Source organism: Streptomyces sp. AHU1, assembly GCF_045343905.1.
GTDB classification, from domain to species: Bacteria; Actinomycetota; Actinomycetes; order Streptomycetales; family Streptomycetaceae; genus Streptomyces; species Streptomyces triticiradicis.
The window spans coordinates 2,965,106-3,078,264 of record NZ_CP174283.1; the positions used below are offsets into that span (position 1 = coordinate 2,965,106).

At 72.1% G+C, this 113,159-nt stretch carries 102 protein-coding genes and 1 tRNA gene (2 of these 103 running past the window's edge); 56 read left to right on the plus strand and 47 right to left on the minus strand.

Annotated elements, in window-relative coordinates:
* Positions 1-1,457, minus strand: partial view of a bifunctional glycosyltransferase 87/phosphatase PAP2 family protein gene (locus ACICHK_RS13430; RefSeq protein WP_406837073.1) — the 5' portion only. Its footprint begins 592 nt before the window's first position; 1,457 of the gene's 2,049 nt are visible here — the first part of the coding sequence; its start codon is at positions 1,455-1,457; the stop codon falls past the left edge of the window.
* A 455-nt stretch (positions 1,458-1,912) separates the two neighbouring features.
* Here ACICHK_RS13430 and ACICHK_RS13435 point away from each other — a divergent pair, with 455 nt between their 5' ends.
* Complete coding sequence (locus ACICHK_RS13435) at positions 1,913-3,298, plus strand: MFS transporter (RefSeq protein ID WP_406837074.1); 1,386 nt, start codon at positions 1,913-1,915, stop codon at positions 3,296-3,298.
* A 160-nt stretch (positions 3,299-3,458) separates the two neighbouring features.
* Positions 3,459-4,130: an O-methyltransferase gene (locus tag ACICHK_RS13440; RefSeq protein WP_406837075.1), complete on the plus strand. Its 672-nt coding sequence runs from the start codon at positions 3,459-3,461 to the stop codon at positions 4,128-4,130.
* A 20-nt stretch (positions 4,131-4,150) separates the two neighbouring features.
* On the opposite strand, the gene ACICHK_RS13445 is transcribed toward ACICHK_RS13440, so the two are convergent.
* Positions 4,151-4,546, minus strand: a complete 396-nt coding sequence (locus tag ACICHK_RS13445) for a hypothetical protein (RefSeq protein WP_406837076.1) — start codon at positions 4,544-4,546, stop codon at positions 4,151-4,153.
* A 120-nt stretch (positions 4,547-4,666) separates the two neighbouring features.
* Between ACICHK_RS13445 and ACICHK_RS13450 the strand changes: the two genes are divergently transcribed.
* On the plus strand, positions 4,667-5,074 hold the full coding sequence (locus ACICHK_RS13450) for a DUF1992 domain-containing protein (protein ID WP_406837077.1): 408 nt from the start codon (positions 4,667-4,669) through the stop codon (positions 5,072-5,074).
* A gap of 302 nt (positions 5,075-5,376) precedes the next feature.
* Here the strand turns inward: ACICHK_RS13450 and ACICHK_RS13455 are convergent, their stop codons facing one another.
* Both ACICHK_RS13455 and ACICHK_RS13460 read right to left on the minus strand, forming a co-directional pair.
* Positions 5,377-6,066, minus strand: a complete 690-nt coding sequence (locus tag ACICHK_RS13455) for a hypothetical protein (RefSeq protein ID WP_406837078.1) — start codon at positions 6,064-6,066, stop codon at positions 5,377-5,379.
* 14 nt (positions 6,067-6,080) lie between these two features.
* Complete coding sequence (locus tag ACICHK_RS13460) at positions 6,081-6,866, minus strand: hypothetical protein (RefSeq protein ID WP_406837079.1); 786 nt, start codon at positions 6,864-6,866, stop codon at positions 6,081-6,083.
* Between the two features lie 195 nt (positions 6,867-7,061).
* Between ACICHK_RS13460 and ACICHK_RS13465 the strand changes: the two genes are divergently transcribed.
* Positions 7,062-7,616, plus strand: coding sequence for a GNAT family N-acetyltransferase (locus ACICHK_RS13465; RefSeq protein ID WP_406837080.1), 555 nt, complete (start codon positions 7,062-7,064; stop codon positions 7,614-7,616).
* 32 nt (positions 7,617-7,648) lie between these two features.
* Here the strand turns inward: ACICHK_RS13465 and ACICHK_RS13470 are convergent, their stop codons facing one another.
* Complete coding sequence (locus ACICHK_RS13470) at positions 7,649-9,823, minus strand: MDR family MFS transporter (RefSeq protein ID WP_406837081.1); 2,175 nt, start codon at positions 9,821-9,823, stop codon at positions 7,649-7,651.
* A 169-nt stretch (positions 9,824-9,992) separates the two neighbouring features.
* On the opposite strand from ACICHK_RS13470, the gene ACICHK_RS13475 reads away from it, so the two are divergent.
* Positions 9,993-11,357 (plus strand): peptidoglycan-binding protein, encoded by a 1,365-nt coding sequence (locus tag ACICHK_RS13475; protein ID WP_406837082.1) that lies wholly within the window; start codon positions 9,993-9,995, stop codon positions 11,355-11,357.
* A gap of 425 nt (positions 11,358-11,782) precedes the next feature.
* Here ACICHK_RS13475 and ACICHK_RS13480 read toward each other — a convergent pair whose 3' ends face one another.
* A complete protein-coding gene (locus ACICHK_RS13480; RefSeq protein WP_404818442.1) occupies positions 11,783-12,451 on the minus strand; it encodes an HAD family hydrolase in 669 nt (222 codons plus the stop codon).
* 555 nt (positions 12,452-13,006) lie between these two features.
* On the minus strand, positions 13,007-13,588 hold the full coding sequence (locus ACICHK_RS13485; protein WP_151468222.1) for a TMEM165/GDT1 family protein: 582 nt from the start codon (positions 13,586-13,588) through the stop codon (positions 13,007-13,009).
* A gap of 478 nt (positions 13,589-14,066) precedes the next feature.
* On the opposite strand from ACICHK_RS13485, the gene ACICHK_RS13490 reads away from it, so the two are divergent.
* From ACICHK_RS13490 to ACICHK_RS13500, 3 genes are all read left to right on the plus strand, one after another.
* Positions 14,067-14,711, plus strand: a complete 645-nt coding sequence (locus ACICHK_RS13490; RefSeq protein WP_406837083.1) for an HNH endonuclease family protein — start codon at positions 14,067-14,069, stop codon at positions 14,709-14,711.
* Between the two features lie 145 nt (positions 14,712-14,856).
* Complete coding sequence (locus tag ACICHK_RS13495; RefSeq protein WP_406837084.1) at positions 14,857-16,521, plus strand: alkaline phosphatase D family protein; 1,665 nt, start codon at positions 14,857-14,859, stop codon at positions 16,519-16,521.
* Positions 16,522-16,722: 201 nt separating this feature from the next.
* Entirely contained in the window at positions 16,723-17,352 is a 630-nt protein-coding gene (locus ACICHK_RS13500) for a DedA family protein (RefSeq protein WP_406837085.1), read from the plus strand.
* Positions 17,353-17,408: 56 nt separating this feature from the next.
* Here ACICHK_RS13500 and ACICHK_RS13505 read toward each other — a convergent pair whose 3' ends face one another.
* Positions 17,409-17,636, minus strand: coding sequence for a DUF2277 domain-containing protein (locus ACICHK_RS13505; protein WP_103552735.1), 228 nt, complete (start codon positions 17,634-17,636; stop codon positions 17,409-17,411).
* 102 nt (positions 17,637-17,738) lie between these two features.
* Here ACICHK_RS13505 and ACICHK_RS13510 point away from each other — a divergent pair, with 102 nt between their 5' ends.
* Complete coding sequence (locus ACICHK_RS13510; protein WP_406837086.1) at positions 17,739-18,512, plus strand: MBL fold metallo-hydrolase; 774 nt, start codon at positions 17,739-17,741, stop codon at positions 18,510-18,512.
* Between the two features lie 142 nt (positions 18,513-18,654).
* Positions 18,655-19,569: a ketopantoate reductase family protein gene (locus ACICHK_RS13515; protein ID WP_406837087.1), complete on the plus strand. Its 915-nt coding sequence runs from the start codon at positions 18,655-18,657 to the stop codon at positions 19,567-19,569.
* A gap of 185 nt (positions 19,570-19,754) precedes the next feature.
* Here the strand turns inward: ACICHK_RS13515 and ACICHK_RS13520 are convergent, their stop codons facing one another.
* From ACICHK_RS13520 to ACICHK_RS13530, 3 genes are all read right to left on the minus strand, one after another.
* Positions 19,755-20,666 carry a LysR family transcriptional regulator gene (locus tag ACICHK_RS13520; protein ID WP_406837088.1) on the minus strand — a complete coding sequence of 304 codons (912 nt, stop codon included), beginning with the start codon at positions 20,664-20,666 and terminating at the stop codon, positions 19,755-19,757.
* A gap of 37 nt (positions 20,667-20,703) precedes the next feature.
* Positions 20,704-21,291, minus strand: a complete 588-nt coding sequence (locus tag ACICHK_RS13525; protein WP_406837089.1) for a hydrolase — start codon at positions 21,289-21,291, stop codon at positions 20,704-20,706.
* A 317-nt stretch (positions 21,292-21,608) separates the two neighbouring features.
* Positions 21,609-22,085: a MarR family winged helix-turn-helix transcriptional regulator gene (locus ACICHK_RS13530; RefSeq protein ID WP_406837090.1), complete on the minus strand. Its 477-nt coding sequence runs from the start codon at positions 22,083-22,085 to the stop codon at positions 21,609-21,611.
* Between the two features lie 194 nt (positions 22,086-22,279).
* Between ACICHK_RS13530 and ACICHK_RS13535 the strand changes: the two genes are divergently transcribed.
* Positions 22,280-22,612 (plus strand): hypothetical protein, encoded by a 333-nt coding sequence (locus ACICHK_RS13535; protein WP_406837091.1) that lies wholly within the window; start codon positions 22,280-22,282, stop codon positions 22,610-22,612.
* A gap of 157 nt (positions 22,613-22,769) precedes the next feature.
* Entirely contained in the window at positions 22,770-23,264 is a 495-nt protein-coding gene (locus tag ACICHK_RS13540) for a hypothetical protein (protein ID WP_406837092.1), read from the plus strand.
* 368 nt (positions 23,265-23,632) lie between these two features.
* Here ACICHK_RS13540 and ACICHK_RS13545 read toward each other — a convergent pair whose 3' ends face one another.
* Both ACICHK_RS13545 and ACICHK_RS13550 read right to left on the minus strand, forming a co-directional pair.
* Positions 23,633-24,529: a prohibitin family protein gene (locus tag ACICHK_RS13545; protein ID WP_406837093.1), complete on the minus strand. Its 897-nt coding sequence runs from the start codon at positions 24,527-24,529 to the stop codon at positions 23,633-23,635.
* 267 nt (positions 24,530-24,796) lie between these two features.
* The gene (locus ACICHK_RS13550; RefSeq protein WP_406837094.1) at positions 24,797-25,273 is read right to left on the minus strand and encodes an ArsI/CadI family heavy metal resistance metalloenzyme; all 477 of its coding nucleotides are present in this window, start codon (positions 25,271-25,273) and stop codon (positions 24,797-24,799) included.
* A gap of 80 nt (positions 25,274-25,353) precedes the next feature.
* Here ACICHK_RS13550 and ACICHK_RS13555 point away from each other — a divergent pair, with 80 nt between their 5' ends.
* The 4 genes from ACICHK_RS13555 (at position 25,354) to ACICHK_RS13570 (ending at position 27,069) form a co-directional block, all read left to right on the plus strand.
* Complete coding sequence (locus tag ACICHK_RS13555; RefSeq protein WP_406837095.1) at positions 25,354-25,734, plus strand: ArsR/SmtB family transcription factor; 381 nt, start codon at positions 25,354-25,356, stop codon at positions 25,732-25,734.
* Between the two features lie 75 nt (positions 25,735-25,809).
* A complete protein-coding gene (locus ACICHK_RS13560; RefSeq protein ID WP_406837096.1) occupies positions 25,810-25,935 on the plus strand; it encodes a hypothetical protein in 126 nt (41 codons plus the stop codon).
* Between the two features lie 199 nt (positions 25,936-26,134).
* Positions 26,135-26,671, plus strand: a complete 537-nt coding sequence (locus ACICHK_RS13565; protein WP_406837097.1) for a cupin domain-containing protein — start codon at positions 26,135-26,137, stop codon at positions 26,669-26,671.
* Positions 26,668-27,069, plus strand: a complete 402-nt coding sequence (locus ACICHK_RS13570; protein ID WP_406837098.1) for a VOC family protein — start codon at positions 26,668-26,670, stop codon at positions 27,067-27,069. Before ACICHK_RS13565 ends, ACICHK_RS13570 begins: the two co-directional genes overlap by 4 nt.
* 44 nt (positions 27,070-27,113) lie before the next feature.
* Here ACICHK_RS13570 and ACICHK_RS13575 read toward each other — a convergent pair whose 3' ends face one another.
* The 3 genes from ACICHK_RS13575 to ACICHK_RS13585 form a co-directional block, all read right to left on the minus strand.
* Positions 27,114-27,353, minus strand: coding sequence for a hypothetical protein (locus ACICHK_RS13575; RefSeq protein ID WP_406837099.1), 240 nt, complete (start codon positions 27,351-27,353; stop codon positions 27,114-27,116).
* Positions 27,338-27,775 carry a DUF6086 family protein gene (locus tag ACICHK_RS13580; RefSeq protein ID WP_406837100.1) on the minus strand — a complete coding sequence of 146 codons (438 nt, stop codon included), beginning with the start codon at positions 27,773-27,775 and terminating at the stop codon, positions 27,338-27,340. Before ACICHK_RS13580 ends, ACICHK_RS13575 begins: the two co-directional genes overlap by 16 nt.
* A gap of 255 nt (positions 27,776-28,030) precedes the next feature.
* Complete coding sequence (locus tag ACICHK_RS13585; protein ID WP_406837101.1) at positions 28,031-28,381, minus strand: hypothetical protein; 351 nt, start codon at positions 28,379-28,381, stop codon at positions 28,031-28,033.
* Between the two features lie 871 nt (positions 28,382-29,252).
* On the opposite strand from ACICHK_RS13585, the gene ACICHK_RS13590 reads away from it, so the two are divergent.
* Both ACICHK_RS13590 and ACICHK_RS13595 read left to right on the plus strand, forming a co-directional pair.
* Positions 29,253-30,428, plus strand: coding sequence for a hypothetical protein (locus tag ACICHK_RS13590; protein WP_406837102.1), 1,176 nt, complete (start codon positions 29,253-29,255; stop codon positions 30,426-30,428).
* 284 nt (positions 30,429-30,712) lie between these two features.
* Positions 30,713-31,930: a hypothetical protein gene (locus ACICHK_RS13595; RefSeq protein ID WP_406837103.1), complete on the plus strand. Its 1,218-nt coding sequence runs from the start codon at positions 30,713-30,715 to the stop codon at positions 31,928-31,930.
* 55 nt (positions 31,931-31,985) lie between these two features.
* On the opposite strand, the gene ACICHK_RS13600 is transcribed toward ACICHK_RS13595, so the two are convergent.
* The gene (locus ACICHK_RS13600; protein ID WP_406837104.1) at positions 31,986-32,180 is read right to left on the minus strand and encodes a hypothetical protein; all 195 of its coding nucleotides are present in this window, start codon (positions 32,178-32,180) and stop codon (positions 31,986-31,988) included.
* Here ACICHK_RS13600 and ACICHK_RS13605 point away from each other — a divergent pair.
* A complete protein-coding gene (locus ACICHK_RS13605; RefSeq protein WP_406837105.1) occupies positions 32,173-32,436 on the plus strand; it encodes a tyrosine-type recombinase/integrase in 264 nt (87 codons plus the stop codon). The two genes, ACICHK_RS13600 and ACICHK_RS13605, sit on opposite strands and share 8 nt — an antisense overlap.
* A 67-nt stretch (positions 32,437-32,503) precedes the next feature.
* Here ACICHK_RS13605 and ACICHK_RS13610 read toward each other — a convergent pair.
* A tRNA-Val gene (locus ACICHK_RS13610) sits at positions 32,504-32,578 on the minus strand.
* A gap of 284 nt (positions 32,579-32,862) precedes the next feature.
* Here ACICHK_RS13610 and ACICHK_RS13615 point away from each other — a divergent pair.
* Positions 32,863-33,699, plus strand: coding sequence for a DUF4097 family beta strand repeat-containing protein (locus tag ACICHK_RS13615; protein ID WP_406837106.1), 837 nt, complete (start codon positions 32,863-32,865; stop codon positions 33,697-33,699).
* Positions 33,700-34,146: 447 nt separating this feature from the next.
* Entirely contained in the window at positions 34,147-35,535 is a 1,389-nt protein-coding gene (locus ACICHK_RS13620) for a hypothetical protein (protein WP_406837107.1), read from the plus strand.
* A gap of 120 nt (positions 35,536-35,655) precedes the next feature.
* On the opposite strand, the gene ACICHK_RS13625 is transcribed toward ACICHK_RS13620, so the two are convergent.
* The 3 genes from ACICHK_RS13625 to ACICHK_RS13635 form a co-directional block, all read right to left on the minus strand.
* A complete protein-coding gene (locus tag ACICHK_RS13625; protein ID WP_406837108.1) occupies positions 35,656-36,789 on the minus strand; it encodes an amidase domain-containing protein in 1,134 nt (377 codons plus the stop codon).
* Between the two features lie 171 nt (positions 36,790-36,960).
* A complete protein-coding gene (locus ACICHK_RS13630; protein WP_406837109.1) occupies positions 36,961-38,259 on the minus strand; it encodes a hypothetical protein in 1,299 nt (432 codons plus the stop codon).
* A gap of 93 nt (positions 38,260-38,352) precedes the next feature.
* A complete protein-coding gene (locus ACICHK_RS13635) occupies positions 38,353-40,386 on the minus strand; it encodes a transglycosylase domain-containing protein (protein WP_406837110.1) in 2,034 nt (677 codons plus the stop codon).
* A 369-nt stretch (positions 40,387-40,755) separates the two neighbouring features.
* Here ACICHK_RS13635 and ACICHK_RS13640 point away from each other — a divergent pair, with 369 nt between their 5' ends.
* Positions 40,756-40,983: a zinc ribbon domain-containing protein gene (locus ACICHK_RS13640; RefSeq protein WP_151468195.1), complete on the plus strand. Its 228-nt coding sequence runs from the start codon at positions 40,756-40,758 to the stop codon at positions 40,981-40,983.
* Positions 40,984-41,385: 402 nt separating this feature from the next.
* Here ACICHK_RS13640 and ACICHK_RS13645 read toward each other — a convergent pair whose 3' ends face one another.
* From ACICHK_RS13645 to ACICHK_RS13655, 3 genes are read right to left on the minus strand one after another with little or no spacing between them, the layout of a single operon-like run.
* Positions 41,386-42,213 (minus strand): HAD family hydrolase, encoded by an 828-nt coding sequence (locus ACICHK_RS13645; RefSeq protein WP_406837111.1) that lies wholly within the window; start codon positions 42,211-42,213, stop codon positions 41,386-41,388.
* Positions 42,213-44,723, minus strand: a complete 2,511-nt coding sequence (locus tag ACICHK_RS13650; RefSeq protein WP_406837112.1) for a phosphoribosyltransferase — start codon at positions 44,721-44,723, stop codon at positions 42,213-42,215. Before ACICHK_RS13650 ends, ACICHK_RS13645 begins: the two co-directional genes overlap by 1 nt.
* A gap of 44 nt (positions 44,724-44,767) precedes the next feature.
* Complete coding sequence (locus tag ACICHK_RS13655; protein WP_151468193.1) at positions 44,768-45,937, minus strand: HpcH/HpaI aldolase/citrate lyase family protein; 1,170 nt, start codon at positions 45,935-45,937, stop codon at positions 44,768-44,770.
* 181 nt (positions 45,938-46,118) lie between these two features.
* Here ACICHK_RS13655 and ACICHK_RS13660 point away from each other — a divergent pair, with 181 nt between their 5' ends.
* A complete protein-coding gene (locus tag ACICHK_RS13660; protein ID WP_406837113.1) occupies positions 46,119-47,033 on the plus strand; it encodes a TerD family protein in 915 nt (304 codons plus the stop codon).
* 46 nt (positions 47,034-47,079) lie between these two features.
* On the opposite strand, the gene ACICHK_RS13665 is transcribed toward ACICHK_RS13660, so the two are convergent.
* The 6 genes from ACICHK_RS13665 to ACICHK_RS13690 form a co-directional block, all read right to left on the minus strand.
* The gene (locus tag ACICHK_RS13665; protein ID WP_151468191.1) at positions 47,080-47,817 is read right to left on the minus strand and encodes a Tellurium resistance; all 738 of its coding nucleotides are present in this window, start codon (positions 47,815-47,817) and stop codon (positions 47,080-47,082) included.
* A gap of 97 nt (positions 47,818-47,914) precedes the next feature.
* Complete coding sequence (locus tag ACICHK_RS13670; RefSeq protein WP_103548658.1) at positions 47,915-49,063, minus strand: DUF475 domain-containing protein; 1,149 nt, start codon at positions 49,061-49,063, stop codon at positions 47,915-47,917.
* Between the two features lie 138 nt (positions 49,064-49,201).
* Positions 49,202-49,777 carry a TerD family protein gene (locus tag ACICHK_RS13675; RefSeq protein WP_151468190.1) on the minus strand — a complete coding sequence of 192 codons (576 nt, stop codon included), beginning with the start codon at positions 49,775-49,777 and terminating at the stop codon, positions 49,202-49,204.
* Positions 49,778-49,877: 100 nt separating this feature from the next.
* Positions 49,878-50,453: a TerD family protein gene (locus ACICHK_RS13680; RefSeq protein WP_151468189.1), complete on the minus strand. Its 576-nt coding sequence runs from the start codon at positions 50,451-50,453 to the stop codon at positions 49,878-49,880.
* A gap of 114 nt (positions 50,454-50,567) precedes the next feature.
* A complete protein-coding gene (locus tag ACICHK_RS13685) occupies positions 50,568-51,026 on the minus strand; it encodes a peroxiredoxin (protein WP_151468188.1) in 459 nt (152 codons plus the stop codon).
* A 240-nt stretch (positions 51,027-51,266) separates the two neighbouring features.
* Entirely contained in the window at positions 51,267-51,689 is a 423-nt protein-coding gene (locus ACICHK_RS13690; RefSeq protein ID WP_406837114.1) for a DUF3052 domain-containing protein, read from the minus strand.
* A gap of 464 nt (positions 51,690-52,153) precedes the next feature.
* Here ACICHK_RS13690 and aceE point away from each other — a divergent pair, with 464 nt between their 5' ends.
* Positions 52,154-54,901 (plus strand): pyruvate dehydrogenase (acetyl-transferring), homodimeric type, encoded by a 2,748-nt coding sequence (gene aceE / locus ACICHK_RS13695; protein ID WP_406837115.1) that lies wholly within the window; start codon positions 52,154-52,156, stop codon positions 54,899-54,901.
* Between the two features lie 77 nt (positions 54,902-54,978).
* Positions 54,979-55,758, plus strand: coding sequence for a potassium channel family protein (locus ACICHK_RS13700; protein ID WP_406837116.1), 780 nt, complete (start codon positions 54,979-54,981; stop codon positions 55,756-55,758).
* Between the two features lie 106 nt (positions 55,759-55,864).
* Here ACICHK_RS13700 and ACICHK_RS13705 read toward each other — a convergent pair whose 3' ends face one another.
* On the minus strand, positions 55,865-56,167 hold the full coding sequence (locus ACICHK_RS13705; protein ID WP_151468186.1) for a small hydrophobic protein: 303 nt from the start codon (positions 56,165-56,167) through the stop codon (positions 55,865-55,867).
* Positions 56,168-56,293: 126 nt separating this feature from the next.
* Entirely contained in the window at positions 56,294-57,913 is a 1,620-nt protein-coding gene (locus ACICHK_RS13710; protein ID WP_406837117.1) for an MFS transporter, read from the minus strand.
* Between the two features lie 121 nt (positions 57,914-58,034).
* On the opposite strand from ACICHK_RS13710, the gene ACICHK_RS13715 reads away from it, so the two are divergent.
* The 3 genes from ACICHK_RS13715 (at position 58,035) to ACICHK_RS13725 (ending at position 61,279) form a co-directional block, all read left to right on the plus strand.
* Complete coding sequence (locus ACICHK_RS13715; RefSeq protein ID WP_406837118.1) at positions 58,035-58,748, plus strand: TetR family transcriptional regulator; 714 nt, start codon at positions 58,035-58,037, stop codon at positions 58,746-58,748.
* Between the two features lie 392 nt (positions 58,749-59,140).
* Positions 59,141-60,349, plus strand: a complete 1,209-nt coding sequence (locus tag ACICHK_RS13720; protein ID WP_406837119.1) for an alpha/beta hydrolase — start codon at positions 59,141-59,143, stop codon at positions 60,347-60,349.
* 75 nt (positions 60,350-60,424) lie between these two features.
* On the plus strand, positions 60,425-61,279 hold the full coding sequence (locus ACICHK_RS13725; protein WP_406837120.1) for a DUF4429 domain-containing protein: 855 nt from the start codon (positions 60,425-60,427) through the stop codon (positions 61,277-61,279).
* Positions 61,280-61,336: 57 nt separating this feature from the next.
* Here ACICHK_RS13725 and ACICHK_RS13730 read toward each other — a convergent pair whose 3' ends face one another.
* Entirely contained in the window at positions 61,337-61,807 is a 471-nt protein-coding gene (locus ACICHK_RS13730) for a MerR family transcriptional regulator (RefSeq protein WP_406837121.1), read from the minus strand.
* Between the two features lie 96 nt (positions 61,808-61,903).
* Between ACICHK_RS13730 and ACICHK_RS13735 the strand changes: the two genes are divergently transcribed.
* Together ACICHK_RS13735 and ACICHK_RS13740 are read left to right on the plus strand one after the other, a co-directional pair.
* Positions 61,904-62,383: a GNAT family N-acetyltransferase gene (locus ACICHK_RS13735; protein WP_406837122.1), complete on the plus strand. Its 480-nt coding sequence runs from the start codon at positions 61,904-61,906 to the stop codon at positions 62,381-62,383.
* 9 nt (positions 62,384-62,392) lie between these two features.
* The gene (locus tag ACICHK_RS13740) at positions 62,393-63,214 is read left to right on the plus strand and encodes a serine hydrolase (RefSeq protein ID WP_151468180.1); all 822 of its coding nucleotides are present in this window, start codon (positions 62,393-62,395) and stop codon (positions 63,212-63,214) included.
* A 23-nt stretch (positions 63,215-63,237) separates the two neighbouring features.
* On the opposite strand, the gene ACICHK_RS13745 is transcribed toward ACICHK_RS13740, so the two are convergent.
* On the minus strand, positions 63,238-63,894 hold the full coding sequence (locus ACICHK_RS13745; RefSeq protein WP_151468179.1) for a pirin family protein: 657 nt from the start codon (positions 63,892-63,894) through the stop codon (positions 63,238-63,240).
* A gap of 96 nt (positions 63,895-63,990) precedes the next feature.
* On the opposite strand from ACICHK_RS13745, the gene fasR reads away from it, so the two are divergent.
* The 5 genes from fasR (at position 63,991) to fabF (ending at position 68,970) form a co-directional block, all read left to right on the plus strand.
* Complete coding sequence (gene fasR, locus ACICHK_RS13750) at positions 63,991-65,196, plus strand: fatty acid biosynthesis transcriptional regulator FasR (RefSeq protein WP_151468178.1); 1,206 nt, start codon at positions 63,991-63,993, stop codon at positions 65,194-65,196.
* An 89-nt stretch (positions 65,197-65,285) separates the two neighbouring features.
* A complete protein-coding gene (locus ACICHK_RS13755; protein WP_406837123.1) occupies positions 65,286-66,203 on the plus strand; it encodes an ACP S-malonyltransferase in 918 nt (305 codons plus the stop codon).
* Between the two features lie 11 nt (positions 66,204-66,214).
* The gene (locus ACICHK_RS13760) at positions 66,215-67,246 is read left to right on the plus strand and encodes a ketoacyl-ACP synthase III (protein WP_406837124.1); all 1,032 of its coding nucleotides are present in this window, start codon (positions 66,215-66,217) and stop codon (positions 67,244-67,246) included.
* Positions 67,247-67,321: 75 nt separating this feature from the next.
* On the plus strand, positions 67,322-67,570 hold the full coding sequence (locus ACICHK_RS13765) for an acyl carrier protein (RefSeq protein ID WP_103548676.1): 249 nt from the start codon (positions 67,322-67,324) through the stop codon (positions 67,568-67,570).
* Positions 67,571-67,698: 128 nt separating this feature from the next.
* Positions 67,699-68,970: a beta-ketoacyl-ACP synthase II gene (fabF, locus tag ACICHK_RS13770; RefSeq protein ID WP_151468175.1), complete on the plus strand. Its 1,272-nt coding sequence runs from the start codon at positions 67,699-67,701 to the stop codon at positions 68,968-68,970.
* A 138-nt stretch (positions 68,971-69,108) separates the two neighbouring features.
* Here fabF and ACICHK_RS13775 read toward each other — a convergent pair whose 3' ends face one another.
* Positions 69,109-69,603: a DUF3145 domain-containing protein gene (locus tag ACICHK_RS13775; RefSeq protein WP_103548678.1), complete on the minus strand. Its 495-nt coding sequence runs from the start codon at positions 69,601-69,603 to the stop codon at positions 69,109-69,111.
* A 308-nt stretch (positions 69,604-69,911) separates the two neighbouring features.
* Between ACICHK_RS13775 and ACICHK_RS13780 the strand changes: the two genes are divergently transcribed.
* Both ACICHK_RS13780 and ACICHK_RS13785 read left to right on the plus strand, forming a co-directional pair.
* Positions 69,912-70,811 (plus strand): SGNH/GDSL hydrolase family protein, encoded by a 900-nt coding sequence (locus ACICHK_RS13780; protein ID WP_406837125.1) that lies wholly within the window; start codon positions 69,912-69,914, stop codon positions 70,809-70,811.
* A gap of 10 nt (positions 70,812-70,821) precedes the next feature.
* Positions 70,822-71,796 carry an aldose epimerase family protein gene (locus ACICHK_RS13785; protein WP_406837126.1) on the plus strand — a complete coding sequence of 325 codons (975 nt, stop codon included), beginning with the start codon at positions 70,822-70,824 and terminating at the stop codon, positions 71,794-71,796.
* 111 nt (positions 71,797-71,907) lie between these two features.
* On the opposite strand, the gene ACICHK_RS13790 is transcribed toward ACICHK_RS13785, so the two are convergent.
* Positions 71,908-74,385 (minus strand): glycoside hydrolase family 3 protein, encoded by a 2,478-nt coding sequence (locus ACICHK_RS13790; protein WP_406837127.1) that lies wholly within the window; start codon positions 74,383-74,385, stop codon positions 71,908-71,910.
* A 103-nt stretch (positions 74,386-74,488) separates the two neighbouring features.
* Here ACICHK_RS13790 and ACICHK_RS13795 point away from each other — a divergent pair, with 103 nt between their 5' ends.
* Positions 74,489-75,064 carry a TetR/AcrR family transcriptional regulator gene (locus ACICHK_RS13795; RefSeq protein WP_151468171.1) on the plus strand — a complete coding sequence of 192 codons (576 nt, stop codon included), beginning with the start codon at positions 74,489-74,491 and terminating at the stop codon, positions 75,062-75,064.
* 21 nt (positions 75,065-75,085) lie between these two features.
* Here ACICHK_RS13795 and ACICHK_RS13800 read toward each other — a convergent pair whose 3' ends face one another.
* A complete protein-coding gene (locus ACICHK_RS13800) occupies positions 75,086-75,481 on the minus strand; it encodes a RidA family protein (RefSeq protein ID WP_406837128.1) in 396 nt (131 codons plus the stop codon).
* A gap of 12 nt (positions 75,482-75,493) precedes the next feature.
* Positions 75,494-76,306: an NAD(P)-dependent oxidoreductase gene (locus ACICHK_RS13805; RefSeq protein ID WP_406837129.1), complete on the minus strand. Its 813-nt coding sequence runs from the start codon at positions 76,304-76,306 to the stop codon at positions 75,494-75,496.
* Positions 76,307-76,508: 202 nt separating this feature from the next.
* Between ACICHK_RS13805 and ACICHK_RS13810 the strand changes: the two genes are divergently transcribed.
* Positions 76,509-77,405, plus strand: coding sequence for a LysR family transcriptional regulator (locus ACICHK_RS13810; RefSeq protein ID WP_406841218.1), 897 nt, complete (start codon positions 76,509-76,511; stop codon positions 77,403-77,405).
* A 67-nt stretch (positions 77,406-77,472) separates the two neighbouring features.
* Here the strand turns inward: ACICHK_RS13810 and ACICHK_RS13815 are convergent, their stop codons facing one another.
* Positions 77,473-78,294 (minus strand): EI24 domain-containing protein, encoded by an 822-nt coding sequence (locus ACICHK_RS13815; RefSeq protein ID WP_406837130.1) that lies wholly within the window; start codon positions 78,292-78,294, stop codon positions 77,473-77,475.
* A gap of 120 nt (positions 78,295-78,414) precedes the next feature.
* Positions 78,415-79,437 (minus strand): NADP-dependent oxidoreductase, encoded by a 1,023-nt coding sequence (locus ACICHK_RS13820; protein WP_151468166.1) that lies wholly within the window; start codon positions 79,435-79,437, stop codon positions 78,415-78,417.
* A 109-nt stretch (positions 79,438-79,546) separates the two neighbouring features.
* Here ACICHK_RS13820 and ACICHK_RS13825 point away from each other — a divergent pair, with 109 nt between their 5' ends.
* A complete protein-coding gene (locus ACICHK_RS13825; RefSeq protein WP_151468165.1) occupies positions 79,547-80,002 on the plus strand; it encodes a MarR family winged helix-turn-helix transcriptional regulator in 456 nt (151 codons plus the stop codon).
* A 264-nt stretch (positions 80,003-80,266) separates the two neighbouring features.
* On the opposite strand, the gene ACICHK_RS13830 is transcribed toward ACICHK_RS13825, so the two are convergent.
* Complete coding sequence (locus ACICHK_RS13830; protein WP_406837131.1) at positions 80,267-81,052, minus strand: hypothetical protein; 786 nt, start codon at positions 81,050-81,052, stop codon at positions 80,267-80,269.
* Positions 81,053-81,315: 263 nt separating this feature from the next.
* Here ACICHK_RS13830 and ACICHK_RS13835 point away from each other — a divergent pair, with 263 nt between their 5' ends.
* The 10 genes from ACICHK_RS13835 to ACICHK_RS13880 all read left to right on the plus strand — a co-directional run bounded on the left by ACICHK_RS13835 (position 81,316) and on the right by ACICHK_RS13880 (position 96,070).
* Positions 81,316-82,473, plus strand: coding sequence for a mandelate racemase/muconate lactonizing enzyme family protein (locus ACICHK_RS13835; RefSeq protein WP_406837132.1), 1,158 nt, complete (start codon positions 81,316-81,318; stop codon positions 82,471-82,473).
* Complete coding sequence (locus tag ACICHK_RS13840; RefSeq protein ID WP_406837133.1) at positions 82,470-83,474, plus strand: zinc-binding dehydrogenase; 1,005 nt, start codon at positions 82,470-82,472, stop codon at positions 83,472-83,474. Before ACICHK_RS13835 ends, ACICHK_RS13840 begins: the two co-directional genes overlap by 4 nt.
* Positions 83,475-83,594: 120 nt before the next feature.
* Complete coding sequence (locus tag ACICHK_RS13845) at positions 83,595-84,563, plus strand: hypothetical protein (RefSeq protein WP_406837134.1); 969 nt, start codon at positions 83,595-83,597, stop codon at positions 84,561-84,563.
* Positions 84,564-84,701: 138 nt separating this feature from the next.
* Entirely contained in the window at positions 84,702-85,814 is a 1,113-nt protein-coding gene (gene chvE / locus ACICHK_RS13850; protein ID WP_406837135.1) for a multiple monosaccharide ABC transporter substrate-binding protein, read from the plus strand.
* A 32-nt stretch (positions 85,815-85,846) separates the two neighbouring features.
* Positions 85,847-87,397, plus strand: a complete 1,551-nt coding sequence (gene mmsA / locus ACICHK_RS13855) for a multiple monosaccharide ABC transporter ATP-binding protein (protein ID WP_151468159.1) — start codon at positions 85,847-85,849, stop codon at positions 87,395-87,397.
* Entirely contained in the window at positions 87,394-88,638 is a 1,245-nt protein-coding gene (mmsB, locus tag ACICHK_RS13860) for a multiple monosaccharide ABC transporter permease (protein WP_151468158.1), read from the plus strand. Before mmsA ends, mmsB begins: the two co-directional genes overlap by 4 nt.
* Before the next feature lie 57 nt (positions 88,639-88,695).
* Positions 88,696-89,838 (plus strand): aldose epimerase family protein, encoded by a 1,143-nt coding sequence (locus ACICHK_RS13865; protein ID WP_406837136.1) that lies wholly within the window; start codon positions 88,696-88,698, stop codon positions 89,836-89,838.
* Between the two features lie 161 nt (positions 89,839-89,999).
* Entirely contained in the window at positions 90,000-91,706 is a 1,707-nt protein-coding gene (locus ACICHK_RS13870; RefSeq protein ID WP_406837137.1) for an aminotransferase class I/II-fold pyridoxal phosphate-dependent enzyme, read from the plus strand.
* Between the two features lie 378 nt (positions 91,707-92,084).
* Positions 92,085-92,870 (plus strand): intradiol ring-cleavage dioxygenase, encoded by a 786-nt coding sequence (locus tag ACICHK_RS13875; RefSeq protein WP_406837138.1) that lies wholly within the window; start codon positions 92,085-92,087, stop codon positions 92,868-92,870.
* A 206-nt stretch (positions 92,871-93,076) separates the two neighbouring features.
* On the plus strand, positions 93,077-96,070 hold the full coding sequence (locus tag ACICHK_RS13880) for a beta-galactosidase (RefSeq protein ID WP_406837139.1): 2,994 nt from the start codon (positions 93,077-93,079) through the stop codon (positions 96,068-96,070).
* A gap of 5 nt (positions 96,071-96,075) precedes the next feature.
* On the opposite strand, the gene ACICHK_RS13885 is transcribed toward ACICHK_RS13880, so the two are convergent.
* The 3 genes from ACICHK_RS13885 to ACICHK_RS13895 all read right to left on the minus strand — a co-directional run bounded on the left by ACICHK_RS13885 (position 96,076) and on the right by ACICHK_RS13895 (position 99,461).
* Positions 96,076-97,578, minus strand: coding sequence for an alpha-N-arabinofuranosidase (locus ACICHK_RS13885; RefSeq protein WP_406837140.1), 1,503 nt, complete (start codon positions 97,576-97,578; stop codon positions 96,076-96,078).
* 261 nt (positions 97,579-97,839) lie between these two features.
* Positions 97,840-98,691: an SMP-30/gluconolactonase/LRE family protein gene (locus ACICHK_RS13890; RefSeq protein WP_406837141.1), complete on the minus strand. Its 852-nt coding sequence runs from the start codon at positions 98,689-98,691 to the stop codon at positions 97,840-97,842.
* Positions 98,688-99,461 carry an IclR family transcriptional regulator gene (locus tag ACICHK_RS13895; protein ID WP_406837142.1) on the minus strand — a complete coding sequence of 258 codons (774 nt, stop codon included), beginning with the start codon at positions 99,459-99,461 and terminating at the stop codon, positions 98,688-98,690. Before ACICHK_RS13895 ends, ACICHK_RS13890 begins: the two co-directional genes overlap by 4 nt.
* A gap of 126 nt (positions 99,462-99,587) precedes the next feature.
* Between ACICHK_RS13895 and ACICHK_RS13900 the strand changes: the two genes are divergently transcribed.
* Complete coding sequence (locus tag ACICHK_RS13900; protein WP_406837143.1) at positions 99,588-100,217, plus strand: hypothetical protein; 630 nt, start codon at positions 99,588-99,590, stop codon at positions 100,215-100,217.
* Between the two features lie 85 nt (positions 100,218-100,302).
* Here ACICHK_RS13900 and ACICHK_RS13905 read toward each other — a convergent pair whose 3' ends face one another.
* Complete coding sequence (locus ACICHK_RS13905) at positions 100,303-101,178, minus strand: RimK family alpha-L-glutamate ligase (RefSeq protein ID WP_406837144.1); 876 nt, start codon at positions 101,176-101,178, stop codon at positions 100,303-100,305.
* A gap of 241 nt (positions 101,179-101,419) precedes the next feature.
* Between ACICHK_RS13905 and ACICHK_RS13910 the strand changes: the two genes are divergently transcribed.
* Entirely contained in the window at positions 101,420-102,508 is a 1,089-nt protein-coding gene (locus tag ACICHK_RS13910) for a MerR family transcriptional regulator (RefSeq protein ID WP_406837145.1), read from the plus strand.
* 62 nt (positions 102,509-102,570) lie between these two features.
* Here the strand turns inward: ACICHK_RS13910 and ACICHK_RS13915 are convergent, their stop codons facing one another.
* On the minus strand, positions 102,571-103,290 hold the full coding sequence (locus tag ACICHK_RS13915; RefSeq protein WP_406837146.1) for a toxin-antitoxin system, toxin component: 720 nt from the start codon (positions 103,288-103,290) through the stop codon (positions 102,571-102,573).
* 388 nt (positions 103,291-103,678) lie between these two features.
* On the opposite strand from ACICHK_RS13915, the gene ACICHK_RS13920 reads away from it, so the two are divergent.
* Together ACICHK_RS13920 and ACICHK_RS13925 are read left to right on the plus strand one after the other, a co-directional pair.
* Positions 103,679-105,205 (plus strand): acyl-CoA synthetase, encoded by a 1,527-nt coding sequence (locus ACICHK_RS13920; RefSeq protein ID WP_406837147.1) that lies wholly within the window; start codon positions 103,679-103,681, stop codon positions 105,203-105,205.
* On the plus strand, positions 105,198-106,589 hold the full coding sequence (locus tag ACICHK_RS13925; RefSeq protein ID WP_406837148.1) for a carboxyl transferase domain-containing protein: 1,392 nt from the start codon (positions 105,198-105,200) through the stop codon (positions 106,587-106,589). The genes ACICHK_RS13920 and ACICHK_RS13925 overlap by 8 nt, the downstream gene beginning before the upstream one ends.
* A 90-nt stretch (positions 106,590-106,679) precedes the next feature.
* Here the strand turns inward: ACICHK_RS13925 and ACICHK_RS13930 are convergent, their stop codons facing one another.
* Positions 106,680-110,333 (minus strand): S8 family serine peptidase, encoded by a 3,654-nt coding sequence (locus tag ACICHK_RS13930; protein WP_406837149.1) that lies wholly within the window; start codon positions 110,331-110,333, stop codon positions 106,680-106,682.
* A 284-nt stretch (positions 110,334-110,617) separates the two neighbouring features.
* Here ACICHK_RS13930 and ACICHK_RS13935 point away from each other — a divergent pair, with 284 nt between their 5' ends.
* Complete coding sequence (locus ACICHK_RS13935; RefSeq protein ID WP_151468145.1) at positions 110,618-111,655, plus strand: rod shape-determining protein; 1,038 nt, start codon at positions 110,618-110,620, stop codon at positions 111,653-111,655.
* 21 nt (positions 111,656-111,676) lie between these two features.
* Positions 111,677-113,159 carry the 5' portion of a GAF domain-containing protein gene (locus ACICHK_RS13940; RefSeq protein ID WP_406837150.1) on the plus strand. The gene runs 122 nt beyond the window's last position, so 1,483 of the gene's 1,605 nt are visible here — the first part of the coding sequence; its start codon is at positions 111,677-111,679; the stop codon falls past the right edge of the window.

Consider the following 113,159-nt stretch of genomic DNA (forward strand, 5'->3'; position numbering starts at 1 on the left):
GCGTGGTTGACCCAGTGCTCGACGTCCAGGCGCAGGAAGCCCTCGACGGCGGCGACCTGGCCGCCGTGGTGCTCGGCGAGGGCCCGGCCGCCCGAGTTGGTGCCGCCCGTCGCGGCGAGCCTGACCTGCTGGTAGGCGGAGTACCCGACACGGATCATGAGCAGTTCGAGCAGCAGGTTCGGGCGGGTGATGACCCGGCCGGACGGCAGCAGCGGGATCCGCTTCCACCGGGTGGGGACGCGCGCCGCGCGGTCCGCCGGGACGGGGGTCCGGTAGTACGCGGAGGTGCGGGACAGGAACGGTACGACGGTGGCGGCGGCCAGCGCGGCGATCAGCACCACGTTGTCGCGCAGCGGGGCGAGCGCCGGCATGTCCGGCAGCATCATCCGCGGCGGCAGCGTCATGACGAGGACGACCGCGACCGGCCACACATAGCGGTCCGAGGCCTTCCGGCCGACCCGGCCGACGAGCGCGAGCAGCACCCACAGCGCCTGGTGCCGCCAGGTGGCGGGCGAGACCGCGACGGCGACGCAGCCGGTCACCGCGACGGCGAGCAGCAGTTGCCCGTCACGGGCGCAGCGCACCGCGCGGCGCAGTCCGACGACGGCCACGGCCGTGCCGAGCGCCAGGAAGAGTCCGGTCTCCAGCGGTCCGGTGAGGCCGAGCCGCAGCAGCGCGCCGTGCAGGGACTGGTTGGCGGCGTCGTCGGCGTTCTCGCCCAGGCCGGCGCCCGCCAGGTGGTGCACCCAGTACCGGTCCGAGTCGCGCGGCATCACGGCCCAGGCGAGCGCGGTGAGCGCGGCGAAGGCGGTCCCGGCGGAGACGGCGGCGCGGCGGCGCCCGGTGAACCAGAGCAGCGGCCCGAAGAGCAGCACGGTCGGCTGGAGGGCCGCCGCGAGCCCGATGAGCGCCCCGCAGGCGCGCTCCCCGCGGACGGCGAAGCAGCCGAGCAGGACCAGCAGCACCGGGATGATGCCGGTCTGGCCGAGGTGGAGGGCGTTGCGCACGGGGAGCGACAGCATCAGCAGGCTGACGGCCACGGGGGCGGCGAGCAGTGACGTACGGCGGCTCACGGGAGGCGGCAGGGCGCGGGCGGCGACGAGGCCGAGCGCCACGACCAGGAGCAGGGTGCCGAAGGTCCAGCCCCAGCCGAGGGTCTGTTCGGCCGCCCGGGTGAGGGGTTTGAGGACGAGGCCGCCGAACGGGGTGCCGGTGAACCGCGTCGAGTCGTAGAGCGAGCCCTTCACGTGCAGTACGCCGTTCGGGCCGACCCAGGTCTCCAGGTCCGTCAGCCGGTCCGCCCTGGGCGCGCTGAAAACGGCGGCCACCTGTCGTGCGGCCAGGACGACGGCGACGGCCCAGAGCCCGGCACGGAGCGCGCGCAGCCGTGCCCGCACCGTCTCCGGTGCTCCCCCGAAGCCCTCGCCCGGCCGTCCGCCGCGCTCCACGTCCGCCACGCCCCGTCGACCCTCCCGACCCATTGGTTGGCCCGTGTCTCACAGGTCACTTATGTCAACCCATATCAGGACCTTGCGAGACACGGCCACCTTCATCGGGGGCGCACGAAGTCTTCCCTTCCGAACTCTTCACTCCTTTTGACCCTTTTTCACCCGGAGGGAGAAAGCCGGCCGAAGACCCGGTTCCCCCCGAAAGCCGCGAGATGGATCACAGAAACCCCTCGCCGAAAACGGCCCCGACCGCCCCGTCGCGCCTGCTTACGCGGCTTTCATGTGTGCTGCGCGACAGGCCGGGCACCGTACGTGAGGTGGACGAACAGTCCTAAGGTCGCTTTTCGGTCCGCTTCCGGGCGGGCCACCGGTCCGCCCCGTGGCGACCCCCGGGTCCGCTCCCGATCGGCCCCGGAGGTCCGCTCCGATCGGACCCGTCCCTGTCCCCGGCGAAAGGAAGGCCCTTGCCGACCGCCACCCCGGCAACCCCCGCCGTACACACCCCCGCCCCCGCCCGCCCCGTCTCCCCCGAGGCCACCGTCACCGACCCCGCGCTGGTCAGGCGCGCCGTGAAGGCGGCGGCGCTCGGCAACGCGATGGAATGGTTCGACTTCGGCGTCTACAGCTACATCGCGGTTACCCTGGGCAAGGTCTTCTTCCCCTCGGGCAGCCCGACCGCCCAGCTGCTGGCGACCTTCGGCGCCTTCGCCGCGGCCTTCCTCGTCCGCCCGCTCGGCGGCGTGGTCTTCGGCCCGCTCGGTGACCGGATCGGCCGCCAGCGGGTCCTCGCGCTCACCATGATCATGATGGCGGCCGGCACCTTCGCGATCGGTCTGATCCCGTCGTACGCCGCGATCGGCGTCGGCGCCCCGGTCCTGCTGCTCGCGGCCCGGCTGGTGCAGGGCTTCTCCACCGGCGGCGAGTACGCGGGCGCCACGACCTTCATCGCCGAGTACGCGCCGGACAAGAAGCGCGGCTTCCTCGGCAGCTGGCTGGAGTTCGGCACGCTGGCCGGATACATCGGCGGCGCGGGTCTGGTGACCCTCATGACCGCCCTGCTGTCCACCGACGACCTGCTGTCCTGGGGCTGGCGCGTCCCGTTCCTGATCGCGGGCCCGATGGGCATCGTCGGCCTCTACCTGAGGATGCGCCTCGAGGAGACCCCGGCGTTCGCCGCCGAGCTCGAGAAGTCCGAGGCCGGCCGCCCCAAGGTGCCGCTGCGCGAGATGATCACCGGCCAGTGGCGCGCCCTGCTGCTGTGCGTGGGCCTGGTGCTGGTCTTCAACGTCACCGACTACATGCTGCTGTCGTACATGCCGAGCTACCTGACCAGCGAGCTGGGGTACGACGAGACCCACGGTCTGCTCGTGGTCCTCGGCGTGATGGCGCTGATGATGGCCGTGCAGCCCTTCGCGGGCGCCCTGACCGACCGGATCGGCCGCCGCCCGGTGATCGCCGCGGGCTGCGCCGGCTTCCTGGCCCTGTCCGTCCCGGCACTGCTGCTGATCCGCCAGGGCAGCCTGCTCGCCGTCGCGCTCGGCATGGGCGCCCTCGGCCTGCTGCTGGTGTGCTTCACCGCCGCGATGCCCGCCGCGCTCCCGGCGCTGTTCCCGACCCGGGTCCGCTACGGCTCGCTGTCGATCGGCTTCAACGTCTCCGTGTCGCTCTTCGGCGGCACGACCCCGCTGGTCGTCACCGCCCTCATCGGGGCGACCGGGAACATGATGACGCCCGCGTACTACATGATGGCCGCGGCCGTGATCGGCGGCGCGGCCGTCTGGTTCATGACGGAGTCGGCGGGCCGGCCCCTGCCGGGCTCGGCACCCGCGGTGGAACCCGGGAAGCGCTGACGGCACCCGTCCACGGCCCGGCCGGGACCGGCCGGGCCGGGACCCGCCCCCGTCGCGAACAGGGCGGCCCGAATCCCGCTGGCACACGCGAGCACCGAGGACTAGGTTCGAACCCGGAAGTCCTTAGCGCATCTAACTAGGCACATGAAAGGCCCGGTGCATGAGCGAGTCGCAGCTCTGGAACGACGTCGACGACCACTTCACCGCCCTCCTGGCTCCCGCCGACGAGATCCTCACCGCCGCGCTGCGCGACAGCGACGCGGCCGGACTGCCCCCCATCAACGTCGCGCCGAACCAGGGCAAGCTGCTCCGGCTGCTCGCCGAGATCCAGGGCGCCCGCCGCATCCTGGAGATCGGCACGCTCGGCGGCTACAGCACGATCTGGCTGGGCCGCGCCCTGCCCGCCGACGGACGCCTGATCACCCTCGAGTACGACCCCCGGCACGCCGAGGTCGCCCGCGCCAACCTCGCGCGGGCCGGCCTCGACGAGATCGCCGAGGTGCGGGTGGGCCCCGCCCTGGAGTCCCTGCCGAAGCTGGCGGACGAGAACCCGGAGCCGTTCGACCTCGTCTTCATCGACGCGGACAAGGTGAACAACCCCCACTACGTCGAGTGGGCGGTCCGGCTCACCCGGCCCGGCAGCGTGATCGTCCTCGACAACGTGGTGCGCGGCGGAGCGGTCACCGACGCGACGAGCACCGACCCGAGCGTGCGGGGCACCCGGGCCGCGCTCGAACTGATCGCCTCCCACCCGAAGTTGAGCGGCACGGCGGTACAGACGGTGGGCACCAAGGGCTACGACGGTTTCGCACTGGCCCGCGTACAGGCCTGACAGCCCGCTCCGCCGCGGCCCTAGACCTCGTGGTAGAAGCCCACGTTCACGGTGTGGGGCCCGGTGCGGTCCTGGATGACGAGTTCACCGGAGCCGCCCACCGGGAGCTTGGCCGTCCCGCCGTACGGAAGCGGCTGCGGCTGCAGCCCCGTCAGGATCAGCCGGACCTCGGAGGACGGCTCCGCGTGGGAACCCCGGAGCCAGGTGACCTGCCAGGAGCCGTCCGGGCCGCACAGGAACTCCAGGTGGACCCGGGAGACGAACAGCCAGTCGTCGGGGGTCGCGAGACGGCACACGGCCCGGTCCCTGCCCACCCGCAGCACGGCTCCCGGGTCGCTCGGCGCGTCGGCCATCTGCATCCCGGCCGTCGCTCCGGCATCCCCTCCGGACACCGAGGCCATGGTGAGTTCGAGCAACGCGCGCTCCTTCGTGAGGTGCTGATCCAATTGTCCCGCCGGGGAACGTCGTTGCCCCGTCGCCGCCGCATGATAATTCGGTCTTCCACCTCACCGCGTGACCTCCGGCACAATGGACTCATGACCGAGCGCAAGCCACCCGGTGTCGGCTTCGAGTCGTGGGTCGACAGACAGATCCGCCAGGCGGAGGCCCGCGGCGAGTTCACGGAACTCCCCGGCGCGGGCAAGCCTATGCCGGAGATCGCCGACACCCCGTACGACGAGCTCTGGTGGATCAAACGGAAGATGGCCCGTGAGGGCCTGTCGGTCCTGCCGCCCACGCTGGCGCTGCGCAAGGAGGCGGAGGACGTGCTCGCGGCGGTCCCCGCGCTCCCTTCGGAGCGGGCGGTACGCCGGGCCCTCGACGACATCAACGCCAAGATCCGCGAGGTCATGTTCAAGCCGCCGCCGGGCCCCCCGCTCGGCCTCAAGCCGTACGACGTGGAGAAGATCGTCGAGGAGTGGCGCGCGGCCCGCAACCCGACCTGAGGGCCCGAACGGCCACCACGAAGCACCCGCACCCGGCGACGCACGGGAGGGGCCGTGCCGGTACATCGAATGCCCGCAGGCCGGACGGATCATCACCCACGCCCACCTGGAAACCCCGCCGGGATCCGTCCGGATGCGGGCGGATGTACCGGCACGGCCCCGACCCCCACCGGACCGCACCCGAACCGCGAACGCCGGCGCAAGCGAACCCGCCCCGAGAGGCGCGAAGAGCGTGAGGCCGCGTCCCGGGGCATGGTCCGGGACGCGGCCTCACTCACGCCGGGGAAGCCGTCCGAGCCGGCTCAGAGCCGCAGGAGCCGCTCGGTCATCTCGCGGTAGTCCCGCAGGGCGAGCCGGAGCCGCTCGGTGTCGGAGCCCGTCTCCGTGCCCTCGCCGCCGGACTGCCAGGACGTGCGCAGGGCGCGCCGCCGCCGGGTCACCGCTTCCGTGAACCGGCCCGCGAGCTCCTCCAGCACGTGGTCGGCCTCCTCCACGGAGGCCTGCGGCCCGTCGACGAACCCGCCGACCGCGTGCCGCATCCGCAGCGAGAACTTCTCGTGCTCGTCCAGCGGCAGCATCCGCTCGCCGGACCCCGCGGAATCTCCCGCACGGCCCTCGGCGTCCGCCGCCCCGCGGGCCGCCGTACCGGCCCCGGCCGACCGGGCCGCCCGTCCGCCGCCGTTCCTGTCCGGGGTGTCCGGGCCACCCGAGACGCCCGGGGCTCCCGGGGCTCCCGGGGCTCCCGGGGCTCCCGGGGCGGGCTCGGTGGACACGGGATCCACCTGCCCCTTCAGCGCCTCGCGGCGCGAGACCTCCTCGGTCCCGCCGCGGTTCTCGTCCCCCCGGTCGTCCGGGGAACGCTCGGCCGGCACCGGGGTCACACGGCCCTTCATGGCGGCCTCCTGGGGTTCGGCGGGGCCCGGGGTCGCACGGCCCTTCATGGCGGCGGTATCGCGGGACGGGGTCCGCTCGGGATCCTGGTCCGGCTTCATGGCGTTCACCTTCCTCAGCTCCCCTTCGCCTGCCGCCCGGTGAAGGACCAGGGCAGGTGGGAGCGCGTGTCGGGGGCAGAAGTCCTGGTGTCCTCGGCGTCTTCGGAGCCCTTCGCCGTCCCCGCGGACTCGGTGCGCCGAGCGTCCTTGGTCAGGGCGAACCGCCTGGTGCGCTCCGGGCGGGCGGCCTGGGACTCACCCGCGTCGTCCGTGCCGCGCGCCCGGCCGGGGGAGGCGTCCTGGCGGTCCGGGGTCATGAGGTGGTCGAAGAGGTCGCGGGCCTCCAGCATGGCCTCGCGCAACTGCTCGGTGTCGGCGCCGCCGTCCCGGTCCCCGCCGGTACCGGCCAGCGCGGCCCGGTGCACCCGGCGGTATCCGTGGACGTGGTGCCCGTGGTGGACGGAGAGCGCGGAGACCTGCTCCTCGTAGCGGTCCCCGTCGGGGAATCCGCGCGCTCCGGCCAGCTCGCCGAGCAGCCGGTCGGCCTCGGCCACCGCGTCCTGGGGCGAGTCGACGAACCGTTCCTGGGCGGCAGTCCAGCCGGCCGCGTACCGTTCCCGGGCCGCGGGTTCGAGCGGCAGCACACGCAGGGCGCCGTGCCGCTTCACGCGCTCGTTGAGGTCGCGTTCGGCGGCCTGGGTGTCGCCGTCGTGCCGGGCGACGGTGCGGTCGTACTCCGGTCCGAAGCGCCGCCGCAGGGCGCGTCCGCCCGGCGGCCGCCGGGCGAGGAGGGTCAGGGTGGCCGCGACAACGACGACGGCCACCACGATGATCAGAGCGATGATCACGCCTGTGGACATGGGTGCCTTCCCGGGTTCTCGACCCAACGGGCCGGTTCCCGGACCGGGTTGCCCCGAACCCGCGCCTCAAACGACCCCGGCGCCGGAGGGAGCGTCAACGTCCTTGCTCTGTCGCGCTGTTCGACCCCCCTTCAGCCGGTTGCGCGCCGGGGACGTCCTTATCCGGTTGCGTGCCGGGGGCGGCGTCCGCCGACAATGGCCGGCATGACCCGATCGTCTTCCGGCGCGCAAAGCCCCTGGACCGTGGCCCCCGAACCCTTCGACTCCCCTGTCGCCGCGGCGCTCTGGCGGGCGTACTACACGGAGGTCAGCGACCGGTGGTACCTGCTGCACGAGGGGCGTACGACGGATCCCGACGAGCTGGAGCGGGAGATCGCCGCGCGGACGGGAGCCGAGTTCGCGCCGCCCACGGGCGTGCTGCTCGTCGCGCGCCACGACGGTGAGCCCGGCGGCACGGCGGGGGTGCGGATGCTCGACGCCGCGACGGGCGAGCTGAGCCGGGTCTTCGTCCGCGCGGATCTGCGCGGCAGGGGCGCGGCCCCGCTCCTGCTGGCGGCGGCCGAGTCGGCGGCCCGTGGCCTGGGCGCCCGGCGGCTGGTCCTCGACACCCGCGGCGACCTCGTCGAGGCGCGGGCCCTGTACGCCCGGCACGGCTACGAGGAGACCGCCGCGCACAACGACGAGGTCTACGCCGAGCACTGGTTCCGAAAGGATCTGACCGACTGCCCGGCTGACCGATTGCCCAGCTGACTGGCTGACTGGCTGGCCGACTGACGGTCAGGTCACGCCGGTTCTCCCCGGGTGCGGACGGCGGGGACGCCCTCGTGCGGGCGCTCCGCGTCGGAACCGCACATCTCCTCGTTCAGCTCCGCGACCAGCCTGGTGAGGTCGGTGGGGCGGTCCGGTGCCCACCAGTCTCCGAGGAGTTCGGCGAGGGACTCCTCGCGGGCCCGGGACAGGTTCCCGGCGGCGACGCGGCCCTCGTCGGTCAGGACCAGGTCCAGGCCCTCGCGACGGGCGAGCCCGCGTTCCTCGATCTGGCGGGCCGCGGCCAGGACGACGTCCAGGGGCACCGCGCTGTGCTCGGCCAGCAGGGCCGGCTCCGCCCACCCGTACTTCTTGATCCGCAGCAGCAGCCAGCTCGCCGCCGGCAACAGGTCGTAGCCCGCCCGCGCGGTGATCTTCTCGTAGATCTCGCGGCGCCCCTCCCGGGTGCCGAGCAGGGACAGGGCCCGGCACACCTCGTCGTACGAGGACCGCTCGACCGGGTTGCTGGCGAGCGTCTCCGTGACGTCGGGAGCGGTGACGGAGCCGCGCAGCCTGTCCTCGCGCAGGAACCAGGCCAGCACGAAGCCGAGCAGGGCGACCGGGGCGGCGTACAGGAAGACGTCCGTGATCGATGTCGCGAAGGCGTGCAGGACGGGCTGCCGCAGGTCGGCCGGCAACTGGGCGATGCCCTTCGGGTCCGCCTTCAGGGAGTCCGTGGTGATGCCGGGCGGCAGCTGCTGCCCGGCCAGCGCCTTCGTCAGGTTGTCGCCGAGGCGGCCCGTGAAGACCGTGCCGAAGATCGCGACGCCGAACGAGGCGCCGATGGACCGGAAGAAGGTCGCCCCGGAGGTCGCGACGCCCAGGTCCTCGTACGACACCGCGTTCTGCACGATCAGGACCAGCACCTGCATGACCAGCCCGAGCCCGAGGCCGAAGACGAAGAAGTAGGTGCTCATGATCCCGGTGCCGCTGTGCTCGTCCAGCTGGTGCAGCAGGAGCAGACCGAGGGCGGTGATCCCGGTGCCGAGGACCGGGAACACCTTCCAGCGGCCGGTGCGGCTGACGATCTGCCCGGAGACCGTGGACGACAGCAGCAGCCCGAACACCATCGGCAGCATGTGCACACCGGACATCGTGGGCGAGACGCCCTGCACGACCTGGAGGAACGTCGGCAGATAGGTCATCGCGCCGAACATCGCGAAGCCCACGATGAAGCTGATGACCGCGGACAGCGTGAAGGTGTGGATCCGGAAGAGCTTGAGCGGCAGCACGGGTTCGGCCGCGCGCCGCTCCACCGCCACGAAGACGACGGCGAGGACCGCGCCGAGGACCACGAGCCCGACGACCTGCGGCGAGCCCCAGTCCCAGGTGGTGCCGCCCAGCGAGGCCACCAGGACCAGACAGGTGGCGACCGCCGCGATCAGGAACGTACCGGCGTAGTCGATGACGTGCCGTGCCGACTTCCTCGGGATGTGCAGGACCGCGGCGATCACCGCGAGCGCCACGACGCCGACGGGCAGGTTGACGTAGAAGACCCAGCGCCAGCTGAGGTGTTCCGTGAACAGCCCGCCGAGCAGCGGCCCCAGCACGCTCGTCGCGCCGAACACCGCGCCGAACAGCCCCTGGTACTTGCCCCTCTCACGCGGGGGGACGAGGTCGCCGACGATCGCCATCGACAGCACCATCAGTCCGCCGCCGCCGAGCCCCTGCAGCGCCCGGAAGGCGATCAGCTCGCCCATGTTCTGCGACATGCCGCACAGCGCCGAGCCGATCAGGAAGATCACGATCGCCGTCTGGAAGAGCCGCTTGCGGCCGTACTGGTCGCCGAGCTTGCCCCACAGCGGGGTCGCCGCCGTCGACGCGAGCAGGTACGCCGTGACCACCCAGGACAGGTGCTCCAGGCCGCCGAGGTCGCTCACGATGGTCGGCAGCGCGGTGGACACGATCGTCTGGTCCAGCGCGGCGAGCAGCATGCCGAGCAGCAGGGCGCCGATGGACACGAAGACGCTGCCGTGGACCGTGTCCCGGGCGTCGGTCGCCGCCGCGCTGCGGCGGCGCACCACCGACTCGCTCACCTCGACCGAGCCGTGCGGTCCGGGCTGACCGGCCGTGCCGTCACCGGTCGGCGCCCCGGCTCCTTCCGGCCCGCGGCCGGACGGTGTGCCCGGACCGTGCGCGTCCCCGGTCATGCGGCCTCCCTGAGCGCCGAGGGTCCCGGTCACCCCCCATCCTGATCGGTGTGTCCGGTTATGGCCTGTCGAGGCATCCGGAATCCACGGTTCACAGGGGGGCTGCTTGAAGGTTGTATGAAGGCCGTCCGCATAATCACTGGAGTTTTCAGGGGGGAGGGACCCACACGTGACTGAACCGACCGGGCATGTCTGCCCCGAGTGCGCCGCCTACCGGGCACAGGACGGCACCCCGTCCTGCACCTGCGCCCGCACGGCGTCCGACGCGCTGCGCAACAAGCGCGCGGCGCAGGCCGCCGCGGCGGCGGAGGACTTCAACCCGATGCGCATACGGCCCTACGTGGAACTGGGTCCGGAGGATTCCGGGCACCCCGGAGGGGACTGGGGGCAAACCGGGGACGCCGGCGCCCCGGGACCGGCCGGAACGACCGCGGGGTCCTGGCACGCCACCCCGACGTCCGGAGAGCCCTGGACGTCCGCCGAGGCGGGCGCCTGGACGCCGGAGAGCGCCTCGGCGTACGCGAGCGGCGGCGCGCCCGACGGCGGCGTCGCGCCGTGGGGCACCGCGGAGGGCGTTCCGCAGGCCGGCGGAGTGCCGATGCCGCCCGTGGCCGGAGGGGACGCCGCGGCTCACACCATGCAGCTGGGGGCGGTCCCGGGGGGCGCGGCCACGCGGCCGGCTCCGGTACCGGCCGACGCGACCATGCGGCTGGCTCCCGTACCGGCCGACGCGACCGCGCGGTCGGCACCGCTGCCGCCGGAAGCGGTCACGCCGTCGGCGCCCGCGCCGGCCGACGCGACCATGCGGCTGACGGCGCTGCCCTCGGACGCGCACGCCACCGACGTCCACCTCGTCCACGGGAACGCACGCTCGCCGGAGCGCGGGCGGAAGGACTCGTCCGCCGACCGGCCCGGACGGCGCCGGCGTGCCGGGGTCCTCGCCGTCACCGGCGTCGTGGTGACGGTGGTGGCCGCGGCGGGGGCCGTGAGCGGACTGCTCTCCTCCGACCCTCCCTCGCAGAAGGAGGCGCTGCCGAAGGACGTCAGCAGGACGAGCGCGCCGGACGTGCTGTCCGACACGGAGTCCGCGGTGCCGTCGGCGAGCACGTCCGCGTCGGCGACGGCGTCGGACTCGTCGTCCCCGTCCGCCTCGGTGAGCGCGAGCCCGTCGGCGTCCGAGTCGGACACGTCGGCGACACCGTCCTCGTCGGCCACGGCGTCACCGACGTCCGCGCGGCCGAGCCCGACGGCGGCCGCGACGGAGTCCGCGGCCCCCGCGGGCGGCGGTGCTCCGAACGTGGCGGCCGGGCCCACCCTGCGGCGCGGCGACAGCGGGTCGGAGGTGACCGAGCTCCAGCTGCGGTTGGGCCAGCTGGGGATGTACAACACGCGGAGGGCCGACGGTCACTTCGACCGCCGCCTCGAGGACGCCGTGCGCTGGTACCAGTGGGCGCGGGGCATCACGGGGGACGACCCCGGCGTGTACGGTCCGGCCACGCGGGCGAGCCTGGAGGCGGAGACGTCCCAGCCGTAGCTCGCCTCCGGCGTTTCGCGGCTGCGGGTCCGGCTCCGGTGGGTGGGTCGGGGCCCTGCGGGTTTGCTTGCGCCGGCCGTCGCCGGTTCGGGTCCGGTGGGGGGGGCGGGGCCGTGCCGGTACATCCGCCCGCATCCGGACGGATCCCAGCGGCGCTGTGAAGCGCAGGGGGGTTCCGATCCGTCCGGCCTGCGGGCATTCGATGTACCGGCACGGCCCCTCCCGTGCGTCGCCGGGTGCGGGTGCTTCGTGGTGGCCGTTCCAGCCCCGGTCGGCGAAAGTTTCAGCCCCTCCGGCGTTTGAGGAGCGGGGGTCCGGGGCGGAGCCCCAGGTACGGGAAGGGTAGGGGCGGAGGGGGCGAAAACCCACGCCCAGCCCCACTTCCCATCCCCCTCCCCCCTCCCCCCTCCCGGAGGGATCCTGGCTCAGCCGATGTGGAGGCGGAGCGTCCCGTCGCCCACGACCTCGACCCGGACCTCGGTCAGATCGCGTACGGCCACGTCCGGGCCGTGGAACGGCGCTCGGGAGCCGATTCCGACGACCCGCATCCCGGCGGCCCGCCCCGCGACGATCCCCGCCTCGGAGTCCTCGAAGACGACACAGTCCTCGGGCGCGATGCCCAGCTCGGCCGCGCCCTTCAGGAAGCCTTCGGGGTCGGGCTTGCTGGCGCCGACGGACTCGGCCGTGACCCGCACATCGGGAAGTCCGAGCCCGGCGGCGGCCATCCGCGCGGTGGACAGCGCCACGTCCGCCGAGGTGACGAGCGCGTGCGGCACTCCGGCGAGGGAGGCGAGGAACTCGGGCGCACCCGGAATCGCGACGACGCCGTCCACGTCGGCGGTCTCCTCGGCCAGCATCCGCGCGTTGTCCGCGTGGTTCTGCTCCATGGGACGGTCCGGCAGCAGCACCGCCATCGAGGCGTAGCCCTGCCTGCCGTGGACGACCTTCATGACCTCGTCCCCGTCCAGCCCGTGCCGATCGGCCCAGCGACGCCAGCACCGCTCGACGACGACGTCCGAGTTGACGAGGGTGCCGTCCATGTCGAGCAGAAGGGCGCGGGCGGTCAGAACGGTGGGGGCCGTGGTCATCGGCATGCTCCAAAACGCAGAGAGGGGGACAAATGTGCCCCCCGTGAAACAAGGCGGCCCCGCCCGCCGGTCAGGGAGGTGCGGACGGGAACCACTTTGTTCCTACAAGATACAAAACAATCCGGCCCAGCGCCACCGAGCCGCAAAACGCAAGCCCCAGCCCCCCATCGAGACCCTCCCGAGACGTCCCCCCACCGCGACACAGCCGGACACACCCAGAGGGGACTCGCCGACCACCCGCGGGAGGGGCGAACGGCCACCACGAAGCACCCGCACCCGGCGACGCACGGGAGGGGCCGTGCCGGTACATCGAATGCCCGCAGGCCGGACGGATCAGAACCGACCCGCACCTCTTCAACCCCGGCGGGATCCGTTCGGATGCGGGCGGATGTACCGGCACGGCCCCGACCCACCCACCGGACCCGAACCGGCGACGGCCGGCGCAAGCAACCCCGCACGGCCCCGACCCCCACCGGACCCAGCCCGGCGACGCCGGCGCGAGCGACCCCGCACGGCCCCGCCCCCCACCGAACCCGACCCGGCGACGCCGGCGCGAGCGGCCTAGCCGGCCACGGCCTCGTACAGGCTCCAGACCCCCAGCCCCAGCATCAGCACGGCCGCCACCTTGGTGATCAGCGACAACGGCACCCGCTTCATCAGCGCCTTGCCGCCCACGATCCCCAGCCCCGCGACGGCCCACAGCCCCAGCACCGCACCGAGCCCCACCGACAGCGGGTCGTCGTACCGCGCGGCGAGGTTCGCCGTCATGATCTGCGTGAGGTCGCCGAACTCGGCGACGAGGATGAGCATGAAGCCCGCCCCGGAGACCTTCCAGAAGGTCTGGTTCTCCGGCTTGCGGACCTCCTCCTCGTCCTCGTCCTTCTTCATCAGCAGCACCGCGGCACCGCCGAGGAACAGCACACCCGTGATGGCGTGCACGATCTGCTGCGGCAGCAGCGTCAGCACGCTGCCCGCCGCGACGGCGAGCGCCACGTGGACGGCGAACGCGGCGGCGACGCCGGCGAAGACGTACGAGGCGCGGTAGCGCGTGCCGAGGACGAGGCCGGCGAGCGCGGTCTTGTCGGGGAGTTCGGCGAGGAAGACGACACCGAAGACGAGCGCCATCACGCTGAAGCTGATCAAAATTCCTCAATCGGTCGGGCTGCCCCGCCGAGAGTTGCGACTACGCGTGCTGTGACTGCGCGAACCTCGGCACGGCAGCACACGGCATCACCCGCACCGGTGGGTGCGGGCACGAGCGCCCGTGCCGGAAAGGCCCGGCAGGGCAAATGCACTGCTTGCCGAAGGTCTCGCTGGCCGGTCCCGTGATCGGGACCTGCCTCCGGGCGCCGGCTCAGACGAGCTGAGCAGTATGTCGACGGTCCGGCGAAGAGCTACTCCCCTTCTGCGCCGCCCATGATACGCGACCCGCACGGCGGCCCACAGGGCCGGAAGTCCCCCGGCCCGGAGTCCACGACCGCGGAAAGTAGTTCTGTCATGAACCTTGTCATGTCATGAACGCGTCACTATTTTCTAACCGCGCACTTACCTCACGGCTACACGACGCCGCGAGCATTCGTTCGCCCGCACTCCAACACCCCCACACGTCAAGGGAGTTCGCATGCCCAAGGTCTACGCGCGTCGACGGCTGAGCATACTCGCGTCCTTCACCGGCCTGATAGCCCTGGCCGGTGTCTTCAACGGCCCGACCGCCTCCGCCGCCCTCCCCACCCCGGTCAGCGCGGCCACCGCCCGCACCTACCTCGCGTCCCTCACCGTCGCGACGGAGAGCCGCACCGGCTACTCCCGTGACCTGTTCCCCACCTGGATCACGATCAGCGGCACCTGCAACACCCGCGAGTACATCCTCAAGCGCGACGGTTCGGGCGTCACCACCGACTCCGCGTGCGTGGCCACCGGCGGCAGCTGGTACTCCGTCTACGACGGCGCCACCTGGACCGCCGCCTCCGACGTCGACATCGACCACCTCGTCCCGCTCGCCGAGGCCTGGGACTCGGGCGCCAGTGCCTGGACCACGGCCCAGCGCCAGGCCTTCGCCAACGACGTGACCCGCCCGCAGCTGCTCGCGGTCACGGACAACGTCAACCAGTCCAAGGGCGACAAGGACCCGGCCGAGTGGATGCCCTCGCGCACCGCGTACGCCTGCACCTACGTCCGCGCCTGGGTCCAGGTGAAGTACTACTACAACCTCAAGGTCGACTCCGCCGAGAAGACCAAGCTCAGCTCCGTCCTCGCCGGCTGCTGACCCGCACCCCCGGCACCGACCGGCGGCCACAGGTCGCCCGGGTTCCGGACACCGCTCCCCCCACGGTGTTCCCGCGGTCTCCGGAACCTCCCCAGGGGCCTCCGTCGTTCCGTACCGTACGGGGCGACGGAGGAGGGGGACCACCATGGCCGAGCTGCTCCTGGGGCCGCTGCTGAGGTACGTGGACGACTCGTCGGCGACCTTCTGGGTCGAGGCGAGCCGCCCGTGCACCGCCGAGGTGCGCTGCGCGGACGGCGCCCGCGGACAGGCCCGCACCTTCCAGATCGCGGGCCACCACTACGCGCTGGTGCCGGTGGGCGGACTGACACCGGGCACCGTCACCCCGTACGAGATCCGGCTGGACGACGCGGCCGTGTGGCCGCCGCCCGACTCGCGCTTTCCCCCCTCGGTCGTGCGCACCCCCGGGAGCGACGACGCCGTCGTCCGCGTCACCTTCGGCTCCTGCCGCTGGGCGTCACCGCCCGCGGACGAGAAGGACCCGGTCGGCCCCGACGCCCTGGACACCCTCGCCGCCCGGATCGCCTCGGCCCCGGACGGCGAACGCCCGGACGTGCTGCTGCTCCTGGGCGACCAGGTGTACGCGGACGAGGTCTCCAGGGCGACCCGCGCGTGGATCGCGGCGCGAAGGGGTCTGGAGGACCCCCCGGGTCATCAGGTCGCGGACTACGAGGAGTACACCCGCCTCTACCACGAGTCCTGGCTCGATCCCGAGATCCGCTGGCTGCTGTCGACCGTGCCCAGTTGCATGATCTTCGACGACCACGACATCGTCGACGACTGGAACACCAGCGCGGCCTGGCTCGCCGAGATCCGGGCGACCCCGTGGTGGCGCGAGCGGGTGCTGAGCGGCCTGATGTCCTACTGGGTCCACCAGCACCTCGGCAACCTCTCCCCCGCCGAGCTCTCCGCGGACCTGCTGTACGCGGCCGTGCGCGAGACGCCCGACGGCACGGACGTGCTGCGCGCCTTCGCCGCCCAGGCCGACGCCGACCCGGCCTCGGTCCGCTGGAGCTACCGCCGCGACTTCGGCCGGACCCGCGTCCTGATGCTCGACACCCGCGCGGCGCGCGTCCTGGACGAGCGGCACCGCGCGATGCTCGACCCCGGGGAGGCCGCGTGGCTGCGCGAGCAGGCCCTTCAGGCGCCGGACTCCCGTGACCATCTGCTGATAGGCACGTCCCTGCCCTGGCTGCTGCCCCCACTGATCCATCACGCGGAGGCGTGGGACGCCGCCCTGTGCCGGGGCGAGCGGGGCGGGCGCTGGGCGCGGTTCGGCGAGCGGCTGCGCCGCGCGGCCGACCTGGAGCACTGGGCGGCGTTCCCGGAGTCGTTCGGCGAGCTGGCGGAGCTGATCGCCGAGGCCGGCTCGGGCGAGCACGCTCCGGCGACCGTGTGCGTGCTGTCGGGGGACGTGCACCACGCCTACGTCGCCGATCCGGTCTGGGCCGACCCCGCCCGGGAGCCCTCCGCCCGGGTCCTGCAGCTGACCTGCTCCCCCGTCCACAACGCCATCCCGCTCTCCGTGCGGCTCGGCTTCCGCTTCGGCTGGAGCCGCCCGGCCCGGCTGCTCGGCACCCTCCTCGCCCGCCACGGCCGTTGCGGACGGCCACCGGTCGACTGGCGGAAGACCGGCGGCCCGTGGTTCGGCAATCAGCTGATGACCCTCGTCCTGCGCGGCCGTTCGGCCACCCTGCGCCTCGAACAGGCGCGGAGGGTGCGGGGCGGCGGCCGTACGGCGAACGGCGCCCGGCTGACGACCGCGGCGGAGTCCCGGATCACCCCGGAATAGGACCGTTCCGCACGGCCGCCGCCGCCGTGCGACGTACCGGAGCGTGCGGGTGCGTGAACGTGATGTGACCGACACATGCGTCCCCGGAGGATCTTCCGCACCGTCCTCGGCGTACGCTGTGTGGCTGTCACAGGTTGCCACGCCACTCCCCCGCGAGTAGCGGCGCGGCCGGGCTCACGGGGCGGTCGGGGGAGAGTTTCGGTGCTGGAAAGTGTGGGGGCGCTGACGGGCAGCCCATGGATCTACGCGGTGATCGCCGTGTCCATCCTTCTCGACGTGTTCCTGCCCGTCCTGCCGAGCGGCGTCCTGGTCATCACGGCGGCGACGGCCGCGGCGGGCTCCGCCACGGCGACCGGCGCCGTCCCCCGTTCCGTGCCCGACATCCTGGCGCTCGTCCTCTGCGCGGCGACGGCCTCGGTCCTCGGCGACCTGGTGGCGTACCGGCTCGCCTGGCGCGGCGGCGACCGCCTGGATCGCGTCATCGCCCGGTCCCGCCGCCTGACCAGGGCGCAGGAACGTCTCGGCGAGGTCCTGGCGCGCGGTGGCGGCGTGCTCGTGGTCGTCGCCCGTTTCGCGCCGGCCGGCCGCTCGGTCGTCTCGCTCGGCGCGGGCGCCGCGCACCGCCGGGTCCGCGACTTCCTGCCCTGGTCGGTCCTCGCCGGCCTGGCCTGGGCCGGCTACAGCGTGGCCCTCGGCTACTTCGGCGGCCAGTGGCTGGGCGCCACCTGGCTCGCGACGGCCGTCTCGGTCGGGGCGCTGTTCGTGGCGGGGGCGGGCGCGGCCTACCTCGTGCGCCGGCCCGCGATGCGGGAGCAGGAGACCGGCGCCTGAGCCACGCCGTACGGCACATGGCGCCCCGTGTGCGCACGGGCGGCCCCGCGGGCGCGCTATCCGGCGCGCCGGGCCGCCCCGCGTACCTCCAGTTCGTCCAGCAACTCCGCCGTGGCCGCCGCGACCGCCGCGACGGCACGGTCGAAGACCTCACGGTTGTGGGCGGCCGGGGCGCGGAACCCGGAGACCTTGCGCACGTACTGCAGGGCGGCGGCGCGGATCTCCTCCTCGGTCGCTTCCTCGGGGATCGCGGGCGGGCGAAGCGTCTTGATGCTGCGGCACATGGGTCCAGTCTCGCGCGTCGGGCGCCGTCACGGCCGCCACTCGCGGAAGGAGGTCCGCCACGGCCGGGAATACCGCCGCCGGTACTGCGGATTGAGCAGAACATGACCTCAGTGGAGATCACTTACATCGGCGGTCCCACCGCCGTCATCGCGATCGGCGGTCTGCGGCTCCTGACCGATCCGACCTTCGACGCCCCCGGCGAGTACCCCGTGGGCGCACGGAAACTGGTGAAGACCGCCGGACCCGCGCTCCCGGCCGGGAAGGTCGGCCCGGTCGACGCCGTCCTGCTCTCCCACGACCAGCACCCCGACAACCTGGACGCGTCCGGGCGCGGATACCTCCAGGGCGTCCCGGTGGCCCTGTCGACGGCGTCCGCGTACGAGCGGATCGGCGCGCCCGTACGGGCCCTCGCCCCCTGGGAGTCCACGGAACTGGCGCGTCCGGACGGCGGGGTGCTGCGCGTGACGGCCGTTCCGGCGCAGCACGGGCCCGACGGTTCGCTTCCCCTCGTGGGAGAGGTGACCGGTTTCGTGCTCTCCGGGGAGGGGCTGCCCAAGGTGTACGTGAGCGGCGACAACGCGTCCCTGGACGTCGTACGGGAGATCGCGGACCGCCAGGGCCCCTTCGACGTGGCCGTGCTGTTCGCGGGCGCGGCGCGCACCCCGCTGGTGCCGGACGCCCCGCTCACCCTGACCGCCGAGGACGCGGCGCGGGCGGCGGGGATCCTCGGCGCGGGCCGGGTGGTCCCGCTGCACTTCGAGCACTGGGGTCACTTCACCGAGGACGGTCCGGCCCTGGCGAAGGCGTTCGCGCAGGCCGGTCTCACGGACCGACTGCGGCTGCCGGCGCCCGGGGATCCGGTCCGGGTGCCGTAGCGCCGTCCACGCTTCCGGTCACCGCAACACCCCAGCCGACGCTTGGAGTTGGGCAAGGTTCTCCGAGGATTGACTCGGGCGACCGCGACTTGTGACCATCTCCGGGGCCCGTTCGGGGCCTCGGGGAGAGAAGCGAGGAGCCATGACGAACGACAGGCTGACGGTGGCGGTGCTGGGTCCGGGAGGGGTCGGCGGACTGCTCGCGGCGCTCCTGTCCCGCGCCGGCCACCGGGTCATCTGCCTCGCCGGGGACGAGACCGCGCGGAAGCTGGCGGCGGACGGCATCGAGGTGCGCAGCGGCCACTTCGGCGATTTCACGGCGCGGGTGGAGGCGGACACCGAACTGCGCGGGCCGGCCGACGTCTGCCTGATCGCGGTCAAGGCGACGGCCCTGGACGCCGCGCTGGAGCGTCTCCCGGCGAAGGTCCTGGGCGAGGAGGGCCTGGTCGTCCCGCTCCTGAACGGCGTCGAGCACCCGGCGCTGCTGCGTGAGCGCTACCGTTCCGAGCAGGTGGCCCCCGCGGTGATCCGCGTGGAGTCGACGCGGACCGCTCCGGGGGTGATCGAGCACGGCAGCCCGTTCGCCGAGGTCGACCTGACCGCCGAGACGGCACCACGGGCGCGGGTCGAGGCGTTCGCCGGGGCCCTGGAATGGGCCGGGGTACGCGCCCGGCTCCAGGACGGCGAGTCGGCGACGCTCTGGGCGAAGATGTCGTTCCTCGCGCCGTTCGCGCTGCTGACGACACGTCACGGAGTGCCGGTGGGCGACGTGCGCACCTCGCACCGCGAGGAGTTGGCCGCTCTCGTCGAGGAGACGGCGGCGGTGGGCCGCGCGTGCGGCGCCCCCACCGATCCGGCGACCGCCCTCGCCCGCTACGACGCCTTCCCTGCGACCACCAAGTCCTCCATGCAGCGGGATGCCGAGGCGGGCCGGGCGCTCGAACTCGACGCGATCGGCGGCGCGTTGCTGCGGGCGGCGGAACGGACCGGGGTTCCGGTACCGGTGGCGGGCGAACTGGTCCGGCGTCTGACACCGATCGCGGGCACCGGCAACTGACGCGGGAACAGCGGGACATGGGGCCGGGGCGGCGCCCGGCGGGGTCGAAGGTCCACGAGACCGGGCGCCGGCCGGTGGCCTCCGGGCCGGGGGGACGGGGTGACGCCGCCTGAAGGCGTCCGGGCCTGGGGGGGCCGGGTGGCGCCGCCCGACGGCATCCGGGTGCCGTGGGACCGGTGCCGGCGTCAGCCCCCCGCCACCGTCCCGGCGCCCGAGCAGTGCCGGGCCACCGTGTCGGCGAAGGCGTGCGCCGCGGGTGACAGCGCGTCCCACCGGCGTACGGCCCAGCCGACCGCGAGGGGCGGCAGGGCCGGTACGGGGAGGAAGCGGAGACCGGGGTGACCGGGTCCGGGAAGGCCCGGCAGGGCCGGGACGACGGCGTGCCCGAGGCCGAGTTCGGCGAGCAGGATCGCGGTGTCCCAGTCGGCGACGCTGGTGTCGGAGGCACTCGCCGGTATCCCCAACTCCCGGAAGGCGGAGTCGAGGTGGGCGCGGGAGGTGGAGTGCTCGGGCAGTCCCACGATCCGCAGTCCGGCCAGTTCCCGCGCCTCGATCCTCTCCCGGCCCGCGAGTTCGTCGTCGGCGTGCACGGCGAGCACCCAGGGGAGTTCGGCGACGGCCCGCTGCTCGATGCCCCGTACGGGAAGGCCGAGGGTGACCCAGGCGAGGTCGAGTCCGTGGTCGGCGAGCGCCTCGAAGCAGCTCCGGCTGGAGTTCTCGGTCTGGAACTCCAGGTTCACCTTGGGGTACCGCCCCCGGAACTCGACCACGGCCTCGGCCATGAAGTGCCGCACGGTGGTGCCGCCCGTGGCGATCCGTACCGTGCCGCCGTCCCCGCGCACCAGCTCGTCGAGCCTGCGCAGCGCGAGGTCGAGTCCGGCGATGCCGTCGGCGGCGGCCCGTTCGAGGACCCGCCCGGCACGGGTGGGCACCACGCCCCGGGCCTGCCGCTCGACGAGTCCGATCCCGACCTCGCGCTCCAGCCGGCGTACGTGCTGGCTCACCGCCGACTGCGTACAGCCCAGTTCCCGGGCCACGGCGCTCAGGCTCCCGGCCCGGCAGACGGCGACGAACACACGAAGATCATCCAGGGTCACGGCCCCAAGGTACCTGCGTTCAGGCGGAGTTGACCGCTCAGGATCGGGTCTTGTCGAGCAGCTCGACGATCTCCTCGGTCGTACCGGTCTCCCCGAGGCGGGGGAAGATCCGCTCGACGCTGTTGCGGTGCGTCTCGGGGTCGAGGTCGGACATGGCGTCGGTGGCGAGGGTGACGTGGTAGCCGTGTTCGTGGGCGGCGCGCGCCGAGGACTCCACTCCGATGCTGGTGGCGATGCCGGCCAGCACGATCTGGGTGATCCCCCGGCGGCGCAGCTGCAGGTCGAGGTCGGTCCCGTAGAAGGCACCCCAGTTCCGCTTGGTCACGGTGATGTCCCCGGGGTGTCCGGCCAGTTCGTCGACGATGACGTCCCAGCCCTCCGGGAAGGAGCGGGCGCGGCTCGGGCCGTCGATGCGGCCGCGGACGGCGTCGGCGCCGTCCGCGGCGGCGGTGACCCGGACGAGGACGACCGGGAGGCCGTGGCCACGGAAGGCGTCGGCGAGCCGGACGGCGCGCTGCACGACGTCGGCGGCGGCGTGCGGGGCGAGGCCCGGGTTGCCGACGATGCCGTTCTGCAGGTCGATGACGACGAGCGCGGTGCGGGGGTCGAGCGTGGTGACTGCCATGGTCAGGCCTTTCGGGGGGGAGAGAGATCGTGAAGGGATCGGTCGATGAGGGCCGGCGCCGGGAGCGGCACGGCCCCGGCGGGCACGAGAGGGCCGGCTGCCGCAGGCCGCCGGTGTCGGCACCGCGGGCGAGGAAGACGGCGGCGGAGGCGGCCGTCGCACCGGGGCGGGTGAAGGCGTGTGGCGGTCCGGCCGCGGCGCCCGCGCGGGGCCGGCGCGGACGCGGGCGGGGCCGGCGCGGGCGCAGGGCGTTCCGATCTGGCGGGCCGTCGGGACCCGTCCCCCGGGACGCCGGAGCCGGTCCCGGAGGGCGGGTGTCACGACCGGGTGAGCCGTTCCAGCAGCGCCATCGCCTCGATGACGGTCCGCCGCTCGTCCTCCGTGCAGCGCTCCTCGAAGGCCCGGGCGAGCCACTCCGAACGGGCCTGCCGGGTGCCTTCGACGCGCTCGCGCCCGGCGTCCGTGAGCGTCACCAGCTGACGCCGGCCGTCCCCGGGGTCGGGGTTGCGCTGGATGAGTCCGTACCGGTCGAGGGCCGCGAGCGTGGCGGCCATCGACTGGGGGCGCACCCCTTCGGCCGCCGCCAGCGCGCTGGCCGTGGCGGCCCCGCTCTTGCTCACCAGGGTGAGCGCGGAGATCTGGGAGGGCGTGAGGTCCTGCGCCCGGTCCTGCGTCCCGGGCACCTCGCGGATCCGCCGCCGGAGCAGGCTGAACGCGACCCGCAGATCCTGCGCGGCACGCGCCGCGGATTCCGAGACGGCCGTGTCGTCCGGCCGTTCGCCGCTCTGGTCCATGACGTCACCGTAAAACGCACAGCCCAAACTGTCCAGTTCAGACTGCACAGCCCAGCCTGCCGAATCCACCCACCCCCGCCTCGTCCTCCACCCCATCCGGAGCGCTCGAACGGAACACCTGTTCGGAACACCCGTTCGTGTGAAGTCCCGGAAGGAACTCGCACCACAAAATCGAACAGGCGTAGCATTGCCGTGTGGCTGCGACCTACGACTTTCCGAGTGATCTCCTCGCCGGTCAGGAGGAGTTGCGTCAGGTCCGGGCCGAGCTGCTGGACCTGCTGAAACGACTCCCCTGGTCGGTGGAACCGCTGGACGGCTTCAGCGACACCGGCGGCTGGCGCAAGGTGGAGCGCCCCGCTTCCCCCGGCTGGTCCGACGACGAACAGGCCGAGGTCGAAAAGCTCCGCCGACGCGAGCGCGAACTCGCCGTGTTCGTCTCCGGCCACCGTTTCTGGTCGGAGGTCCCGTCTCCGGACAAGGTCGACGCCCGGATGCGCCTGAAGCACACCCGCGACGCACCGCCGTGAGACGGCACGGGCCGGACCGGGGACCGGAGTTCCCCCGTACGGCGATCACGCCGGCCACCGCCGCGAGCGGCACGCCCCGAGAACCGTCGCCCTCCGGTATCAGATCGAGACGACCACCGGGGTGTCACCCCGTCCCCTGCCCCCTACACTCCGCCAGGTGAAGTGGGGTAGAGCGGCAGGCGTCATGTCTCTCGCGCTCTTGCTGAGCGCTTGCGGCGCGGAGTTCGACCCGCTGTTCGTCGAGAGCGGGAGTTCCGGTCCGGTGATCGGCTGGCGCGTGTGTCCGGGTGCCGGGCCCGACGGCATCACCGAGGTCGGCCTGTACCGGTGGGATCGCGACGGCACCGCCGATGATCCGGGTGAACTGCTGTGGCACATCAAGGCTTCCCACGGGGTCACGACGCATCGCGTACGCCTCGGAAGCTCCCCCCGAGGCTTCACGACGCGGCTCCCCCTGTCCGTCACGCTGGACCCCGCGTCGACGTACGCGCTGCGCGCCAACATGTCCTCGGACGATCTCGTCGAAGGGTTCCTCACTTTCCGGCCCGACCGACTCCGCGCGGGCCGCCTGGTCTTCAGCGACGGCAAGGAGGAGTCGCGGAAGGCGTACGACGGCCGGGACGACGAGGACTTCGGCTGCTTCAGCGACTGAAGGTGACGCAACGCCCGCTCTCGGCCCGAGTACCGCCGGGGCAGGCGCCGTTCGCGTCACGTCACCGGTCGAGCGGCCGGGCTTGCCGCCCGGTCCCCGCCCGTCGGGGCCGGGCGGGCCCGCCCGGCCCCGACGGGCGTGCCGTCCGGCGCACTTCCGTGGTGACCGGCAGCTCCGCGGCCTTCGTCCGCCCGCCCGGGGAGGACGAAGGCCCGCGAACGGCTCCGGCCCCGGCCGCGCTCGGGGCGGGCCGGGCCGGGTCGTGACTGGTCGCACGGGCCGTGACTGGTCGTACGGGGACTGGCTAGTCGTACGGGTTCGTGAAGCCCCTCACGACCGGGACGGGGCAGATGTCGCCCGTGACGGCGTCACCTCTTGCCGTTGTCCACGATGACCGGCGTGCCGTTCGAGTCCGTGCCGCACGGCACCGCGTACACCGGGTTGGCCTTCGCGGCCTCCTTGTACGCCTCGAGGCACTGGTTGTACAGCACCTTGTCGCTCAGCGACCGCTCGATGATCTTGTTGGCGCGGGCGATGCCCTCCGCCTCGATCCGCTTGCGCTCCGACTCCGCCTTGGCCGTACGCGACGCCTCGACGGCCCGTTCGGTGGCCTGCTCCTGCTGGATCTTCTTGTCGATCTGGTCCTGCAGCTTCTCCGACGGCCTCACATTGCGCAGGTTGACGGAAGTGACGTCGATGCCGCGCGGCGCCAGTCGCTCCTTGACGAGGGCGGCGATCTCCGAGCCGATCTGCTCGCGGGCGGACGCGTAGCCTTCCTCGCTCGTGTGCTTCGCGAAGACGTTGCGGATGATCTCGCGGCTGTCCGGCAGCACCAGCCGCTCCTCGACGGCCTCCTCGCTGCCCGCCAACCGGTACAGCGCGACCGCCTTGGCCGGCACCACGGCCCACTTGATGGTGACGTCCGCGTAGAGCACACCGCCCTGCGAGGAGCGGACCTCGACCACGTCCTTGCCGTTGAGGTCGAGGTCCACCGGGCGGGTGGAGAAGGACGTGACGTCGGTGAACGGTGACTTGAAGTGCATGCCGGAGACCATCGGCGTGCCGATCTTGCCGAAGGTCACCGGCACGCCGACCTCGTAGGCGCTCACGACATGGACACAGGCGAAGACGCCTGACAGCACGCCCGCCACGGCGCTGAGCACCGCCCCGAGTCTCCAGCCGCCTGCCTCAGTGCGGCCGCGGCCGACGAGAAAGAGCACTATCGCGGTTATGAGCAGCAGAATGGACAGCACGAACACGGACATCCCCCTCCGGAAAACGTTTCCGCGCCTCCTGGGACGCGGCCCCGGCGCATCGTAGCGATCTCCGGTGTCGGGTGCCTGACCGCACGACGCGAGCGGCGCAGCGATCCTGGAGGGGGGCTGTCGCGCGGCGAGTGATCGTGTCTGCGCCCTCCCAGGACGTCGGGCGACCGGTCGGTGGCCCGGACGGCCGGCCGCCTGCCGAAAGGTGGTGTCCGTCGCCGACGGAGACGGGCGGGTACGGGCGGGTACGGGCGGCCGGGCTGCGAACTACCGGCCGCAGGCGCATCCGGCGGCCACGGGGGTCACGCCTTCGGTGGCCCGGCCGGCGCAGCAGCCGTCGCCGGTCGTCGTCGGGGCGACGCCCTTGCCGAGGGTGTCGGCGTCGGCCTTGACCACGTACACCTCCCACGGCTCCCGGCCCGGGCCGTGGACCCACACCTTGTCCTGGAGTGCGTAGCAGCAGGAGGTGTCGTTCTCCTCGAAGGTGGCCAAACCGGCGTCCTTGAGCCGGGCAGTGGCGGCGTCGACCTGGTCGGTGGACTCGACCTCGACACCGAGGTGGTCGAGGCGGGTCTCCTCGCCGGGGGCGCCCTCGATCAGGACGAGCTTGAGCGGAGGCTCGGTGATGGCGAAGTTCGCGTAGCCCTCACGCCGCTTGGCCGGTTCGGTACCGAACAGCTTCGAGTAGAAGGTGATCGACGCTTCGAGGTCGCTGACACGCAGGGCGAGCTGGGCGCGGGACATGACGGGTCTCCCATCGGCTTGCATTGGTGTCTGTCGATACAAGCTTTGCACCTTGGATCGAAGGATGTCAACATAGACATATGTCGAAACAAGGGCTTGTGGTTCTCGGCCGGGCCGACGAGGACGGCGCGTGCTGCCCCGGCCTGGCGGCCGCGCCGCTGGACGAGGACCAGGCCGCCGAGCTGGCCGAGCCGTTCAAGGCGCTGGGTGATCCCGTACGGCTGCGGCTGCTGTCGATGATCGCTTCCCGGGCGGGCGGTGAGGTCTGCGTCTGTGACCTGACCCCGGCCTTCGACCTGTCCCAGCCGACGATCTCGCACCACCTCAAGCTGTTGCGGCAGGCCGGCCTGATCGACTGCGAGCGGCGGGGCACCTGGGTCTACTACTGGGCCCTGCCCGCCACCCTCGACCGGCTCGCCGCCTTCCTCTCGACGTCGCGGGCCGCCGGGACGCCCGCGTGAGCGTCCCGCCGGGCCGAACCCGAACTCGCCGCCCCCGCACTCCCCTGACGCCCCTCCGTCGAAAACGCACCCGCCATGAACACCCCTGCCGAACAGCCGCCCGCACTCTTCGTCCGCGTCCACGACGCCGGGCGCTCCCAGATGATCGAGAAGCGCATCCGCGGCCTGATCGACGAGATCGCCCCGGCCGGCCGGGGATGAGCGCCGCGGGCGGATCGAGGCACGACCGTGGCACGTACTTCCCTCGTACCGAGGCGACTTGGGTGAGGACTCTGCACGCCACCCTGCCGAGCCCGATCCGGTCCGGCCCGGCCCGGCCCGGCCCATGGACGTAGGACCAAAGTCCGCCTCCCGTGAGGCCTTTCGTACGAAGCCGCGTACGGGGACGCGGGATAGCGTCATGATCATGACGACGGACCAGGACATCGAGACCGTGCCGACCACCCCCGTGCTCACCTCTGTGCTCACCCGCGGCGACCAGGCGGAGACCTGCGCCGACCCCAGCGCCGTGATGACGCTCCTGGCCGACTCGGCGCAGACGGACGGCGCGTTCACCAGCTACCGCTCCACCTTCGAGCCGGGCACGGCCGGTACTCCCGCGCACTTCCACACGCGCGGCTGGGAACTGTTCTTCGTGCTGGGCGGCTCGCTCCAGGTCATGCTCGGCGAAGAGGTGACCCTCCTGTCCCCGGGCGACTTCCTGGCCGTCCCTCCGAACACCCCGCACGCCTTCCGCCCGGCCCCCGACTCCGCCACGGGCGCGGACGTGCTGTGCGTCTTCACGCCGGGCATGGACCGCTTCGACTACCTGCGCCTGCTGGGCCGGGTGACCCGCGGCGAGGAACCCGCGAGCCGGTTGGCCGAGACGTCCGAGCGCTTCGACAACCACTACGTCGACAGCCCGGTCTGGCGCGCCCTCCTGGAGGCGTCCGCATGATCGACACCGTCACCCGGATCCGGATCGCCCGGCCGTCCCGCGACCTCGAGGCGGCGGAGCGCTTCTACGTCGAGGGGCTCGGACTGGACGTGCTCTGGCGCACCACCGGACGCGTGCCCGGCGAGCACGACCTCCTCATGCTCGGACTCCCCGACGGCGCATGGCACTTCGAGCTCACTCACGACCCCGAGCAGCCACTGGACCCCACTCCGACGGTGGACGACCTCTTCGTCCTCTATCTCGGCGCCCCGGTCGACGACGCGTTCCTCGCCCGCCTGACCGCCGCCGGCGGCACCCGCGTCCCCGCGCACAACCCCTACTGGGACGACCACGGCGTCACCGTCACCGACCCGGACGGCTACCGCCTGGTGCTCTGCTCCCGCACCTGGACTGCCTAGAGCCCCTACGAGAGCGGCACGGCACGGGCCCGTGAACCGGCCGGTCAGCTGTCCGGCCGCGGCGGATCACCGGGGACCGTCCGTATCCAGGAGCGCAGTTTCCAGCAGACCACGACGGGTCCTACGAGCATGGAAAGCATCCACAGGACCACACTGGCGGGGGAGATCATGTAGTACTCCCAGCGCTCCGGAAGCAGGGCTGGAAGGGCGATCGCCAGCACGAGGACGAACCACGTGCCTATCACCGTGAGCACGGCCTTGGACACGATCACCGCTCTCCGCACGGGACTTCCTCCCTTCGCTGTCCTCCTTCAGCCGCAGGCCGCAGCTCCGGCCGCATGCCCTGTCCCAGGCCCATGGAACGCGCGAAGGCGGTCTTCTCCTCCCTCAGGGCTTCCTCGTGCTCGGGCTTCAGCGTGATCGGAGCGCCCGCGTGTTCGAGGAGGACGAGCGAGGTGACCAGCAGGCCGCGCGCCAGACCGTGTATCACCGGATTCGAGGTCGCGGAGTACTGCGCGTAGAGCCCCTCCACGAAGGCCCGGAACGTCGGCAGTTCCACGTCACAGCTGCCCTGAGGGGTCGGGGTCAGGCCCGTCGGCAGCTCCACGAACTCCGCGGCGCCCCGCGCGAGGGAGGCGTACAGCTTTCCGCTGAAGTAGCCCGCGTCCCACAGTGTCTCCCCGCCCAGTTCATAGGGGTAGCTCAATCTGCGATCTCCACACTCCGAGGCCGATCCCGAGGCTCGTCGCCCTGAGATCCTCGAACCTATACGCCGAAGCCGCGCCGCTACCCGCCACCCACCCCTGCTCCCGCCCCGCCTGCGGATGCCCGCTCTGGGAACCGGTCGGCGGTATCGCCCTGGCGAGCCCTGGCTCCCCGTGAGCCACCGTGCGTTCTGGCACGGGAGTGGCACGGCCCAGAGGCAAGGGCCAACGCCGGCCCCAGGCTTCCGCGGCCGTCTTCAGCTACCGCTCTCCGCCTCCCCGCGTCGGAACAGGAGTCGTGTGCCGCGTATGAAGAGCATGAACACGACTCGGACGGCCATGAACACAGTGGTGATGGCGAACACGCGGGCGATCGTGTCAGAGACCGTGATCCACGGATCGGGTACGCCAAGGAGCCGCACGAGCTCTGCGATCACTACGACCAGCCCGAACATGAACGGCAACCATTCCCAATGAGTCCGTGAACGCCACCTCACTGCCGCCTGGCGCCTGCGCCGCCACCGACGAGTCACCAAGCTGAGGATGAGACTCAGGACCATCAGCAAAACAGGCGTTGCCAGATCCTCCCAGTGCACGGTGATCTGCATGTTTCCTCCCCATCCTGCGGCCCTGAAGCCTGCCTGTGCGGGCGGTGAGGGTAGCGCACGGTGGGACTCTCCCACTTCATCAAGCCCCCATGCGAGCACGGACGGGCTCCTGGCCCTCGGGGTCTCGGCTCCTCCGCGCCTCTTCGGCGCCAGGGCTGAGGCCTGGGACCTCGGCGGAGTGCGTCACGGCACCAGGCGAAGGTCAAGTCATCCCCGCAGCATCCCGGTACGGCCAACTCGGCTTGATGTCAAGCCAGTTGGGCGCGTCGGCGATGGCCGGGTGCTGTATCGGTGGACGAAGTCGGCTGGGCAGTCGCCGTTTTGGGGTCAGATGCGGTCGGTCACAGTCGGGGGGGGTGCTGTGCTCCGCTGCTGTACCGCAGCTCTATACCTTGTCGTCCCGCTCCAAGATCAGGCTGATCGATCCGTCCTCGAGATCGACGCCGCCTTCAAGATGCGCGTGGTAACCGTCCCGGAGTTCGGGATCAGCAAGACTCATGAGCTGCTCCGCAAGGTCCCGCAGGCCGGCCGCGTTGGCTGCGATTATCCGCTGTTCCGCTCACCGCTCGACGCGCCCGCCGACCGCGCACCGGCGCGCGGCTCCGCCTGCCGTGCATGGAGACGGCCCGCCCAGGGATCCGGTCCCGAATGGTGCTCGACGCGCTGCGCCCGCGGGCCGGCCAGGCCGTGGTCGCATCTCGGGATCCGCCCTGAAGCCTGGTACAACCCTGGGCCCGCCGGACCTGTCCTCACAGGTGAAGGCCATGCACCCGGGCTCGCCGGCACGTTCGCGGCGCCTGCCCCGCTCTGCCCGGCCACGTTCGAAAGGGAACACGTGATCAGAAGGACCGGGCTGGGTCGGGTACGTGCGGTGACGGCTGCCGTGCTGGGCGGGGGACTGCTCCTGGGTGTGCCGGTGACGCACCAGCCCGGGCAGGGGGACGCAGGGTTGCTGCCCGCGGGCAGCAGTCGCGTCCTCCGGGCGGAGAGTGCGGAGGACGAGGAGGGGCTGGTGCTCGACCGTCTGGAACAGGACGGTGGCGAGCTCGTCTTCAAAGGGTCGACGTTTCACGTGCGGGGCGGGTTCACCTATCACGGTGAGCGGGCGCTGCGGCAGGTCGCCGTCTCCATGAAGGTGTCCGAGGGGATCTCGTTCGCGACGGAGTACAGCAACTGCGAGTACGGGACTCAGGAGCCGTTTTCCTCGGAGCTCCAGGGGGCCCGCCAGGCGGTGTGCCTGATCGACGCGCGGGTCGAACCCGGCGAGTCCGTCGACCTGGCACCCGTCACCCTGAAGGCGGGCAGTCTGGCCAAGTCAGGAGACGTAGACATGACCGTGGGAGAGGCCGAGAAAAGGGGCTGGTCCGACCTCAAGTGGCGGGACCGGCATCGGGGCCGGGGCGAGGGGCTGACCCTCGCGCGGCGCACCGGCAGCGTGCCACCCGCCGCCCGCCGAACCTCAGGTGCGTACGGCATTCTGTTCGTGTCCATGGACAACCCGTGGGACCTCGAGGTGAGGGGTGCCGTGCCCAAGGGCAGGAAGGGCGAGACGGTCACGGCCGACCTGGCCCTGGACTTCCACGGCGCCAGCGTCAGGGCCCAACACAGCACCGAGAACGACGAGCCGCTCGCCAACGTCGAGGTGCGGCTCCCCAAGGGGGTGACCGTGCTGAGCGCCCCGAAGAAGTGCAGTCTCACCTACCTCAAGGCGGTGAATATCTATACGTGCAACTACGGCTTGTACACCAACGGCTTCGACGAACCCCTGCTCCGGGACGGATTCCACATCGCCTATCCCTTCAAGCTGCGGATCGACGACCCGTCCAAGCTCACCGGCGGCAGCATCCGTGTCGTGGACGCCGAGAAGAGGCCGCTGCGGGGCGACGCCGACCCCGGGAACAACACCGCTCCCATCACCATCAGCGGAGCCGATGACTCCGGCGCGACGGCCTGGGCCGTAGCCGCGAGTGCGGCAGCCGTGGCACTGACCGGGCTCCTCGCCGCCGCCCTGATCCGCACCCGCCGCACCCGCCGCCGGGCGGGCTGACGCCACCTAGCCGGGTCCGCCCCCCGCCTTTTGGATGCTCTGGAGTGCGTCAACCGACGTCCACGGATGGACGCTTGCGGTTGTCCGACACGCCCCCCTCCGGTTCACAGCCGGACCGCCCGGGGCCTGTCGTCCGGCTCGTCGCGGCCTCGGCACCCGGTACAACCATGAGTCCGCCTGACGGGTCCTCTCACCCGCAGGTGACGCACGGGGTTCGCCCACGTGTTCGCGGTGCCCGAGCCGCTGCGGTGCCTGGTTCGTCCGGACGGGTCGGAGAGGGAAACATGATCAGGTGGGTCGGGTTCGGCCGGGTGTTCGCGGTGACGGCCGCCGTGCTGGGCGGGGTGCTGTTCCCGGGCGCACCGGTGGCGCCCGGCCCGCCCGCGGCGGACGTACGGCCGCTGCCCGCGGGGAGCGGCCACGCGCTCCAGGAGGAGGGCACGGGACACGAGGAGCTGCTGACGATCGACCGTTTGGAACGGGACGGCGGGAACCTCCCGCGCGAAGGGGCGACGTTCGAGGTGCGTGCCGGGTTCGAGCACAAGGGCGAACGGGTGCTGGGGAAGAGGGCGTTCTCGATCACTGTGTCCGAGCGGCTCTCGTTCGCGACGGAGTACAGCAACTGCGAGTACGGTCAGGACGTGCCGACTTCCCCGGTGAACCGGTCGTTCCGTAAGGCGGTGTGCTGGATCGACACGCGGATCGAGCCGGGCGAGTTCGTAGACCTCGCGCCCATCGCCCTGAAGGTAGACCGCTGGGCGCGGGCTGAAAGGGTGTCCGTGGCGGATTCGGGAGTGGGAAAGCACTGGGCGGAATCGGGCGTCGTATGGCGGGACCGGCACTGGGGCCGGGGCGGGAAGCTGACCCTCGCGAAGCGGACCGGGGCCGTGCCTCCCGCCGCCCGGGTGAAAGCCGGTATCGACATGTCGTCCTGGGGGCTGGACGTGCACGTCGACAGCTCGTGGGACCTCGAGGTGACGGGAGCCGCGCTCAAGGGCAGGAAGGGCGAGACGGTCACGGCGCACCTGGCCATGGACTTCCACGGTGCCGACGTCCAGGCCCAGCGCGACCCCGAGAACAGCGTTCCGTTCGCCCGGATCCGCGTGCAGTTCCCCCAAGGCGTGACCGTGCTGAAGAGTCCGAAGCAGTGTGGGAACAGGGTGACGAACAGGCCCTACTACCAGTGTGAGTACAACCTGTACACCAACAGCTACGACGTGCCGATGCTCCGGGACGGGTACCACGAGGCCTTCCCCTTCGAGCTGCGGATCGACGACACGTCCGAGCTCACCGGTGGCTCGATCAGTCTCGACGCCCCGGCGGAAGTACTGCAGGAGGACGCGGACCACGCGAACAGCACCGCGCGCATCACCGTCGACGCCGTCGGCGGACCGGACCGGACGGCCCGGACCGCTTGGACCGTCGCCGCGGGCGCCGGAGCACTGGCGGTGACCGGACTCCTCGCCGCCGCCCTCCTCCGCGCCCGTCGCCGCACGGGCTGACGGGCTCCCGGACGGGCCCGCGAATGCGGCAAGCGATCTCGCGATCACTTGCCCATCAGGCAGGCGTGCACTTCTCCTTCACGGCCTTGTAGAAGTCGTCGGCGAACTCGTCCTCGGACATTGCCGAGGCGAACGAGGGGACGTGAATGGGGCGCTGTGGGTCATGCGCTCGGTAAGCAGTGCAGTACTCCTGGCGCTGCTTCTTGGTGCTCTCGTACCAGGCTGCTTCCCCTGGCGACCTGGTGTGCACTGGCTTGGGCTCTTCCTGCGCACACCCTGCGAGCAGGGCAGTCAGCGAAAGAGCCAGGACGGCTATCGATACGCGTCTCACACAGTCTCCCGGTGATGAAAGGGGTCTGCCGCACCATGCCCGACACGGCTGCGCGAGCCTACTCACCGCGGCCGACGTGGCGCCCCACGTCATGATGGAGATCCTGGGGCACAGCCAGATCGCCGTCACGATGAACGTGTACGCCCACGTCGTCCAGGACACGCAGCGCGAGTAGCGACAGCACTGATGTCAGATCTGGATGACAAAGGCCCCCGGCCGTGATCGGCTGGGGGCCTTTGTCCTGGTGGGCGCGGACGGTTTCGAACCGCCGACATCCGCCTTGTAAGGGCGGCGCTCTACCGCTGAGCTACGCGCCCAGGACGAGTCGACAGCCTACATCGCCCGGGGGGATGCCCCGCAAACCCGTATCGGGCGGGCGGGTGGCGGAGCCGGCGAGAAGGTGGAGCTGGAGGGGCCCGCCGGGCCGGGCGGCGGGAGTGGTGGGGCTCGGGTCGGTGGCCCGGGGGTTATCCCCACCTTTCGTCCGGGAGCGGCCCGGATCGTGCCGGGCCCCGTGGGTGCCTACCGTCGAAGAGACTTCGCCGACCGTCTCCGGTCAGGTGCCGAAGTCCTCGCGGACCGTCCCAGGGGGAGACCGATCATGACCCGTACACGTACACGCATACGCGCCCGCGGCACCGGGCGGAGCCCTGAGCGCGGCGCCACGAGCACCACCCGCGCCCGCGCCGTCGGCCTCACCGCCCTCGTGCTCGGGCTCGTCGCCGGTGTCAGCGCGTGCGGCGCGTCCGCCGGGGACGACAAGGAGCCCGAGCAGCGGTCCTTCGGGCTGCACGGGCGGACCCTGACCGTCGACTCGGACGACTCCGCGCTCGATCTGGTGGTGTCGGATTCCGCGAAGGCCGGTGAGGTCCAGGTCACCCGGTGGTTCCAGGGGCATGTCGCCCTCGGCGGGGATCCGAGGGTCACCTGGGCGATGGAGGACGGCGACCGGCTGGTGCTGCGGATGAAGTGCTCGGGTGTCGTCGCCGACTGCTCGGCCCGGCACCGGATCGTCGTGCCGCGCGGGGTGGCCGTGAAGGTCGAGGACGGGGACGGCCGGGTGAGCGCGAAGGGCTTCACGGAGGCGCTGAGCATTCGTACGGCGGACGGCGCGGTGCGGGTCAGCGATTCCTCGGGGGCGCTGGACCTGCGCAGTGGCGACGGCTCGATCCGGGCCGTCGGCGTGGACGCCCGCAGGGTGCGGGCCCGCACCGACGACGGCTCGGTGCGGCTCGAACTCGACGCCGTGCCGGACCTGGTGGACTCCCGCAGCGGCGACGGCTCCGTCTCGATCGTGCTGCCCCGGGCCACGTACCGGGTGACGGCCGGCAGCGGGGACGGCTCGGTCCACGTGGACGTGCCCCGCGACGGTTCCAGCCCCCACCGGGTCTCCGCGCACACCGACGACGGAAAGATCACGGTCCGAACAGCGAACTGACCGGCCCGTGTGTTCGTCTTCAACCGGTGGGAGAATGACAGCCGGGCAGGGCGGATGACAGCACGGGAGAGGGATGTGACGGCGACATCTTCGCGGCCGTATTCGCCGTTCGCGGGACCCGCGCGGCCCGCACACCCCCTCGACGGCCGCCGGCGGCCCCTCCCGCCACCACGCCCGACGTCGCCGACGTCCCCGACGGCATCGGCCGAGTCGACAGCACCGGGAGCACCGACCGCGTCGACGGAATCGGCAGAGTCCATGGCGTCGGCAGAGCCCGTGGCGTCGGCAGAGTCCATGGCGTCGATGGACTCGGGGTGGCCGCGCCAGCCGGAACGGTCCGGGCGGCCCGGACCGGTGGAGCGGCCCGGACCGGCGGAGCGTCCTGTTCCGTCGGAACGGTCCGGACGCCCTGCGCCGTCCGAGCGGCCCGTGCCGTCGGAGCGGTCGGTGCCGCCCGCCCGGTGGGCGCGCTCGGCCCGGGCGGCGCGCGCTCCCCGTCCCTCCGTCCGCGTCCGCCCCTCCGCGGCCCGTGACGTGCTCACGCTCGTCGCGCTACCCCTGCTGGCCGCCCTCGCCCTGCCCGCGGCCTTCGCGGGAGGCGGCACCCGGCGCTGGTTCGGCGGGCGGTCCGAGAGCCAGCGGGCCGAGGCGCAGGCCGCCAAGGACGCCGCCGCGGCGGCGTTCTACGAACTCGACACCGCCCAGCGCGACCTGCGGATCTCGATCGAGACGATCACGGCCGTGGACGACTCCCCGGCCGCCCGGCGCGCGGTCTCCGACTTCGCGGCGCTGGGGCGGCGGATCGACGAGGCCAGCCAGAAGTACATCACCGCCGTCGACGCCCACGATCTCGACCGGGACGAGCTGGAGGCGTCGGTCGCCGCGCGGGCCCGCGGCGAACTCGTCGCCGCGAAAGACGAACTGGTCCGGGTGAAGGCCGATCTGGACCGGTTCGAGCAGAGCCTCGAGCCGCTGCTCGGCAAGGCCGAGACCCAGCTCGCCCGGCTGGCCCCGGCCGTCGAGCGGGCCCGGCAGGCGCTGCTCGCCGCCTCGAACGCCCTCGATTCCGTACGGCGGTCGGGGCTGAGGGCCGACGACCTCGCCGCCCGGCTCGCCGCTCTGGGGCCCGAGCTGACCAAGCTCAACCAGGGCGCCGGGCAGCACGGCGTGGCGGAGACGCTGGAGCGTGCCGAGCGGGTCTCGCGGGAGGCCGCGGCGGTCCGCTCGGAGGCGGAGCGGCTGCCGGAGCGGGCCGCCGAGATCGATCACCGGCTCGTCTCGCTGCGGACCCGCGCGCAGGCGCTGACGACCCGCTCGGGGCAGGTGGATCCGGTGCTGAGCGAGTTGCGGCGGCGGTTCTCGGCGGCGTGCTGGCAGGACCTCCAGCACGTGCCGGAGCAGGCCGCGGAGAGCGTGCGGCAGGCCGAGGAGAAGCTGCGGGAGGCGCGGGCCGCGCGCGAGGCGCAGCGCTGGCCGGACGCGACCTCGCTGCTGGCGACGGTGCGCGCGCTGCTGAACAGCACCGACGAGGCCGTGTCCGCCGCCGGTGACCGGCTGCGGCGGCTGAACGCCGTGCAGAAGGACCCCCAGCAGGAGATCGACCGGACCCGGTTCGCGATCCGGGACGCGCAGCGGCTGGCCATGGCGGGCCGTACGACGCCCGATCCGCGGCAGGCCCGCCCGCTCGACGACTCCGTCGCCCGGCTCGACCGGGCCGTGGCCTCGCTGGAAGGCCGGCACCCCGACTACTGGCACTTCCTGACCGAGACGGAGGCCGTGCGGCAGACGGTGGCCCGTGTGGTCGCGCAGATCCGCGAGGAGCGCGGCGGCGCCTGAGGACCCCGGGAGGGTCCCTGGAACGCCCGGGGCGTCCTGGGGGCCCTCGCGCGGGGTCCTTCCCCTCGGCTCACCCCCGCGGGGCCCCGAGGAGCCGGCTGTGCGCCGGCCGGGCCGTGATCAGGTGCGGTACGCGTAGTACGCCGAGGTCGGGTACGCCGCGAGGAGGCTCGACACCGACCGGCGGTAGGTGTCGGTGTCGTGGTAGGTCACGTACGGGACCCCGCTCGCGCTCCGGTACGACGTGATCATGGAGTGGTCCTTGGACCCGTCCTTGTCGAAGTCCATCTGCATCACGTCACCGATGTCCATCTGGTAGACGTTCGCCAGGGGCGTGGAGCGCTTGGCGGTCTGGGTGAACCAGGACCACTCGTTGACGCCGACCCAGGTGTCGGTCTGGGTGGACGCCGTGTAGTTCCAGGTGCCGTACTCCTCGCCGGAGCTCGCGACCGTCGCCCAGCCGCCCGCCTTCAGGGACTGGCTGAGGTAGTTGGTGCAGTCGCCGCCGACGGAGTTGAAGCTGCGGTAGGCGGGGTTGTAGTTCTTCCAGTACGTCTCGGCGTACGTGGCCATGGCCGCGTAGTCGTACGGGCCGCCGGTGAGCGTCTTGGGGTTGGCGGGGGCGGGGTAGGTGGTCGCCGCCCGGGGAGCGTCGATGATGGCCATCGGGGTCACGCGGGATGCCGCGGTGACGGGCTGGTTGACCTGCCGGGGGCCCTTGTCCGTCGGGCGCTCGCCCGCCAGCTTCCAGCTGCCGTGCGGCCCCGCGGCGAAGGTCAGGACGTGGTGGGCGCGGAAGCCCGTGGTGGCGGGCTCGTCGCCGCGGATCTTCCGGTAGGTGAGGGTGGTGGTCTCGGTGACCCAGACGGTGGCCAGCCGGCCCGTGACCCGGGTCCGGTTCACGGTGACCTTCGTGTCGGCGGCGCTGTAGGCCTCGCCGAGGGCCGCGAGGCGGGACCGGGTGCCGTGCAGCGAGGAGACGGCGGTCTTCTCGGTGCGGGCGAGGGTGTCGGGCACCCGTATGCCCGCGGTGGTCGCCTTGAGGGCCGTACGGGCCGTCGGGGCCCCGTCCAGCAGGGCGGCCGTGCGGTCGGTGAACACGGCGTCGGCCACGCGGCCGAAGGCGTCGGCCGTCGACGCGGTCACCCGGGGAGCGGGGGCCGCCGCGTGGGCGGCGGTCAGGGGCAGCAGGAGGGCGGAGAGGGTGATCGCCCCCACGACGGAACAGCTACGGCTTAAGTTCTTCGGTGTCACTGATGATTCTCCTTGATCCCCGGTCGGACTCCAGGGAAGGGAATCTTTACATGTCCCACTCAACTGTGGGGAATCCGGGGGGAGTTCGCGCCGGGTGCAACCGAGTCCCTTATGTCGGAGGTAAGTTGATCTCAATGCGTGACCGGGAAATCACCGGACCGACGGCGGGCCCTACTTCACCACGGTCGACCAGTCCGGCGACTGGGCGGGGTCCAGGCCGCGCAGGCGCTCCAGGGTCTCGGGCTTCTGCACGTCGAGCCAGTCGGACAGCTCCCGGAAGGACACACAGCGAACGCCCTTCTTCGTGCACATGTTCTTGATGGCCTGGTCGACGGCCCTCATGTAGATGCCGCCGTTCCAGTCCTCGAAGTGGTTGCCGATGAACAGCGGTGCCCGGCTGCCGTAGTAGACGCGGTTGAAACCGGCCATGTAGGAGTCGACGGTCTGCTGCTCCCACTGCGGGTACTGGGCCGGGTCCCCCTCGGTCTCACCCTCGGACTGGTTGTAGAGGAAGTTGAAGTCCATGGACAGGCCTTGGTACTTGCCGTTCTCGTAGGGGAGCATCTGGAGCGGGAAGTCCCACACGCCCTCCTTCTTCTTGGGCCATATCTGGAAGTCGCCCGAGGAACTGGCGTCGTACTTCCAGTTGTACTTCTTGGCCGTGGCCTTCATCGCCAGGAGCAGGTTCTTCTGTCCTTCGAGACAGGGCGCGCGCCCGCCGCTGACGGCTTTGGCCGGGTCGAAGGGCAGTGCCGACAGGTCGGTGTAGCCGGTGTTGGTCTTCCACTTCTCCACGAAGGAGAAGAACTGGTCGATCTCGCTCTCCCACTCCTCGACGCTCCAGTCCCCGCCGCCCTTGTCGCCGCAGAAGTGGCCGTTGAAGTGGGTGCCGATCTCGTTGCCGTCCTTCCACGCCTTGCCGAGCTCCTCCAGCGTGGTGCGGATGTGCTCGCCGGTGGCGTAGCTGATGGCCGCCGAGCCCGGCGAGTGCATCGGCGGCTTGTAGAGGTCCTTCTTCTCCTTGGGCAGCAGGTAGATGCCGGTCAGGAAGAACGTCATGTGGGCGTTGTACTCCTTGGCCAGCTCCCGGTAGTGCGAGAAGAGCCGGTCGTCGCCCTGGAGGGCGCCGTCCCAGGAGAAGACGACGAACTGGGGCGGCTTCTCACCGGGCTTGAGCGGTACGGCCTTCAACTCGCCCTTCTGCGGGCCGGTGTAGGACGTGGAACCGTCGCCCAGCACATGGACCTTGCCGTCCCACACCGGTTCCTTCTTGGCCTTGGCGGGGCCCGGCCCGTGCGCGCGGGCGGACGCGGCCGGCGTGGTGTGGTCGGTGTTGAGGGCCAGGTAGGTGGCGGCCATGGACGTGACGACGAGGAAGGCCGTCATGGCCGCGAAGCCCTGGCGCGCGTTCGCGGCGGCAGAACCGGGATCGGACTCACGGCGTCGGCGCCGGCTGTGCTTCGAGTTCATACGGGGCACATTCTGCGAGGGGGACGGAAGGAGCTTGGCGCGGCCACCGGGTGGCCGTCGGCGGGGGCCGGACCGGACGGCCGGCCGACGGGATCAGCGGAGCGGGCTCATGGCACCGGACCAGATGCCGTACGGCACGTCGGCGACGGGTGCGCCGGCGATCCCCTTGAGCGGCAGCGGTTCGAGGCTCTTGGTCAGGTCGATACGGTAGAGGACCACCGCCGTCGACACGGAATCGTTCGAACCCACGTACCAGGCGGCCTTGTCGTCCAGCGTGGCGCCCCGCTTGCCGGCCACCTTCGCCGTGAGGGGTGCCGCGCCCGGGTGGCCGGTGCGGAAGGAGTCCGAGAGCGCCTCGGTGACCTGGCGGGCCACCTCCGCGCGCATCGCGCGATGGGGTGCGGGCATGTCCAGCCGGACGCGGGAGCCGTTGCGGGTGATGCGCTGGACCGAGTACGGCTCGTAGTGCCTCCCGTCGGCGTCGAAGGTGGCGTAGGCGCTGGCCATGCGGATCGCGCTGGGCGTGGCCGAGCCGAGGGACATGCCCGGCACCTGCGGTCCGATGCTGGAGGAGAGCAGGCCCGAGGCCTCGGCGGTCGCGCGCACCTTGTCCAGGCCGGCGTCCATGCCGAGCTGCATGAACGGGGTGTTCACGTTGGAGGCGAGGGCCGTGCGCAGCGTGATCTGGCCGTAGTTCTTGTTGCCCTCGTTGTGGGCGGCGACCTTCTTGCCGCTGCGGTCCCAGTAGGGGCCCTCGGGCGTGCTGACCGGCACGCCGTCGTTGCCGTCGTAGAGGGTCCCGGGGGTGACCGGGGTGGCCGTGCCCTCGCGGGTCTTGTGGACGCCGTTCTCCAGGGCGGCGGCGTAGACGAAGGGCAGGAAGGCCGAACCGGCCGGGACGGTGGTCGCGTTGGACTCGTTGTAGCCCTGCTTGCGGTGGTCGGGACCGCCGTAGACGGCGAGGACCCGGCCGTCGTCGGCGATCGAGGCGGCACCGTAGTGGGCGGCCTTCGCGTTGCCCGGGTCGTCCTTCTGCGCCGCCTTGCGGGCCTTGGTCACGGCGTCGGTGAGCGCGCTCTCGCGCTTGCGGTCGAAGGTCGTGTAGATCTGGTAGCCGCCGAGGTCGAAGTCCCGGTCGGAGATGTGCCCGGCCTTCTTGGCGTACTGGGTCGCCAGCTCGACCAGGTAGTCGCTCTGCTTTCCGGTGTCGTAGCTGCCGGTCTGCTTGATCGGCTCGGGGAACTTCGTGTACTTGGCCCGCTGGGCGGCCGAGAGCTTGCCGTAGTCGACCATGCGGTCGAGGATCCAGGCCCAGCGTTCCTCGGCGCGCTTGTGGTTGGCCTTGCTCAGGGTGGGGTCGTAGAGGCCCGCGCCCTTGAGGAGCGAGGCGAGCATGGCGCCCTCGCTGGCGTCGAGGTGGCTCACGTCCTTGCCGTAGTAGGCCTGGGAGGCCCGCTGGAGGCCGTAGGTGCCGCGCCCGAACCAGCTGGTGTTGAGGTAGCCCTCGAGGATGTCGTCCTTGCTCATCCTGTTGTCGAGCTTGAGGGCGATCATGGCCTCGGTGAACTTGCGGGTCAGCGAACGGTTCTGGGTCAGATAGACGTTCTTGACGTACTGCTGGGTGATGGTGGAGCCGCCCTGGGTGTCCCCCTGGCCGACCGTCTTCACCAGGGCGCGGGCCAGGCCCTTGGCGGAGATGCCGGGGTCGCTGTAGAAACTCTCGTTCTCCGCCGCGAGGACCGCCGAGCGCACGTCCACGGGTATGTCCTTCAGCGGCATGTCCTGACGCCGCACCCAGCCGGTACGGGCCATCGGGGTGCCGTCCGACCAGAAGTAGACGTTGTCCTGCTGGGTGGCATATGTGTTGAGGTTCTTGGGTATGTCCGTTGCGGCGTAGGCGATGACGAGCAGCGAGCCGGTCAGGCCTATGGACAGCGCGAAGGCGCCGAGCCACTGCCGCCAGGAGGGGAGCCAGCGCCGCAGGCCGGTCCTCCCGGGGCGCGGGTAGGCGGGTTTGAGGCGCCGGGCGAACGGCGCGAGCCGCGTGGCCAGCCGGGACAGCTTGGAGGGCTCCGCGGGCTTGCGGCGGCTTCCGCGGCCGCGCTGCGGTCCGGATGCGTTAGCCATGGCACACCCCCGCGTCCGAGCGGCCCAAGGGCAGGGGATTCAGGGCATCGGTGTGATGCCATGTCCTGGTCACGACTGCGTCTCCCTCCGCACTTCGGAATTGCGCGCGCGGGTAGTTGCAGCGGCCGCTTTCGCGGCTGCGAGCCCCCCTCCCCGACCTTGCGGCTCGTCGCGGCCCTATTAAATTATCAGCGACCAATCCAATCCCTTCGATCAGCAACGAGACAAAAAAGTTCAGGGGTCAACGGGCGTCCCTCGACAGCCCTCTTCGCCCAGCCGTCACCCCCGCCCCGGAGGCCCCGGCCCGCCACGCGCGACGAGGGCCCCGGAGCCCTCCGGACAGCGGCCCGCTCCGGCTAACCTGTGCGCATGCCTCGCTACGAGTACCGCTGCCGGACCTGCGGCGACACCTTCGAACTGAGCCGTCCCATGGCCGAATCGGCCGCCCCCGCGGCCTGCCCCGCCGGGCACGACGACACCGTCAAACTGCTGTCGACGGTCGCCGTCGCCAGGGGCGGTTCGGCGTCCGCGCCGGCCCCCGCGCCGCGTTCGGGCGGTGGCGGAGGCGGGTGCTGCGGCGGCGGCTGCTGCGGCTGACCGCGGAGATTTCTTACCGACTCTTCAGCCTCGCCCGGACCGGACCCGGCGTGTCGTGACGAAACGGCCCGGTCGCCCCCAACCCGTCCGCACCGGGACCGAGTTCCGCACATGTTCCACCGGGTGCCGAACCGGGCGCATCGCGGGCGGAATCTCCACCGGAATCCCCGTTCGCCGGGAAAGCACCGGAGTCGGGCACGACGGCTCGCGTTCCGAACGGGGTTCGGAATACCGGATGGACCCGGCCGGGCCGGTGTTCCGGAGGCGGAACCGCCCCGGGCCGGACCGTCCGGGAACCGGACGGTCCCGTGCCGGGTGTGCCCCGGGGTGTCTCACCCCGGGGCACACCCGGCACGGCGGCCGCGGGAACGAACCGGGACCAGGAGCGGGTTCCGGGGCCCCTCAGACCTGTCCCCGGCCCGCGCTGGCGCCCACGAACTCGCGCAGGATCCGCTCCCCCGCCATGACACCCCGCTCCGGGAGGGCGGTGATCGCCGGCGCCGTCCAGTCGGCCTCGGCGAGTTCACCGTGGCCCGGACGCCAGCCGCGGTCCGCCACGAGCAGCAGGTCGGCGTCGAGCAGCGAGTCCCCCGCGGCGAGGGTGAGGACGGCTCCGGTGCGGCGGGCGACCTCGCGCACGGCCGCGCTCTTGGTGAGCGGCTTCGGCACGGCGTAGATCTTGCGGCCCTGCAACGAGACCGTCCAGCCGCGGTTCTCCGCCCACACGGCCAGGTTCTTGACCCACTCCTCGGGGAGCAGTTCCCGCTCCACGACCAGATAGGCGAACAGGTCCTCGGCGATGCGGTGCTTGCGCGCCCAGAGCGGGTCCGCGGTCCTCTCCAGGTGCTCGCGCACCTCGTCGAGCGACGCGCACTCGGAGGCGAGCCGATCCTTCACGTGCGCGTGCCAGTCCGGGTCGGAGACGCCGTCGACGAGCAGGTGTCCGCCGTTGGCGCAGATCGCGTACGCGGGGGCGGGGCCGGGCAGGTTGATGCGCTGGTACTGCTTGCGGGTGCGGGTCGTGGTGGGCACGAAGTGCGCGATGTCACCGAGTTCGGTGAGCAGCGCGGCGGCCGTCTCCGTCATGTAGGAGAGGGGTTTGCTCTCGTGCACCTCGACGCACAGCAGCCGGGGCGCACGGGCGTCCGGCATGGTGAGGGCGAGGGCGGCGGAGGAGTAGATGAGCGTGCGGTCGAGGTCGCTGGCGACGAGTGCCTTGGGCAGGGACATCAGAGCGTCACCGCCTTGCCGTCGGCACCGGTCGCGCCGCGCGTGTACTTCGGGTGGATCAACCCGACGCAGGTGTAAGGGAGTTCCTCGACCTCCTCGACGGGCACCCCGCGCTGTCCGGCGAGCAGCCTGACGTGGTCGAGGTCGGCGCCCGCTCCGGCGCGCGCGAGGATCTTCCAGGGGACCCGGCGCAGCAGCACCCGGGTGGTCTCGCCGACGCCCGGCTTGACGAGGTTCACGTCGTGGATGCCGTACTCCTCGCTGATGCGCTCGACCGCCGCCCAGCCCTCCCAGGTGGGTTCGCGGTCCGCGGCGAGGAGTTCCTTCGCCCGGTCGCGGGCCGCTTCGGCGACGTCGGTGAAGTGGGCGGCGACGGCGTCCAGGAACTCGACGGAGACGTCGGAGCCGGCGAGCTCGCGGTAGAACTTCGCGCCGTGGAAGTCGTGTTCGCCGACCAGGTCGGAACGCAGGACGGTGCGCGAGATCAGCCCGGAGACGGTCGAGTTGAGGCAGGCGGAGGGGATGAGGAAGTCCTCGCGGGTGCCGTACGTGCGCACGCACGAGCCCGGGTCGGCGAGCACGGCTATCTCCGGGTCGAAGCCGGTGATGCCCTCGGCCTTCTCGAACTCCTCGATGGCGTCGGCGAGTTCCCGGGTGATGGCGCCCTTGCCGGTCCAGCCGTCGACGAAGACGACATCGGCCGGGTCGTGGTGGGCGGCGAGCCAGCGCAGCGCGTTGGCGTCGATGCCCCGGCCGCGGACGATGGAGACGGCGTAGTGCGGCAGGTCGAGGCCGTGCTGGTGCTGCGCCCAGCGGCGCATCAGGACCCCGACGGGGGTTCCGGCACGGGCCAGGGACACCAGGACGGGACGCGGGGACCGGTCGGCGAGCACGAGTTCGGTGACGGCGCCGACGGCCTCGGCGATCCGGGCGGCGGAGGCGGTGAGGGCCGCGTGGAAGAGCTCCTGGTACGCGGCGCTCGGCTGGTACTCGACCGGCAGCGACTCGGCGTAGTGGGCGCCGCCGCTCTGGATCGCCTCCTCGCGCTCCTCGGTCGGCGCCTCCAGCGTCACGTCCGACAGGTCCTGCAGCAGCCAGCCGACCTCGTCGGGGGCGTACGAGGAGAAGGCGGGGCCGCGAAGGGGCTCGGGCAGCATGAAGGGCCTTTCGGTGGACGGCCGTACGGGCACGTACGAGGGCACGACGGCGAGCAGGACGTGCGGGGTGTGCGCCGCCAACTGTGCCAACAGGCCGTCGGGAGCGTGCAGTTCGGGGGTGTCGGCGGTGGAGTCGACGACCGCCACGACCGCGTCGAAGCCGGCGCCCGCGACGTTGTAGGCGTAGCGCTCGCCGGGGCCGTCGTCCGGGTCGTCGTGGGCCGGGAAGGCGATGCGGCTGCGGATGGCGTAGCCGGGGTCGTCCAGGGCGAGCACCGGGGACCGGGTCGTGGTGGAGAAGCGCACCTCGGCGGGGACCGTCCGCTCCAGCTCGTGGGCCAGTCGCAGCGGCGCGTACATCAGCTCCTCGAAGCCGAGGACCAGGACGCGGCGCGCGTCGTCCGGCAGGGCGTCGGCGAGGCGCCCCGCCATGCCGGGCAGGGCCGCCTCCAGGCGTATTCGGTGTCCGGGGGTGAACCCGTGCCGTCCGCCGTCGGGGAGGCCGTGCGGCCAGCCGAGGCCGATGCGGACGGCCCGGCCCGCACTTTCGGGGGCGGGGGCGGGGGGCGTCGCCGGTTCGTGCCGGGCGACCAGGGCCGTCCCCTTCGCCAGGACGTCCTCGGGCAGGCGCACCGTCCCCGACGCGGCCGCGACCAGGTCCACGCGGGCGCCGATGTCCCCGGCGAACTCCTCGAAGCGCGCGTGGTCGGCCGGTGAGCGCATGTCGACCAGCGCCACGACGACGTACCGCTCGCGCGGGTAGCGCCGGTGCAGGTCGCGGATGGTGTTGAGGACGGTGTTGCCGGTGGAGAACTCGTCGTCGACGAGGACCAGCGGGCCGGAGCCGGCGAGCAGGCCCGGGTCCTCGGGAAGGAGGAGGTGCGAGGTGGCGTGCGAGTGGGACTCCTCGAAGCCGCCCGCCTGCCGTACCCCGGTGACCGGGCGGCGGGTGGAGTGGAGGTACGGGGCGACGCCCACCCCGTCCGCGACCGAGTGGCCGAGCCCGGTGGCCGTCTCGGCGTACCCGAGGACCACGGCCGCGCGGGCCTCCTCGGTGCCCAGCAGCTCGCGCACCCGCCGGCCGAGCTCGACGCCGTACCCGTGGACGACGGCGGGCGACTGCGGCACGTGCTTGCCGAGGACGTTGGAGACGAGCAGATGGGCGCGCTTGGGGTTGCGCCGCAGCGCGAGCCCCAGCAGGCCGCTCAGCTCCTCGTCGCCGACGAGCTCGACACCGAGCCGCTCGGCGACCCAGGTCCCGGTCCACACCGCGTCCCGCGCGTGGTCCGGGCCGCTCACGCCGTCCGGGCCGTTGCCGCCGGGGGGGTTCGGGTCATGCGCTGGGGTGTTCATCTGTTCCTTGCTGTCGGGGTTGCGCGCCGCTCGGACGGGCCGGCTCACGCCGGGAGTCCGGCGAGGAGCAGGTCGACGAAGCCGATGTCCTCGCGGGCGACCCCGAAGACCTCGGCGCGCAGCAGGGTCCGCTCGGCCCAGGCGCGATGCGGCTTCACCTCGTTCATTTTGTTCGTGTACGCCGATCTCAGTACACCCCCGCCGCAGCGTTCCGGCCTGAGGATGTCCTGGGCGTCGCTGAATTCCTCGTGGCTGACCACGGACAGGGCGTGCACGGGCGGCACGTGCGAGGGGTGGATGCAGGTCTTGCCCATCAGGCCGTTGGCCTGGTCGAGTGCTATCTCGCGCAGCAGCCCGTCCATGGCGTGTTCGAGCAGCTTCTCGCGCAGTTCCTCCGCCTGTCCCTCCAGGAAGGGGCTGCGGCGCAGCTGCGGCTTGAACATGCGCTCCGGGACGCGGAAGTACTCCCACACGGGCCCGGTGACGGTGAAGCCCGTGCCGTCGGCGCGCCCCAGCATGTTGACCACGTCGGCGATCACGGAGGCGACCACCTGGACGTCGTACGCGGTCATGTCGGGGGCGCGGCGCAGCCCGTAGGAGGAGCAGAAGTCCGTCACGCCCAGGCGCAGCGCGAGCACCCGGTCGCGGTACTTGTCGACGGCGCGGAAGATGCCCTCCAGGGTCTCCACGCGTGATTCGCGGTAGAGCAGTTCGGGCGACTCCAGGACGGGCATGGCGAAGAGCCGTCTGCCGCTCTCCGCCTCGGCGGCGGTGAGGGCCTCCAGGAAGGGCGTGCCGCGTTCCTCGGTGAACTTCGGCATCACGAATCCGGACAGCAGCCGGACGGCGGGGCCGAGGCGCCGCACGAGGTCGGGGATCTGTTCGGGGAAGCGGACCCGGACGAACAGCAGGGGCGTCTCGCCGGTGTCCGGGCGGGCCGCGAGGTCGGTGAACTGGCGGACCAGGTTCTCCTCGGCGCCCACGACCTCGGAGTCGTCGATCGAGTCCTCCAGGCACAGCACCATCGAGACGACGCCGCGTGCGGCCTGCTTGACGACGTCGTCGGCGAGCGTCGGCCGGGTCGCCGGGCTGTACAGCGTCGCACCGAGTGCGGCGGCGAGCACCCTGGCCGGGGAGTCGGACGTGAAGACGCCGGGCTCCTGGTGGAAGAGGCGCTGCCGCTCCTCCGGGGTGACATGACCGAAATGACGCATGGGACTCCCCCCGCGGCGGCTGGATGGCCGAATGTGATGTGGCCGGTAATAGTACGTACGCTTCCGTGTCGGGGATTCCCACCCCGTGTGAAGTTCGCGTTACTCAGCAGTGTCCATCACAGGCCGGTTCCGGAACGACCCCACATTGTCGTGACCAGGACCGACAAGGCAGGATGACCGCATGACGCACGCGATGCTGAAAGGGTCGAACGTCCCGCTGGACGCCACAGCGGTGCGCGCCGTCCTGCGCTGGACGCCCGGTCAGGGTGTCCCCGATGTCGATGCCTCCGCGCTGCTCCTCGGCCCCGGCGGTCGTGTGCGATCCGACGAGGACTTCGTCTTCTACAACCAGCCCCGCCATCCGTCGGGCAAGGTGTGGCGGCTCGGCAAGAAGCGCGGCGCCGAGGGCCTCACCGACACGATCCAGACGGATCTGACGGGTGTCGAGCCCGGTGTCGGCCGGATTCTGCTGGTCGCATCGGCCGACGACGTCACCTTCGACCGCGTACGCGATCTGCGCATCCTGCTGTACGACGCGGCCGTCGCGGACGGTGAACCTCTGGCGTACTTCGACATCAAGCCCGAGACCGGCGCGGAGACCGCGCTGATCTGCGGCGAGCTGTACCGGCGCGGTGACGGATGGAAGTTCCGGGCGCTCGGCGAGGGCTACTCCAACGGTCTGGTGGGGCTCGCGACCGATTTCGGGATCTCGGTGGACGAGTCCGCCGAGGCCACCGCGATGTCCGGTGCAGGGTCCGCGCCCCAGGCGGCCGCCTGGGCCTCGCCCGCCACGGCTCCGGAGACCTCGCTGCCGCTGCCGCCGGAGCATTCCGCCCCGGTCGCGCAGCAGCCGGCTCCCGTCCCGCAGCAGCCCGCCTACGGCTATCCGGGGCCCGCCGCGGCGGCCGCGACCGGGCCGGCCTACGGCTATCCCCAGCCCGCCGGGCCGCAGGCGGATCCTTCCGCCTACGGCTACCCGCAGCCGCAGAGCGCGCCGGTCACGCAGCCCGCGTACGGCTTCCCGCAGGCGGTGGGGTCGGGGCCGGACCCCGATTTCCGGCTGCCTCCGCAGGGGCCGCAGTTCATGAGCCGCTGAGTCCGGCGGGCGTGGACGCCGGCGGTCGGCCGGGCCCGGCCGACCGCTAACGGTCGGCCTTGGACTTGTACCCGCGGCCCCACTGGAGCCCCCAGCCGTAGAGGCGGTCGAGTTCGGCCTGGAAGCCGTACACGAACCTGACCTCGCGGCGTACGGTCACCTCGCCCTTGTTGCACTCGATCATGACGACGGCGCAGGAGCGGGCCTGCGGGTGGCGTTCCTCCAGGCCGATCTCGATGCGCGGGCCGTTGCTCGGATAGAGCGTGATGACGGCGTGCGTACGGTCGAAGGCCGGGGTCTGGTCGTAGATGTAGACGAAGACCAGCAGGCGTTTGATGTCGTCGCGGTGGTCGAGGTTGACGAAGGCCGTCTCGCCCGAGCCGGATCCGAAGCGGTCGTCGCCGCTGAGCTTCACGTAGGGCGGGGCGTTGAGTTCGCCGAAGAAGCTGCCGAGCGGCTGGACGACGCCCTTGGTGCCGTCCGTCAACTCGTACATGACGCCGAGGTCGAGGTCGACGTTGACCATGCTCTGGGTGTGCGCCTGGACCATCTCCGGCTTGAAGGTGCGCAGCGGATTGCGCAGCAGGCTGCCGCGCTGCGGCCCGCCGATGTCTGAGGTGCGCATCCGCCAGGACAGGTTGATGCGCAGGTTGCCACTGGCCGCGCCCTGTTTGGTGAGCGAGACCGTGTGGTTGCGCTTGGTCATTTCGATGGCGTTGGAAGCCGCGCTGCCGGAATCGAAGTCCGCCGAGCGGCCGCGCCACAGGTCCTGCCAGATGCCCATTCGGCCCCCCCACGTCTGTCGGTGTGCGACGGGGCGGCCGCGGAGGACTCGTCCTCCGCGGCCGCCCCGTTCAGAGCGTTCCTCGGGCGGGCGGGCGTCACACCCCGGACGAGACCTCAGCCTTCTCGTCCGAGGCCGGGGCTTTTCCCTCGGCCTCGGCGAGCGCCTTGTTGCGGCGCACGGAGGACCAGAAGGACCAGGCGATCAGGACGACGCCGACGAGTCCGGTGATGACCTCGTTGATCTCGTACTGGATGGTGACCATGAGGATCACGGCCAGGGCGCCGATCGCGTAGTGGGCGCCGTGCTCCAGGTAGACGTAGTCGTCGAGGGTGCCCTGGCGGACCAGGTAGACGGTGAGCGACCGGACGTACATGGCGCCGATGCCGAGGCCGAGCGCCATCAGCACGATGTCGTTGGTGATGGCGAAGGCGCCGATGACCCCGTCGAAGGAGAAGGAGGCGTCCAGGACTTCCAGGTACAGGAACATGAAGAACGCGGCCTGGCCGGCGAGGACGATGGCCGGCTTCTGCTTGCCGGTGCGCTCGGCCTCCTCCTCCGCCTCGTGCTCCCGCTCCTCCTCTTCCTCGAGCCTGTCCTCGAAGTAGCCGGAGAGTCCGCCGACGATCATGTACGTGATCAGACCGGCGATGCCGGAGACCAGCACCGTCTGCGCCTTGTCGGCGTGGCCGCCGCCGTGCTGGTGGGCGTGGACCGCGAAGGTCATCGAGGTGATCAGCAGGACGATCAGGGCGATGCAGACCGACAGCATGTCGACCTTGCCGAGCTTGGCCAGCGGACGCTCGATCCAGCGCAGCCACTGGATGTCCCGGTCCTCGAAGATGAAGTCGAGGAAGATCATGAGCAGGAACATGCCACCGAAGGCGGCGATCGACGGGTGGGCGTCGGTGACCAGCTGCTGGTACTTGTCCTTGTCGTTCAGCGCGAGATCGACCGCGTCGATCGGGCCGATCTTGGCGCTGATGGCGACGATCACGACGGGGAAGACCAGACGCATGCCGAAGACGGCGATCAGGACACCGACCGTGAGGAAGATCTTCTGCCAGAAGGCATTCATCTTCTTCAGGATTCCGGCGTTGACGACCGCGTTGTCGAAGGAGAGCGAGATCTCCAGGACGGCCAGGATCGCCACGATGCCGAAGGCGGTCCACCCCCCGTAGACGGCCGCCGCGGCCAGACCGAGCGCGGTGATCGCGAACGACCAGCCGAAGGTTTTCAGAAGCACTGGCTACCCAATCATCGTGTGTGGTGGGGGCACCCCCAAGCGGTGGCCCGGAGAGTACGCATCCCCCGCGCCGTACTCGGCTTTACCTACTGTTGACCACGAAGTCTAAGGGGCCGCCTTCGGCTGATACAGGTGGGTCTAGGAAACATTGACCCCGAAGTCGAGTGCGATGCCCCGCAGTCCCGACGCGTACCCCTGACCGACCGCCCGGAACTTCCATTCGTTGTTGTACCGGTAGACCTCGCCGAAGATCATCGCGGTTTCGGTGGAGGCGTCCTCGGAGAGGTCGTAGCGGGCGAGTTCCTGACCGTCGGCCTGGTTGACGACACGGATGAAGGCGTTGCTGACCTGGCCGAACGTCTGGCCGCGGTTGTCCGCGTCGTGGATGGAGACCGGAAAGACGATCTTGTCGACGACAGCGGGGACCTTCGCGAGGTCGATCAGGATCGACTCGTCGTCGCCCTCGCCCTCACCCGTGAGGTTGTCGCCGGTGTGCTCCACGGAGCCGTCCGGGCTCTTGAGCTGGTTGTAGAAGATGAACCACTCGTCCCCGAGCACCCGGCCGCCGCTGCACAGCAGGGCGCTGGCGTCGAGGTCGAAGTCGGCTCCGGTGGTGGAGCGCGCGTCCCAGCCGAGCCCGATCATCACATTCGTGAGGTTCGGTGCGGCCTTCGAGAGGGAGACATTGCCCCCCTTGGCGAGCGTGACGCCCATGATGCTGGTCCTCCCGAGGTGCTTTCTTCTTTTGGTACGGCCGGTCCGGTGCCGCACCGAGGCGGTGCGGCACCGGACCGGGATGCCCGAGGGCCGTGGCTCAGACGTTGACGCCGAAGTCCTGCGCGATGCCGCGCAGGCCCGACGCGTAGCCCTGGCCGATGGCGCGGAACTTCCACTCCGCGCCGTTGCGGTAGAGCTCGCCGAAGACCATCGCGGTCTCCGTCGAGGCGTCCTCCGAGAGGTCGTAGCGCGCGATCTCCGCCTCGCCGGCCTGGTTCACCACGCGGATGTAGGCGTTGCGGACCTGGCCGAAGGACTGCTGGCGGCTCTCGGCGTCGTAGATGGAGACCGGGAACACGATCTTCGCGACGTCGGCGGGAACGGCGGCGAGGTTGACCTTGATCTGCTCGTCGTCGCCCTCGCCCTCACCGGTGATGTTGTCACCGGTGTGCTCCACCGAGCCGTCCGGGCTCTTCAGGTTGTTGAAGAACACGAAGTTCTGGTCGGTGCTGACCTTGCCGTCCGCGTTCGTGAGGATGGCGCTGGCATCGAGGTCGAAGTCCACGCCGGTGGTGGTCCGGGCGTCCCATCCCAGACCGACGATGACCGCGGTCAGTCCCGGGGCCTCCTTCGACAGCGATACGTTGCCGCCCTTGCTGAGGCTGACTCCCACGAGTCCTCCCAATGGTGTTCAGGGGCGGGGAGCCCCGTAGGTGCGTTGGTATCGGATCAACGGTTCGATCCTAGTGACGGGTTCCCGTGCCTTGCAGGCCTTGGGACCGAAGAATCACAGGGTGTCGAGCGCCTTGACGTACTCGTTCAGGTCACGCGCGTCCGGCAGGGCGTTGACGACGGTCCAGCGGACGACGCCCTCCTTGTCGATGATGAACGTGCCGCGCACGGCGCAGCCCTTGTCCTCGTCGAAGACGCCGTACGCGCGCGAGATGTCGCCGTGCGGCCAGAAGTCGGAGAGCAGCGGGTACTCCAGGCCCTCCTGCTCGGCGAAGACGCGCAGGGTGTGGATGGAGTCGTTGGAGACCGCGAGGAGCTGGGTGTCGCGGTCGGTGAACTGCGGCAGGTTGTCGCGCAGGGAGCACAGCTCGCCGGTGCACACGCCGGTGAAAGCGAAGGGGTAGAAGAGCAGCACCACGTTCTTCTCGCCACGGAAGTCGGACAGCCTCACGGTCGCGCCGTGGTTGTCCTTCAGCTCGAAGTCCGGTGCCTTGGTGCCGACCTCGACGGCCATAGTCACTCGCTTCCCTTCCAAGGGTCTGTTCGGGTGACGACCAGCGTACGCAGTGATCGCCCCCGGGCGACGGCGCGACCCCCCGCAGGGCACCCGGGCGCGCGGGAGGCCGCCCGCCCCGGCCGGCCGGCGGACGGGGCCGAGAGCCCCGCCGGGGCGGCCCGGGGCATGCGTGAGGCCCCCGCCGAGGTGGCTCGGCGGGGGCCTCACGGATGCTCTGCTTGCAGACGGGGCTGCAGTTCAGCGCTTGGGGGTGGCCAGGCGGGTGCCCGACCATTCCTTGCCGACGGAGATGCTCTTCCTCTGGGTGAGGCCGGCTGTCTGTGCGGCATCGGTGATGTCGCTGGGCTCGACGTAACCGTCCCTGCCGGTCTTCGGGGTCAGCAGCCAGATCATGCCGCCGTCCTCAAGGAGACCGATGACGTCCACCAGTGCGTCCGCGAGATCGCCGTCCTCGTCCCGGAACCACAACAGCACCACGTCTGCGACGTCGTCGTAGTCCTCGTCGGCCAGTTCCTGGCCGATCAGCGATTCGATGCCTTCGCGGAGCTCGTGGTCAACGTCGTCGTCGAAGCCGATCTCCTGGACCACCTGTCCGGGCTCGAACCCCAGCCTGTCGGCCGGGTTGGTCCGCTCCTCCGCGTGGTCCGCGGTCGCGCTCACGGCTTGCCTCCTGATCGTGTTTCGGAATTAGGGTCTCCCCCCGCTCGTCCGGAGCCGGGGGATCTCAGCCACGCGTGTACGCGAAGCGTTGGCCGTAGTCCACACGGGCGGAGCGGATCGCGCAAGTACCCGGCCGTCGAGACCGCCGAAACGGTGACGATCCTGGCAGTGCCGACGCAACTCCCGACGGGCCATCATGACGCCACGTGACGGGCACCACACACTTCTGCCCCATTTGTTCCCTTCGGAACCCTCGGAACGTGCGAAAGCCGAACGGCTTTGCGGAACGCGTCACCCCCTGAGCGTATCGTTACGTTTTGGTCGAGACCGTCCCAACGATCCGCACGAACGTCCGGGTTACCCCTTGGTAGAGATGACGTACGCGTTCGCGGGGTACACGATGGGGATCGGTGCAGATGCAGGGAAAAACCACGAAGACAGCCCTCTGACAGCGAAGGAACAGCGTGGCTTCCGGATCCGATCGCAACCCGATCATCATTGGCGGCCTTCCCAGCCAGGTCCCGGACTTCGACCCTGAGGAGACTCAGGAGTGGCTCGACTCCCTCGACGCCGCCGTGGACGAGCGCGGCCGCGAACGGGCCCGCTATCTGATGCTGCGGCTCATCGAGCGGGCCCGTGAGAAGCGCGTGGCCGTGCCCGAGATGCGCAGCACGGACTACGTCAACACGATCGCCACCAAGGACGAGCCGTTCTTCCCCGGCAACGAGGAGATCGAGCGCAAGGTCCTCAACGCGACCCGCTGGAACGCCGCGGTGATGGTCTCCAGGGCGCAGCGCCCCGGCATCGGCGTGGGCGGTCACATCGCGACCTTCGCCTCCTCCGCCTCGCTCTACGACGTCGGCTTCAACCACTTCTTCCGCGGCAAGGACGAGGGCGACGGCGGCGACCAGGTCTTCTTCCAGGGGCACGCCTCCCCCGGCATCTACGCGCGCGCCTATCTGCTGGACCGGCTCACCGAGGCCCAGCTGGACGGCTTCCGCCAGGAGAAGTCGAAGTACCCCGACGGGCTCTCCAGCTACCCCCATCCGCGCTCCATGCCGGACTTCTGGGAGTTCCCGACGGTCTCCATGGGCCTCGGCCCGCTCGGCGCGATCTTCCAGGCGCGGATGAACCGCTACATGGAGGCGCGCGGCATCGCGGACACCTCCACGTCACACGTCTGGGCGTTCCTCGGCGACGGCGAGATGGACGAGCCGGAGTCGCTCGGCCAGCTCTCGATCGCCGCGCGCGAGGGCCTGGACAACCTGACCTTCGTCGTGAACTGCAACCTCCAGCGCCTCGACGGCCCGGTGCGCGGCAACGGCAAGATCATCCAGGAGCTGGAGTCGCAGTTCCGGGGCGCCGGCTGGAACGTCATCAAGCTGGTCTGGGACCGCACCTGGGACCCGCTGCTCGCGCAGGACCGCGACGGGGTGCTCGTCAACCGGCTGAACACCACGCCGGACGGCCAGTTCCAGACGTACGCCACGGAGACGGGCGCGTACATCCGCCAGCACTTCTTCGGGGACGACCACCGGCTGCGCGCGATGGTCGAGAACATGACCGACGACCAGATCCTGCACCTGGGGCGCGGCGGTCACGACCACAAGAAGATCTTCGCGGCGTTCTCGGCGGCCAAGGCGCACGCGGGCCAGCCGACGGTGATCCTGGCGCAGACGGTCAAGGGCTGGACGCTCGGCCCGAACTTCGAGGGCCGCAACGCCACGCACCAGATGAAGAAGCTGACGGTCGCCGACCTGAAGGGGTTCCGCGACCGGCTGCACCTGCCGATCTCCGACAAGGAGCTGGAGGACGGCGCGCCGCCGTACTACCACCCGGGCCGGAACTCGGAGGAGATCCAGTACATGCACGACCGCCGCAAGAGCCTCGGCGGGTACGTGCCGACGCGCGTCGTGCGGTCGAAGCCCCTGGCCCTGCCCGACGACAAGACGTACGCGACCGTGAAGAAGGGCTCGGGCCAGCAGTCCATCGCCACCACCATGGCGTTCGTACGACTGCTCAAGGACCTCATGCGGGACAAGGAGATCGGCAAGCGGTTCGTGCTGATCGCGCCCGACGAGTACCGCACGTTCGGCATGGACTCGTTCTTCCCGAGCGCGAAGATCTACAACCCGCTCGGCCAGCAGTACGAGTCGGTGGACCGCGAACTGCTGCTCGCCTACAAGGAGTCGCCGACCGGCCAGATGCTGCACGACGGCATCTCGGAGGCGGGCTGCACGGCCTCGCTGATCGCCGCGGGCTCGGCGTACGCCACCCACGGCGAGCCGCTCATCCCGGTCTACGTCTTCTACTCGATGTTCGGTTTCCAGCGAACGGGTGACCAGTTCTGGCAGATGGCCGACCAGTTGGCGCGCGGTTTCGTCCTGGGCGCGACCGCCGGACGGACGACACTGACCGGTGAGGGCCTCCAGCACGCGGACGGCCACTCCCAGCTGCTGGCCTCCACGAACCCGGGCTGCGTCGCCTACGACCCGGCGTTCGGCTTCGAGATCGCGCACATCGTCCAGGACGGTCTGCGCCGCATGTACGGCTCGTCCGAGGAACACCCGCAGGGCGAGGACGTCTTCTACTACCTCACCGTCTACAACGAGCCGCTCCAGCACCCGGCCGAGCCGGAGAACGTGGACGCCGAGGGCATCCTGAAGGGCATCCACCGCTTCCGCGAGGGCACCGCGGGCACGATCCCCGCGCAGATCATGGCCTCCGGCATCGGCGTCACCTGGGCCCTGGAGGCGCAGAAGATCCTCGCCGAGGAGTGGGACGTGCGGGCCGACGTCTGGTCGGCGACCTCCTGGAACGAACTGCGGCGCGAGGCCGTGGAGGTGGAGCGGCACAACCTGCTGCACCCCGAGGAGGAGCAGCGCGTCCCGTACGTGACGCGGAAGCTGTCCTCCGCCCAGGGCCCGTTCGTGGCCGTCTCCGACTGGATGCGATCGGTTCCCGACCAGATCGCCCGGTGGGTGCCCGGCACCTACCAGTCCCTCGGCGCGGACGGCTTCGGCTTCGCGGACACGCGCGGCGCGGCCCGGCGCTTCTTCCACATCGACGCGCAGTCGATCGTGGTCGCCGTACTGACCGAACTGGCCCGTGAGGGCAAGGTGGACCGGTCGGTGCTCAAGCAGGCCGTCGACCGCTATCAGCTGCTCGACGTGAGGGCGGCCGACCCGGGACCCGCGGGCGGCGAGGCGTAGCGGCGGACAGGAGCGACGGGGGGCGGCGGGCCCACGGGTCCGCCGCCCCCCGTGCGTTTTCTCCCTACGATGCGGGCATGAGCGAAGAATCCGCCCAGGCCCGTTGGGAGCTGCGCACCCAGCGGCCCCTGCTCGTCCTCGCGGTGGCGTTCGCCCTCGGGTACGCCGTACCGATCGTGGACAGTGACGCCGGCCGTCCGGTGACACTGACCTGCACGCTGGTGGAGTGGGTCGTGTGGGGGGCCTTCGCCGTCGACTATCTCGTCCGGCTCGCCCTCGCCCCGCGGCGCCTGGCCTTCGTCCGCGGCCACTGGCTGGACCTGTGCGCCGTGATCCTGCCGCTCCTGCAGCCGCTGCGGCTGCTGCGGCTCGTCTCCACGCTGCTGCTGGTGGGGCGGCGCGCCCGGATGGCCTCGCAGATCCGGCTGACGACCTATGTGGGGGGCGCGGTGGTCGGCCTGCTGATGTTCGGTTCGCTCGCCGTGCTGTCGGTGGAGCGGGACTCGCCGAACGGGAACATCAAGACGCTGGGTGACGCGGTGTGGTGGTCGTTCACGACGATGACGACCGTGGGGTACGGCGATCACGCCCCGACGACGGGGATGGGCCGTGTCCTCGCGGTCGGCCTGATGCTCTCCGGGATCGCCCTCCTCGGTGTGGTCACCGCGAACATCGCCGCCTGGTTCATCTCCCGGTTCGAGAAGGACGACGTGGAGGAGCGGAAGCAGACCGCGGCGATCGAGGCGCTCACGGCGGAGGTGCAGGCCCTGCGGGCCGAGGTCGCCGCCCTGACCGGCGGCCAGGGGATCCTGCCGCGTCCCCTGTCACCGGGGCCGGAGGAACATTCCCCGAACTAGTCGGGGGGCGGACCGTGAGACGGGGCGGGGCCTCTCGTACAGACCGGTGGGCCCGTGCGCCGCGGCACGGCGCACGGGCCCACGTCCTGATGTCGGCCCGGCCGGGTCAGAGCAGGCCGTTGCCCGCGCCGCCCGCCAGCCAGATGACCGCCAGGAGGGTGTCGATCGCTCCCAGCACCAGGGCTATCAGTGCCGGCACCGGCCCCGAGCCGGTCCAGCGGCGGCCCATGGCGAGCCACCCGCAGACCATCGCGGCCGGTCCGAGGACGATCCCCAGGGTGAAGAAGCCGGCCACCGCGCACACGGTGCCGACGATCCCCAGGGTCGCGCTGTCCGGCCCGGTCCGTGCGCCTGTACGGCCACGTGAACGGGGGTGCCTGCGCGTACCGTTTCCGAAGCCCGCCATCATCCATCAACTCCTGAACTCCCGTGACCTGTCGGTCGGTTCGGGTCGACGGACCGGGTACCCCCGTTTCACGCCGGCAGACCCGCCCGGGTCCGGGCGGGTCCGGGCGGGTCCTGGGCGGCGCGTCCGTCAGATGTGGCCGACGCCCGCGCCGGCCTCCGCGTTCTCGCCCCGCTTGGTGAGCAGCGCGACGAGGACGGCCACGACGGCGACGCCCGCCGCGACGAGGCAGGCGAGGCTCATGCCGGAGATGAACGTCTCGTGGGCGACGTCGGTGATCTGCGCGGCGATCGCGGCCGGGGTCTCCTTGGTGACCGGTGCGACGCCGCCCCGGACCGCCTCGGAGGCCTGGTCGAGCTGGGCCGGGGTGAGCGGCGGCAGCTTGGCCGCGGTCCAGTTGCCCGGGAGGTCGCTGTCGACCTTGGAGGCCATCACGGCGCCGAGGACGGCGGTGCCGAGGCTGCCGCCGATCTGCATGGCGGCCTGCTGGAGACCGCCCGCGACACCGGAGAGCTCCATCGGCGCGTTGCCGACGATGACCTCGGTGGCGCCGACCATGACCGGCGCGAGACCGAGGCCGAGCAGGGCGAACCAGATGGACATCAGACCGCTGGAGGTGTCGGCCTCCAGCGTCGACATGCCGTACATGGCGATCGCGGTGGCCGCCATGCCGCCGGCGAGCGGGATGCGCGGGCCGAGCTTGGTGATGGCCAGGCCCGCGAGCGGGGAGCCGACGATCATCATGCCGGTGAGCGGGAGCAGGTGCAGACCCGCGTCGACCGGGCTCATGCCGTGCACGTTCTGGAGGTAGAACGTCACGAAGAACAGGCCGCCCATGAAGGCGATGGCCATGAGCACCATCAGCACCACACCGGCCGACAGCGGGACGGAGCGGAAGAGGCCGAGCGGGATCAGCGGTTCCTTCACGCGCGTCTCCCAGAAGGAGAACGCGACGAAGCCCACGACCGACACACCGATGAAGAGCCAGGTCTTGCCGTCGCCCCAGCCCCAGGTCGGGGCCTTGATGAGGGCCCACACCAGGCAGAACATCGCCCCGGACAGCAGGACGATGCCGACGAGGTCGAAGGAGCGCGGGGCGTTCTCGGCGCGGTGGTCCAGCAGGATCAGCGTGCCGAGCGCGAGGGCGATCAGGCCCACGGGCACGTTGATGAAGAACACCGACTGCCAGCTGACGTGCTGGACGAGCAGACCGCCGAGGATCGGGCCGCCCGCGGTGGAGGCGCCGATGACCATGCCCCAGATGCCGATCGCCATGTTCAGCTTCTCGGCCGGGAAGGTCGCCCGCAGCAGGCCGAGCGCGGCGGGCATGAGCAGCGCGCCGAACAGGCCCTGGAAGACGCGGAAGGTGACCACGAAGGCGATGCTGTGCGACAGGCCGATCGCGCCGGAGGCGGCGGCGAAGCCGGTCACGCCGATCAGGAAGGTCTGCCGGTGGCCGAAGCGGTCGCCGAGCTTGCCCGCGGTGATGAGGGAGACCGCGAGGGCGAGGAAGTAGGCGTTGGTGATCCACTGGACGTCGGCGAAGGTCGCGCCGAGGTCGTCCTTGATGGCCGGGTTCGCGATGGCCACGATGGTGCCGTCGAGGGCCACCATCATGACCCCGACGGCCACGGTGATGAGGGTGAACCACGGATGGCCGCGCAGGCCCGTGGACGGAGCCCGGTCCGACGGGGAGTCCGGAGTCTTGTCCTCCGGGCCCGTCTTGTCGATGGTGGTCTGACTAGTCATCCCCCGAGGCTAGTGACAGCCGCTGACAATTGACAAACCTCATCACAAGTCGGTAACTGTCACGTCACTCGCAGATAGGCTGAACTGCACGAACAGTTCGGTTGGGAGAGAACGCGGCACCATGACGGAGACGGTGGACACGGCAGACACGGCGGGTACGGGCCGGGCGCCGGACACGGCCGGGACGACGGGGCGGGCGCCGCGCCCCGGGCTGCGGGAGCGCAAGAAGCAGCGCACCCGGGACGCGCTGCTGCGGGCCGCCCTCGAGCTGTTCACCACCCAGGGCTACGAGCGGACCACGGTCGACGAGATCACCGAGGCCGTCGACGTCTCCCAGCGCACCTTCTTCCGCTACTTCGCCGGCAAGGAGGACGTCGCCCTGTTCCTGCAGCGGCTCGCCGAGTCGCACTTCATCGCCGCGGTGCGCGAACGGCCGCCCCACGAGGCCCCGTTGGAGGCCCTGCGCCGCGCGGTCCTGGAGAGCTGGGACACCATCGGCGAGGCGATCGAGGAGGTGGTGCCGATCGAACTGCACATGCGCACCTACCGATTGATCGAGTCGACCCCCGCGCTGCTCGCCGTGCACCTGCGCCGCTCGGAGGAGACCGAGGAGGAGATCGCCCGGATCGTCGCCGGGCGCGAGGGCCTCGACGTGGACGCGGACCCGCGCCCGCGCATCGCGGTCGCGGTGTTCGGCGGGGTGATGCGGGTGACGGGACGACTGTGGGGCGCGGGCGAGGACACCAGCGTCGAGGCGATCCGCGAGCTGACCGCGACCTATCTCGACCACGTGGGGCCCGCGTTGGCGGAGAAGTGGGGCACCGCGCCCCGGTGACGGCCCGGTGACGCTCCGGGGCGCGCCGCTCCGGGGAACCTCCGCACGGCACCCGGCACCTGCCTGCGCGCGAACCCCGCTCCGGACCCCCGCGCGTGACGCGGCCCGCACCCGCCCGCGCGACTCGGCACACGCCCGTGCGCGGAACCTCGCGCACGCCCGCGCACGTTGTACGGACGGTGCCCGCGCGAGGCGCTCCGCGAAGAACCCGCGGAATCACAACACCCCCGCACGGAGCGTCACATATCGCACACGCATAGCAGGAATGCCCGTACAGACTGTCACCATTTAACTCAAACTGAACCCGGTTTGCCCCAATTACCCCATCGGAAACGTGATCCCTCTCACTCGTTTAACGGGAGGCTCCTCACTTCTCCTAGGGTGTCCTCTCAGTGACTTCCTTCGACACCACCCCCCAACTCAACGTCTGGCGCGCACTGCTCGCGCTGGCCGTGGTGTTCGTGATGCTGGCCACCAGTGGCTGGACCGCGCTCCACAGCCACCGGGCACCCTCCCCGCTCCAGGCGTCCCGCTCCGCGTGGGAGCACGGCAGCCTCGCCGGGCACAAGCTGCCCGACCCGGACTCGGCCCCGGACCTGCTGGCCCGTTTCTTCACCACGCTCGACGCGCGGCAGCGTTCCGAGCTCGCCCACCGCTATCCGCTCGCGGTCGGCAACATGAACGGGGCGCCGGTGACCCTGCGTTACGCGGCGAACCGTCTCGCGCTGAAGCACGAGAGCACGGTCGAGCGTCGGCGCATGCACGACAACCGGCTGTCCGCGCTCGGCCAGCACGACGCGGGCCGCCGGATGCACCGCTACGAGGCCCTGCTGCGCAAGAGCCGCAAGATCCTCGCCTTCGACCCCAACGGCTCGGGCCGGGTCGCCGAGGTCTTCGGCGACCTCGACACGGCCCGCCGCGTCTCGGTCGTGGTCCCCGGTGTCGACACCGACCTGCTCACCTTCCAGCGCACGTACAAGCGGTACTCGGCGCCCGTCGGCATGGCGGGTGCGCTGTACCGGGCGGAGCGCTCGGCGGACCCCGGCACGCGTACGGCCGTGATCGCGTGGGCCGACTACACGACGCCCAGCGGACTCGGCATCGACTCGGCCACCGCCATGCGCGCGGAGGAGGGCGCGGTGCGGCTGAACGCACTGGTGCGGGCGCTGCCGGGAAGCGCGGAGGTGGCGCTGTACTGCCACAGCTACGGCTCGGTCCTGTGCGGGGTGGCCGCCTCCTCGCTGCCCTCCCGGGTCTCCGACATAGCGGTGGCGGGCAGTCCCGGCATGCGGGCGGCGAACGCGGCGAACCTGCACACCACCGCCCGGGTCTGGGCGATGCGCGACGCGGACGACTGGATCCAGGACGTGCCGCACATGGAGCTCGGAGGCCTCGGGCACGGCGCGGACCCGGTGTCGAAGGGGTTCGGCGCGCGCGTGCTGTCCGCCGAGGGGGCGAAGGGACACGCCGGCTACTTCGAGCCGGGCACGGAGAGTCTCCGTAACTTCGCGGAGATCGGGATCGGCGCGTACCGTGCCGTCCGCTGCGCGCACGACGATGACGCCTGCCGGACGGGTTTGTCCGCCGGTGCGTCGGCCTGACGCGCGTAGAGGACGAAGAACTGCGGTCCGCACAGAGAGGCGACGGAGGCTTGCGTGCCGCATACGATGGCCCGCATGGGTGACGTACTGGCCGGTTTTCATGCCGCCTGGGAGTTCGAGTCAGACTCCGTGCTCATCCGCTTCGAACGGGGGATCCGCACACCGAAGCTGTTCCAGGCGCTCGGCGAACGCCGAATCCCCCTGGAGGCGATCTCGGCGGTGACGCTGACGCCCGGGAAGCGAGGCACGGTCGTTCTGCGTGCGGTGCCGAGGCCCGGTGCCGATCCGCTGATGGAAGCGGCCGCGGGACAGCTGAAGGAGGGGTGCGACCCCTATCGGCTGGTGCTGCCGGCCGACCGCGAGACGCTGGCCGAGTACTACGCGGACGAACTGCGCGGACAGCTCACCGCGGGCGAGGAGCCCGCCGAGCGCTTCCTCGTGAAGCCGCCCGAGGGGCCGCTGGCCTTCAAGGCCTACGACGGGAAGGCGTCCTTCGACGGCAGGACGGTGTCCTTCCGCTGGTTCTGGACGGGCGCGTCCTCGGCGAAGTGGAAGGCCGGCGACCAGACCTTCCCCGTCTCCGCGCTGTGCGGGGTCGAGTGGCGCTCCCCCGAGGTGCTCGAGGGCCATCTGCGGCTGCTGCGGCGGGAGCCCGCGCCGGCGCACCCCGCCCAGGCGGACCAGGACCCGGCGGCGGTCGTCTTCGGACTCGGGTACGGGCCCGTCCACGAGTCGCTGCCGTTCGCGGCGGCCGTGCTCGCCGCCACGCGCTCCGCGAGTCCCGCGCCAGCGGCCGCGGCCCCGGCGCCGCACCGAGACCCGGCCGACATCGCCGACCGGATCCGGCACCTCGGGGAACTGCACGAGGCCGGGCTCGTCACGGACGAGGAGTTCTCCGTCAAGAAGGCGGAACTGCTCGCCCAGCTGTAGGGGTGCGGCACGGCCCGGGACCGGGCCCCGCCCGGCCCTCGATCGGGCCGGGCGCCGTCAGGACCGCTCCGACGCGAGGGCGCGGCCCGTGTCCCCGTAGAAGTCGATCTTCCGGTCGAGCACGGCCAGGGTGTCCTGGAGCTCCGCGATCCGCGACCGGACGTCCCGGCGGGTCGCCTCCAGGAGTTCGTAGCGCTCCCGGTAGGTGTGGTCACCGGCGCGCACCAGCTCCGCGTAGCGGACCATGTCGGCGACCGGCATCCCCGTGAGCCGGAGCTTGCCGACCAGGCCCAGCCAGTCCAGGTCGCGGTTGCTGTAGCGGCGCTGACCGGTGTGCGAGCGGTCGACGTGCGGCATCAGCCCGATGCGCTCGTACCAGCGCAGGGTGTGCGCGGTGAGGCCGGTGAGGGCGACGACCTCGCTGATCGTGTACTTGTCCCGTCCGTCCGGGCGTCGCGGCTCCCGCTCGGGAGGGGCGACGCAGATATCGGTCCCGGTGGCCTCGGCTGTCGTCTCCATCACCGTCATGCCCTCCACGCTAAAACCCTGGAGTGCACTCCAGGCAAGCCGAACCGGCCGAAAACGCCGGGACATGGCCGGGAGGTGCTGGTTACCGTGCGGAACATGAATCCCGTACGCCGTGCCACGCCCGAGGACGCCCCCGAACTGCTGCGCCTGCGCCAGGTGATGATCGACTCGGTCTTCGCAGCGGACTCCTCCAGCGAGTGGCACGCCGCCTCGCTGCCCACCGTACGCGCGAAGCTCTCCGGTCCCGAGGGCTCCTTCGCCGCCTTCGTGATCGACCACCCGGACCGCCCGGGAGCCCTCGCGGCGCTCGTCGCCGGGACGGTCGAGTACCGGATCGGGCGGGCGGACAATCCGCACGGCGCGGTCGGGTACGTCTTCAGCGTCGCCACCGATCCGGACGCCCGGCGCCGCGGTTACGCCCGCGCCTGCATGGAGGCGCTCCTCGGCTGGTTCCGTGAGCACGGTGTCGCCCAGGTCGACCTCAACGCGTCCGCCGAGGCCGAGCCGCTCTACGCGGCCCTCGGGTTCGTCCGCAAGCCCGACCCCTCGATGCGGCTGAGCCTCGGACCGGCTTAGGCTCGGGGCATGTCCTCGCAGAGCCTGGCGCTGATCTCGAACTGGCCCGTCCCCACCGCCGCCGCCGCGGTCGTCCGCGCGGACGGCACCGTGGCCGGCTCGCACGGGCCGGGCGGACACCGGTTCGCGCTGGCCTCCGTCACCAAGCCGCTCGCCGCGTACGCCGCGCTCGTCGCGTACGAGGAGGGGGCGATCGAGCTCGACGAACCCGCCGGGCCCGCCGGTTCGACGGTCCGTCATCTGCTCGCGCACACCTCGGGCCTCGCCTTCGACGAGCACCGGGCGACCTTCACGCCCGGGGAGCGGCGGCTGTACTCCAACGCCGGCTTCGAGGTGCTCGGGGACCACATCGCCAAGGCGGCGGACATGCCCTTCGCGGAATACCTGCGCCAGGCGGTCCTCGAACCCCTCGGCATGACCGCGACGACGCTGGACGGTTCGCCCGCGAAGGACGGCGTCTCGACCGTGGACGACCTCGTCCGCTTCGCCGCCGAGCTCCAGGCGCCGCGGCTGCTGGACCCGCGCACGGTCGCGGAGGCCATGACCGTCCAGTACCCCGGCACCAAGGGCGTCCTGCCGGGCTACGGTCACCAGAACCCCAACGACTGGGGGCTCGGCTTCGAGATCCGCGACTCCAAGTCGCCGCACTGGACGGGAACCTCGTCCTCCCCGCGCACCTTCGGCCACTTCGGGCAGGCCGGTACGTTCCTGTGGGTCGACCCGGTGGCGGGCGCCGCCTGCGTCGCGCTCACCGACCGCCCCTTCGGCCCCTGGGCGATCGAGGCGTGGACCCCGTTCACGGACGCGGTGCTGGCCGACCTCGCCTCCTGACGCGGCCGGCGGCGGCCCCGGGGTCAGCCGACCGCCATCTCCCAGACCAGCAGCTCCGCCGGGGCGCCCGCGAGCAGCTCCAGGTCCTTGGCGTCCGTGACCCGGGCCGCGTCCCCCTCCCCCAGTTCCACGCCGTCCAGCCGGACCTCGCCGCGCACGACGTGGACGTAGACGTAGGGCGCGTCGGGGACGGCGGTGCGCTCGCCCGCCGTCAGCCGGCGCACATGGAGCATGGCCCCCGCCTCGGGCACGGCGTACGGGGTGGAGTCCGCGATGCCGCGGACGGTCTCGTACGCGGGGTCGCCGCCCGGCTCCACCGGTGCCAGCCACATCTGGACGAAGACCAGCGGCAGCTCGCCGTCGTTGCGCTCGACGTGGCGGACGCCGCCCGCCGAACTCAGCCGCTGGACGTCCCCGTGGCGCAGCACCGACTCGTTGCCCGCCGAGTCGCGATGGGTCAGCTCGCCCTCCACCACCCAGGTGACGATCTCGGTGTGGCTGTGCGGGTGCTCGTCGAAGCCGGCGCCGGGGGCGAGCCGTTCCTCGTTGCAGGCGATCACCGCGCCGAAGCGGAGGTTGTCGGGGTCGTAGTGCGGGCCGAAGGAGAAGGCGTGGAGCGAGGAGATCCCGGCCGCCGGGTCCCCTCCGCGGTAGCGCTCGTCGGCGCGGCGGACGTCCATCACCCCTCCACGGTAGCTCCGGCGCGGTGAGGGCTCCCCCCGGTTACTTGCGACCCGCCGCCGCACGGCTGCGTCCGGATAAGGCAGTCTTGTCCCGTGCCCGAACCCGAAGCCAGCAACACCGAGCGCCCCGCGCACGACGTCGACTCGCACACCGCGACCCTCAAGCGGCTGGAGAAGTCGGCCGGCAGTCTCGCCGCCCAGGCCATCACGCGGATGGACGAGACGCTGCCCTGGTACCGGGCCATGCCACCGGAGAACCGGTCGTGGATCGGGCTGGTCGCCCAGGCCGGTATCGCGGCCTTCACGGAGTGGTTCCGGCACCCGGACGCGCCGCAGGCCATCTCCACCGATGTCTTCGGCACCGCGCCACGCGAGCTGACCAGGGCTATCACGCTGCGCCAGACGGTGGAGATGGTGCGGACGACAATCGAGGTCATGGAATCGGCCATCGACGAGGTGGCGGCACCCGGCGACGAGTCCGTGCTGCGCGAGGCGCTCCTGGTCTACGCCCGCGAGATCGCCTTCGCCACCGCCCAGGTGTACGCGCAGGCGGCGGAGGCGCGCGGCGCCTGGGACGCCCGCCTCGAGTCGCTCGTGGTGAACGCGGTGCTCTCCGGCGAGGCCGACGAGGGCGCCGTCTCCCGGGCCGCCGCGCTCGGCTGGAACTCCCCCGAACACGTCTGCGTGGTGCTGGGCACGGCGCCCGACGGTGACAGCGAGCTGACGGTGGAGGCGATCCGGCGGGCCGCCCGGCACGCCAAGCTCCAGGTGCTGACGGGGGTGCTCGGGGACCGGCTGGTCGTCATCGCGGGCGGCAGCGACAACCCCCTCGCCGTCGCCAAGTCGCTGATCGGCCCGTTCGCCGCCGGATCGGTCGTCGCCGGGCCGATCGTGCCCGATCTGCTGGCCGCGACCCGGTCGGCACAGGCGGCGGCGGCCGGGCTGAAGGCGTGTTTCGCCTGGCAGGACGCCCCGCGCCCGGTTCTGGCGGACGATCTCCTGCCGGAACGCGCGATCGCCGGAGACCCGTCCGCCCGTGAGCAGCTGGTGGAGGAGATCTACAGACCGCTGGAGGAGGCGGGCTCGGCGCTCCTGGAGACGCTCAGCGTCTACCTGGAACAGGCGAGCAGCCTCGAAGGGGCCGCCCGGATGCTGTTCGTCCATCCCAACACCGTGCGCTACCGGCTTCGACGTGTGACTGACGTCACCGGGTGGTCACCCTCGGACGTCCGGTCGGCGTTCACGCTGAGGATCGCGCTGATCCTGGGGCGTCTGGCCGATGGCGATCCACAAACATAGGCTTTTGTCGGGGACCTACAATTCCCCCTCGTGTTCTTCGTCCCTGTCCCCACGGGCGGCCGTGGCCGTCCCCAAGAGAGAGTGTGAGAGTGCTCGTACTCGTCGCTCCCGGCCAGGGCGCTCAGACGCCCGGCTTCCTGACTCCTTGGCTCGACCTCCCCGGTGCCGCCGAACGCCTCGCCGCGTGGTCGGACGCCATCGGGCTGGACCTTGCCCACTACGGCACGCAGGCCGACGCGGACGCGATCCGTGACACGGCCGTGGCGCAGCCCCTCCTGGTCGCCGCCGGCCTGCTGTCCGCCGCGGCGCTCGGTGACGTGACCCCCGGCGCCGTCGCCGGCCACAGCGTCGGCGAGATCACCGCAGCCGCGTTCGCGGGAGTGCTCGACGACACCGCCGCGCTGACCCTCGTGCGCAAGCGCGGCCTCGCGATGGCCGAGGCCGCCACCATCACGCAGACCGGTATGTCGGCGCTGCTGGGCGGGGACCACGACACGACGGTCGCGCACCTGGAGAAGCTGGGGCTGACCCCGGCGAACGTGAACGGCGCCGGCCAGATCGTGGCCGCCGGCACGCTGGAGCAGCTGGCCGCCCTGGAGGCGGACAAGCCCGAGGGCGTCCGGCGGGTCGTGGCCCTGAAGGTGGCGGGCGCGTTCCACACCCACCACATGGCCCCCGCGGTCGACGCGCTGGCGAAGGCCGCCGAGGACCTGACTCCGAAGGACCCCCGGGTCACGTACGTCTCGAACCGTGACGGCCGGGCCGTCGCCTCCGGTGCCGACGTCGTCTCGCGCCTGGTCGGCCAGGTCGCCAACCCGGTCCGCTGGGACCTGTGCATGGAGACCTTCCAGGAGCTCGGCGCGACCGCGCTGATCGAGGTGTGCCCCGGCGGCACGCTGACCGGTCTGGCCAAGCGCGCGCTGCCCGGCGTCAAGACGCTGGCCCTGAAGACCCCCGACGACCTGGACGCGGCTCGCGAGCTCATCGCCGAGCACGGCACCGCCTGAGGAGCCCGAGCATGACGAAGATCAAGGCACCCAAGGGCGCTCCGTTCGCGCGCATCCTCGGCGTCGGCGGCTACCGCCCCGTCCGGGTGGTGCCCAACGAGGTGATCCTGGAGACGATCGACTCGTCCGACGAATGGATCCGTTCGCGTTCGGGCATCGAGACCCGGCACTGGGCCTCCGACGAGGAGACCGTCGCCGCGATGTCCATCGAGGCGTCCGGCAAGGCCATCGCCGACGCCGGGATCAGCGCCGACCAGATCGGTGCCGTGGTGGTCTCCACCGTGTCGCACTTCGCCCAGACCCCGGCCATCGCCACCGAGATCGCCGACAAGCTCGGCACGAACAAGGCCGCGGCCTTCGACATCTCGGCCGGCTGCGCGGGCTTCGGCTACGGCCTGACCCTCGCCAAGGGCATGGTCGTCGAGGGCTCGGCGGAGTACGTCCTCGTCATCGGCGTGGAGCGGCTGAGCGACCTGACCGACCTGGAGGACCGCGCGACGGCCTTCCTGTTCGGCGACGGCGCGGGCGCGGTCGTCGTGGGCCCCTCCGAGGAGCCGCACATCGGCCCGACGGTCTGGGGCAGCGAGGGCGACAAGGCCGGCACGATCAAGCAGACGGTGCCGTGGGACCGTTTCAAGGTCGGCGACGTCTCCCGGCTTCCGCTCGACTCCAAGGGCGAAATCAAGTTCCCTGCCATCACGCAGGAGGGCCAGGCGGTGTTCCGCTGGGCCGTGTTCGAGATGGCGAAGGTCGCGCAGCAGGCGCTGGACGCGGCCGGGATCAGCCCGGACGACCTGGATGTCTTCATTCCCCACCAGGCCAACGAGCGGATCATCGACTCGATGGTGAAGACGCTGAAACTGCCGGGACACGTCACGGTCGCGCGTGACGTGCGCACCACCGGCAACACCTCGGCCGCCTCGATCCCGCTCGCGATGGAGCGGCTCCTGGCGACCGGTGAGGCGAAGAGCGGCGACACCGCGCTCGTCATCGGCTTCGGGGCGGGTCTCGTGTACGCCGCGACGGTCGTTACCCTCCCCTAGGCACTCCGTACCGGATCATCCGGTCCGTACGGAAAATCGCCACCCCTCTGGAAACACACCGAAGGAGCGCCTGACATGGCCGCCACTCAGGAAGAGATCGTCGAAGGTCTCGCCGAGATCGTCAACGAGATCGCCGGGATCCCCACCGAGGACGTCCAGCTGGACAAGTCCTTCACCGACGACCTGGACGTCGACTCGCTGTCCATGGTCGAGGTCGTCGTCGCCGCCGAAGAGCGCTTCGACGTCAAGATCCCGGACGACGACGTCAAGAACCTCAAGACCGTCGGCGACGCGACCGCCTACATCCTCAAGCACCAGGCCTGATCTTCCGATCACCTGGGCCGACCGTCCGGGTGACCGGGGCCCCGTGCCCCGGTCTCACCCTGGCTGATGCCCCGCCACCCGGCGGTGGCGCCGCTGAATCCTCGTAATCCGTTGGAGAAAGAATTCCCGTGAGCCCGACCAATCGCACCGTGGTCGTCACCGGTATCGGCGCAACCACACCGCTGGGTGGCGACGCAGCCTCTACCTGGGAGGGCCTGCTCGCCGGACGTTCCGGCGTCCGCCCCCTCGAGCAGGAATGGGCCGCCGACCAGGCCGTCCGTATCGCGGCGCAGATCGCCGTGGAGCCGGGCGAGGTCATCCCCCGCCCGCAGGCCCGCCGACTGGACCGCTCGGCGCAGTTCGCGCTGATCGCGGCCAAGGAGGCCTGGGCCGACGCCGGTTTCACCGACAAGGCGGGCGAGGACCCCAGCGTCGACCCCGACCGGCTGGGCGCGGTCATCGCCTCCGGCATCGGTGGTGTGACGACCCTGCTCGACCAGTACGACGTGCTGAAGGAGAAGGGCGTACGCCGTGTCTCCCCGCACACCGTTCCGATGCTGATGCCGAACGGTCCCTCCGCCAACGTGGGCCTCGCCGTGGGCGCCCGCGCCGGTGTGCACACCCCGGTCTCCGCCTGCGCCTCCGGCGCCGAGGCCATCGGCTACGCCATCGAGATGATCCGCACGGGCCGCGCCGACGTCGTCGTCGCCGGTGGCACCGAGGCGGCCATCCACCCGCTCCCCATCGCCGCGTTCGGCAACATGATGGCGATGTCCAAGAACAACGACGACCCCGAGGGTGCCTCGCGCCCCTACGACGTCGCCCGTGACGGCTTCGTCCTCGGCGAGGGCGCCGGCGTCGTCGTCCTGGAGTCCGCCGAGCACGCCGCCGCGCGCGGTGCCCGGGTGTACGCCGAGGCGGTCGGCCAGGGCATCTCGGCCGACGCGCACGACATCGTGCAGCCGGAGCCCGAGGGCCGCGGCATCTCGCACGCCCTGCAGAACCTGCTCGACAGCACCGACCTGGACCCGGCCGAGATCGTGCACGTGAACGCGCACGCCACCTCGACGCCGGCCGGTGACGTGGCCGAGCTGAAGGCGCTGCGCAAGGTGTTCGGCGACGAGGCCGACCACTTCGCGGTCTCCGCCACCAAGTCGATGACCGGTCACCTCCTCGGTGGCGCCGGCGGTGTCGAGTCGGTCGCGGCCGTGCTCGCGCTGTACCACCGGATCGCCCCGCCGACCATCAACGTGGAGAACCTCGACCCCGAGGCCGAGGCCGCCGCCGACATCGTCCGCGGCGAGCCCCGCAAGCTGCCCGTCGAGGGCCGCATCGCCGCGCTGAACGACTCGTTCGGCTTCGGCGGGCACAACGTGGTCCTGGCGTTCCGTACCGTCTGACGCCGGTTCCCCTCCGTACGAGCTGTGGCCCGTACCCCTGATCACAGGGGTACGGGCCACAGTGCGTGGGTGCTTCGGCGGCGGTGCGGACGGTGCCGACGGGGCGTCACACCGCCCGGGTCACGCGGGTCGCACGGATCACACCACCTGGTGCAGCCAGCGGACCGGGGCGCCCTCGCCCGCGTAGCGGAAGGGCTCCAGCTCGTCGTCCCAGGGCTTGCCGAGGAGCTTGGCGAGATCGGCCTCCAGGTCGCTCTCGCCGCGCTGGGAACGCAGCAGGGCCGCGCGCAGCCGGTCCTCGGGGATGAGGATGTCGCCGTGGATCCCGGTCACCGCGTGGAAGATGCCGAGCTCGGGGGTGCAGCTGTAGCGCTCGCCCTCGGCAGTGGGGCAGGGCTCGGCGGTGACCTCGAAGCGCAGCAGGTGCCAGCCGCGCAGCGCGGAGGCCAGCTTGGAGGCGGTGCCGGCCTCGCCCTTGAAGGAGAACTCGGATCTCCAGGTGCCGGGCGCGGCGGGCTGCCGGATCCAGTCGAGGTTCACGCGCGTGCCGAGCACCCCCGCGACCGCCCACTCGACATGCGGACACAACGCGCGGGGCGCGGAGTGCACGTAGAGAACTCCACGTGTCGTCACTGGGGCCTCCGGACAGAGCGAGACATCTTGTAACTTAGCGGAACGGCAGTGGCAGGGCGGCCACGTGGCGAGGCTACCCTGCGGCGGCGCAAGGAGTGTGACGTACCGTCGGTCCAAGCGCCGTGAACCGCCGAGGTTTCACCCGGCGGGACGTGTCCGGACTCCCCTGCCGGGGGCCCGGGCCCGCCACCCGGATGAGGTCGGCCGCACCGTGTGAACGCGGTGCGACCGGCCGTGTACGACGTGGTGCGACCGACCGCGGGGAACGGTGCCGACCAACCCTGTACAACGAACGAGGAGACCAGGGGATGCGGAATCGCAGCCACCGTTGGCGGGCCGTCCTCGCCGCCACCGCCGCGGCGGCTCTCCTGGGCACCGCCGCGTGCGACGCCGACGGCGGCTCCTCGGCGCCCAGCGGGACGGCGGGGGCCCGGCCGTCCCCGAGGCCCACGCCGGTCTGGGACCGCAGCCCGGACTCCATGGCGGCGGTCGGCGACTCCATCACGCGCGGTTTCGACGCGTGCAGCGTGCTGTCCGACTGCCCCGAGGTGTCGTGGGCGACCGGCAGCGATCCCGGGGTCGGCTCTCTCGCGGTACGGCTGCTCGGCACGGCCGGGGCGGCCGAGCGGAGCTGGAACTACGCGGTGACCGGCGCGCGGATGGCCGACCTTCCCGGCCAGATGGAACGGGCGGCGGCCCGGAGGCCGGAGCTGGTCACGGTGATGGCGGGCGCCAACGACGCCTGCCGCTCCTCCGCCTCGGCGATGACGCCCGTCGCCGACTTCCGCGCCGAGTTCCAGGAGGCGATGGGCACGCTGCGCCGCGCTCTGCCCAGGACCCAGGTGTACGTGTCGAGCGTGCCGGACCTGAAGCGGCTCTGGTCCGAGGGGCGCGGCAATCCGCTGGGCAAGCAGGTGTGGAAGCTGGGCATCTGTCCCTCGATGCTCGGTGACGCGGACTCGCTGGGATCGGCGGCGACCCTCAGGCGGGGGCAGGTGCAGGACCGGGTGAAGGCGTACAACCAGGTGCTGCGCGAGGTGTGCGCCAAGGACCGGCGCTGCCGCTTCGACGGGAACGCGGTCTTCGACTACCGCTTCGGCACGGACCAGTTGAGCCACTGGGACTGGTTCCATCCGAGCAGGGACGGACAGGCCCGGCTCGCGGAGATCGCCTACCGGACGGTCACGGCACGCAACCCCGTGACCTAGGGTTTCCCTCATGAGTGAACTTTTCGGCACACTTTCCGACGGCGCCCGGGTCCACCGCTGGACGCTGGAGCGCGCCGGGGTCCGGGTGCGCGTGCTCACGTACGGCGGGATCGTGCAGGCGGCCGAGGTGCCGGACCGGGACGGTCGGGTCGCGGACGTGACCCTGGGCTTCTCCGCCCTGGAGGGTTACACGGCCCATCCCGGGCCGTACCTCGGCGCGCTGGTCGGGCGGTACGCGAACCGCATCGGGGGCGCGCGCTTCTCCCTGGACGGGACGGCGTACCGCCTGGAGCCGAACGACGGGCCCAACTCGCTGCACGGCGGCGACGGCGGTTTCGACAAGCGCGTGTGGGACGCGGAGCCGGTCGAGCACGGTGTCCGGCTCTCCCGGGTCAGTCCGGACGGCGAGGAGGGCTTCCCGGGCCGCCTGGAGGTCTCGGCGACGTACACGCTCGACGAGCGGGGCGCGCTGCGGATCGCCTACGAGGCGGTCACCGACGCGCCGACCGTGGTGAACCTGACGAACCACGCGTACTGGAACCTCGCCGGCTCCGGCAGCGCGCTCGGGCACGAACTGCGGCTCGACGCCTCGCGGTTGACCAGGGTGGACGGGAGCCTCGTCCCGACCGGGGAGCTCGACCCGGTCGGGGGCACCCGCTTCGACTTCCGCGAGCCCCGCAAGACCGGAGCGGGCTACGACCACAACTACGTGCTCGACAAGGGGGTCACCGCCGCTCCCGTGGAGGTCGCCGAGCTGTACGACCCGGCGTCCGGGCGGGTGCTGACGGTCGCGACCACCGAACCGGGCCTGCAGCTCTACACCGCCGACCACCTGGGCGACCCGTTCGCCCCGAACGACGGCATCGCGCTGGAGACCCAGCACTTCCCCGACTCCCCGAACCGGCCGGACTTCCCGAGCACCGAGCTGCGGCCGGGCGGGGTGTACCGGTCCGAGACGGTGTACGGGTTCTCCGTGCGCTCCTAGGGGACGCCGCCCCGGGGAACGGGAGCACGGAGGACGCCGCCGGGAGTATCGGCGGGCCCCGGTCCGGAGGTCAGGTTCCGGGCCGGGGCCGGCCGAGAGGGGGCGCGTTGTTCACGCCTCGATGATCGTGCTCAGACGGCGGTCCGCAAGGGAACGGCCCGCCTGAATCTCGTACGAACCCTTCACAAACGCCCAGGCGTTCGTGGCGGTGTCCCAGATCTCGAAGGCGCGGCGCGGGAGTTCCACGACGGCCTCGACGCTCTCGCCGGGCGCGGCCTCGACCCCGGCGAAGCCCGCGAGCGCCCGGACGGGCCGCTCCGTGCCGGGTTCCGCGGGGGCGAGGTAGACCTGGACGACCTCGCGCCCAGACCGCTCACCGGTGTTGCGCACCCGGACGGTGACGGTCGTGCCCTCCGCCTCGATGGACTCGTACGTCCAGTCGGTGTAGCCGAGGCCGTGCCCGAAGGCGTACGAGGGGGTCCTGCCCTCCTTCTCCCAGGCGCGGTAGCCGATGAAGACGTCCTCGGCGTACGGGAGTTCGCCGCCCTCGGGGCGCACCCGGGTGACCGGGGCGTCGGCGAGGGAGCCCCAGGTGGTGGGGAGGCGGCCGCCGGGCTCGTGGGCGCCGGTGAGGACGTCGGCGAGGGCTGCGCCGCCCTCCTGGCCCGGGAACCAGCTCAGGAGCACGGCGGCGACCTCGTCGCGCCACGGGAGTTCCACGGGGGAGCCGGAGTTGACGACCACGACGGTGTTGGGGTTGGCGGCGGCGACGGCGTGGACCAGTTCGTCCTGGCGGCCGGGGAGCCTCAGGTCGGCGCGGTCGAAGCCCTCGGACTCGACGCGGTCGGTGGTGGCGACCACGACGACGACGGTGTCGGCGGCGCGGGCCACCTCGACCGCCTCGGCGATCAGTTCGTCGGCGTCGCGCACGGGTTCCTGGTGGGCGAGCGTGAAGCGGACGCCCCGCATCGGGACACCCTCGGGGATCGCGACGACGTGGGTGAGGGAGACCTCCACCGGGGTGCCCGCGGCGAGTTCGGCCCGGCCGCGCGCCACCGGGGCGCCGAAGAACGTCACGAACGGGCCGTCCTCGGCGGTCCTCTGGACGTCGTCGAAGTACGTCGTGCCGTCGACGGTGAGGGTGAACGCGCCGAGGCCCTTGATGCCGAAGGTGTGCGGGCCGGACTCGCGCGGGGTGAAGGTGCCGGTGAGTTCGATGCTGTGGAGGTTTTCGTACGTGACGCCCTCGGGCAGGTCGTCGCCCATCCACTGGATGTGGCCGCTCGGGACGGAGGCGGTGGCGACGACCTCGCCGGCGGCGTCGCGACAGACCGCGCGCAGCTCGAACCCCTTGTCGGCGGCGGGGAGTTCGACGGTCAGGTCGGCGCCGAGGGCGTACGTCACGCCGCCCTCGGGCAGGGCGGCGGTGAGACCGTCGAGGGGCGAGACGATCCCGGCGGGGAAGACGGTGGCGGAGCCGCCGCCGAGCACGCGGGCGTCGCGGGCGGCGGCACCGACGAGGGCGACCCGGTGCCCCTCGGGGAGCGGCAGGGCGCCCTCGTTGCGGACGAGGACGAAGCCGCGGCGGGCCACCTCGCGGGCCAGCGCCCGCCCGTCCACGGCCGCCGGGGGCTCGGTCACGACGGGGTCGGCGCCCTCCAGGGCACCGACGCGGGCGGCGAGCCGGAGCACGTTGCGCACGGCCGCGTCGACCGTTGCCTCGGCGACCTCGCCCGCGCGCACGGCGGCGGCGAGCGGTTCTCCGTAGACGGTCCGGGGGCCGGGCATGGCGACGTCGAGGCCGCCCTCGATCGCGGCCCTGGTGTCGCGGGCGGCCTTCCAGTCGGAGACGTTGAAGCCGTCGAAGCCCCATTCGCCGCGCAGGACCTCGTTCACCAGACGGCGGTGCTCGCTCATCGTGGTGCCGTTGACCGAGTTGTAGGCGGTCATGACGCCCCACGGGCGGGCGGTGGCGACGATGGTCTCGAAGGGCGCCAGGTACAGCTCGCGCAGGGCGCGTTCGGAGACGAGGTTGTTCACCGTGAAGCGGTCGGTCTCGGCGTCGTTGGCGACGAAGTGCTTGACGGTGGTGGCGACCCCGCCGGACTGGACGCCCCGGACGTAGCCGCCGCCGATCGCGCCGGTCAGGAGCGGGTCCTCGCTGTAGGCCTCGAAGTGGCGGCCGCCGAGCGGTGAGCGGTGGAGGTTGACGGTGGGGGCGAGCAGGACGTGGACGCCCTTGCGGCGCGCCTCCTGGGCGAGCAGCACGCCCGCGCGGCGGGCCAGTTCCGGGTCCCAGGCCGCGGCCAGCGCGGTGGGCGAGGGGAGCGCGACGGAGGGGTCGTCGGCGCTCCAGCGGACACCGCGGACGCCGATCGGGCCGTCGGACATGACGAGGGACCTCAGCCCGATCTCGGGGAGCGCGGGCAGGGTCCACATGTTCTGCCCGGACAGCAGCCGGGCCTTCGCGTCCAGGCCGAGCCGGCCGAGGGCCGCCTCGACGACGGCCTCGCGGGCCGCTTCCGCCTCCGCGTCCTGATGGCCCTCGTCCTGATGGTCCTTCGCCGTCCCCGCCGCGGTCTCCGCCATGGCGGCACCTCCTCGTTGAAAGCCGTCGGTCCCCCTCATCGTGCATCGGCCACCTGTCGACCGGTAGGTTTCGTTACCCTGCCGTTATGATCGGGGTGACCGGATGCCGTACGGTGACGCCATGGCGACCAGGACCAGGAGCGAGGAGCGGCGCGCCGAGATCGTGCGCGCGGCGCTGGAGGTGATCGCCGAGCGCGGTTACCGGGGCGCGAGCCTCGCCGCGGTCGCCGAGCGCGTGGGCCTCACCCAGCAGGGCCTGCTGCACCACTTCCCCACCAAGGAGGCCCTGCTCGTCGCCGTGCTCAAGGAGCGCGACCAGTGGGACGCCCTGCCGGGCACCGGCTGGCGGGCCGACCTGCTCGTCGCCCTGGTCGAGTACAACGCGATGCGGCCCGGGATCATCCAGACCTTCTCGGCCCTGCTCGGCGAGAGCGTCACGGAGGGGCATCCGGCCCGCGAGTTCTTCACCCGGCGCTACACCACGGTGCGCGCGGACATGGCCGTGGCGCTGCGCGCCGAGTACGGGGAGCGGCTGCCGAGCGGGCTCACGCCGGAGCGTGCCGCTCCCCTCCTCGTCGCCGTGATGGACGGTCTCCAGTACCAGTGGCTGCTCGACCCGGAGTCGGTGGACATGGCGGCCGCGTTCCGTGACTTCCTGACCCTGCTGGGCGAGGACTGAGCGCCTCGGGGCGGTCCGGGTTCATGCCTCCGGCCGGGCGCCGACCGCCGCGACGACCTCGACCTCGACGAGGGCGTCCGGCTTGAACAGGCGCGCGGCCTCGAAGGTCATGCTGGTCGGCGCGGTCCCGGTGAGGAACTCCCGGCGCACGGCGCCGTACTCGCCCAGCCGGCCGATGTCGGTGAGGTACGTGCGGATGTTGATGATGTCGTCGAGGCCGGCGCCGTGCGCGTCGAGCAGCGCGGCGATGGTCTCGAAGACACCGCGGCTCTGGGCGGCGAGGTCGGGGCCGTCCGCGACCTGACCCGAGAGGTACAGGAGGGCTCCGCCGCCGGGGAGTTCGACGCGGGCGACCTGGGAGTAGGAGGAGTTGGCGGGCTGCGGCGCGGAGGCCGGGCTGTCGAGCGTGACGCGCATGATGACGGTCCTTCAGGCTTGTCGGCGGATACGGGTGACGGCTCGTGCGATGTCCTCGTCGGCCGCGGCCGGGTCCTCGGCGGCACGCCGGAAGTGCTCCAGCGCGGCTTCCACGGCCGGGAGCCGGGCCGGCTCCGTGGCGAGCGCGAGGTCCTTCACGGCGAGCGCGGTGCCGAAGTGCACGCCCTCGGCGAAGGCGCGGCCCACCACGCCGCCGAGCGGGCCGCCCGCCAGCGCGGTGCGGGCCGTCTCCTCGTCCAGGCCCAGGGTCTCGGCGAGGAGCAGGGCCTCGGCGACCAGGGCCACGCCGCCGAGGACGGCGGCGTTGAGGACGAGCTTGAGGGCGGCGCCCGAGCCGGGCGGTCCGGTGCGGGTCACGGTCCCGAGGCGGGTCAGCACGTGTTCGACGCGGGCGGCGTCACCGCCGGCGAGAACGCCGAGCCGACCGGACTCCGCCCGGTCGGTGCTGCCCATGACCGGGGCGTCGACGAGGGTCACGCCCTGCCCGAGGCGGGCGGCCAGCCCTCCGATCACGTCCGGGCCGACCGTCGACATCTCCACCCAGCAGGCGCCGGGGCGCAGTTCGGGGACAACGGACCCGGCGACCGCGTCGAGTGCCGCCGGGCCGGCGAGCATCGTGATCACGACGTCCGCGTCCCGCACCGCCTCGGCCGCCGAGGAGGCGAGGACGGCGCCCGCCGCGACGAGCGGCCCCGCCTTCGCGGGAGTGCGGTTCCACACCGTCAACGGGTGCTGTGCGCCGAGGAGTCGGCGGGCCATGGCGGACCCCATGTGCCCGAGTCCGAGAAAGGCGATCTTTTCCATGCGGGGGACGCTAGGCGCGGGCCCGCGATGCGACAAGCGAGTGTCTAGCATGCCTGCCATGCCGAATCAGCATGACGCCTTCACCCGGGACGGCTCCCCGCGCGACACCCCCGGTGAACCGGCCCGGGGTGAAGCGGGCGGCGGGGAAGAGGAGTTGTCCGGTGGAGGCGTGTCCGCCGCGGACGCCTCCGGCGCACCCGACCTGTCCACCGTCTGGCTGCGGGTCTTCCTCGACGTGGCGCGGCACGGTTCGTTCACCGTGGCCGCCCGGACGCTCGGATGGACGCAGTCCGCGGTCTCACGCCAGATCTCCGCGCTGGAGGCGGCACTCGGCGGGGCGCCGCTCTTCGACCGGCTGCCCCGGGGGGTGCGGCTGACGGAGGCCGGCCGGGTCCTCCTGCCGCACGCGGAGGCGGTGGTGGAGCGGCTGCGCGGGGCCGGGCGCGAGCTGGCCGCGCTGCGGGAGGCGGCGGACGGGCGGCTGCGGGTGGGCGCCTTCGCCACGGCGGACGCGGCGCTGGTGCCCCGGGCGATCGCGGTGTTCCGGGCCCGGCACCCCGCCGTCCGGCTCACCCGCCTCCAGGAGTTCACCCCCGTCCTGCTGGACCTGCTGAGCGCCGACCGGCTCGATCTGGCGGTCGTCTCGACGACGGGCCGCGCGCCGCTGGAGGCCTACTCCCTGCACCACCTGCTGGACGAATCCCTCTACGTCGCCGTCCCCGCCGGACACCCGCTCGCCGCGGAGCCGTCCGTGCGCCTGCCGCAGCTCGCCGACGCCGACTGGATATCCGGCAGCCCGCGCCCCGAGGGGACGCTGCTCGACGCCGCCCTGCGGCACGGGTTCCGGCCGCGGGTGGCGCACGTGGTGGCCGAGTGGACCGCCAAGCAGGGATTCGTGGCGGCCGGTCTCGGGGTGGCCCTGATCCCCGCGCTCGCCGCCGAGTCCGTGCGTCCGGACATCGCGCTCCTGCCCGTGCTCGACGAGGAGGCGCCGGCCCGGGCGGTGTACGCGGCGACGGTGCGCGGGCGGTCCCTGACCCCGGCGGCGCGGGCGTTCCTGGCCGCGCTGCGGGAGGCGGTGGCGCGGATTCCCGCCTGACCACCGGGCGGGAGGCCCCCCGGGACGGGCGGTCGGGCGGAGACCCGCGAGGCGGCGGGCGTTCCGGTCAGGGCGTGGCGCTCCGCTGTTCGGACGCCCCCTCCGGGGCCTCCTCGGAGTCCTCGTCCGCGTCGTCCTCGCGGATCTCCTCGCCGAGCAGGTCCCGGGCCATCAGGGTGGCGCCCGCGACCGCTCCCGGCATCAGGAACACCGCGACGAACGGGACGAGGAAGGCGAGGCCCAGGGGGGTGCCGAAGCCCCAGACCAGGGTCTTGCGGGAGCGGAGCAGCGCGAGGCGCGCCCGGAGGTCGACGTCGCGGCGCTGGAGGGCGACGGCGACGAGTTCCTCGGTGAGGAAGAAGCCCGTGACGAAGAAGCCGAGCACCGGGACGACGGTCTGGCCGACGAACGGGACGAAGCCGAGCGCGAAGAGGAGCACCGCCCACACGAGGGCCCGCACGAGGATCCGGACGCTGTCGCGCGCGGAGATCCACAGCTCGCGCCAGAGCGGCAGCCCCGACTCGGGGGCCGTGCCGTCCGGGGAGACGTCACGGTCGACCTTCTCCGAGAGGCTCTCGTAGAAGGGCTGGCCCACGAGCAGGGTGACGGCCGTGAAGGTGAGGACGGCGAGCAGGAGGGCGAGGGCGAAGAGGACGGCGGTGAGGAAGCCGCGGAACAGCCCCGCCCAGGGGCTGGACCAGTCGTCCGCGAACGGCGTCGCCCAGGTGACGAAGTCCTCCCCGTACACACCGAGGGCGACGAGCGCCACCGCGTAGAGCACGAGCGTGATCAGTCCCGGCAGCAGCCCGAACCCGAAACTCTTCCCGTGCCGGACCACCCACCGCTGGCCGCGCAGCAGATAGCCGAAACCCACCCCAAGATCGCGCATGGGGAGACCTTATCGGGGTGGCGCGCCGGGCCGCAGTCCGCGGTGGCGGCGGCCGTCGTCGTCCGGTCGGCCGCCGCCGCGGCGGCGGTCACCGTCCGGTCCGCCGCCACCCCGTCCGGGTCAGAGCTTGACGATCATCTTTCCGATGTTGTCGCCGCGCAGGACGCCGAAGAACGCCTCCAGGTTGTTCTCGATGCCCTCGACGACCGTCTCGGTGTACTTCAGCTCACCGGAGCGGATCCAGGCACCGACCTCCTGGACGAACTCCTGCTGGAGGTCGTAGTGGTCGCCGACGAGGAAGCCCTGGATGCGGCCGCGGGTCTGGATCAGCCGGGCCAGGTTCCGGGGGCCGGGGGCGGCCTCGGTGTTGTTGTAGACGGAGATCATTCCGCAGACCGCGATGCGGCCGTCCCGGTTCAGCGAACCGATGGCCGCCTCCAGGTGGTCACCGCCCACGTTGTCGAAGTAGACGTCGACGCCGTCGGGGGCGGCGTCGCGCAGCTGCTGGGAGACCGGGCCGTTCTTGTAGTTGAAGGCCGCGTCGAAGCCGTACTCCTCCAGGAGCAGCTTGACCTTCTCGTCGGACCCGGCGGAGCCGATGACGCGCGAGGCGCCCTTGAGCCGGGCGATCTGGCCCACCTGGCTGCCGACGGCACCGGCGGCGCCCGACACGAAGACGGAGTCGCCCTCCTTGAAGGAGGCGGTGCGCAGGAGCCCGGCGTACGCGGTGAGGCCGGTCATGCCGAGGACGCCGAGGTACGTCGACAGCGGCGCGGCCTCCGGGTCCACCTTGACGGCCTGCTTGGCGTCCACGACGGCGTACTCGCGCCAGCCGAGGAAGTGCAGCACGTGGTCGCCGGCCTCGATGCCCTCGGCGTTCGAGGCGATGACCTCGCCGACCGCGCCGCCCTGCATGGTCTTTCCGAGCTCGAAGGGGGCGACGTAGGACTTGGCGTCGCTCATGCGGCCGCGCATGTACGGGTCGACGGAGGCGTAGGCGTTCCGTACCAGGACCTCGCCCGGACCCGGCTGCCGGACCTCGGCCTCGACCAGGGCGAAGTCGGAGGGCTGGGGGAAGCCGACCGGGCGGCTGACCAGGTGCCATTCACGGCCGGTGGAGGGAAGCTGGGGGGTCTCGGACATGAGGGTGCGCCTTTCACGGTGACGGGCGGGCGGTCAAATACTTCAGAACCTCAAACAACCATGCGCCTGAATATTTCATGATGTCAAGCAACACGGTAGGATCGGGGGCATGGCCACCCACAAGAGACCACGGATCGACCCCCTGACCGTGGAGGTCGTCGAGCTGATCGGCACGGTCGTGGCCCGCTACCACGAGGAGTACGAGGACGCGGCGGCCGAACACGCCCTCACCGGCGCGCAGGCGCGACTGCTGAGCCTGCTCTCGCTGGAGCCGCTGCCGATGCGCCGTCTGGCGCAGAAGCTGAGGTGCGAGCCGTCGAACGTCACGGGGATCGTGGACCGGCTGGAGACCCGGGGACTGGTGGAACGCCGCCCCGACCCGGCGGACCGCCGGGTGAAACTGGCGGCGGCGACGGCCGAGGGCCGCAGGATCGCCGGGGGGCTGCGCGACTCGCTCGACTTCGCCCGCGAACCCCTGGCCGAGCTCTCGGACCAGGAACGGCTGGCCCTGCGCGACCTGCTGCGCCGCATGCTGGGCGAGAGCGCCGGCACCGACGGCGGCTGAGGACGCGGGCGCCCCGCGGCGGACCGGGACCCCCTCGCCGCGAGGACCGGCGCATCCGGCGCCACGGCAACCGGAACCCGTCACGGCACGAGAACCGGAACCCGGGACGGCACGCGGGACCACGACGTGCCGTTTCCGGGTCACCCCGCCCGCGCGGCGGCCTCCCCGGGACCGGACAAAACCGCCCGGCGCCCTCCGTCCGGGCGGGCGGAACCGCCGGGGACACCCCGGAGAGGGGTCACCCGGCGGCGGGCGGCGGCACGCCTACGTGCACCACCACAGGAAGCGCTCGCAGTCGTCCGAGGACGTGGGGGCCGGCGCGGAGGCCGAGGCCGTCGGGGCGGCGGTGGCGGAGGCCGGGGCCGTCGGGTCCGGGGAGGCCGTCACCGGGGCCGTCGGGTCCGGGGAGGCCGTCGCCGGGGCCGAGGCGGAGGGGCCCGGGAGGGTGCCGGCGGCCGAGGGCTCGCCGCCGGCGGCGCTCTCCTCGCTCGTCGCCGTGGGGGACGCGGAACGGGGTGCGGGGGCGGATACGGAGGCCGACGGCGAGGGGACGGGCGCGCGGGTGTCCGAGGGGGAGGCGGAGGGGGAACTCTTCAGGAGCGCGGACGCCGTCGGCGAGGCCGAGCCGTCGGACGACTCCGCCACCGCGGGACTCGACCCCAGTCCGGGCGCGTCGACACCGAGTTCGGCGAGGCTCAGACCGCCGGCCGCGAGGACGAAGCCCACGGCCACGTACAGGGTGCGGCGGCGCCGGCGGCGGTGCGCGGCGGCCCTGCGGTCACGACGGCCACCGCCGGCCCGGCCCCGCGGGTCACCCGGGCCCCCGGCCCCCGCCCCGGCGTCCGGGACACCGCCTCCGCGCCGGCGCGCGGCCCGCCGGGAGCCCCGCTCGACGTCGTCGCCCTCGTCGTGGCGCACGTCGGCGTCGGCACCCTCACCGTGGCGCACGTCGGCGTCGGCGTCCGCTCCGCGTTCGTCGACCGGGGTACCGCACCCGGGACAGTCGAGAGCGCCGTCGAGGTGCCTGTGGCACACGTGGCAGTAGTCCATGACGCGGGAAGACTAGGGTCACCGCCGGTAACGTTCCTAGGCGCAGTTGTGAAGATGTTGTGTGGAATTGATGATTCCGGCACGTCGGCCACCGCCACCCCCGAAGATCCCCCGCCATCCTGCGCCCATCACGTCGGAACACGTCGGAGCCGTTATGCGCGCGACCCATTGACACCCCCCGTGCGGCGTCCTTACTGTCACGCCAGCATTTCGAACGTGTGACGAAATTTCGAACAGAGTTGAAAGCACAGGGGGCATCTGCCGTGCGCATCACGGGAATCACCACACACGTGGTCGGGACACCCTGGCGGAACCTGACCTACGTCCAGGTGCACACCGACGAGGGCATCACCGGGGTCGGCGAGACCCGCATGCTGGGCCACACCGACGCACTGATCGGCTATCTGCACGAGGCGCAGGCCAACCACATCCTCGGCTCCGACCCGTTCGCGGTCGAGGACCTGGTCCGCCGGATGAAGTACGGCGACTACGGGCGCGCCGGCGAGATCGTGATGTCCGGCATCGCGGTGATCGAGATGGCCTGCTGGGACATCAAGGGCAAGGCGCTCGGGGTACCGGTCTGGCAGCTCCTCGGCGGCAAGGTCACCGACCGGGTCAAGGCCTACGCCAACGGCTGGTACACCACCGAGCGGACCCCGGAGGCCTACCACAAGGCCGCCCAGGAGGTCGTCGCGCGGGGCTACAAGGCCCTCAAGATCGACCCCTTCGGCACCGGGCACTTCGAACTCGACCACGAGGCCACGCTGTACTCGGTCTCGCTCATCGAGGCGGTGCGCGACGCGATCGGGCCCGAGACCGAGCTGATGCTGGAGATGCACGGCCGCTTCTCGCCGTCCACCGCCGTCCGCCTCGCCCGGGAGCTCGCGCCCTTCAAGCCCGCGTGGCTGGAGGAGCCGGTACCGCCGGAGAACCTCAAGGCACTGGAGAAGGTCGCCGCCAAGGTGGACATGCCCCTCGCCACCGGCGAGCGGATCCACGACCGCATCGAGTTCCGCGAGCTCTTCGAGAGCCAGGCGGTCGACATCATCCAGCCCGACGTCGGCCACATCGGCGGCATCTGGGAGACCCGCAAGCTCGCCGCGACCGCCGAGACCCACTACATGCTGGTGGCGCCGCACAACGTCGGCGGACCGGTCCTGACCGCCGCCTCCCTCCAGGTCGGCTTCACCTCGCCGAACTTCAAGATCCTGGAGCACTTCAACGACTTCGCCGACGCGGAGATCAAGAAGGTCGTCAAGGGCGCCCCGCAGGTCGTGGACGGCTACTTCGAGCTGTCCCACGCGCCGGGCCTCGGCGTCGAGCTGGACGTCGACGCGGCGGCGGAGTTCCCGCAGCAGCAGGCCCGGTTCGACCTGTGGGCCGACGGCTGGGAGCAGCGCAAGCCCAAGGGGACGCAGTGAGCACCGCGGTCGTCGTCCAGGGTCCGGGCGAACACCGGCTGGTCCCGCACGAGCCGGTCCGCCCGGCGGCGGGCGAGGCGCTCGTACGGGTGCACGCGGTCGGCATCTGCGGCAGCGACCGCGAGGTCTACCAGGGCAACCGGCCCGAGGGGTACGTCCGCTATCCCCTGACCCCGGGACACGAGTGGTCCGGGACCGTCGAGGAGGTCGGCGCCGGTGTCCCGGCGTCGCTCGTCGGCCGCAAGGTCGTCGGCGAGGGCTTCCGCAACTGCCAGGTCTGCGACCGCTGCCACGCGGGCGAGACGACGTTGTGCACGGCCGGGTACGAGGAGACGGGTTTCACCGTGCCCGGCGCCATGGCGGGCACGCTGACCCTGCCGGCCCGGCTGCTGCACGTCCTGCCCGACGACGCCGACCTGAGCGCCGCCGCCCTGCTGGAGCCGGCCGCCTGCATCGCGGCCGCCGCGCTCAAGGCGAACGCGCGGCCCGGTGAGCGCGTGGCCGTGGTGGGCACCGGGACGCTCGGGATGTTCGCCGTGCAGTTCCTGAAGGCCGGTTCCCCGGCCGAGCTCCTCGTGGTGGGCACGCGCCCGGACCGGGCCGCGCTGTCGAAGGAGTTCGGCGCCACCGACTTCCGCACCAGGGACCAGGAGCTCCCCGACGACTTCGACGTCGTCGTCGAGACCGCCGGGTCCGCGTCCGCCGCGCGCACCGCCGCCTCCCTGCTGCGGCGCGGCGGGCGCCTGGTCCTCACCGGGATCCCGGCGCCGGGTGCCGAGGGCCTCGACCCGACCGATCTCGTCGTACGGCAGCTGGAGGTGCACACCGTGTTCGGGGCGCCGCCGGAGGCCTGGGCGCACACGGTGCGGGTCTTCGGAGCGGGTCTGCTGGACCCGTCCCCGCTGGTGACGCACGAACTGCCGCTCGCCGCGTTCCCGGAGGCCATCGAACTGGTGGGTTCCGGCGATCCGAAGGTCGGCAAGGTCCTGCTGAAGCCCTGACCGCCCGAGCCGTACGCCGGTGCGGGGCTCCCTGACGGCCCCGTACCGGCGTACACCCCAGGCTTCGCACGCCCAGCGTCGCGAACCATGCCCGAAATACCGAACAATGAAGGACAGCTTGTGACCGACGCCCCTCCCACGGCGCCCCGTCGCCCCGGCGAGCCCGCACTGGCCGCACTCGGCCTGGCCGCGCCCGCCCTCTCCCCCGACGACGCCTCGCCGCACACCTTCCCCGGAGGCGGCCGCTGGCGCACCGAGGTCCCCTCCGTGGAGGGTCCCGAGGCGCTCGCCGTGGTCCTCAAGGAGGCCTCGCGGCTCGACGTGCCGATCCACCGGATCAGCCAGGGCAGCGGTGTCTGGATGCTGACCGACAGCGAGATCACCGAGATGGTCGAGGCCACCGGTGAGCGCGACATCGAACTCTGCCTGTTCACCGGCCCGCGCGGCACCTGGGACATCGGCGCCTCGACGCGCACCGACTCGCGCGGCGCGGGGCTGCGGGCCCGCGGCCACGACGCGGTGGCCGGCTGTGTCGAGGACGCCGTCCGGGCGACGGAACTGGGCGTCAAGTGCCTGCTCGTCGCCGACGAGGGCGTGCTGTGGACGCTGCACCGGGCACGGGTCGCCGGGATCATCCCGGCCGACACGACCTTCAAGGTCTCGGCGCTGATCGGTCCGGTCAACCCGGCCTCGTACGCCGTGTACGAGAACCTCGGCGCCGACTCGCTGAACGTGCCGAGCGATCTGACGCTCGATCACCTCACCGAGATCCGGCGGGTCTCCGCCGCCCCCATGGACATGTACATCGAGGCCCCCGACGATCTCGGTGGATATGTCCGGATGTACGAGGTCGCCGAGCTGATCCGGCGCGGCGCACCGCTCTACCTGAAGTTCGGACTGTCCAAGTCCCCCGGGATCTACCCGTACGGACACCATCTGCGGGACCTGACCCTGAGCACGGCCCGGGAAAGGGTGCGGCGCGGCCGTCTCGCCCTCGACCTGCTGGCACGCCACGGAGCGGGCGGCGACATGGCCCCGCTCGGCTCCCGTCTGCCCGGGGCGCTCTCGCGGTTCGACACTCCCTCATAACGTTCGCACAAACCCCCTTCACACAAGCAGACACAGTCGCGCACAATCCAACACACCTTCTCAGCCTCACCCGCAACGCTCCCGGAACATCCAGCTCCGTGAGATCCAGCCCGGTCCCAGACATCAAGGATGATGATCATGCGTAACCGCAGAGCCGCACTCGCCGCCATAGCCGGAGCCGCCTCCCTCGCCCTCGCCCTCACCGCCTGCGGCCAGAGTGGCGAAGGCGGCAGCAAGGAGGACAAGGGCAGCAGCAAGGGCGGGACGATCGGCATCGCGATGCCGACCAAGTCGTCCGAGCGCTGGATCGCCGACGGCAACAACGTCGTCAAGAACCTCCAGGCCAAGGGCTACAAGACCAAGCTGGTCTACGGCGAGGACGACCCGGACCAGCAGGTCTCGCAGATCGAGAACCTGATCACGCAGGGCGTCAAGGCGCTGATCGTGGCGGCCATCGACAACAAGTCGCTGAACAACGTGCTCCAGCAGGCCGCCGACGCCGACATCCCGGTCATCGCCTACGACCGTCTCATCCTCGGCTCGAAGAACGTCGACTACTACGCGTCCTTCGACAACTCGAAGGTCGGCGAGCTCCAGGGCAACTACATCCTGCAGAAGCTCGGCCTCGCGGACGGCTCCAAGAAGGGCCCGTTCAACATCGAGCTCTTCGCCGGCTCGAACGACGACAACAACACGAAGTACTTCTTCGGCGGCGCGATGAAGGTGCTGCAGCCCTACATCGACAAGAAGCAGCTCGTCGTCCGGTCCGGCCAGACCGCGCTCAACCAGGTCACCACCCTGCGCTGGGACGGCGCCACCGCCCAGAAGCGCATGGACGACATCCTCACCAAGTCGTACTCCAGCAAGAAGGTCGACGCGGTCCTCTCCCCGTACGACGGCATCTCCATCGGCATCCTGTCGGCGCTGAAGTCGGACGACTACGGCTCCAAGAGCAAGCCGCTGCCGGTCCTCACGGGTCAGGACGCCGAGCTGGCGTCGGTGAAGTCGATCATCGCGGGCGAGCAGACGCAGACCGTCTACAAGGACACCCGCGAGCTGGCCAAGATCGCTTCGACGATGGTCGACTCGGTCCTCAAGGGCAAGAAGCCGGAGACCAACGACACCAAGACGTACGACAACGGCGCGAAGGTCGTTCCCGCCTACCTGCTCCAGCCGGTGAGCGTCGACAAGTCCAACTACCAGTCGGTCCTGGTCGACGGTGGCTACTACACGGCGGACCAGCTCAAGTAAGCGTCGAACCTTACGGATTGGAAGGCACGACCATGGCGGGACCCGTCCTGGAAATGCGCTCGATCGTCAAGACCTTTCCCGGCGTCAAGGCGCTGTCGGACGTCACCCTGACCGTCCAGCAGGGCGAGGTCCACGCCATCTGCGGTGAGAACGGCGCCGGCAAGTCCACCTTGATGAAGGTGCTCTCCGGCGTCCACCCCCACGGCAGTTACGAGGGCGAGATCCTCTTCGAGGGAGAGGTCTGCCGCTTCAAGGACATCCGGGCGAGCGAGCACCACGGCATCGTCATCATCCACCAGGAACTGGCGCTGTCGCCCTACCTCTCCCTCGCGGAGAACATCTTCCTCGGCAACGAGCACGCCAAGCGCGGGTTCATCAACTGGAACCTGACGCTGCGTCACGCCACCGAGCTGCTGCGGCGGGTGGGCCTGAACGACCACCCCGAGACCCGCGTCGCCGACATCGGCGTGGGCAAGCAGCAGCTCGTGGAGATCGCCAAGGCGCTCTCGAAGAAGGTGAAGCTGCTCATCCTCGACGAGCCGACCGCGGCGCTCAACGACGAGGACAGCGACAAGCTCCTGGACCTGATCCTGGAGCTGAAGAAGCAGGGCATCACCTCGATCATCATCTCCCACAAGCTCAACGAGATCCGCAAGGTCGCCGACTCGGTGACGATCCTGCGGGACGGCCGGACCATCGAGACGCTCGACGTGAAGGCGCCGGAGACGACCGAGGACCGGATCATCAGCGGAATGGTCGGCCGGGACCTCGACCACCGCTTCCCCGAGCGCACCCCGCACCACGCGGAGGAGGGGGCGGCTCCCGCGCTGGAGATCCGCGACTGGACCGTGCACCACCCGATCGACCAGCAGCGCAAGGTCGTCGACGACGTGTCGGTCCACGCGCGGCGCGGGGAGATCGTCGGCATCGCCGGCCTCATGGGCGCCGGCCGCACCGAACTCGCGATGAGCGTCTTCGGCCGGACCTACGGCAGGCACGCGGGCGGCACGGTCCTCAAGGACGGCGAGGAGATCCGTACGAGGACGGTCGCGGAGGCCGTCGACCACGGGATCGCGTACGTCACCGAGGACCGCAAGCACTACGGCCTCAACCTCATCGACACGATCAACCGCAACATCTCGCTGTCCGCGCTCGGCAAGGTGTCCAGGCGCGGGATCGTCGACGAGCACGCGGAACGCCAGGTCGCCGAGGGCTACCGCACGTCGATGAACATCAAGGCGCCGACCGTCTTCGAGCCGGTGGGCAAGCTGTCCGGCGGCAACCAGCAGAAGGTCGTCCTCAGCAAGTGGATCTTCGCGGGTCCGGACGTGCTCATCCTGGACGAGCCGACCCGCGGCATCGACGTGGGCGCCAAGTTCGAGATCTACACGGTCATCGACAAACTGGCCGCCGAGGGCAAGGCGATCATCTTCATCTCCTCCGAGCTGCCCGAACTGCTCGGTATGTGCGACCGCATCTACACCATGGCCGCCGGGCGGCTGACCGGTGAGTTCTCACGGGCCGAGGCCACCCAGGAAGTGCTGATGCGGCAGATGACGAAGGACAAAGAGGTAACGCGATGAGCACCGATGTGACCAACATCCCGGCCGAGGCGCCACCGGGCAAGGACGGGAGCGGCGACACCGGCGAGAACCTGCTGCGGCTGATGCTCGGCGGTCTGCGGCAGAACATGCGCCAGTACGGCATGCTGCTCGCGCTCGGCCTGATCGTCGTCCTCTTCGCGATCTGGACCGACGGCCAGCTCCTGCTGCCGCGCAACGTCTCCAACCTCGTCCTGCAGAACAGCTACATCCTGATCCTCGCGATCGGCATGATGCTGGTGATCATCGCGGGCCACATCGACCTGTCGGTCGGCTCGCTGACGGCGTTCGTGGGGTCGTTCGCGGCCGTGCTGATGGTGGAACACCGGATGGCGTGGCCGCTCGCCCTGCTGCTGTGCCTGGTGGTGGGCGCCGTGGCGGGCTCGGTCCAGGGATTCATGATCGCCTATCTCGGCATACCGTCCTTCATCGTCACCCTCGCCGGGATGCTGGTCTTCCGCGGTCTGACCGAGATCCTGCTCGAGGGGCAGACCCTCGGCCCGTTCCCGGACGGCCTGCAGAAGGTGGGCAACGGCTTCCTCCCCGAGGTCGGCCCGACCACGAACTACCACAACATCACCCTGCTGCTCGGCCTCGCGGTGATCGCCTTCGTGGTCCTGCAGGAGGTCCGTGACCGCAAGCGCCAGCAGGAGTTCTCGCTGGACGTGCTGCCGGCCAAGCTGTTCCTGCTCAAGCTGGTGGCGCTGGTCGCCGCGGTGCTCACCGTCACGCTGATGCTCGCCAGCTACAAGGGCGCGCCGATCGTGCTGCTGATCCTCGGCGCGCTGGTCGTCGGTTACGGCTACGTCATGCGCAACGCCGTCTTCGGCCGCCACATCTACGCGATCGGCGGCAACCTCCCGGCGGCGAAGCTGTCGGGCGTCAAGGACAAGAAGGTCACCTTCTATGTCTTCCTGAACATGGGCATGCTCGCGGCCCTGGCGGGTCTGGTGGTAGCCGCCCGCCTGAACGCGGCCTCTCCGAAGGCCGGCCTGAACTTCGAGCTGGAAGCCATCGCCTCGTCGTTCATCGGCGGCGCGTCCATGAGCGGCGGTGTCGGTACCGTCCTCGGCGCGATCATCGGCGGCCTGGTCCTCGGCGTGCTGAACAACGGCATGAACCTCCTCAGTGTCGGCACCGACTGGCAACAGGTCATCAAGGGCCTGGCCCTGCTGGCCGCGGTCGGGTTCGACGTGTGGAACAAGCGCAAGGTCGGTTCGTAAGTCAGCTGGGGCCCCGCCGGAAGGCGGGGCCCCTCTCCATGGGGCAGGAGCCGCGAAATGGAAACGAGCAGACGTACGGTCATCGCAGCGGCGGCAGCGGGGTTGACCGCGGCCACCGTCGGAACGGCGCACGCGGCGGGCGGGAAGAAGCCCGTGAGGGAACTCTTCGGCAGGCTCGCCGACGGGACGAAGGTCCACCGGTGGTCGCTGGAGAACGGCGGGACGCGGCTGAGGGTCCTGTCCTACGGCGGGATCGTCCAGTCCCTGGAGATCCCCGACCGGCACGGCAGGTACCGCAACGTCTCGCTGGGCTTCGGCGACCTCGACTCCTACGTCGCCTCCAGCCCGTACTTCGGTGCCCTGATCGGCCGGTACGGCAACCGCATCGGCAAGGGGCAGTTCACCCTCGACGGCAAGAACCACCAGCTCTCCGTCAACGACGGCGTCAACAGCCTGCACGGCGGCGCCAAGGGCTTCGACAAGCGGGTCTGGGACGTGGAGGGCTTCGCCTCGGGCTCCGACGTGGGACTCGTCCTGCACTACACCAGCGTCGACGGCGAGATGGGCTACCCCGGCACCCTCCGGGTGAAGGTCACCTACACCCTGACCCGGCACGGCGACTGGCGCATCGACTACGAGGCCACCACCGACAGGGCCACCGTCGTCAACCTCACCAGCCATGTGTACTGGAACCTCGCCGGTGAGGGCAGCGGCTCGGTCTACGACCACGAACTCGAGATCGCGGCCTCCCGCTACACCCCCGTCGACTCGGGCCTGATCCCCACCGGGGAACTGGCGAAGGTCGCCGGCACCCCCTTCGACTTCCGCCGGACCAAGACCGTCGGCCGGGACATCCGGGTGGCCCACCAGCAGCTCCTGTACGGCAAGGGCATCGACCACAACTGGGTCCTCGACAAGGGCGTCACGGCGCGGCCCGAGCACGTCGCCACGCTCCGCGACCCGTCCTCCGGCCGCACCCTGCGGATCGCGACGACCGAACCGGGCCTGCAGTTCTACTCGGGCAACTTCCTGGACGGCACCCTGGTCGGCACCGGCGGTCACATCTACCGCCAGGGCGACGCCCTGTGCCTGGAGACGCAGCACTTCCCGGACTCCCCGAACCACCCGTCGTTCCCCTCGACGGTGCTGCGGCCGGGGCAGACCTACCGGACCAGCACGGTCCACTCGTTCGGCAGGTGACCGGACCTCACAGCCGGTTCACAAAATCCGCACGATCACACGACGATTGAACAGCGCCTCGTCCGTATCCGTATCAGAGGGCGGCCCGTGCTCCCCCGCGCGGGCCACCCAGATAACGGGGGCCCGTCCTCCCCAGCGGGCTCGCCCTATACGGAGGTTCCATGGCCGGCAATGTCACCTCGCTCTTTCGCGGCACCGCGGCGCACAGCCCGTCGATGGCCGCACTGACGCGGGAGGGCGACGGAGCCGGCCCGGTTGACTTCTGCATCCCCTGCAACCCCTACTTCCCCACCCCCGCGATGTTCGACGAACTCGCGAGCCGGCTGCGCGAGATCATCACCTACTACCCGAGCAGCGCCGACACGATCACCAGCGAGCTGTGCTCGCTGCTCCAGCTTCCGCCGCAGTGCGTCGCGATGGGCAACGGCTCGACCGAACTCATCACCTGGATCGACCACTTGCTGGTCCGTGAGTCCCTCGCGATACCCGTCCCCACGTTCGGCCGCTGGACCGACCAGCCGATGGAGACCGGCAAGCGGGTCGACATGTTCCCGCTCCAGGAGTCCAACGGCTTCGCGCTCGACCTCGCCGCGTACGCCAAGTTCATCCGCTCGCGCGGCACCAAGGTCGCCGTCATCTGCAACCCGAACAACCCCGACGGCGGCTTCCTGCCGCGCCAGTCGGTCATCCAGTTCATGGACGCGCTGGCCGACTTGGACCTGATCGTCATCGACGAGTCCTTCCTGGAGTTCGCCGACGCCGAGTCGGAGCCCAGCGTGGTCGAGGACGCGGTCATGAGACCGAACGTCATCGTGCTGCGCAGCCTCGGCAAGAACTTCGGCCTGCACGGCATCCGTTTCGGCTACATGGTCGCCAACCCCTCGCTCGCGGGCAAGGTCCGCTCGATGCTGCCGAAGTGGAACCTCAACTCCTTCGCGGAGACCGTGGTGTTCATGCTCAAGAACCACGGCAAGGAATACATGGAGAGCCTGCACATGGTCCGCCGCGACCGGCTCGACATGGCCCGCCAGCTCTCCGCGCTGCCCGGTCTGACGATCTACCCCTCGCAGGGCAACTTCCTGTTCGTCCGTCTTCCCGTCGGCGCCGAGGGCACCGTGGTCCGGGACCGACTGCTCACCGAGCACCGCATCCTGGTCCGCGAGTGCGGCAACAAGGTCGGCTCGTCCAGCCGCTTCCTGAGACTCGTGGTACGTCCTCAGACGGATGTGCGCCGCCTGGTGGCGGGCCTGGAGCAGGTGCTCTACGGCGGGTCCAGGAAGGAGGCCGCCGTACCCGAGCTGAGCAACGGGACCGGTTACGGCTCGGGCACGGCCATGGTGGACCGTCTCGTCGGCTCGACCAACGGAGCGGGTGTGCAGGGACTGGCCGCGCAGGCGAACGCCTGGCCCGGACAGCCCGCCCCGGCGCCCCAGCCGGTGGCGGCCGCCGCCCCGCAGCCCAGTCTGCCCTCCGTCCCGCAGCAGCCGCGTCCCGCCGCGGCTTCGCCCTACCCGGCCCAGCAGCCCGCCCAGGCCCCGGGTTATTCCGCCCCGCAGCCCGCCGCGGCCCAGGCCTACCCCTCCCCGGGGCCCTCCGGCTGGCCGGCCGCCCCCCAGGGACCCGGCGGGATGCCGGCCCAGATGCCGCCCGCGGCCATGCAGGCCCCGGCCCAGTCGCCGGGTCTCCAGCCGGCCGCCCAGACCGGCATGCCCGGCATGGCGGGCGCGGCCTCCATGGGCGCGCAGGGCGGCCTGACGGCGGCCCAGGTCCGCGGCAGGACGCAGCCCGAACCTCCCCCACCCCAGTCGTCGAGCAACGGCGGCGGCTGGGGCGCCGTCGGCGCCATGCTGTACAACCAGGCCGGTTAGGGCCTCTCACACCACCGGGCGGGTCCCCGCCCGGTCGGCCTCCCCACGGGCCGGGCGGGATCTCCGCGTGGCCGGTCCCCCCACGGGCCGGCCGCGGGGAGCCGTCCACGGCCGAAGGCGCGTGCAGGGGCAGCGGTATCCCCGCCCGGCGCCCGAGGACCACTCCCTGTCTCTCCGGCGCCGGGCACCCCGCGCCGGACCCCACGGCGGAGCGCCGAGCGGACCGAGCCGCCGGCGTCTCCGCCTCTTTCGTGCCCCGCCCCCTCGCGCTCCGCGCGGCCGGCGGCCCGGCGACGTGTCCGACAAGGAGCTTGACGGGCCGTCACTTTGCGGAACTGACAGCCCACCGACAGCATCCGCCCCTACGGTGCCGTGTCCATGACAGACACCCCCACGGAAGACACGTCCGAGGCCCCCGTCGGGCGCCGGACCGTACTGATCGCCACGGGCGCCTCCGCCGCGGCACTGGCCGTGGCCGCGGCGGCCCCCGTGGCCCCCTCGCCCACCCCCGCCACCGGCCTCGCCGACGCGGCTCCCGCCGCCGCGGCCGTCTGCACCCTCACCAAGGAGATGACCGAGGGCCCCTACTACCTCGACGGCCAGCTCGTCCGCTCCGACGTCACCGAGGGCAAGGCCGGCGCCCCCCTCAAGCTGGCCCTCACCGTCGTCGACGACTCCACCTGCGCGGCGATCGGCAACGCCCTCGTGGAGATCTGGCACTGCGACGCGCTCGGCGAGTACTCCGGCTTCGTCGGCAACAACGGCCACAGCGAACCGGACGACGGCACGTTCCTGCGCGGCGGCGTGCTGACCGGTGCGTCCGGCGTCGCGAACATCACCACCGTCTACCCCGGCTGGTACCGGGGCCGCTGCGTGCACATCCACGTCAAGGTGCACACCGGCGTCACCCTCACCTCCGACGGCTCCTTCACCGGCGGCCGGGAACTCCACACCGGCCAGCTCTTCTTCAACGAGACGATCACCACGGCGATGGCCAAGGTGTCCCCGTACTCCACCAACAAGGTCACCCGCACCACCCTCGCCCAGGACTCCATCTACGACGGCGGAGGCGCCTCCTCGGGCCTCCTGACCCTGACGGCCCTCGGCAGCACCGCCTCCGCCGGCTACACCGGCACCCTCACGCTCGGCGTCGAGACGAGCTGATCCCGTCCCTCCCCCCACGGAGACCGGGGCGGTCCGCGAACCCGCGGGCCGCCCCGGCCGCGCCCATACCGCGTAATCCCCCGCGCCGGGATCGTCGTACGACCATCGAATGACCTGCACATGTGGACAATGGCCGCATCTCCCCCGCTCCCCGGGCTCGGACCGAACGGGGGGATCCCTCGTCGCCGTCCCCCGGGAGAACCCGCATGGTGTTGAGCAGACGTACCTTCAGCGCACTCGCCGGCACCGCCGCCCTCGGCCTCTCACTGAGCGGCAGCGGGAGCGACGAGGCGTGCGCGGCCGGAAGGGCGCCCCTCGCACCCACCGGACCCGCGCCCGCGCCGCCCGCCGCCGACGGCAGGAAGCACACGGTCGGCTTCGACCGCCACTCGATGCTGATCGACGGCAGGCGCCTGGTGATCTGGTCGGGCGAGTTCCACCCGTTCCGGCTGCCGAGCCCCTCCCTGTGGCGGGACGTCCTGCAGAAGATGCGCGCGCACGGCTACAACGCCGTCAGCATCTACGTCGCGTGGAACTATCACTCCCCCGCCCCCGGGCAGCACGACTTCACCGGGGTCCGCGACCTCGACCTGTTCCTGCGCACCGCCGCCGAGACCGGGCTGTACGTCATCCTGCGCCCCGGCCCGTACATCAACGCCGAGGTCGACGCGGGCGGCTTCCCCGGCTGGCTGACGGCCACCGCGGGAGTGGCCCGCACCTCCGACCCCACCTATCTGAAGCACGTCGACCAGTGGCTGACCGCCGTCGACCGCATCGCCGTCCGCCACCTCCACACCGACGGCGGCGGCACGATCGTCCTGTACCAGCTGGAGAACGAGTACGCCGACCATGTCGACGAGCCCGCGGGCCGCGACTACATGGCGCACCTGTACGCCAAGGTGCGCTCCGACGGCATCGACGTCCCCCTCTTCCACAACGATAAGGGCAGGAACGGCCACTGGGCCCCCGGCACCTTCGACACCGGCGGCGAGCACGGGCGTTACCTCTACGGCTTCGACGGCTATCCCTCGCCCTTCAGGACGCCTCCGGACTGGGGGTACTTCGGCCCCGGCGGCATCAAGGGCGGCTCGACCGCCAGCCCGGACACCCCGGGGTTCATCCCCGAGTTCGGCGGCGGCTGGTTCGACCCCTGGGGCGGGGCGGAGTTCGACGGCCTCGGATACGCCGAGTCCCGCCGCACCCGGGACGCGGCCTACGAGCGGCGCTTCTACCTCACCAACCTCGCCAACGGCATCACGGTCCACAACGTCTACATGACCTTCGGCGGCACCTCCTGGGGCTGGCTGCCCGCGCCGATCGTCTACACGTCGTACGACTACGGGGCCGCCATCGACGAGGCGCGGCAGCCGACCGGCAAGCTCGTCCCGATGCGGCAGATCGGCCGGCTGCTGCAGTCGGTGCCCGACCTGGCCAGACTCGACCGCGCCGACCCGCCCCCCGGCGAGAGCACGGAGGCGGGCCCCGGCATCAAGGCGTACCACCTGGTCAATCCCGACACCGGCGCGCGCTTCCAGGTGCTGCGCAACGACACGCCCGCCGAGGCCGTCGCCACCGTGACGCTCGGCGGAGCACGCGCCGAGGTGCCGGTGCCGGGCCTCGACGCGCGACTGCTCGCCGCCGGGATCGCCCTGGGGCGGCGCAGACTGAGCGGATCCACCGCCCAGCCGATGCTGTGGCTGACCGCCGGACGGCAGGACATCGCCGTGTTCACGGGCCGGGCGGGCGAGCCGACCCGAACCTGGCTGGAGGCCACGAGCGAACCCAGGGTCACCGTGCTGGACGGGGAGGCCGGGTACCGCTACGAGGACGGGGTCCTGCGCGTCGACGCCGTGCTCGGCGGCATCACCAGGGTCCGGGTGGAGGACGGCGGGGTCACGGCACCCCTCCTGCTGCTGTTCGCCGACGACGAGAGCTCCCGGCTGCTGTGGCGCCACGACACCCCGTCGGGTCCGGTGCTGGTGCGCGGCCCCGCGCTGCTGCGCACGGCCGTCCTGCGCGGCCCGGCCGCGCACCTCACCGGCGACACGACGGGGGCGGCGGACCTGGAGGTGTGGGGGCCGCGCGGAATGAGCGAACTCGTCTGGAACGACCGCGCGTCGAAGTCCCGCGCCACCCCCTCCGGGAGCCTGCTGGCCGAGCGGCCGCTGGCCGGCGTGGGCCCGGTGCGGCTGCCCGCCCTGACCGGCTGGCGCCGGGCCGAGGGCGATCCCGAGTCGGCCGCCGGTCACGACGACTCCGCGTGGCGGGTGACCGACAGGACGACCTCGTACAGCGTCACGCCGGTACCCGCCGGACAGCCCGTGCTGTTCGCCGACGACTACGGCTTCCACTACGGGGACGTCTGGTACCGGGGGCACTTCGCGGACGCGGGCGGCGCGGACTCCGTGTCCCTGACCTATGTCGCGGGAACCCAGGGGCTGTTGATGGCCTGGCTGGACGGTGAGCCGCTGGGCACCCACCGGATGCCGGTCCCGGACAAGAAGACCGTGCGCAAGGGGACCTGGGCGGCCACCGCCACCTTCCCCGTCCGGCCGCGCGAGGGTCGCTCCCACGTGCTGTCCGTCCTGGTCCGGCCGATGCAGCGCGACGAGGACGGCAAGGCCGACGACACGCACAAGGCGGCCCGGGGGCTGACGGCCGTCACCTTCACCGGGGCCGCGCCCGCGGTCCGCTGGCGCATCCGGGGCGCGGCGGCCCCCGACCCGGTGCGCGGACCGCTCAACACCGGAGGCCTGCACGGGGAACGGCACGGCTGGCACCTGCCGGGCTTCGCGGACGGCGACTGGAGGCCCGCCGCCTTCCCGCGCGCCGAGCGGCGCCAGGGGGTCACCTGGTACCGCACCGGCTTCCGGCTCGCCGTGGACAGCGGCACGGACGCGTCGATCGGGCTCACCCTCACGGACGATCCGGCCCGCGCCTATCGCGTCCAGATCTTCCTGAACGGCTGGAACATGGGCCAGTACATCAACGACGTGGGCCCGCAGCACACGTTCGTCCTGCCCAACGGGGTGCTGCGCACACGGGGGCACAACACACTGGCCCTCGCGGTGCTGTCCGACGGGACCACGCCCGCCGGCCCCGGCCGGGTGGAGCTGACGCTGCTGGGCAGCGCGGCCGGAGGAGTACCGGTGACCCCGGTCCCCTCCCCCGGCCCCGGCCCTGGCCCCGGGAGTGCGTAGAGGGTCTAGGCGAGCCGGATCATGTTCCAGGACAGCGGTTCCAGGACGGCGGTGAGCGTGCCGTCCCGGAGCATGGTCCCCTCGACCGGGTGCGGGGTGACCCGGTCCTGGTCGTGCAGGTTGTTGACGGCGTCCGGATCGGCGTCGGCGAGCGCGCTGTGCTCGACGACCGCCGTCAGGCCCGTCCGGCCCAGGGCGACCTCCAGCGGCAGCGGCTCGGTCCGGCTGCGGTTGACGGCGAAGACGGTGACCGAGCCGTCCCCGGCGCGTACCGCGGTGGCGTGCAGCAGGTCCACCTCGCCGTACTTGCGGGTCGTGTACGTCGGCGAGTCCACCCGGACGTCGAGGACCCGCCCCCGCCCGTGTGCCGAGGCCTGCGCGAACGGGTGGAACGTCGTCTGCCGCCAGGCCGGGCCGCCGGGTTCGGTCATGATCGGCGCGATGACGTTGACGAGCTGGGCGAGGCAGGCGACGGCCACCCGGTCCGCGTGCCGCAGCAGCGCGATGAGGAGCGAGCCGGACACGACCGCGTCCGTGACGGTGTAGACGTCCTCCAGCAGGCGCGGGGCCTCCTGCCAGTCCTCGACCGGGTGCGGGTTCGGACGGCTCTGGTACCAGACGTTCCACTCGTCGAAGGAGAGACTGATCTTCTTCGTGGACTTCAGCCGGGCGCCCACGTGGTCGCAGGTCGCGACCACGTTCTCGATGAACGACTCGGTGTCGACGGCGGAGGCGAGGAAGGAGTCCCGGTCGCCGTCGGTCTCCTCGTAGTAGGCGTGCAGGGAGATGTGGTCGACGAGGTCGTACGTCTCCGCCAGGACCGTCGCCTCCCACTCGGCGAAGGTCGCCATGCCCTGTCCGGACGAGCCGCACGCGACGAGTTCGAGGCCGGGCTCGACCTGCCGCATCGCACGGGCGGTCTCGGCGGCGAGCCGTCCGTACTCCTCGGCGGTCTTGTGGCCGGTCTGCCAGGGGCCGTCCATCTCGTTGCCGAGGCACCACAGCCTGATGCCGAAGGGGTCCTTGTCGCCGTGCGCGATCCGCTGGTCGCTGCGGGCGGTCCCCGAGGGGTGGTTGGCGTACTCCTGGAGCGCCAGGGCCTCGGCGACCCCGCGCGTGCCGAGGTTGAGGGCCATCATCGGCTCGGCCCCCGGGCCGATCTTCCGCACGAAGCCGATGAACTCGCCGAGCCCGAAGCGGTTGGTCTCGGTGGAGCGCCAGGCGAGGTCCAGCCTGCGGGGCCGCTCCTCGGCGGGGCCCACCGAGTCCTCCCAGTCGTAGCCGGAGACGAAGTTGCCGCCGGGGTAGCGGACGACCGTGACACCGAGCTCGCGGACGAGCTCCAGCACGTCGGTGCGCAGGCCCTCGGCGTCGGCCGACGGGTGGTCCGGTTCGAAGACGCCGGTGTAGACGCAGCGGCCGAGGTGCTCGACGAAGGAACCGAAGAGACGGGGGTCGACCTCGCCGACGGTGAAGGCGGGGTCGAGGACGAAGCGGGCGGTGCGCATGGTGTCCTTCCGGGGCGTCCGGGGTGGGTCCGCCTCGTGGGAGCCGCCCGCGGTCCGGCCGGGTCGTCCCCCACCTCGCCCCACCGTTCGAGATGTCGGAGAGTGATCGCGACTTCGAACGCGACCGTAGGCAGGAAGCGCTTGCTCGTCAACGGTTCGCGCACGAAGCGGTGTGCGCGAAAAAGATGTGCGCGAAAGACGGTGTGCGCGAAGAACAGAAGTCCCCTCCCGGCGGCCGGGAGGGGACTCACGCGCGTCCGGCTAGCCGGCGAACTCCGGCTGCGGCAGGCCCTCGCCCGCGCCGGGGACGACGAGCAGGGAGCCGGACATCGGGTGCGGTGCCGTGAGGCCCGTACGCGCGGTGGTGACGTACAGGTCGGTCAGGCCGGCGCCGCCGAACGCGCAGGCGGTGGGGCGGCGGACCGGCAGGGTGAGCACCCGGTCCAGCGCGCCGTCCGGTGTGTAGCGGTGGACCGCTCCGCCGTCCCAGAGGGCGACCCAGACGCAGCCCTCCGCGTCCACCGTCAGACCGTCGGGGAACCCGTCCTCCACGGTGGCGAACGGGCGCCTGCCGACGGGCAGCCGGTCCTCCCCGACGTCGAACACGTCGATGCGGCGGGTCGGCGAGTCGACGTAGTAGACGCGGCGGCCGTCGGGGCTCCAGCCGGTGCCGTTGCTGACGGTCACGTCGTCGAGGATCGCGGTGACCGTGCCGTCGGGGGCGATCCGCGACAGCGTGCCCCCGCCCGGCGCCTCGTCGTAGCGCATGGTTCCGCACCACAGCGAGCCGTCGGGCGCGACGGCGGCGTCGTTGGCGCGCCGGCCGGGCACGGGCTCCCGGTGCAGCCAGCGGAACGGGTCGCCGGAGCCGGACGGCCCGTAGAGGCCCACGCCGTCACGGAGGTTGACGACCAGTCCGCCGCCCGCGCGGGGCTTGGCCGCGCCCACGTGCTGCTCGGTGGCGATCACCGTGCGGCGACCGGAGGCGGGGTCGTAGGTGTGGATCCGGGAACCGAGGACGTCGACCCAGACGATCCGCCCCGCCCGGGCGTCCCAGGTCGGGCCCTCGCCGAGCGCCGCGTGCGCGTGGACCGCGACCTCGACGGCGGTCACCGCGCGTTCCGGTGGCCGAGCCGCTCGGACAGCTCGGCGGCGCCCTTGACCGCGAGCTGCTCCAGCTCGGCGCGGCGCTCGTCGCTCCAGCGGATCATCGGTACGGAGATCGACAGCGCGGCGACGACCTGTCCGGCGCGGTCGCGCACCGGGGCGGCGACACAGCTGACGTCCGGGTTGGACTCACGGCTCTCGACGGCGATCCCGCGACGGCGGATCTCGGCGAGGGCCTCGCGCAGGGTGCCCGGGTCGGTGATGCTGTTCGGGGTCATCGCCACGAGGTCGGCGTCGTCGGGGACGCGCGAGGCCAGCTCCGGCTCGGAGAGGGAGGCGAGCAGCATCTTGCCGACGGAGGTGCAGTGCGCGGGGAGGCGGCGGCCGGCCGCCGAGACCATGCGCACCGCGTGCGTGGAGTCGACCTTCGCGATGTAGATGACGTCGGTGCCTTCGAGGATCGCCACGTGCACGGTCTCGTCGCAGGTCTCGGCGACGGAACGGGCGACCTGCTGGCCCTCGGCCGCGAGGTCGAGCTGCTCGGCGTAGCGGCTGCCGAGCTGGTACGGGCGCACGCCCAGCCGGTAGCGTCCCGGCTGGCCGGGCACCTGCACGATGTACGACCGGGCGGCGAGCGTGGTCACCAGTTCGTGCACGGTCGTGCGCGGGAGCTGGAGCCTGCGCACGATGTCGGGGGCGGAGAGAGTCCCGTCCCCGTCGAGAAAGAGCTCCAGTATGTCCAGAGCCCGGGTCACGGCAGGTACGAGGCGTCCCACAGCCGGCCCCCTCTCTTTTGTTCGAAATTTCAACAGACGATCGGGATGACGAACACAGGCTAGTCATTCGTTCTGGAGCGGGCAATGGTTCGAGCGGCCCGTACCGGCGGGGGTCCGTGCGCGACCATGGACCCCATGCCGGCCGAACGCCCCTCCACCCCCTTCACCCCGCTCGACTTCCAGCTGGTCCTGCTGCGCCGCATGGCCGACCACAACCCGGACCTGGTCGAGGACGCCCGTCACGAACTGGGAGTGTCCGTCGCGGACATGCGCGAGGCCAACCGGCGCTGGCAGGCGATGCTGCACGCCCCGCGCGCACGCCCCGCCGCCTCGCGCCACCGCTCGGTCCTCGGCGCCCCCGAGTCCGCGCGCGGGCGCCGGATCGGCGATCTGACCTGCGAGGCCCTGCAATGGCCGGTGCCGCTCTGGCCCGACCTGCGCTTCGAGGTCCTGCTCGCCCCGGACGGCGCCGTCTGGAACGAATGGCTCGTACGGGCCCCGGGCGCCCCCGCCCCGGCGCTGGAGACCCTGGAGGACCTGACCCCCTGGTGCTGCACGGTCGACGAGGTGGCCCGCGCCTTCGCCCCCGCCCGGCCCCTGGAGGGCACGGCCCCGACCCGGTGGGGTCTGGCGTTCACGGCTCCCGACGCGTCGGGCGTGCCGCACGCGTGCGCGGCGGAGTTCACCTGGGGGCTGCTGCAACGGGTGGGCGTCAGGGGACCCGTGCCGGAGCGCGCCGGGGACCCCGGCCGGTAGTTCCGGGAACGGGACCGGCGTGCCGCGGGACGCGTCCTCGGCGGGTGGCAGCCTCGGCGGGTGGCAGCCTCGGCGGGTGGCGGCCTCAGCGGGCGGCGGCCTCGACGATCCGGTCCACGACGACGGGCAGCGACCCGGGGTGGAGCCACAGGAAGAAGTTCGGCTCGACGAGCTCCAGCTCCATCACCCGGGGCTCGCCGTCGTCGCCGTCGACGAGGTCGACCCGGGCGTAGAGCACGCCGTCCGCGCCTCCCGGCACGGCGGCCAGGGCCTTTTCGGCGACGGCCAGTTCGGACGCGGTGGGCTCCCACACCTCCAGTCGCGGATGGGGGATCTTGTCCCCGTCGTAGGGCGTCCCCGGCTCCAGCACGGCGCCCTTGCGGCTGGCGTGCAGCAGCCGTCCGCCGAAGAACTGGAGCGCCCGCTCGCCCCGGGTGTCGACGGCCGTCACGTACGGCTGGACCATGGCGGTCAGCCCCTCGGCGTGCATCCGCGCGAGCTGCCCGAGGGCCGTCTCCCGCTCCTCGGGCGTGTACCGGGCGGCGTAGCGCGCCCCGGCCCCCGCGGTGGGCTTCACGACGAACTCGTGCCCGCCGGGCAGTTCGACCGGGTCCCCCGGCGCGACGTACCGGGTCGGCACGACCGGCACCCCCGCGTCCGCCAGGTCCCCGAGGTACCGCTTGTCCGTGTTCCAGCGCACGACCGGCGCCGGATTCATCAGCCGGGTGAGCCCCGCGCAGCGCTCGGCCCACTGCACGAACTCCGCCACCCGTAGGCTGTAGTCCCAGGTCGAGCGGATCAGCGCGAGGTCGTAGGCCGCCCAGTCGGCCCCGGGATCGTCCCAGTGCACGATCTCGGCGAAGGCCCCGGCGGTCTCCAGTGCCTTCCTCAGCACCGGCAGGTCCCGGTCCGCGCCGGGCTCCTCGCCCGGGTCGTAGGTGACGAGCGCGATACGGGCCACGACGGACTCCCTCCTCGTACGGCGCCGGCGCGCGGCACCGGGGGTCCGGTCCCGGACGCACCCCGCTGGTGCGCCGTCGCCGGACAGCCCGCCGCAGGCTAACAACCGAGGGACGCCTCCCCCGGCGGGGCCGCTCTTGACCTTCACCGAGGGGCAGGGCCCAGCATCGAGGGCACGACGAGGAACGGGAACAAGGAGCGGTATGGCCTGGGCGGGAGAACGACGGGGTGGACGCGTGGACATGCTGACGATCGGGGCCTTCGCGAAGGCCTCCCGGCTGTCGCCCAAGGCCCTGCGGCTCTACGACGAGCTGGACCTGCTGCGTCCCGCCCGGGTGGACCCCGACACCGGATACCGCTACTACGCGGCCGGCCAGCTCGAACAGGCCCGGCTGGTGGCGTGGCTGCGGCGGCTCGGTATGCCGCTCGCCCGGATCCGGCTGGTGTGCGCCCTGGACCCGGGCCCGGCCGCGCGGGAGATCGGCGCGTACTGGGCCGGGGTCGAGGCCGAGACGGCCGCCCGCCGGGATCTGGCGGCGTTCCTCGTGGACCATCTGTCACCGTCGCGAGAAGAGGAAACCCGCATGCTGGAACTCCGTTACTCCGCCCTGTCCGACACCGGTCTGGTCCGTGCGGCGAACCAGGACAGCGTCCACGCGGGGGCCCGTGTCCTCGCCGTCGCCGACGGCTGCGGGCCGGGCGGGGCGCCCGCGAGCACGGCGGCGGTGGGGGCGCTCGCCCTCCTGGACGACGAGCCGCTGCCGGCCGGGGGCGTCCTGAACCTGCTGGAGGACGCCGTGGACGGCGCGGCGCGGGCCGTGCTGGACCTGGCACAGGGCCCCGGCACGGCGGAGGCGGACGCGACCGGCAGCACGCTCACCGCCCTGGTGTGGACGGGCTCCCAGCTCGCGCTCGTCCACATCGGGGACTCGCGGGCCTATGTGCTCCGCGAGGGCGGACTGTTCCGGATCACCCACGACCACACGGTGGTCCAGTCGATGATCGACGAGGGGCGTCTGACCCCGGAGGAGGCGGCGACGCATCCGCAGCGCTCCCTCCTGCTCAAGGCGCTGGGCACCGCCGCCCCCGTGGCGGATCTGCGGCTGCACGACGTGCAGCCGGGCGACCGCTATCTGCTCTGCTCGGACGGTCTGTCCACCGTCGTGCCCGACGAGGGGATCGAGCGGCTCCTCGCCGCCGCCCCCGACCCCGACGCGGCCGTCCGGTCCCTGGTCGCCGCCGCGAACGACGCCGGCGGGCCGGACAACGTCAGCTGTGTGGTGGCGGACGTGGTCGAGGCGGACGGTCCGGCCGGACACCGGTTCGGCTAGGCCCTGTCGTCACATTCCCGTCGTCGCCCGCAAGGCGGCCCTGTCGCCCGCCGGTTCCGGGGTCAGCCCTTCGGCCCGCGGTCGGCCCCGGTCCCGCGCGGGTCGTTCGCGGCCGCCACGGCCGACGCCGGGCGCGTGGGCCGCTCCCGGGGTCTGCGGTAGCCGAGGGAGGTCTCGATGGCGCGGCCGACCGGGTCGGCCGGGGCGTTGTCGCCGGGGCCGGTCACCCAGGACCGGAAGACGCTCGCCAGTTGCAGACCGAAGGCCTCGGCCCGGGCCTCGTCGGCCTGGCGTGATCCGTCGCGCGCGGCGACGGCGCTGGCCGTCTCCTGCCGGAACGGCGCCCGCTCCCCGGGATCGCGCCAGCCGGGACGGTCCGAGAGGGCCGCCCGCGCGACGGCCGTGGCGCCGTCCGCGTGATGGTCGCGATGGCCTTCCTTCATGTGCCACAACTCGTGTCCGAGGATGACGAGTTGCTGCACCGTATCGGCGCGCTCCTCGACGACGACGAGGTCGAAGTCGCTGAACTCCATCCACAGACCGGTGACTTCGATCTCGTCGGGGAAACGCTCGAAGCGGAGCTGGACCGGACGGCCGCCCCGGCGCCGGCCCATCTCCTCGCAGAGCGCCTCGGCCAGTTCCCTCAGGCCGACGGGTGTGTCAATCCTTCTCCGCAGCACCCGGTCGAGCTCCGCCGCCAGTGCCCGCATCTCGGAGCGGGCGCCACGCGGACGCAGCGCCGCCATGAGCCTTCCGACGGAACCGGACGGCTTCGTCGTCATCGCTCCGCCTCCCCGCCGTCCAGGACGTGCTGGAGGGCGGGCCGCCTCCCGCTCTTCGCGAGGGACGCCTCGCGCGGGCCCCGCACGCACTCCCGGACGGGGACAGGGCGTTCGAGTGTCTCGAGAAGGGGCGGCGGGGACTGACTCACCAAAGGTCTCCCGGCAGTTGATTCATCAAGTTGTGACGCGAGGCCGACACTACGTGTCCGGGTCCGTCCACGCCACGGTTACCGATCGATCGTTCCCGGTTTCGGAACGATCCTCACGACGCCCGCGCTCCCCCTCCACGTCCTCGGCGCGAACAGACGGCCGACCGACCGGTCCGAAAGCGGCATCGTGTAGGAAGAGCCTGTCCCTCCCGGTGAAGTCCTCTCGGCAAGGAGTCCTCGTGTTCTCCCTCTTCCCGGCCCTGGTGGGCGGTTCGGTCGCGGACAGGTCCGCGCTCCGCTTCGGCGACCGGTCCCTGACGTACGCGGAACTGGCCGCCCGCGCGGGAGCGCTGGCCGCACGGCTCGACGGGCCCGGGAGGGTCGCCGTCTGGGCGACGCCGACCCTGGAGACGGCCGTCGGTGTCGTCGCCGCGCTGCTCGCCGGGGTGCCGGCCGTACCGCTGAACCCGAAGTCCGGGGAGGCGGAACTCGGCCACATCCTGGGCGACAGCGCGCCGTCCCTGGTGCTCGCGGCGCGGGGGGACCGGCTTCCCGCTCCGCTCGGGGCGCTGGACCGTGTCGACGTCGACGCCGGGACCGCGGCGGAGGCGGAGGAAGCGGCCTCCGGGGCCGCGGGGACCCCCGGCTCCGCCGCGCCCGCCGGGACGGTCGCCGATCCCTCCGCCCCCGCCCTGGTCGTCTACACCTCCGGCACCACCGGTCCGCCCAAGGGCGCGGTCGTCCCGCGCCGGGCGATCGCCGCGACCCTGGACGCCCTGGCCGACGCCTGGCAATGGACCGGTGACGACGTACTGGTGCACGCCCTGCCGCTGTTCCACGTGCACGGGCTGATCCTCGGCGTCCTGGGCCCGCTGCGGCGCGGCGGGTCCGTACGGCATCTGGGCCGGTTCAGCGCCGAGGGCGTGGCGCGGGAGCTGGACTCCGGGGCGACCATGCTGTTCGGGGTGCCGACGATGTACCACCGGCTCGCCGAGGCCCTCGGCGAGGACCCCGCCCTCGCCAAGGCGCTGGCCGGGGCGCGGCTGCTGGTGTCGGGCTCGGCCGCGCTGCCCCCGCACGACCACGAGCGGATCAGGGCCGCGACCGGCCGCGGGGTCGTCGAGCGGTACGGCATGACGGAGACCCTGATGAACACGAGCGTCCGGGCGGACGGCGAGGTCCGCCCCGGCACGGTCGGCGTGCCGCTGCCCGGTGTCGGGCTGCGGCTCGTCGAGGAGGACGGGACGGCGATCGCCTGGTACGAGGCCGACGGCACCCCGGCCGGGGCGCACGACGGCGAGAGCGTCGGCGAGATCCAGGTGCGCGGGCCGAACCTCTTCACCGAGTACCTGAACCGGCCCGACGCCACCGCCGCCGCCCACACCGCCGACGGCTGGTTCCGCACGGGCGACATGGCGGTCGTCGATCCCGACGGCTCGGTCCGTATCGTCGGCCGCAAGAGCACCGACCTGATCAAGAGCGGCGGTTACAAGATCGGCGCGGGCGAGATCGAGAACGCGCTCCTCGAACACCCCGGGGTGCGCGAGGCCGCCGTCGCCGGAGAGCCCGACGCCGACCTCGGTGAGCGCGTCGCCGCCTGGATCGTCCCGTCCGAACCCCAGGAGCCGCCGTCCGCCGAGGAGTTGGCCGACCACGTGGCCCGGCGCCTGGCCCCGCACAAACGGCCCCGCACCGTGCGCTTCATCGAGGATCTGCCCCGCAACGACATGGGCAAGGTCCTGAAGCGGGAGCTGCCGCGTGACTGAACGGATCTCGGCCCGCGAGGCCATCGCCCTGGTCACCGACAGCTTCGCCGAACTCCCCGTGCCCGAAGGGGAGTTCCCGCCGGACGGTCCGCTCTCCTGGAAGGGGTACGGCGAGGCGCGGGCCCGCGCGGCCGCCCGCACCGGGGAGGAGGAGTCCGTCGTCTGCGGCACCGCGACCTTCGGGACGGCGAGTTTCGGCACGACGATCGACGGCAGGGATCCGCTCGGTCCGGTCACCGCGGTCCTCGTCGCCTTCGAGTTCGGCTTCCTCGGCGGTTCCCTCGGCGAACGCACGGGTGACCGTCTGGAGGCCGCCTACGACCACGCCCGTACGCACCGGCTGCCCGTCGTCTCGCTCGTCGCCACGGGCGGCAGCCGGATGCAGGAGGGCATGCTCGCGCTGACCCAGCTCCAGCGGGTGGCGCGGCAGTCGGCGCTCACCCGGGAGGCGGGGCTCGCCCAGATCGCGGTCCTGCGGGACCCGACGACGGGCGGCGGCTGGGCCACGCTCGGCGCGGGCGCCGACGTGACCCTGGCGCTGCCGGGCGCCCAGGTCGCCTTCGCGGGCTCCCGGGTCCGCCCGCCCGACGCGGACCCGGCCGCGTACACGGCCGAGGCGCAGGTCGCGGCGGGCTCGGCCGACGCCCTCGTGCCGGCGGACGGACTGCGGGAGGCGCTCGCCCTGTGGCTGGACCTGCTCACCCGGCCCTCCGCCGGGGCGGCGCCCGTCCCGGCCGCGCTGGGCGAGGCGACCGGCCCGCCCGCGACCGGCTGGGAGGCGGTGCAGCGTGCCCGGGCCGCCGGACGCCCGCGGGCCGAGGCCTACCTGGACGCGTACTTCACCCGCAGGGCGGCGATCCGCGGCGACCGCTGCGGCGGCGCCGACGACGGCGTGCTGTGCGGCTTCGGCCGGACGCACGACGGGCGGACCGTCGCGTACGCGGCCCAGCGCGGGACCCCGACCCGTCCCGCCGGATACCGCACGGCCGCCCGGCTGGTCCGGATGGCGGGACGGCTCGGCGTCCCGGTCCTGACGCTGGTGGACACCCCCGGCGCCGCGAACGACGCGGACGCCGAGCGGCAGGGGGCCGGCCCGGCGATCGCGGACCTGTTCGCGGCGGTCGCCGGCGCCCGGACCCCCGTCACCACGCTGGTGATCGGCGAGGGCGGCTCGGGCGGTGCGCTGGCGCTGGCCGCTCCCGGCAACACCTGGGCCACGCCGGACAGTTACTTCTCCGTCATCGCTCCGGAGGCGGCGGCCGCGATCCTCAAGCGGCCCGCCGGCGAGGTCCGGGCGACCGCGGACCGGCTCCGGATCCGGCCCCAGGACCTGCTGGACCTGGGAGTGATCCGGGGCATCTCGCCGCACCGCCCCACGAGCTGAAAGGACGGGCGGCCGCCGGCTCCTCCCGCCCCGAGGAAGCCGACGGCCGCCCGGCGGACGGAGGGACCGTCTCAGCCGCCCGGCGGACGGTCACCGCACACCCGTCGCCCGCACGGTCTCCTGGACCACCGAGCCGCCCCGGTCGTCGTGGGCGAAGGCCCGCAGCGACACGAAGCGGGCCCCGCACGGCACGTCCAGCGTGCCCTTCCAGCGCGCCTCGCCCTCGCCGGTGAGCGGGACCGTCTTCCAGGTCGTCCCGTCGTCGTAGGACACCTCCAGCCCGCCGCCGGTGATGGTGCCGGTGTCCGGCGCGCCCTTCACGTACTCGGCGTGGACGCCCACGGGGACCCTGCCGCGGCGCACGTCGCCCGCGAGGTCGGTGCCGAGGTCGTAACCGAGGTTGATGAGCGGGAGGAGGGTGAAGTGGTCCTCGGGCGTGGCCGCCGAGCGGACGGTCCACCCGGTGCGGCCCCGGACGGCGAGCCTCCAGCGTCCGGGGTCGAGGGCCGTGTCCGTGACGACCTCGTAGGTGTGCTCGTCGGCGGGCGCGTCCCGGACGTACACGGCGGGGCCCCGCTGCCGGGAGAGCAGGACGCCGTCCTGGCGGACCTCCGTGAACTGGGTCATCCCGCTGTCGTCGCTCCACACGTCGCCGGAGCCGGTGTGGTCGGGCCCGGAGTCGCCCCAGCCTGGGGTGTTGAACCGGATCCGGTCGCCCGCGCGCTGCTGGCCCCAGCCGAGCCCGGTGCCGAGCCAGGGGCGCCAGACGGGCTTGAACCAGTCGAGGGTGTCGCGGGTGCCACCCCGGTAGGAGACGAGGCCGCCGCGCTCCTCCAGCGCCCCGGCGCTGACGTTCACGGACTCCGACCAGGTCTGTCCGGTGCCGGTGGAGACGTAGTCGGTCCGCCGGGCCGGGTAGTCGATCCGCTCCTGGAAGCCGAGGCCGACGGGGAAGGGACCGGCGAGCGAGTAGCGGAACTCGCTGCCCTCGACGGGCTTCGGGGCGTGGAATCGCGTGTCGAGGACGGCCAGTTCACCGCGGCCGGGCGCGTAGGTGAGGCTCCGGTCCGGGACGGCGCCCTGATACCCGTGCGAAAGGTCGTACACATAGGGCGAGTTGCGGGTGCCGGTCATGTCGACGGTCCGCAGGGCGCGCAGGCGCCGCGCGTCCGCCGCGTCGACGGTGGCGATCTGCAGCGGCCGGTCCCGGTCGTCGTCCGTGCCGAACCAGGCGCTGAGGCGTCCCGCCGTGCCGTCGGTGACGAACAGGGCCTTCGCGCCCGCGTCCTGTGCCTCCTGGGCGAGCGCGGCCGGCTCGGCGCCGTCGGCGAGCCGGGCCAGGACCGCCTTGCCGCGCACCCCGGTGAACGGCCCGTCCCCGACGTCGGCCAGCGGCAGCCGGCCGCGGCCCTCGATCAGGGTGCCGCCGGGCTGGACGAGCGCGTCCCTGACGCCCGCGACGTCGAGGAGCGGCTTCCCGAGCCGCCACACGGTCCGGTAGTCGAAGGTGCCCTCGGTGACCTGCGGGGTCGGCGCGGCGAAGACGCTGTCGTACGTCACCGGCACCTGGACCGCGCCGGACAGGTCCGAGCCGCCGCCGGTCCGGTCGTACTCCATGACCAGCTGCCGGGTCTCGGCGCGCCGGCCGACCTTCGCGCGGATCTCCCGCAACGTCCGTGCGTCCAGGGTGACTTCGCGGTCCCGGTCGAGGACGGTCCCGGGCGCGGCGAGGAAGCCGAGGCCGAGCGAGTCGGCGCCGTGGCCGCCGCGCACGTCGAGGAACGACGTGAGGCTGTACGTGCCGGGCGGCAGCCTCAGTTCCAGGGTGCCGGAGTCGCCGACGGACGCCGGGTACGGGTCGGTGTCCCGGGCGAGCCGCTGCACGACGACGTCGGCCGCGGCCGGTTCGCCGTCCCGGTCCACCACATGGACCGTGAGCGTGTGCCGCTCGTCCTCCTCGACCAGCCCGAACGCGGTGTGCGCGACGGGCGTGCCGTCCACCGACGCCACGACCTGTCCCGAGGTCAGGCCCACCGGCGCCTTCGAGCCGTCACCGGTGAGGGTGGTGGACGCGGTGCCGTGCGCGGGCACCGTGAGCGTGGTGTCGGCGAGGGTGGCGACGCCCTCGCCGGCCCCTTCCGCGGCGAGCGTCAGCCCGACCGCCGCGTCGGAGGAGTTGGTGTAGGTGATCGTCCTGGTGACGGGCTCGTCTTCCTCGGGGTTCCGGTGGTGGAAGCCGAGGTCGGCGCCGCCCGTGGCGGTGATCTCCGCGCCGACCGCGTCCGCGGCGCTCACCCGGCCCGCGCCCGAGGTGTAGACGGAGGCGCCGAGCCGCTTCGACGTCGACATCAGCGCGTCCTTGAGCCGGGCGCCCGTCCAGTCGGGGTGTTCCTCGGCGAGCAGCGCGGCCACGCCCGCGACGTGCGGTGCCGCCATCGACGTACCGCTCATGGAGGTGTAGGGGCCGCTGCCGTCGACGAGCCCGGAGCGGGCGGCGAGGATGTCGACGCCCGGGGCCGAGAGGTCGGGCTTGAGCGCGTTGTCGCCGTGGCGCGGTCCGGCGCTGGTGAAGTACGCGGGCTCGTCGGCAAAGTCCACCGCGCCGACGGCCAGGGCCGCGTCGGCGGCGGCGGGCGAGCCGATGGAGGAGGGGGCGCCGGTGTTGCCGGCGGCGACGACGAAGAGGGCGCCGGTCTCCTCCGAGAGGGTGTCGACGGCCCTGGACATGGGGTCGGTGCCGTCGCTCGGCCCGGTCGAGCCGAGGCTCATCGAGATCACCTCGGCGCGCACGTCACGGGCGGCCCACTCCATGCCGGCGATGATCCCCGACTCGCTGCCCGAGCCCTGGTCGCCGAGCACCTTGCCGACGGCGAGCGTGGCCCCGGGCGCCACGCCCCTCTCCAGTCCGCCGGAGGCGGCGCCGCTGCCGCCGACGACGGAGGTGACGTGCGTGCCGTGACCGTTGCGGTCGGCGACGTCCTGCCCGTCGACGAAGCTCTTCGTCCGCGCGATCCGGCCGGCCAGGTCGGGGTGGCCCGCGTCGACGCCGGTGTCGAGGACGGCGACGGTCACGCCCTCGCCGGTGAGCCCGGCCTCCCAGGCCCGCGGGGTGCCGATCTGCGCGTTGCTCGCGGCCATGCCGGCCTCGACGCGCCCGTCGAGCCAGACCTTGCCGATCCCCGTCCGGGAGGTCAGCTGCCGGGTCATCGCCTTCCAGAAGGTCCGGCCCCGGTCCGCGTCGAGTGCCGCGCCGCGGATGCTCGGCAGCGATCGCGTCCGTACCGCTCCGTCCGGCACGGCCGCCCGCGCCTTCGGGTCGTACGTCACGATCAGCGGCAGCCCACCGGTCCGCCGGTCGGTGAACCCCTGGCGTATCAGTCCGCTCACGTCGAACAGCCGCCGGTCGAGGGTGCCCGCCCGCAGATACGGCAGCGCCTCGTCCGGGACGACGGTGACGGTGCCGTCGGCGACCTGGGTGCGCACGGCTCCGGCGGCCCCTCGGGGGCGCACGACGGAGACGGTCCGCTTCCCCCCGCCGACGTCGGTGACGGTCACCCTGTCGCCGGTCACGAGGGTGACGGTGCCCGTGGCACCGGCGGCCCGCGCCGACGCAGGGACACCGGTGTTCCCGGCGCCCCCGGCGTCCGCCGCGGCCGACGCGCCCGCCCGCCCCGCGGGCAGCAGGGCGAGCACGAGGCCGGCTGACAGCAGCACCGCCGGACGTCTCCGTGGTCCTCTGTTCATCCGTGGCCCCTCTTCGTCGGCCGTGCGGGCCGGGCGAAGCCGGCGCCCGGTGCCTGCGAAGAGTGTCGGGGCGCTCGTGCCGCACGGATGCCGACGGGAGCTGGCGGAAAGGCGCCCTGGCGGCTTCCCGCCAGGACATGGCGGCGGAAGCCGCCGGTTCACCCGTCCGGCGGCACCTCGCCCGGCCGTCCAAAAGGGGCACCGGCCCCCGGGCGCCCGCAGGATGCGAGAGAGGGCCGCCGCCCGGCGGAGCCCCATGGCCTGCGCTCTCGGGAGGACCTGACATGACCGCCAGTCTGGAGCAGCTGCGCCGCTGTCACTTCGCCGTCGACCTGGGCGCGGCGAGGACCCGTGTGTGGGTGCGGGGCGGGGGCCTGGTCGTCGATCAGCCGAGTGTCGCGGCGGTCAACACGAAGACGGGCGCGCTGATCGCGGTCGGGGAGTTCGCGGAGAGGATGACGGGCCGTACGCCCGACTACATCCGGGTGGCGCGCCCGGTGTCGGGCGGCACCGTCGTCGACATCGACATGGCGCAGCGGATGCTGCGCCAGCTGCTGGGCGACCGGGTCCGGCGCACGCTGCGCCGCAAGCCCCGGCTGCGCGCGGCGGCCTGCACGCCGCACGACGCGGGCCCGCTGGCGCAGCGCGCCACGGTCGAGACGCTGGTCGGGCTGGGGGCGCGGCGGGTCGAACTCGTCGACACGCTGATCGCGGCGGCGGTCGGCTGCGGACTGCCCGTCGAGGAGCCCGAGGCCACCATGATCATGGTGTGCGGGGCCGCCGCCACCCAGCTCGCCGTGCTGTCGCTGGGCTCGATCGTCACCGCCGAGCGCATCCCGGTCGGCGGTGAGGCCGTCGACCACGCGATCATGCAGCACCTGCGCCACCAGCACGAGCTGATGCTGCCGAGCCAGGCCGTACGGCCCCTGCAGCTCGCCCTCTCCGTGAACGGGCCGAACGCGCCCGGACCGGTCCTGACCGAGATCCACGGGCGGGACGTGGCGACCGGGCTGGCGCGTTCCGTGAAGGTCGACACCGCCGCCGTGCGCATGGCGATCGAGACGCCGCTGACCGCCGTGCTGGACGGCGTCGGCAAGGTGCTGCGGTCCTGCCCGCCCGATCTGGTGGCCGACGTCGCCGACCGCGGGATCATGATGGTCGGCGGCAGCGCGCTGCTCCCCGGGCTCGACCAGATGCTGCGGCAGGCGACCGGTGTGCCCGTCCACATCGCCGAGCGGCCCGACGTCTGCGCCGTCCAGGGGCTCGGCTACATGCTGGAGGGCAGGATCGAGCCGAGGATCCTGAACCCGCTGGCGAACTGACGCGGCGTCCGAGGGTCTCGCGTGACCGGCCCCGTGCCCGGACTCCCGCCCCTCCTCGAAGCGGTCATCGGCGTCGGCACCGAACTCGAACTGCGCGCGACCCTCCAGCGGATCGTGGACGCCGCCGCCGAGCTGACCGGGGCCCGCTACGCGGCGCTGGGGATGAGGGAGCCGGGACGGGACGGGCCGGTACGGATCCGCACGGCGAGGCCGTACCCGCCGCGGAGCGGCCCTTCGTCCGGGGCGTACGGCCCCTCCGGTTCCTCCGTGCCCGAGTCCGGGTACGAGTCCGAGTCCGTGCCCGAGTCCGACATCTGCCTTGACGTTCCCATCCGGGTCGACGACGAGGTGTTCGGCAACCTCTACCTCGCGGACAAGTCCACCGGGCCCGTGACCCGTGAGGACGAGCAGCTGGTGCGCCTGCTCGCCACGCAGGCCGGCATCGCGATCGCCAACGCCCGGCTGTACGAGACGGCCCGGCAGCGGGAGCGCTGGATCGAGGGTGCCGCCGCCGTCACCACCGCCCTGCTCAGCGGCGGGACCGGAGCCGACGCGCTGACCACGGTCGCCGACCGCGCCAGGATCCTCGCGGGGGCCTCGGCGGGGATCATCCTCGAACCCACGGACGAGGGCGGCATGGAGATCGTGGTCGCCTCCGCCCCCGGGGACCCCGTCGGCATCGTGGGCGCCACCATCGCGCCCGGCAGCCCCGTCCTCGAACAACTCCTCGGCGGGGAGCCGGTGTTCATCGACGACTCGGCGACCGACCCGCGGATGACGGCCCCGGTGCGGTCCGGGTTCGGGCCGAGCATGATGCTGCCCCTGCAGGCCGAGGGCCGGCTCATCGGCACACTGGCCCTGCCGCGCGGGCGCGGCGACCGCCCGTACACGGAGGTCGAACGCCTGCTGGCCACCCAGTTCGCCTCGCAGGCCGCGCTCGCCCTGGTCCTCGCCGACGCCCGGCACAGCCGTGAACTCCTCGCGGTGTACGAGGACCGGGACCGCATCGCCCGGGACCTGCACGATCTGGTCGTACAGCGCCTCTTCGCGACCGGCATGATGCTGGAGTCCACCCGGCGCAGGAACGCCGCGCACGGGGAGGGCGGCGGGGAGGACGGCGGCGACGGGGCCGAGGAGGTGTCCGCGGTCCTCGGCCGGGCGGTCGACGAACTCGACGCCACGGTCCAGGAGGTGCGCACCGCGATCTTCGCGCTGCAGCAGCCGCCCGCCGACGCCCCCACCACGTTCCGCGGCAAGGTGCTGCGCGAGACGGCCGGCGCGGCGGCGGTCCTCGGCGTCCGGCCGTCCACCCGGTTCGCGGGCCCGGTGGAGAACAGGATCACGGAACCGGTGGCCGGCCGGCTGCTCGCCGTGCTGCGGCGCGCGCTGGCCGCCGCCTCGCGGCGCCCCGGGGTGTCGCGGATCGAGGTCGCCGTCGATGTGACGGTGACCCTGCCGGACGGCCGCCCCGGCGTCCGGCTGACCGTCCACGACGACGGCGGAC

Coding starts and splice junctions, on each gene's coding strand:
- ACICHK_RS13865 (WP_406837136.1), top strand. CDS start 88,696: ATGGAAACGAGCAGACGTACGGTCATCGCAGCGGCGGCAGCGGGGTTG.
- ACICHK_RS13665 (WP_151468191.1), bottom strand. CDS start 47,817: ATGGGCATCTGGCAGGACCTGTGGCGCGGCCGCTCGGCGGACTTCGAT.
- ACICHK_RS13885 (WP_406837140.1), bottom strand. CDS start 97,578: ATGCGCACCGCCCGCTTCGTCCTCGACCCCGCCTTCACCGTCGGCGAG.
- ACICHK_RS13805 (WP_406837129.1), bottom strand. CDS start 76,306: ATGGAAAAGATCGCCTTTCTCGGACTCGGGCACATGGGGTCCGCCATG.
- ACICHK_RS13820 (WP_151468166.1), bottom strand. CDS start 79,437: ATGTCCGAGACCCCCCAGCTTCCCTCCACCGGCCGTGAATGGCACCTG.
- ACICHK_RS13745 (WP_151468179.1), bottom strand. CDS start 63,894: ATGGACGTCCGCCGCGCCGACGAGCGCTACCGCGGAGGGGACCCGGCG.
- ACICHK_RS13510 (WP_406837086.1), top strand. CDS start 17,739: ATGACCTCAGTGGAGATCACTTACATCGGCGGTCCCACCGCCGTCATC.
- ACICHK_RS13555 (WP_406837095.1), top strand. CDS start 25,354: ATGTCGAAACAAGGGCTTGTGGTTCTCGGCCGGGCCGACGAGGACGGC.
- ACICHK_RS13935 (WP_151468145.1), top strand. CDS start 110,618: ATGACCGCCAGTCTGGAGCAGCTGCGCCGCTGTCACTTCGCCGTCGAC.
- ACICHK_RS13460 (WP_406837079.1), bottom strand. CDS start 6,866: ATGTCCACAGGCGTGATCATCGCTCTGATCATCGTGGTGGCCGTCGTC.
- ACICHK_RS13815 (WP_406837130.1), bottom strand. CDS start 78,294: ATGCGCGATCTTGGGGTGGGTTTCGGCTATCTGCTGCGCGGCCAGCGG.
- ACICHK_RS13585 (WP_406837101.1), bottom strand. CDS start 28,381: ATGCAGATCACCGTGCACTGGGAGGATCTGGCAACGCCTGTTTTGCTG.
- chvE (WP_406837135.1), top strand. CDS start 84,702: ATGCGTAACCGCAGAGCCGCACTCGCCGCCATAGCCGGAGCCGCCTCC.
- ACICHK_RS13570 (WP_406837098.1), top strand. CDS start 26,668: ATGATCGACACCGTCACCCGGATCCGGATCGCCCGGCCGTCCCGCGAC.
- ACICHK_RS13765 (WP_103548676.1), top strand. CDS start 67,322: ATGGCCGCCACTCAGGAAGAGATCGTCGAAGGTCTCGCCGAGATCGTC.
- ACICHK_RS13530 (WP_406837090.1), bottom strand. CDS start 22,085: ATGGACCAGAGCGGCGAACGGCCGGACGACACGGCCGTCTCGGAATCC.
- ACICHK_RS13735 (WP_406837122.1), top strand. CDS start 61,904: ATGAATCCCGTACGCCGTGCCACGCCCGAGGACGCCCCCGAACTGCTG.
- ACICHK_RS13545 (WP_406837093.1), bottom strand. CDS start 24,529: ATGTCCGTGTTCGTGCTGTCCATTCTGCTGCTCATAACCGCGATAGTG.
- ACICHK_RS13515 (WP_406837087.1), top strand. CDS start 18,655: ATGACGAACGACAGGCTGACGGTGGCGGTGCTGGGTCCGGGAGGGGTC.
- ACICHK_RS13930 (WP_406837149.1), bottom strand. CDS start 110,333: ATGAACAGAGGACCACGGAGACGTCCGGCGGTGCTGCTGTCAGCCGGC.
- ACICHK_RS13875 (WP_406837138.1), top strand. CDS start 92,085: ATGACAGACACCCCCACGGAAGACACGTCCGAGGCCCCCGTCGGGCGC.
- ACICHK_RS13470 (WP_406837081.1), bottom strand. CDS start 9,823: ATGACCGGGGACGCGCACGGTCCGGGCACACCGTCCGGCCGCGGGCCG.
- ACICHK_RS13595 (WP_406837103.1), top strand. CDS start 30,713: ATGATCAGGTGGGTCGGGTTCGGCCGGGTGTTCGCGGTGACGGCCGCC.
- ACICHK_RS13880 (WP_406837139.1), top strand. CDS start 93,077: ATGGTGTTGAGCAGACGTACCTTCAGCGCACTCGCCGGCACCGCCGCC.
- ACICHK_RS13910 (WP_406837145.1), top strand. CDS start 101,420: ATGCTGACGATCGGGGCCTTCGCGAAGGCCTCCCGGCTGTCGCCCAAG.
- ACICHK_RS13650 (WP_406837112.1), bottom strand. CDS start 44,723: ATGAACACCCCAGCGCATGACCCGAACCCCCCCGGCGGCAACGGCCCG.
- ACICHK_RS13780 (WP_406837125.1), top strand. CDS start 69,912: ATGCGGAATCGCAGCCACCGTTGGCGGGCCGTCCTCGCCGCCACCGCC.
- ACICHK_RS13900 (WP_406837143.1), top strand. CDS start 99,588: ATGGACCCCATGCCGGCCGAACGCCCCTCCACCCCCTTCACCCCGCTC.
- ACICHK_RS13565 (WP_406837097.1), top strand. CDS start 26,135: ATGATCATGACGACGGACCAGGACATCGAGACCGTGCCGACCACCCCC.
- ACICHK_RS13645 (WP_406837111.1), bottom strand. CDS start 42,213: ATGTCCCTGCCCAAGGCACTCGTCGCCAGCGACCTCGACCGCACGCTC.
- ACICHK_RS13825 (WP_151468165.1), top strand. CDS start 79,547: ATGGCCACCCACAAGAGACCACGGATCGACCCCCTGACCGTGGAGGTC.
- mmsB (WP_151468158.1), top strand. CDS start 87,394: ATGAGCACCGATGTGACCAACATCCCGGCCGAGGCGCCACCGGGCAAG.
- ACICHK_RS13710 (WP_406837117.1), bottom strand. CDS start 57,913: ATGACTAGTCAGACCACCATCGACAAGACGGGCCCGGAGGACAAGACT.
- ACICHK_RS13715 (WP_406837118.1), top strand. CDS start 58,035: ATGACGGAGACGGTGGACACGGCAGACACGGCGGGTACGGGCCGGGCG.
- ACICHK_RS13915 (WP_406837146.1), bottom strand. CDS start 103,290: ATGACGACGAAGCCGTCCGGTTCCGTCGGAAGGCTCATGGCGGCGCTG.
- ACICHK_RS13760 (WP_406837124.1), top strand. CDS start 66,215: ATGACGAAGATCAAGGCACCCAAGGGCGCTCCGTTCGCGCGCATCCTC.
- ACICHK_RS13800 (WP_406837128.1), bottom strand. CDS start 75,481: ATGCGCGTCACGCTCGACAGCCCGGCCTCCGCGCCGCAGCCCGCCAAC.
- ACICHK_RS13675 (WP_151468190.1), bottom strand. CDS start 49,777: ATGGGCGTCACGCTCGCCAAGGGGGGCAATGTCTCCCTCTCGAAGGCC.
- ACICHK_RS13480 (WP_404818442.1), bottom strand. CDS start 12,451: ATGCCGATGACCACGGCCCCCACCGTTCTGACCGCCCGCGCCCTTCTG.
- ACICHK_RS13640 (WP_151468195.1), top strand. CDS start 40,756: ATGCCTCGCTACGAGTACCGCTGCCGGACCTGCGGCGACACCTTCGAA.
- ACICHK_RS13505 (WP_103552735.1), bottom strand. CDS start 17,636: ATGTGCCGCAGCATCAAGACGCTTCGCCCGCCCGCGATCCCCGAGGAA.
- ACICHK_RS13495 (WP_406837084.1), top strand. CDS start 14,857: ATGGCCGAGCTGCTCCTGGGGCCGCTGCTGAGGTACGTGGACGACTCG.
- ACICHK_RS13790 (WP_406837127.1), bottom strand. CDS start 74,385: ATGGCGGAGACCGCGGCGGGGACGGCGAAGGACCATCAGGACGAGGGC.
- ACICHK_RS13685 (WP_151468188.1), bottom strand. CDS start 51,026: ATGGCCGTCGAGGTCGGCACCAAGGCACCGGACTTCGAGCTGAAGGAC.
- ACICHK_RS13550 (WP_406837094.1), bottom strand. CDS start 25,273: ATGTCCCGCGCCCAGCTCGCCCTGCGTGTCAGCGACCTCGAAGCGTCG.
- ACICHK_RS13455 (WP_406837078.1), bottom strand. CDS start 6,066: ATGAAGCCGGACCAGGATCCCGAGCGGACCCCGTCCCGCGATACCGCC.
- ACICHK_RS13655 (WP_151468193.1), bottom strand. CDS start 45,937: ATGCGTCATTTCGGTCATGTCACCCCGGAGGAGCGGCAGCGCCTCTTC.
- ACICHK_RS13705 (WP_151468186.1), bottom strand. CDS start 56,167: ATGATGGCGGGCTTCGGAAACGGTACGCGCAGGCACCCCCGTTCACGT.
- ACICHK_RS13490 (WP_406837083.1), top strand. CDS start 14,067: ATGCCCAAGGTCTACGCGCGTCGACGGCTGAGCATACTCGCGTCCTTC.
- ACICHK_RS13725 (WP_406837120.1), top strand. CDS start 60,425: ATGGGTGACGTACTGGCCGGTTTTCATGCCGCCTGGGAGTTCGAGTCA.
- ACICHK_RS13660 (WP_406837113.1), top strand. CDS start 46,119: ATGACGCACGCGATGCTGAAAGGGTCGAACGTCCCGCTGGACGCCACA.
- ACICHK_RS13525 (WP_406837089.1), bottom strand. CDS start 21,291: ATGGCAGTCACCACGCTCGACCCCCGCACCGCGCTCGTCGTCATCGAC.
- ACICHK_RS13830 (WP_406837131.1), bottom strand. CDS start 81,052: ATGGACTACTGCCACGTGTGCCACAGGCACCTCGACGGCGCTCTCGAC.
- ACICHK_RS13785 (WP_406837126.1), top strand. CDS start 70,822: ATGAGTGAACTTTTCGGCACACTTTCCGACGGCGCCCGGGTCCACCGC.
- ACICHK_RS13740 (WP_151468180.1), top strand. CDS start 62,393: ATGTCCTCGCAGAGCCTGGCGCTGATCTCGAACTGGCCCGTCCCCACC.
- ACICHK_RS13560 (WP_406837096.1), top strand. CDS start 25,810: ATGAACACCCCTGCCGAACAGCCGCCCGCACTCTTCGTCCGCGTCCAC.
- mmsA (WP_151468159.1), top strand. CDS start 85,847: ATGGCGGGACCCGTCCTGGAAATGCGCTCGATCGTCAAGACCTTTCCC.
- ACICHK_RS13440 (WP_406837075.1), top strand. CDS start 3,459: ATGAGCGAGTCGCAGCTCTGGAACGACGTCGACGACCACTTCACCGCC.
- ACICHK_RS13700 (WP_406837116.1), top strand. CDS start 54,979: ATGAGCGAAGAATCCGCCCAGGCCCGTTGGGAGCTGCGCACCCAGCGG.
- ACICHK_RS13450 (WP_406837077.1), top strand. CDS start 4,667: ATGACCGAGCGCAAGCCACCCGGTGTCGGCTTCGAGTCGTGGGTCGAC.
- ACICHK_RS13795 (WP_151468171.1), top strand. CDS start 74,489: ATGCCGTACGGTGACGCCATGGCGACCAGGACCAGGAGCGAGGAGCGG.
- ACICHK_RS13635 (WP_406837110.1), bottom strand. CDS start 40,386: ATGGCTAACGCATCCGGACCGCAGCGCGGCCGCGGAAGCCGCCGCAAG.
- ACICHK_RS13870 (WP_406837137.1), top strand. CDS start 90,000: ATGGCCGGCAATGTCACCTCGCTCTTTCGCGGCACCGCGGCGCACAGC.
- ACICHK_RS13615 (WP_406837106.1), top strand. CDS start 32,863: ATGACCCGTACACGTACACGCATACGCGCCCGCGGCACCGGGCGGAGC.
- ACICHK_RS13465 (WP_406837080.1), top strand. CDS start 7,062: ATGGCCGGCATGACCCGATCGTCTTCCGGCGCGCAAAGCCCCTGGACC.
- ACICHK_RS13730 (WP_406837121.1), bottom strand. CDS start 61,807: ATGACGGTGATGGAGACGACAGCCGAGGCCACCGGGACCGATATCTGC.
- ACICHK_RS13630 (WP_406837109.1), bottom strand. CDS start 38,259: ATGAACTCGAAGCACAGCCGGCGCCGACGCCGTGAGTCCGATCCCGGT.